108 protein-coding genes, 1 tRNA gene, 1 pseudogene and 2 riboswitches (2 of these 112 cut by a window edge) are annotated in these 112,383 nt (G+C 65.2%); of the genes and pseudogenes, 60 read left to right on the top strand and 50 right to left on the bottom strand.

Annotated features, from left to right (window positions below):
• The 3 genes from ACQP1G_RS39645 to ACQP1G_RS39635 all read left to right on the top strand — a co-directional run.
• On the top strand, nucleotides 1–881 hold the 3' portion of the coding sequence (locus tag ACQP1G_RS39645) for a cytochrome P450 (protein ID WP_433194840.1). 343 nt of this gene lie to the left of the window's left edge; the window shows 881 of its 1,224 coding nt (coding positions 344–1,224); the start codon falls outside the window, past its left edge; the stop codon is at nucleotides 879–881.
• 82 nt (nucleotides 882–963) lie between these two features.
• A complete protein-coding gene (locus ACQP1G_RS39640) occupies nucleotides 964–2,133 on the top strand; it encodes a sensor histidine kinase (protein ID WP_433209198.1) in 1,170 nt (389 codons plus the stop codon).
• 22 nt (nucleotides 2,134–2,155) lie between these two features.
• Nucleotides 2,156–2,812, top strand: coding sequence for a response regulator (locus ACQP1G_RS39635; protein WP_433194838.1), 657 nt, complete (start codon nucleotides 2,156–2,158; stop codon nucleotides 2,810–2,812).
• A gap of 4 nt (nucleotides 2,813–2,816) precedes the next feature.
• Here the strand turns inward: ACQP1G_RS39635 and ACQP1G_RS39630 are convergent, their stop codons facing one another.
• Together ACQP1G_RS39630 and ACQP1G_RS39625 are read right to left on the bottom strand one after the other, a co-directional pair.
• Nucleotides 2,817–3,188: a DUF5313 family protein gene (locus ACQP1G_RS39630; RefSeq protein WP_433194836.1), complete on the bottom strand. Its 372-nt coding sequence runs from the start codon at nucleotides 3,186–3,188 to the stop codon at nucleotides 2,817–2,819.
• Complete coding sequence (locus ACQP1G_RS39625; RefSeq protein WP_433194834.1) at nucleotides 3,185–3,655, bottom strand: MarR family winged helix-turn-helix transcriptional regulator; 471 nt, start codon at nucleotides 3,653–3,655, stop codon at nucleotides 3,185–3,187. The genes ACQP1G_RS39630 and ACQP1G_RS39625 overlap by 4 nt, the downstream gene beginning before the upstream one ends.
• 113 nt (nucleotides 3,656–3,768) lie before the next feature.
• On the opposite strand from ACQP1G_RS39625, the gene ACQP1G_RS39620 reads away from it, so the two are divergent.
• From ACQP1G_RS39620 to ACQP1G_RS39610, 3 genes are all read left to right on the top strand, one after another.
• A complete protein-coding gene (locus ACQP1G_RS39620; RefSeq protein WP_433194832.1) occupies nucleotides 3,769–4,794 on the top strand; it encodes a DUF418 domain-containing protein in 1,026 nt (341 codons plus the stop codon).
• Nucleotides 4,795–5,090: 296 nt separating this feature from the next.
• Nucleotides 5,091–5,564, top strand: a complete 474-nt coding sequence (locus ACQP1G_RS39615) for a hypothetical protein (RefSeq protein ID WP_433194830.1) — start codon at nucleotides 5,091–5,093, stop codon at nucleotides 5,562–5,564.
• A gap of 11 nt (nucleotides 5,565–5,575) precedes the next feature.
• Nucleotides 5,576–5,734 carry a DUF6131 family protein gene (locus tag ACQP1G_RS39610; RefSeq protein WP_433194828.1) on the top strand — a complete coding sequence of 53 codons (159 nt, stop codon included), beginning with the start codon at nucleotides 5,576–5,578 and terminating at the stop codon, nucleotides 5,732–5,734.
• A gap of 44 nt (nucleotides 5,735–5,778) precedes the next feature.
• Here ACQP1G_RS39610 and ACQP1G_RS39605 read toward each other — a convergent pair whose 3' ends face one another.
• The 5 genes from ACQP1G_RS39605 to ACQP1G_RS39585 all read right to left on the bottom strand — a co-directional run bounded on the left by ACQP1G_RS39605 (nucleotide 5,779) and on the right by ACQP1G_RS39585 (nucleotide 10,103).
• Complete coding sequence (locus ACQP1G_RS39605; protein WP_433194826.1) at nucleotides 5,779–6,498, bottom strand: VIT1/CCC1 transporter family protein; 720 nt, start codon at nucleotides 6,496–6,498, stop codon at nucleotides 5,779–5,781.
• A 10-nt stretch (nucleotides 6,499–6,508) separates the two neighbouring features.
• Nucleotides 6,509–8,101: a GMC oxidoreductase gene (locus tag ACQP1G_RS39600; RefSeq protein ID WP_433194824.1), complete on the bottom strand. Its 1,593-nt coding sequence runs from the start codon at nucleotides 8,099–8,101 to the stop codon at nucleotides 6,509–6,511.
• A gap of 106 nt (nucleotides 8,102–8,207) precedes the next feature.
• Complete coding sequence (locus ACQP1G_RS39595; protein ID WP_433194822.1) at nucleotides 8,208–8,753, bottom strand: YdcF family protein; 546 nt, start codon at nucleotides 8,751–8,753, stop codon at nucleotides 8,208–8,210.
• Nucleotides 8,754–8,847: 94 nt separating this feature from the next.
• Nucleotides 8,848–9,240 (bottom strand): PPOX class F420-dependent oxidoreductase, encoded by a 393-nt coding sequence (locus ACQP1G_RS39590; RefSeq protein ID WP_433194820.1) that lies wholly within the window; start codon nucleotides 9,238–9,240, stop codon nucleotides 8,848–8,850.
• Nucleotides 9,241–9,398: 158 nt separating this feature from the next.
• Nucleotides 9,399–10,103 carry a flavodoxin family protein gene (locus ACQP1G_RS39585; RefSeq protein WP_433194818.1) on the bottom strand — a complete coding sequence of 235 codons (705 nt, stop codon included), beginning with the start codon at nucleotides 10,101–10,103 and terminating at the stop codon, nucleotides 9,399–9,401.
• 435 nt (nucleotides 10,104–10,538) lie between these two features.
• Here ACQP1G_RS39585 and bla point away from each other — a divergent pair, with 435 nt between their 5' ends.
• A complete protein-coding gene (bla, locus tag ACQP1G_RS39580; protein WP_433194816.1) occupies nucleotides 10,539–11,468 on the top strand; it encodes a class A beta-lactamase in 930 nt (309 codons plus the stop codon).
• Here bla and ACQP1G_RS39575 read toward each other — a convergent pair.
• Nucleotides 11,452–12,492, bottom strand: a complete 1,041-nt coding sequence (locus ACQP1G_RS39575) for an AraC family transcriptional regulator (RefSeq protein ID WP_433194814.1) — start codon at nucleotides 12,490–12,492, stop codon at nucleotides 11,452–11,454. The genes bla and ACQP1G_RS39575 overlap by 17 nt on opposite strands.
• Nucleotides 12,493–12,561: 69 nt before the next feature.
• Between ACQP1G_RS39575 and ACQP1G_RS39570 the strand changes: the two genes are divergently transcribed.
• Nucleotides 12,562–14,127, top strand: coding sequence for a flavin-containing monooxygenase (locus ACQP1G_RS39570; protein ID WP_433194812.1), 1,566 nt, complete (start codon nucleotides 12,562–12,564; stop codon nucleotides 14,125–14,127).
• Nucleotides 14,128–14,194: 67 nt separating this feature from the next.
• Here the strand turns inward: ACQP1G_RS39570 and ACQP1G_RS39565 are convergent, their stop codons facing one another.
• Complete coding sequence (locus ACQP1G_RS39565; RefSeq protein ID WP_433194810.1) at nucleotides 14,195–15,412, bottom strand: FAD-dependent oxidoreductase; 1,218 nt, start codon at nucleotides 15,410–15,412, stop codon at nucleotides 14,195–14,197.
• An 80-nt stretch (nucleotides 15,413–15,492) separates the two neighbouring features.
• Here ACQP1G_RS39565 and ACQP1G_RS39560 point away from each other — a divergent pair, with 80 nt between their 5' ends.
• Both ACQP1G_RS39560 and ACQP1G_RS39555 read left to right on the top strand, forming a co-directional pair.
• Nucleotides 15,493–15,981 (top strand): MarR family winged helix-turn-helix transcriptional regulator, encoded by a 489-nt coding sequence (locus ACQP1G_RS39560; RefSeq protein WP_433194808.1) that lies wholly within the window; start codon nucleotides 15,493–15,495, stop codon nucleotides 15,979–15,981.
• A gap of 34 nt (nucleotides 15,982–16,015) precedes the next feature.
• The gene (locus ACQP1G_RS39555; protein ID WP_433194806.1) at nucleotides 16,016–16,756 is read left to right on the top strand and encodes a hypothetical protein; all 741 of its coding nucleotides are present in this window, start codon (nucleotides 16,016–16,018) and stop codon (nucleotides 16,754–16,756) included.
• Nucleotide 16,757: 1 nt separating this feature from the next.
• Here the strand turns inward: ACQP1G_RS39555 and ACQP1G_RS39550 are convergent, their stop codons facing one another.
• The gene (locus ACQP1G_RS39550; RefSeq protein ID WP_433194804.1) at nucleotides 16,758–17,171 is read right to left on the bottom strand and encodes a VOC family protein; all 414 of its coding nucleotides are present in this window, start codon (nucleotides 17,169–17,171) and stop codon (nucleotides 16,758–16,760) included.
• A 100-nt stretch (nucleotides 17,172–17,271) separates the two neighbouring features.
• Between ACQP1G_RS39550 and ACQP1G_RS39545 the strand changes: the two genes are divergently transcribed.
• Nucleotides 17,272–17,345: transfer RNA gene (locus ACQP1G_RS39545), tRNA-Met, on the top strand.
• A 56-nt stretch (nucleotides 17,346–17,401) separates the two neighbouring features.
• On the opposite strand, the gene ACQP1G_RS39540 is transcribed toward ACQP1G_RS39545, so the two are convergent.
• A complete protein-coding gene (locus ACQP1G_RS39540) occupies nucleotides 17,402–17,824 on the bottom strand; it encodes a hypothetical protein (protein WP_433194802.1) in 423 nt (140 codons plus the stop codon).
• A gap of 55 nt (nucleotides 17,825–17,879) precedes the next feature.
• Entirely contained in the window at nucleotides 17,880–18,137 is a 258-nt protein-coding gene (locus ACQP1G_RS39535) for a hypothetical protein (RefSeq protein WP_433194800.1), read from the bottom strand.
• Between the two features lie 203 nt (nucleotides 18,138–18,340).
• Between ACQP1G_RS39535 and ACQP1G_RS39530 the strand changes: the two genes are divergently transcribed.
• Entirely contained in the window at nucleotides 18,341–18,694 is a 354-nt protein-coding gene (locus ACQP1G_RS39530) for a RidA family protein (RefSeq protein WP_433209195.1), read from the top strand.
• Between the two features lie 337 nt (nucleotides 18,695–19,031).
• Here ACQP1G_RS39530 and ACQP1G_RS39525 read toward each other — a convergent pair whose 3' ends face one another.
• The 4 genes from ACQP1G_RS39525 to ACQP1G_RS39510 all read right to left on the bottom strand — a co-directional run bounded on the left by ACQP1G_RS39525 (nucleotide 19,032) and on the right by ACQP1G_RS39510 (nucleotide 24,695).
• On the bottom strand, nucleotides 19,032–20,279 hold the full coding sequence (locus ACQP1G_RS39525) for an amidohydrolase (protein ID WP_433194798.1): 1,248 nt from the start codon (nucleotides 20,277–20,279) through the stop codon (nucleotides 19,032–19,034).
• A 6-nt stretch (nucleotides 20,280–20,285) separates the two neighbouring features.
• Nucleotides 20,286–22,220, bottom strand: a complete 1,935-nt coding sequence (locus ACQP1G_RS39520; protein WP_433194796.1) for an alpha/beta fold hydrolase — start codon at nucleotides 22,218–22,220, stop codon at nucleotides 20,286–20,288.
• A 62-nt stretch (nucleotides 22,221–22,282) separates the two neighbouring features.
• Complete coding sequence (locus ACQP1G_RS39515; protein ID WP_433194794.1) at nucleotides 22,283–22,825, bottom strand: TetR/AcrR family transcriptional regulator; 543 nt, start codon at nucleotides 22,823–22,825, stop codon at nucleotides 22,283–22,285.
• A gap of 157 nt (nucleotides 22,826–22,982) precedes the next feature.
• On the bottom strand, nucleotides 22,983–24,695 hold the full coding sequence (locus tag ACQP1G_RS39510; RefSeq protein WP_433194792.1) for an MFS transporter: 1,713 nt from the start codon (nucleotides 24,693–24,695) through the stop codon (nucleotides 22,983–22,985).
• A 144-nt stretch (nucleotides 24,696–24,839) separates the two neighbouring features.
• Here ACQP1G_RS39510 and ACQP1G_RS39505 point away from each other — a divergent pair, with 144 nt between their 5' ends.
• A complete protein-coding gene (locus ACQP1G_RS39505) occupies nucleotides 24,840–25,754 on the top strand; it encodes a sigma-70 family RNA polymerase sigma factor (RefSeq protein ID WP_433194790.1) in 915 nt (304 codons plus the stop codon).
• 147 nt (nucleotides 25,755–25,901) lie between these two features.
• On the top strand, nucleotides 25,902–26,321 hold the full coding sequence (locus ACQP1G_RS39500; protein WP_433194788.1) for a hypothetical protein: 420 nt from the start codon (nucleotides 25,902–25,904) through the stop codon (nucleotides 26,319–26,321).
• An 81-nt stretch (nucleotides 26,322–26,402) separates the two neighbouring features.
• Here ACQP1G_RS39500 and ACQP1G_RS39495 read toward each other — a convergent pair whose 3' ends face one another.
• From ACQP1G_RS39495 to ACQP1G_RS39480, 4 genes are all read right to left on the bottom strand, one after another.
• Entirely contained in the window at nucleotides 26,403–27,047 is a 645-nt protein-coding gene (locus tag ACQP1G_RS39495; RefSeq protein WP_433194786.1) for a dihydrofolate reductase family protein, read from the bottom strand.
• Nucleotides 27,048–27,162: 115 nt separating this feature from the next.
• Entirely contained in the window at nucleotides 27,163–27,678 is a 516-nt protein-coding gene (locus ACQP1G_RS39490) for a hypothetical protein (protein ID WP_433194784.1), read from the bottom strand.
• A complete protein-coding gene (locus tag ACQP1G_RS39485) occupies nucleotides 27,675–28,766 on the bottom strand; it encodes a MerR family transcriptional regulator (protein ID WP_433194782.1) in 1,092 nt (363 codons plus the stop codon). Before ACQP1G_RS39485 ends, ACQP1G_RS39490 begins: the two co-directional genes overlap by 4 nt.
• A gap of 44 nt (nucleotides 28,767–28,810) precedes the next feature.
• Entirely contained in the window at nucleotides 28,811–29,800 is a 990-nt protein-coding gene (locus tag ACQP1G_RS39480) for a cation diffusion facilitator family transporter (protein WP_433194780.1), read from the bottom strand.
• Between the two features lie 387 nt (nucleotides 29,801–30,187).
• On the opposite strand from ACQP1G_RS39480, the gene ACQP1G_RS39475 reads away from it, so the two are divergent.
• The 4 genes from ACQP1G_RS39475 (at nucleotide 30,188) to ACQP1G_RS39460 (ending at nucleotide 33,581) form a co-directional block, all read left to right on the top strand.
• The gene (locus ACQP1G_RS39475; protein ID WP_433194779.1) at nucleotides 30,188–30,997 is read left to right on the top strand and encodes an SAM-dependent methyltransferase; all 810 of its coding nucleotides are present in this window, start codon (nucleotides 30,188–30,190) and stop codon (nucleotides 30,995–30,997) included.
• Between the two features lie 30 nt (nucleotides 30,998–31,027).
• Nucleotides 31,028–32,311, top strand: coding sequence for a diguanylate cyclase domain-containing protein (locus tag ACQP1G_RS39470; RefSeq protein WP_433194778.1), 1,284 nt, complete (start codon nucleotides 31,028–31,030; stop codon nucleotides 32,309–32,311).
• Nucleotides 32,312–32,330: 19 nt separating this feature from the next.
• Nucleotides 32,331–32,891, top strand: coding sequence for a GNAT family N-acetyltransferase (locus tag ACQP1G_RS39465; protein WP_433194777.1), 561 nt, complete (start codon nucleotides 32,331–32,333; stop codon nucleotides 32,889–32,891).
• Between the two features lie 189 nt (nucleotides 32,892–33,080).
• Nucleotides 33,081–33,581 (top strand): CGNR zinc finger domain-containing protein, encoded by a 501-nt coding sequence (locus ACQP1G_RS39460; RefSeq protein ID WP_433194776.1) that lies wholly within the window; start codon nucleotides 33,081–33,083, stop codon nucleotides 33,579–33,581.
• A gap of 74 nt (nucleotides 33,582–33,655) precedes the next feature.
• Here the strand turns inward: ACQP1G_RS39460 and ACQP1G_RS39455 are convergent, their stop codons facing one another.
• The 3 genes from ACQP1G_RS39455 to ACQP1G_RS39445 all read right to left on the bottom strand — a co-directional run bounded on the left by ACQP1G_RS39455 (nucleotide 33,656) and on the right by ACQP1G_RS39445 (nucleotide 35,840).
• Complete coding sequence (locus tag ACQP1G_RS39455) at nucleotides 33,656–34,048, bottom strand: hypothetical protein (protein ID WP_433194775.1); 393 nt, start codon at nucleotides 34,046–34,048, stop codon at nucleotides 33,656–33,658.
• A gap of 37 nt (nucleotides 34,049–34,085) precedes the next feature.
• Nucleotides 34,086–34,898, bottom strand: coding sequence for a hypothetical protein (locus ACQP1G_RS39450; protein ID WP_433194774.1), 813 nt, complete (start codon nucleotides 34,896–34,898; stop codon nucleotides 34,086–34,088).
• Nucleotides 34,899–35,390: 492 nt separating this feature from the next.
• Entirely contained in the window at nucleotides 35,391–35,840 is a 450-nt protein-coding gene (locus tag ACQP1G_RS39445; RefSeq protein ID WP_433194773.1) for a hypothetical protein, read from the bottom strand.
• A 381-nt stretch (nucleotides 35,841–36,221) separates the two neighbouring features.
• Between ACQP1G_RS39445 and ACQP1G_RS39440 the strand changes: the two genes are divergently transcribed.
• Nucleotides 36,222–36,365: a hypothetical protein gene (locus tag ACQP1G_RS39440; RefSeq protein ID WP_433194772.1), complete on the top strand. Its 144-nt coding sequence runs from the start codon at nucleotides 36,222–36,224 to the stop codon at nucleotides 36,363–36,365.
• 450 nt (nucleotides 36,366–36,815) lie between these two features.
• On the opposite strand, the gene ACQP1G_RS39435 is transcribed toward ACQP1G_RS39440, so the two are convergent.
• Entirely contained in the window at nucleotides 36,816–37,298 is a 483-nt protein-coding gene (locus ACQP1G_RS39435) for a VOC family protein (protein ID WP_433194771.1), read from the bottom strand.
• 320 nt (nucleotides 37,299–37,618) lie between these two features.
• Between ACQP1G_RS39435 and ACQP1G_RS39430 the strand changes: the two genes are divergently transcribed.
• The 8 genes from ACQP1G_RS39430 (at nucleotide 37,619) to ACQP1G_RS39395 (ending at nucleotide 44,960) form a co-directional block, all read left to right on the top strand.
• The gene (locus ACQP1G_RS39430) at nucleotides 37,619–38,701 is read left to right on the top strand and encodes a sugar ABC transporter substrate-binding protein (protein WP_433194770.1); all 1,083 of its coding nucleotides are present in this window, start codon (nucleotides 37,619–37,621) and stop codon (nucleotides 38,699–38,701) included.
• A gap of 135 nt (nucleotides 38,702–38,836) precedes the next feature.
• Nucleotides 38,837–39,607, top strand: a complete 771-nt coding sequence (locus ACQP1G_RS39425; protein ID WP_433194769.1) for an ATP-binding cassette domain-containing protein — start codon at nucleotides 38,837–38,839, stop codon at nucleotides 39,605–39,607.
• Nucleotides 39,604–40,845: a sugar ABC transporter permease gene (locus tag ACQP1G_RS39420; RefSeq protein WP_433194768.1), complete on the top strand. Its 1,242-nt coding sequence runs from the start codon at nucleotides 39,604–39,606 to the stop codon at nucleotides 40,843–40,845. The genes ACQP1G_RS39425 and ACQP1G_RS39420 overlap by 4 nt, the downstream gene beginning before the upstream one ends.
• Nucleotides 40,846–40,872: 27 nt before the next feature.
• The gene (locus ACQP1G_RS39415) at nucleotides 40,873–42,069 is read left to right on the top strand and encodes an ROK family protein (protein ID WP_433194767.1); all 1,197 of its coding nucleotides are present in this window, start codon (nucleotides 40,873–40,875) and stop codon (nucleotides 42,067–42,069) included.
• Nucleotides 42,070–42,360: 291 nt separating this feature from the next.
• Nucleotides 42,361–42,906, top strand: a complete 546-nt coding sequence (locus tag ACQP1G_RS39410; RefSeq protein ID WP_433194766.1) for an Rv3235 family protein — start codon at nucleotides 42,361–42,363, stop codon at nucleotides 42,904–42,906.
• A 42-nt stretch (nucleotides 42,907–42,948) separates the two neighbouring features.
• Entirely contained in the window at nucleotides 42,949–43,551 is a 603-nt protein-coding gene (locus ACQP1G_RS39405) for an MFS transporter (protein WP_433194765.1), read from the top strand.
• 25 nt (nucleotides 43,552–43,576) lie between these two features.
• Nucleotides 43,577–44,221, top strand: a complete 645-nt coding sequence (locus tag ACQP1G_RS39400) for a class I SAM-dependent methyltransferase (RefSeq protein ID WP_433194764.1) — start codon at nucleotides 43,577–43,579, stop codon at nucleotides 44,219–44,221.
• Between the two features lie 31 nt (nucleotides 44,222–44,252).
• Entirely contained in the window at nucleotides 44,253–44,960 is a 708-nt protein-coding gene (locus ACQP1G_RS39395) for a haloacid dehalogenase type II (protein WP_433194763.1), read from the top strand.
• Between the two features lie 6 nt (nucleotides 44,961–44,966).
• Here ACQP1G_RS39395 and ACQP1G_RS39390 read toward each other — a convergent pair whose 3' ends face one another.
• From ACQP1G_RS39390 to ACQP1G_RS39370, 5 genes are all read right to left on the bottom strand, one after another.
• Nucleotides 44,967–45,830, bottom strand: coding sequence for a class I SAM-dependent methyltransferase (locus ACQP1G_RS39390; RefSeq protein WP_433194762.1), 864 nt, complete (start codon nucleotides 45,828–45,830; stop codon nucleotides 44,967–44,969).
• A 42-nt stretch (nucleotides 45,831–45,872) separates the two neighbouring features.
• Complete coding sequence (locus tag ACQP1G_RS39385; RefSeq protein WP_433194761.1) at nucleotides 45,873–46,505, bottom strand: TetR/AcrR family transcriptional regulator; 633 nt, start codon at nucleotides 46,503–46,505, stop codon at nucleotides 45,873–45,875.
• A gap of 478 nt (nucleotides 46,506–46,983) precedes the next feature.
• Entirely contained in the window at nucleotides 46,984–48,375 is a 1,392-nt protein-coding gene (locus ACQP1G_RS39380) for a serine hydrolase domain-containing protein (protein ID WP_433194760.1), read from the bottom strand.
• 11 nt (nucleotides 48,376–48,386) lie between these two features.
• Nucleotides 48,387–49,397, bottom strand: a complete 1,011-nt coding sequence (locus tag ACQP1G_RS39375; protein ID WP_433194759.1) for an alpha/beta hydrolase — start codon at nucleotides 49,395–49,397, stop codon at nucleotides 48,387–48,389.
• Nucleotides 49,398–49,544: 147 nt separating this feature from the next.
• Nucleotides 49,545–49,970, bottom strand: a complete 426-nt coding sequence (locus ACQP1G_RS39370; RefSeq protein WP_433194758.1) for a nuclear transport factor 2 family protein — start codon at nucleotides 49,968–49,970, stop codon at nucleotides 49,545–49,547.
• A 110-nt stretch (nucleotides 49,971–50,080) separates the two neighbouring features.
• On the opposite strand from ACQP1G_RS39370, the gene ACQP1G_RS39365 reads away from it, so the two are divergent.
• A complete protein-coding gene (locus tag ACQP1G_RS39365; protein ID WP_433194757.1) occupies nucleotides 50,081–51,103 on the top strand; it encodes a helix-turn-helix domain-containing protein in 1,023 nt (340 codons plus the stop codon).
• A gap of 117 nt (nucleotides 51,104–51,220) precedes the next feature.
• Here the strand turns inward: ACQP1G_RS39365 and ACQP1G_RS39360 are convergent, their stop codons facing one another.
• From ACQP1G_RS39360 to ACQP1G_RS39350, 3 genes are all read right to left on the bottom strand, one after another.
• Nucleotides 51,221–53,680: a beta-glucosidase H gene (locus ACQP1G_RS39360; RefSeq protein ID WP_433194756.1), complete on the bottom strand. Its 2,460-nt coding sequence runs from the start codon at nucleotides 53,678–53,680 to the stop codon at nucleotides 51,221–51,223.
• A gap of 103 nt (nucleotides 53,681–53,783) precedes the next feature.
• Nucleotides 53,784–54,392, bottom strand: a complete 609-nt coding sequence (locus ACQP1G_RS39355; protein ID WP_433194755.1) for a TetR/AcrR family transcriptional regulator — start codon at nucleotides 54,390–54,392, stop codon at nucleotides 53,784–53,786.
• A gap of 262 nt (nucleotides 54,393–54,654) precedes the next feature.
• Nucleotides 54,655–54,819 carry an excisionase family DNA-binding protein gene (locus tag ACQP1G_RS39350; RefSeq protein WP_433209192.1) on the bottom strand — a complete coding sequence of 55 codons (165 nt, stop codon included), beginning with the start codon at nucleotides 54,817–54,819 and terminating at the stop codon, nucleotides 54,655–54,657.
• A gap of 121 nt (nucleotides 54,820–54,940) precedes the next feature.
• Between ACQP1G_RS39350 and ACQP1G_RS39345 the strand changes: the two genes are divergently transcribed.
• Nucleotides 54,941–55,855: an MBL fold metallo-hydrolase gene (locus ACQP1G_RS39345; protein ID WP_433194754.1), complete on the top strand. Its 915-nt coding sequence runs from the start codon at nucleotides 54,941–54,943 to the stop codon at nucleotides 55,853–55,855.
• 147 nt (nucleotides 55,856–56,002) lie between these two features.
• Here ACQP1G_RS39345 and ACQP1G_RS39340 read toward each other — a convergent pair whose 3' ends face one another.
• Nucleotides 56,003–56,875, bottom strand: a complete 873-nt coding sequence (locus ACQP1G_RS39340) for an SGNH/GDSL hydrolase family protein (RefSeq protein WP_433194753.1) — start codon at nucleotides 56,873–56,875, stop codon at nucleotides 56,003–56,005.
• 629 nt (nucleotides 56,876–57,504) lie between these two features.
• On the opposite strand from ACQP1G_RS39340, the gene ACQP1G_RS39335 reads away from it, so the two are divergent.
• From ACQP1G_RS39335 to ACQP1G_RS39310, 6 genes are all read left to right on the top strand, one after another.
• Nucleotides 57,505–58,872 (top strand): cytochrome P450, encoded by a 1,368-nt coding sequence (locus tag ACQP1G_RS39335; RefSeq protein WP_433194752.1) that lies wholly within the window; start codon nucleotides 57,505–57,507, stop codon nucleotides 58,870–58,872.
• A gap of 15 nt (nucleotides 58,873–58,887) precedes the next feature.
• Nucleotides 58,888–60,291: a wax ester/triacylglycerol synthase family O-acyltransferase gene (locus ACQP1G_RS39330; protein WP_433194751.1), complete on the top strand. Its 1,404-nt coding sequence runs from the start codon at nucleotides 58,888–58,890 to the stop codon at nucleotides 60,289–60,291.
• Between the two features lie 5 nt (nucleotides 60,292–60,296).
• Nucleotides 60,297–61,769, top strand: a complete 1,473-nt coding sequence (locus ACQP1G_RS39325; protein WP_433194750.1) for a flavin-containing monooxygenase — start codon at nucleotides 60,297–60,299, stop codon at nucleotides 61,767–61,769.
• Between the two features lie 80 nt (nucleotides 61,770–61,849).
• Nucleotides 61,850–63,778 (top strand): asparagine synthase (glutamine-hydrolyzing), encoded by a 1,929-nt coding sequence (asnB, locus tag ACQP1G_RS39320; protein ID WP_433194749.1) that lies wholly within the window; start codon nucleotides 61,850–61,852, stop codon nucleotides 63,776–63,778.
• Nucleotides 63,775–64,944, top strand: coding sequence for a cytochrome P450 (locus tag ACQP1G_RS39315; RefSeq protein ID WP_433194748.1), 1,170 nt, complete (start codon nucleotides 63,775–63,777; stop codon nucleotides 64,942–64,944). Before asnB ends, ACQP1G_RS39315 begins: the two co-directional genes overlap by 4 nt.
• Nucleotides 64,945–65,153: 209 nt before the next feature.
• Nucleotides 65,154–67,160, top strand: coding sequence for a CocE/NonD family hydrolase (locus ACQP1G_RS39310; RefSeq protein ID WP_433209189.1), 2,007 nt, complete (start codon nucleotides 65,154–65,156; stop codon nucleotides 67,158–67,160).
• A 1-nt stretch (nucleotide 67,161) separates the two neighbouring features.
• On the opposite strand, the gene ACQP1G_RS39305 is transcribed toward ACQP1G_RS39310, so the two are convergent.
• The 3 genes from ACQP1G_RS39305 to ACQP1G_RS39295 all read right to left on the bottom strand — a co-directional run bounded on the left by ACQP1G_RS39305 (nucleotide 67,162) and on the right by ACQP1G_RS39295 (nucleotide 70,771).
• On the bottom strand, nucleotides 67,162–67,818 hold the full coding sequence (locus ACQP1G_RS39305; RefSeq protein WP_433194747.1) for a TetR/AcrR family transcriptional regulator: 657 nt from the start codon (nucleotides 67,816–67,818) through the stop codon (nucleotides 67,162–67,164).
• A gap of 61 nt (nucleotides 67,819–67,879) precedes the next feature.
• Nucleotides 67,880–69,094, bottom strand: a complete 1,215-nt coding sequence (locus ACQP1G_RS39300) for a L,D-transpeptidase (protein ID WP_433194746.1) — start codon at nucleotides 69,092–69,094, stop codon at nucleotides 67,880–67,882.
• Between the two features lie 129 nt (nucleotides 69,095–69,223).
• Nucleotides 69,224–70,771, bottom strand: coding sequence for an LCP family protein (locus ACQP1G_RS39295; protein WP_433194745.1), 1,548 nt, complete (start codon nucleotides 70,769–70,771; stop codon nucleotides 69,224–69,226).
• A gap of 194 nt (nucleotides 70,772–70,965) precedes the next feature.
• Here ACQP1G_RS39295 and ACQP1G_RS39290 point away from each other — a divergent pair, with 194 nt between their 5' ends.
• Both ACQP1G_RS39290 and ACQP1G_RS39285 read left to right on the top strand, forming a co-directional pair.
• Nucleotides 70,966–71,619, top strand: coding sequence for an SDR family NAD(P)-dependent oxidoreductase (locus ACQP1G_RS39290; RefSeq protein WP_433194744.1), 654 nt, complete (start codon nucleotides 70,966–70,968; stop codon nucleotides 71,617–71,619).
• A 128-nt stretch (nucleotides 71,620–71,747) separates the two neighbouring features.
• Nucleotides 71,748–72,878: a serine hydrolase domain-containing protein gene (locus ACQP1G_RS39285; protein ID WP_433194743.1), complete on the top strand. Its 1,131-nt coding sequence runs from the start codon at nucleotides 71,748–71,750 to the stop codon at nucleotides 72,876–72,878.
• Here ACQP1G_RS39285 and ACQP1G_RS39280 read toward each other — a convergent pair.
• Nucleotides 72,879–73,741, bottom strand: a pseudogene (locus tag ACQP1G_RS39280) (alpha/beta fold hydrolase). It lies immediately after the preceding gene.
• A gap of 66 nt (nucleotides 73,742–73,807) precedes the next feature.
• Here ACQP1G_RS39280 and ACQP1G_RS39275 point away from each other — a divergent pair.
• Nucleotides 73,808–74,392: a TetR/AcrR family transcriptional regulator gene (locus tag ACQP1G_RS39275; protein WP_433194742.1), complete on the top strand. Its 585-nt coding sequence runs from the start codon at nucleotides 73,808–73,810 to the stop codon at nucleotides 74,390–74,392.
• A 58-nt stretch (nucleotides 74,393–74,450) separates the two neighbouring features.
• Here the strand turns inward: ACQP1G_RS39275 and ACQP1G_RS39270 are convergent, their stop codons facing one another.
• Nucleotides 74,451–75,245 carry a hypothetical protein gene (locus ACQP1G_RS39270; protein ID WP_433194741.1) on the bottom strand — a complete coding sequence of 265 codons (795 nt, stop codon included), beginning with the start codon at nucleotides 75,243–75,245 and terminating at the stop codon, nucleotides 74,451–74,453.
• Nucleotides 75,246–75,427: 182 nt separating this feature from the next.
• Entirely contained in the window at nucleotides 75,428–76,885 is a 1,458-nt protein-coding gene (locus ACQP1G_RS39265) for an MFS transporter (RefSeq protein WP_433194740.1), read from the bottom strand.
• A 109-nt stretch (nucleotides 76,886–76,994) separates the two neighbouring features.
• Between ACQP1G_RS39265 and ACQP1G_RS39260 the strand changes: the two genes are divergently transcribed.
• Nucleotides 76,995–77,705: a TetR/AcrR family transcriptional regulator C-terminal domain-containing protein gene (locus ACQP1G_RS39260; protein WP_433194739.1), complete on the top strand. Its 711-nt coding sequence runs from the start codon at nucleotides 76,995–76,997 to the stop codon at nucleotides 77,703–77,705.
• A gap of 5 nt (nucleotides 77,706–77,710) precedes the next feature.
• On the opposite strand, the gene ACQP1G_RS39255 is transcribed toward ACQP1G_RS39260, so the two are convergent.
• Nucleotides 77,711–77,839: a hypothetical protein gene (locus tag ACQP1G_RS39255; protein WP_433194738.1), complete on the bottom strand. Its 129-nt coding sequence runs from the start codon at nucleotides 77,837–77,839 to the stop codon at nucleotides 77,711–77,713.
• Nucleotides 77,840–78,080: 241 nt separating this feature from the next.
• Between ACQP1G_RS39255 and ACQP1G_RS39250 the strand changes: the two genes are divergently transcribed.
• On the top strand, nucleotides 78,081–78,629 hold the full coding sequence (locus ACQP1G_RS39250) for a YceI family protein (protein ID WP_433194737.1): 549 nt from the start codon (nucleotides 78,081–78,083) through the stop codon (nucleotides 78,627–78,629).
• Between the two features lie 101 nt (nucleotides 78,630–78,730).
• Nucleotides 78,731–79,624 (top strand): NAD-dependent protein deacetylase, encoded by an 894-nt coding sequence (locus tag ACQP1G_RS39245; RefSeq protein WP_433194736.1) that lies wholly within the window; start codon nucleotides 78,731–78,733, stop codon nucleotides 79,622–79,624.
• Here ACQP1G_RS39245 and ACQP1G_RS39240 read toward each other — a convergent pair.
• Entirely contained in the window at nucleotides 79,603–79,914 is a 312-nt protein-coding gene (locus tag ACQP1G_RS39240) for a pyrimidine/purine nucleoside phosphorylase (protein ID WP_433194735.1), read from the bottom strand. The genes ACQP1G_RS39245 and ACQP1G_RS39240 overlap by 22 nt on opposite strands.
• Nucleotides 79,915–80,012: 98 nt before the next feature.
• On the opposite strand from ACQP1G_RS39240, the gene ACQP1G_RS39235 reads away from it, so the two are divergent.
• From ACQP1G_RS39235 to ACQP1G_RS39225, 3 genes are all read left to right on the top strand, one after another.
• A complete protein-coding gene (locus tag ACQP1G_RS39235) occupies nucleotides 80,013–80,852 on the top strand; it encodes a DUF72 domain-containing protein (RefSeq protein ID WP_433194734.1) in 840 nt (279 codons plus the stop codon).
• Between the two features lie 93 nt (nucleotides 80,853–80,945).
• Nucleotides 80,946–81,788, top strand: coding sequence for an alpha/beta fold hydrolase (locus ACQP1G_RS39230; RefSeq protein ID WP_433194733.1), 843 nt, complete (start codon nucleotides 80,946–80,948; stop codon nucleotides 81,786–81,788).
• A gap of 55 nt (nucleotides 81,789–81,843) precedes the next feature.
• On the top strand, nucleotides 81,844–82,302 hold the full coding sequence (locus ACQP1G_RS39225) for an SRPBCC family protein (RefSeq protein ID WP_433194732.1): 459 nt from the start codon (nucleotides 81,844–81,846) through the stop codon (nucleotides 82,300–82,302).
• An 85-nt stretch (nucleotides 82,303–82,387) separates the two neighbouring features.
• Here ACQP1G_RS39225 and ACQP1G_RS39220 read toward each other — a convergent pair whose 3' ends face one another.
• The 4 genes from ACQP1G_RS39220 to ACQP1G_RS39205 are packed head-to-tail and all read right to left on the bottom strand — an operon-like array spanning nucleotide 82,388 to nucleotide 85,642.
• Nucleotides 82,388–83,017, bottom strand: coding sequence for an MBL fold metallo-hydrolase (locus ACQP1G_RS39220; protein WP_433209186.1), 630 nt, complete (start codon nucleotides 83,015–83,017; stop codon nucleotides 82,388–82,390).
• Nucleotides 83,011–84,096: an S-(hydroxymethyl)mycothiol dehydrogenase gene (locus ACQP1G_RS39215; RefSeq protein ID WP_433194731.1), complete on the bottom strand. Its 1,086-nt coding sequence runs from the start codon at nucleotides 84,094–84,096 to the stop codon at nucleotides 83,011–83,013. The genes ACQP1G_RS39220 and ACQP1G_RS39215 overlap by 7 nt, the downstream gene beginning before the upstream one ends.
• Before the next feature lie 8 nt (nucleotides 84,097–84,104).
• Entirely contained in the window at nucleotides 84,105–85,301 is a 1,197-nt protein-coding gene (locus ACQP1G_RS39210; protein ID WP_433194730.1) for an NAD(P)/FAD-dependent oxidoreductase, read from the bottom strand.
• The gene (locus tag ACQP1G_RS39205; protein WP_433194729.1) at nucleotides 85,298–85,642 is read right to left on the bottom strand and encodes a bifunctional 3-phenylpropionate/cinnamic acid dioxygenase ferredoxin subunit; all 345 of its coding nucleotides are present in this window, start codon (nucleotides 85,640–85,642) and stop codon (nucleotides 85,298–85,300) included. Before ACQP1G_RS39205 ends, ACQP1G_RS39210 begins: the two co-directional genes overlap by 4 nt.
• Nucleotides 85,643–85,836: 194 nt before the next feature.
• Here ACQP1G_RS39205 and ACQP1G_RS39200 point away from each other — a divergent pair, with 194 nt between their 5' ends.
• The 10 genes from ACQP1G_RS39200 to ACQP1G_RS39155 all read left to right on the top strand — a co-directional run bounded on the left by ACQP1G_RS39200 (nucleotide 85,837) and on the right by ACQP1G_RS39155 (nucleotide 101,046).
• Nucleotides 85,837–88,284, top strand: coding sequence for a GcvT family protein (locus ACQP1G_RS39200; RefSeq protein WP_433194728.1), 2,448 nt, complete (start codon nucleotides 85,837–85,839; stop codon nucleotides 88,282–88,284).
• Nucleotides 88,285–88,312: 28 nt separating this feature from the next.
• Entirely contained in the window at nucleotides 88,313–89,503 is a 1,191-nt protein-coding gene (gene solA / locus ACQP1G_RS39195) for an N-methyl-L-tryptophan oxidase (protein WP_433209183.1), read from the top strand.
• A 7-nt stretch (nucleotides 89,504–89,510) separates the two neighbouring features.
• Nucleotides 89,511–90,692 carry an aromatic ring-hydroxylating oxygenase subunit alpha gene (locus ACQP1G_RS39190; protein WP_433194727.1) on the top strand — a complete coding sequence of 394 codons (1,182 nt, stop codon included), beginning with the start codon at nucleotides 89,511–89,513 and terminating at the stop codon, nucleotides 90,690–90,692.
• A 6-nt stretch (nucleotides 90,693–90,698) separates the two neighbouring features.
• Nucleotides 90,699–92,180 (top strand): aldehyde dehydrogenase family protein, encoded by a 1,482-nt coding sequence (locus ACQP1G_RS39185; protein ID WP_433194726.1) that lies wholly within the window; start codon nucleotides 90,699–90,701, stop codon nucleotides 92,178–92,180.
• A gap of 62 nt (nucleotides 92,181–92,242) precedes the next feature.
• Complete coding sequence (locus ACQP1G_RS39180) at nucleotides 92,243–93,772, top strand: APC family permease (protein WP_433194725.1); 1,530 nt, start codon at nucleotides 92,243–92,245, stop codon at nucleotides 93,770–93,772.
• Complete coding sequence (locus tag ACQP1G_RS39175; protein WP_433194724.1) at nucleotides 93,765–95,321, top strand: GMC family oxidoreductase; 1,557 nt, start codon at nucleotides 93,765–93,767, stop codon at nucleotides 95,319–95,321. The genes ACQP1G_RS39180 and ACQP1G_RS39175 overlap by 8 nt, the downstream gene beginning before the upstream one ends.
• A gap of 61 nt (nucleotides 95,322–95,382) precedes the next feature.
• Nucleotides 95,383–97,227 (top strand): putative nucleotidyltransferase substrate binding domain-containing protein, encoded by a 1,845-nt coding sequence (locus ACQP1G_RS39170; protein ID WP_433194723.1) that lies wholly within the window; start codon nucleotides 95,383–95,385, stop codon nucleotides 97,225–97,227.
• A 13-nt stretch (nucleotides 97,228–97,240) separates the two neighbouring features.
• Nucleotides 97,241–98,026, top strand: coding sequence for an IclR family transcriptional regulator (locus ACQP1G_RS39165; RefSeq protein WP_433194722.1), 786 nt, complete (start codon nucleotides 97,241–97,243; stop codon nucleotides 98,024–98,026).
• 156 nt (nucleotides 98,027–98,182) lie between these two features.
• Nucleotides 98,183–98,274: riboswitch (glycine riboswitch) on the top strand.
• Nucleotides 98,275–98,369: riboswitch (glycine riboswitch) on the top strand. It begins immediately after the preceding riboswitch.
• A gap of 35 nt (nucleotides 98,370–98,404) precedes the next feature.
• Complete coding sequence (gene glyA / locus ACQP1G_RS39160) at nucleotides 98,405–99,694, top strand: serine hydroxymethyltransferase (protein WP_433194721.1); 1,290 nt, start codon at nucleotides 98,405–98,407, stop codon at nucleotides 99,692–99,694.
• Nucleotides 99,691–101,046, top strand: coding sequence for an L-serine ammonia-lyase (locus ACQP1G_RS39155; protein WP_433194720.1), 1,356 nt, complete (start codon nucleotides 99,691–99,693; stop codon nucleotides 101,044–101,046). The genes glyA and ACQP1G_RS39155 overlap by 4 nt, the downstream gene beginning before the upstream one ends.
• A gap of 4 nt (nucleotides 101,047–101,050) precedes the next feature.
• Here the strand turns inward: ACQP1G_RS39155 and ACQP1G_RS39150 are convergent, their stop codons facing one another.
• The 5 genes from ACQP1G_RS39150 to ACQP1G_RS39130 form a co-directional block, all read right to left on the bottom strand.
• Nucleotides 101,051–101,509: a PIN domain-containing protein gene (locus tag ACQP1G_RS39150; protein ID WP_433194719.1), complete on the bottom strand. Its 459-nt coding sequence runs from the start codon at nucleotides 101,507–101,509 to the stop codon at nucleotides 101,051–101,053.
• Complete coding sequence (locus ACQP1G_RS39145) at nucleotides 101,506–101,754, bottom strand: hypothetical protein (protein WP_433194718.1); 249 nt, start codon at nucleotides 101,752–101,754, stop codon at nucleotides 101,506–101,508. The genes ACQP1G_RS39150 and ACQP1G_RS39145 overlap by 4 nt, the downstream gene beginning before the upstream one ends.
• 50 nt (nucleotides 101,755–101,804) lie before the next feature.
• On the bottom strand, nucleotides 101,805–102,863 hold the full coding sequence (locus tag ACQP1G_RS39140) for an alpha/beta hydrolase (RefSeq protein ID WP_433194717.1): 1,059 nt from the start codon (nucleotides 102,861–102,863) through the stop codon (nucleotides 101,805–101,807).
• Nucleotides 102,864–103,088: 225 nt separating this feature from the next.
• A complete protein-coding gene (locus ACQP1G_RS39135) occupies nucleotides 103,089–103,715 on the bottom strand; it encodes a hypothetical protein (RefSeq protein ID WP_433194716.1) in 627 nt (208 codons plus the stop codon).
• Nucleotides 103,716–103,962: 247 nt separating this feature from the next.
• Nucleotides 103,963–105,360 (bottom strand): metallophosphoesterase, encoded by a 1,398-nt coding sequence (locus ACQP1G_RS39130; RefSeq protein WP_433194715.1) that lies wholly within the window; start codon nucleotides 105,358–105,360, stop codon nucleotides 103,963–103,965.
• Between the two features lie 157 nt (nucleotides 105,361–105,517).
• Between ACQP1G_RS39130 and ACQP1G_RS39125 the strand changes: the two genes are divergently transcribed.
• The 6 genes from ACQP1G_RS39125 to ACQP1G_RS39100 all read left to right on the top strand — a co-directional run.
• Nucleotides 105,518–106,837 carry an MFS transporter gene (locus ACQP1G_RS39125; RefSeq protein ID WP_433194714.1) on the top strand — a complete coding sequence of 440 codons (1,320 nt, stop codon included), beginning with the start codon at nucleotides 105,518–105,520 and terminating at the stop codon, nucleotides 106,835–106,837.
• 84 nt (nucleotides 106,838–106,921) lie between these two features.
• Nucleotides 106,922–107,323, top strand: a complete 402-nt coding sequence (locus ACQP1G_RS39120) for a nuclear transport factor 2 family protein (RefSeq protein ID WP_433194713.1) — start codon at nucleotides 106,922–106,924, stop codon at nucleotides 107,321–107,323.
• Nucleotides 107,324–107,362: 39 nt separating this feature from the next.
• Nucleotides 107,363–108,403, top strand: coding sequence for an adenosine deaminase (gene add / locus ACQP1G_RS39115; RefSeq protein WP_433194712.1), 1,041 nt, complete (start codon nucleotides 107,363–107,365; stop codon nucleotides 108,401–108,403).
• 333 nt (nucleotides 108,404–108,736) lie between these two features.
• On the top strand, nucleotides 108,737–110,380 hold the full coding sequence (locus ACQP1G_RS39110; protein ID WP_433194711.1) for a hypothetical protein: 1,644 nt from the start codon (nucleotides 108,737–108,739) through the stop codon (nucleotides 110,378–110,380).
• Between the two features lie 197 nt (nucleotides 110,381–110,577).
• Entirely contained in the window at nucleotides 110,578–111,879 is a 1,302-nt protein-coding gene (locus ACQP1G_RS39105) for a glycosyltransferase 87 family protein (RefSeq protein ID WP_433194710.1), read from the top strand.
• A 75-nt stretch (nucleotides 111,880–111,954) separates the two neighbouring features.
• Nucleotides 111,955–112,383: the start of a M14 family zinc carboxypeptidase gene (locus ACQP1G_RS39100; protein WP_433194709.1), read on the top strand. The gene runs 732 nt beyond the window's last position; the window shows 429 of its 1,161 coding nt (coding positions 1–429); it begins with the start codon at nucleotides 111,955–111,957; the stop codon falls past the right edge of the window.

The following is a 112,383-nucleotide window of genomic DNA, read 5'->3' as shown; positions in this document are numbered from 1 at the left end:
GCGCACTGGAATCCACCATCGCTGCCACCGCGGATCGCCTGTGGGCGCAGGGTCTCGGTGACGGACGCATCGAATGGATGTCGGCCATGGGCGACCGACTGCCGATGACCTTGGTCGCCAGCTTGATCGGCCTGCCCGATGACGACCTTCCCCAGTTGCTCGCCTGGGCCTATATCAGCAATGAACTCCTCGACGGTGTGGTCACCACCGACCGTCTGGTCGTTGCGGTAACCGCCGCCGCCGAACTGGCGGGCTATCTGCACCGCCAACTCGCCCGAGCCGGTGACCGCCCCGACGACAATCTCCTCGGCGATCTCGCAAAGGCTTGTGCCGCAGGCGAACTCACCAGCGATGTCGCCGTCCTGATCCTCCTCCAGTTGGTCGGCGCCGGCGGCGAATCCACCGCGGGTCTCATCGGTAACGCAACTCGTATCCTGGCTACCGATCCCACCCTCCAGACCCGCCTGCGCACGGATCCGGACCTGCTCACTCCCTTCCTCGAGGAAGCCCTGCGCCTGGAATCCCCCTTCCGTGCCCACCACCGCCACGTCGTCCGCGATACCACGCTCGGCGGCACCGATCTCCCCGCGGGCAGTCACCTGCTCCTCCTGTGGGCCGCCGCCAACCGCGACCCCGCCGTCTTCTCCGCCCCCGGCGAAATCCGCCTCGACCGCCCGGCCCAGCGCAATCACCTGGCCTTCGGTAAGGGCATCCACTTCTGCGTCGGCGCCACTTTGGCCCGACTGGAGGCCCGCGTGGCGCTCCGAACCCTGCTGGCTCGGACGGCGGCGTTCCGACTGGCACCCGATCCCGATGCGGCCCAATGGGTTCCCAGCATCTCCGTGCGCCGCCACCACCGCCTCGACCTCATTGTCGAATAGCAGCCGCAAGGTGTGAGACGGGCCTTTGGGAGGACAGACCTCCTCCAACGGAAGGAGTCGAGGTCCACACCGACCGGGCATCATGGTCTGCGTGGTGGATTCGGGTATGACCAGGGGCGCGGACTGGATGCTCGATAGGCGCGCCCTGCCGGTTCGGGTCGGGGTGCTGTTGGCATCGGCGATCGGCTGCCTGCTGCTGCTTTCGGATGCGCCCGGTCCGGTGGACTGGGTCATCGGTCTGCTCGCGGTATGCGCGACGGCGGGCGGTATTCGATGGCCGTTCGCGACATCACTGCTGGTGACCGGGTTGTTGGTGCTCGGTTTCGAGATCGGCGGCACGGGCCCGCTGGTGCCGAAAGTGGCTGCCGCCATCGCGCTCATCGAGCTCGCGGCACGCCGCGGTGGGTGGCAGCCGTGGGTGGCGGCGGGTGCGTTGGGCGGGGCGTATCTGTTGCACCCGGCGGGTGAGATCGCCGCGACCGGCTACCGGGCACTCGTGATGGCGGGTGCGCCGCTGGTGATCGGACATCTGCTGCGCGCCGCGCGTGAGGGTGCGGATCGGGCCCGGCGGGCGGCGGGACGGCTCTCGCAACGTCGGGAGGCCGATATCGCGGCCGCGCGGGCTATGGAGCGGACCGCCATCGCCAGGGAATTGCACGATCTGATCGCACATCACGTCTCGTCCACGGTGCTGCGGGTGGGTGTGGCCCGGCATGCGGTGCCGGATGCGTCGCCCGCGGTGCGGGAGGTGCTCGACGATATCCACGCCAGCGGCACCGAAACCCTTGCCGACCTGCGGCTGCTGGTCTCCGTGCTGCGGGATCCGGCGTTGGCTGGCGAATCCTTCATCGCACCAACGGATCTGCCGAGAGCGGTCGCCACCGTCGCGGAGCGGGCCGGACAGCTGGGGACCCTCGTGGAGGTGAAGGTCGATGACGCCGTGACGGAAGTGGATGCGCTGCGGGCGTTGACATTGCTGCGCTTGGCTCAAGAGGGCGTGGCGAACGTGGTCAAGCACGCGGGTTCGGGCGCAACGGCTCGGCTGACCATCACCGCACGCACGGATGGCATGGTCGATTTCGTTTTGTGCGACAACGGGATGCGGGCAGCGAACGGCTCATCGCACGGCCTCGGATTGGTCGGATTGCGCGAACGCGTGGAGTTGCTGGGCGGCGAGTTCGTCGCCGGGCCCGGTGATTCCGGTTGGCGACTCGACGCATCCTTGCCGCCCGCGATTCGGGTGGCATCATGAATATTCGGGAAAGCCTGCGGCCATGACCATTCGAGTGTTGATCGTCGACGACCAGCAACTGGTCCGCGCCGGGCTGCGCATGCTCTGCGAGACCGATGACGAACTCGAGGTCGTCGGGCAGGCGGCCAGCGGGGGAGACGCCGTGCGCCTGGTCGAGCAGACGATGCCCGACGTCATCCTGATGGACCTGCGCATGCCGGGAATGGACGGAATTCGAGCCACCGAACGGATTCTTGCGACGCGACCATCGATCCGGATCGTCGTCTTGACGACCTTCGACGATGATGACCACCTGTATCCCGCGCTCGCGGCGGGGGCCTGCGGATTTCTCGTCAAGGACGCCTCGCCCACCGACCTGCTCGATGGCATCCGCCGCGCCGCCGCGGGTGAGTCGCCGTTCACTCAGGCCGTCCTGCAAAGGCTGGTGGATTCGGCGGTGACCGCACGGCGGGCGACCGCCTCGGACGATGATTTCCTCGCACCGCGAGGACTTACCCAACGCGAAGCCGAAGTGCTCGCCTTGGTATCGACGGGTCTATCCAACGCCGAGATCGCCGAGCGCCTGCACCTCGGCGTCACGACGGTCAAAACGCATATCGGCAATCTGATGACGAAAACCGGTGCCGCCAACCGGGTTCGACTCGCCGTGCTCGGCGTGACGAACGGCCGTCAGCGGTGAGTCCTCAATGTGGATGCTGCGCCGCATATCTCGCGCGTTCGAGGGCCCGCCGCCGTGCCCGCTCCGGATTCTCCAGATCCGCTGGCAGCCCATGCTTTGCCAGTCGATGCGCGCGATTCATCGGCATGAAGGCCGCTGTGTAGAACAGCGCGAGCAGCAATGCGAGCAGCACCATCGACCCGCGCAACCACAATTCCCCTGGAAACAAAAGGAATACGGCGAACAGCGGAGTGAACGGCACCAAACCGCGCACGATGTGGCGCGGGGTCGCATACCTGCCGGTGAGGTCATTGCGCACCCACTCGCGCAACGAATCCGGTAGGCGCCGCCCGAAGGCGTAGCCGAGCCACTGGATGGGATCGGGCCGAGGGCTCATGCGTGCACTCCTGTTGATGTTGTGGGGGCAACCGACCGTCGCGCGGCCTGGTTGACCCGGGTCAATACCTCGTGCAACTCCTCCAGATCCGCCAAGGTCACCCCGAGTCGCTGCACCACCGCGGGTGGGATCTGCTCGGCCTGTTCGCGCAGTTGCGCTCCGGCCGGCGTCAGATCGACGACGAGGTTCCGCTCGTCGCGGCTATCGCGGCCACGGGTGATCAACCCGGCCGACTCCAACCGCTTGAGCAGCGGTGACAGCGTCGGCGAATCCAACTGGATCGCCTCGGCGATTGCCTTCACCGACATCGGCGCCTCACCCCACAGCGCCAGCATCACCAGATACTGCGGATGTGTGAGTCCGAGCGGTTCCAGCAGCGGCCGATACACACCGAGCACCGCGCGATTGGCCACGGCCAGCGCGAAACACACCTGCCGATCCAGTCGCAGCGGATCGTCGATCTCCATGGCTCCTCCTAGGTCGTCGTTTAGCTTAGCGTATGAATAGTTAGTGCATGAACCATTTGTGACACGCGTCGTATGAGCAGGATCGGCGAGCAAGGCATCGTTAGCGTGCATATATGGATCCCGACTGCGCGAACCCGCGCATCCACGAGCTGGACGCCGTGCGCGGCGTCGCGGTGTGCGGGATTCTGATCGTCGATATCTGGCAACTCACCGATATGCGGGCCATGATCGAGCCCGGGACGGTGGATCCGATACGGCATGGGCTGACGGTGCTGGTCGAGGGCCGGTTCCTGCCGATCTTCGCGTTCGGGTTCGGGTTGAGCTTTTCGCTGCTCCTCGACACCGCCGCTCAGCGCATCGATCGCCCCCGGCTGGTACTGGCGCGCCGGCTCGTCGGCCTCGGAATCCTCGGCCTGATCCACCATGTATTCCAGCCGGATGAGGCGTTATTGCCGTACGCGATCGCTGGGTTGGTGATTCTGCTGCCCGCGGCGGGCCTGCCGCGCTGGTTGCTGTTGCTCGCCGGGCTGGTCGGCACGATCGGGGTGGCGGTCACGCTCGGCGGCGGGTTCGGCTTGGTGCCCGGTCTGTTCCTGCTCGGCCTGGCCGCCGACCGTTTCGGCCTCGCCGAGGACTTGTGGGACCGCGGCTGGCAGATTGCCGCGGTATTCGCGCTGGCCGTACCCGCCGCGGTGGTCGCGGGGGTGTGGGAGTTCCGCACGCCGTACGCCGACCTCTGGACCGGCAGCGCGGCGCCGGTGGCCGGACTGCTCGGCGCGCTCGCATATCTCACCGGAGTCCTGCTCTTCCTGCGCACCGAGACCGGCGAGTTGTTCGCGGAAGTGCTCGAGCCGATGGGCCGAATGGCGCTGACCAACTACCTCTCGGCCACCGCGCTGATCCTCGCGGCCGACCCGTGGCTCGGCCTGTCCGATTCCAACCGCTACGGCATACTGCTCGGCTTGGCCGCCGCGATCATCGCGGTGCAGGCGCTGTGGAGTTACTACTGGCTGCGCTGGTTCCGCTACGGCCCGCTCGAATGGGTCTGGCGGTGTGTGACCTGGTGGCACGTGGTGCCCAACCGCCTGACGCGACAGGAACGCCGGAAACTCGCAGCGCCGTATGGGCGCGGGCGCTAGGGAAATCTCCGCAACCCGACGCAGACTGGACGGTCATGGACCAGTTGGTGCTGATGTTCGTCCTACTCCTCGCCACGATCTGGCCGAGCCACTGGCTCGGCGACTCGGCATAGCGTCAGCGGTGCTGCCCTTCGCCGCATACGGTGTGGTCGAGGCGTTTTCGGGGTCGGGGGTGCTGGCCGCCGCGAAGCATAACCGAATCGGCCGGCTTCAAGCGCCGCGTCGGGTTTGGTGTTTGATTCTCGAATTACCGGGCATAGCCAGACAGTAATGTCAACCAGTACAGCGGGATTGTCATGATCATTATCATCGGGCTCGTCGTTCTCATCGGCGCGGTAGTTATCGGCGTTGCCGGAGTGGCGGCCAATACGGGCGAAGTTCGTACATCATCAAGCGATTTCGGGGTATTCGATTATCACTTCACCGCCTCGGCGGGGGAACTTTTCCTCTACGGGATGGCGATCGGTGCGATCGGGATGCTCGGCCTGAGCCTGCTGCTCGCGGGTGTCTGGCGCAGTTCCCGCCGGAGCAGCGCCACACGTCGGGACCTGCGACGGTCGCGCAAGGAACTGGCGGCCAAGGAAAAGGCGACCGAGCGTCGAGCCGCGCCACCGGCCGGCTCTCCGCCACCTGCCGCCGGGCCCGCTGCGCCGGTCACCCCGCCGCCCGGCGGTAAGCCGGCCCGGAGCTGGAATAGGTTCATGCGCCAGCCCGCCGGGGCGGCGCCGGTCGAAACATCCGGCCGCACAACGGTCAAAACGACCAAGTAAAGGAAAAGACCATGATCGTCCTCGGTTTGATACTCCTCATTGTCGGGTATCTGCTCGGCATTTCACTGCTGACCACCGCCGGAATCATATTGCTGCTCATCGGCGCGGTACTCGCACTCGTCGGATCGGTGGGCCACCGCCCGATCGGCGGTCGACGACACTACTACTGACCGAAGTGAACGGGCCGAGGCGAAAGCTTCGGCCCGTTCATATTTCATACCCCGGCGACGCCCGCCAATTGACCGATGCCATAGGTGACCGCCATCGCCAGCGCGCCACCGATCACCACCCGCAGCACCGCCCGCCCTCGATTGCTACCACCGAGGCGGGCGCTGACCGATCCGGTGATCGCCAGCGCGACCAGCACCGCCGCGAACGTCACCGGGATCCGAGCCGTGGTGGGCGGCAGAATGATCGCCAACAGCGGCAGCAGCGCACCGAGGATGAACGAGATCGCCGAGGAGATGGCCGCCTGCCACGGATTGGTCAGGGCGTGCGGATTCAATCCGAGTTCGGCCTCGGCGTGGGCGAGGAACGCATCATGCGCCGTCAATTCCTCGGCCACCTTGCGTGCCGTCTCCGGTGAGAGTCCCTTCGCCCGATAGATGTCGGTCAGTTCGGTCAACTCGTACTCCGGTTCTTCGGTGAGTTCGGTGCGTTCCTTGGCGAGTAGCGCGCGCTCGGAATCCCGCTGGGTGCTGACCGAAACATATTCGCCGACAGCCATGGAGATCGCGCCCGCGGTCAGTCCGGCGATGCCCGCGGTGAAGATGGCCGAACTGCTCGTCGTGGCCGCGGCGACACCGACAACCAGACCCGCAGTCGACACGATGCCGTCGTTCGCGCCGAGCACCCCCGCACGCAACCAGTTCAACCGGGACGTCAGGCCCGCACCGTGTGGCTCGTGCGGGTGCGGTGCACCGTGCGTCTGCATACGCCGCAGACTATGCCAAAGCCAGCAAAGTATCAGCCAGCCGGACCGCCAGCGCCACGATCGTCAGGGTCGGATTCGCATGGCCGGTGGTCGGGAATACCGAACTGCCCGCGACGAATAGATTCGCCACACCGTGCACCCGGCAGTCGGGGTCGACTACGCCCGCGCGCGGGTCCGCCGACATCCGCGTGGTCCCGGTCGGATGCGCCCAATCGGTGAGCACCGGCGGGAGCGTGCTGTCCATGCGCGCCCACTCGTACAGTGCGGGCATCGGATATTCCAGCCGGGCGAACTCCTCGACAGCCAACTCCGCCGCCCGCCGCACGGTGTTGTCTTCCTGCGGATTCACCCGCCAGTCCACCCGAGGCAGCGGCACTCCGAGGCGGTCGGTGCGGTCGGTCAGGGTGATGCGGCTGTCCGGGTTGGGCAGCTGTTCGACCATGCAGCGCAATTCGATTCGATCGAGTTTGTGCGGCAGTCCGGTGTGCTGGATGAGCCTGCGCCGCGCGCCCGCGAGCAGCAATCCGGCATGACTCACCGCGACCCGCGCATCATGCCGATCGCCACGCCCGCGCAGCAATTGCTTCACCGACTGCCACGGATCGTCCTCGGCCGGAACCTCCTGCAACCACAGCGCGCAATTGAGCAGTCCCTCGGTCTCCTGGATCTTCGGCGACAATGCGACGCCGTGCAGGAAGGTGTGTTTGCCGTGCGGCGTCTTCACCACGTATTTGCCGAAGCGCTCCAGCACACTGTCCGCTACCGCCGGATCCAACGCGCCGACCGCGCCGCAGCGGTGATCCATCAGATAGCGCCCCACCATGTCATGCCGGTTGCCGATGCCTTCGGGCACGATCCGCCGCGATGCCAGCAGCAAACGCGGATTCCCGATACCGCCGGTGGCCAGCACGAAGATGTTCGCGCGCACCGTTCGCGGCCGCGGATCGGCACCGGCGACCTGCAGCGAAACCACCCGTGCGCCTTCGGGATCAGTGTCGATATGGGTGACGGTGCCATTGATGAGCACTCGGACATTCGGTGCGACAAGGTCTTTCACGTGTGCGCCGAATCGTTTGCAGTCGAACGGATCCACTGGATCCCGGCTGATCTGCCAGAAATACGGTCGCAATCGGGTCGGGTCGAGGGAGCGCTCGGGTCGGCTGCGACCGGCCAGCTCCCAGAACGCATCATCGGTGAATCCGCTGCCGTAGCCGATCCCGATATGCTCGGCTGCGCGCGCCAGAACTGGTTCGAGATCGGGCGCGCCGATCGGCCAGCCGGAACCGGAAACCCATGGGCGGCGGCGGAAATCGAGGTCGTCGAGCAGACCGCAGCGCCCGCTCCAGGTATGGGAGGCGCCGCCGAGGATCCGGTCACCCGCGGCCCGATCCAACAGTGCCCGGCGCGCGCCGACATTCTCGATATCGGCGAGCGCGTCGATCTCCTCGGTCGCGGTTGGGCCGCCGCTCTCCAGTACCAGTACGCGCAAGGGTGATCCGGCCAGCTCGGCCGCAATGGTCAGCCCGGCGGGCCCGGATCCGATCACGCAGACATCGGCGGTGAGGGCGTCATCGCCGACCGCTCGCAAGTCATCGATTCGCAACGGCGGTCCTCTCCCACGACCGTATGGACCCCGACGTCGCGCCCACCACTTCCCCGCGCGAGTGTCTCGTTCACTGTAGGAGACCGGATATCCGTTCGTTCGCGGTTCAACATCCTCGGCTGAAGAACGCGCGCACGTAGCCCGCGGACTGGCGAATGTACATCCAAGTCCAGAACTTCGGGCCGCCGTCACTGGGACTGGCCACCATGGTCAATTCACCGTCGAAGCATTTACTCACGATGTACCTGGCCCGCGACACATGCGGGGTGTAGGTCACCACGATGATGTGCCGCCAGCCGTAAAGCCTTGCCCGCCGCCCGATCTCGCGCGCCTCACCGTCGGTTGTCCACGGATTGGGCACGAAACAGCTGACGGCGAACTCGAACCGGGGTGCGCAGTACCGGTCCATCACCGAATCGTGCTCGCCGGTGGACCGCGAAATCAGCAGTTGCGGCGCGTATCCGCGTTCGGCGAGATCGAGGCCGACATCGAAACGCTCATACGCCGTGCCACCCAACACCACGATCGCGTCGGCCCGGCGCAGCGGATCGGTCTGCGGGTGGACATATACCGGCAGACCGGCCACGCCGAGGACGGCGACCAGGACGAGCAGTGCGCCGAATAGCAAACCAGCTCGTCGTAGGCCGCGCACGAATCCGACGATACCGAAATCCACCCACCGCCGACGTCGGCGCGCTACGGGACGAGTTTCGCCGAATCTCGCTGTGACACAGGACGACCGCCGATCAGGATGGTGGAAAGGCGTAGAGCTTCTCCGGCGTGATCCGCACGATCAACCGCTCGGCCTCCGGCTCCGGCGGTGGGGTGGCCCCGCCCATGTACCTGCCGTACATCTCGTACAACAGCGTCTTGTCCGGATCCTCGCTGATCTCCACCCGGCCGCGGATCTCTACATAGCGACCGTTGGTCCGGCTCGATACCACCAGGCTGACCCGCGGATCGCGCAGCATATTGCGGGTCTTCAGTCGCCCCTTGATGGTGCTGAACAGCACGGTGTCGTCCTCGTATTTTACGAAGATCACCGAGGATTGCGGGCGGCCGTCGGCATTCGGTGTCGAGAGGATCGCGGCATGCGGGCCATCGATCAGTTCACGGACAGTGTCATCGAGTTTCATCATGGGTCTCCTTGTGCGGGTGTTCGGATAGGTAGACCCAGGTGATCGCGCAAAGGAATCGGGTACGGCAATTCTTTTTCCGTGCCCGGTCGGTCTACCTCTTCGAGGCCTCGAGACCGGAAGGACCTGCCGATGACACGGGCGAGGAAAAGTGCTGAGCCCTAACGGTAATCGGGATTCTCGAAGTCGAAGCGGCATCCCGCCTCCCATTCGGAGCGCTGATTGCCGTGTGCGGGAATGCCGCTGTTGTCCTTCAGCATCCGGGCCAGATGCAGCAGATTCCAGGTCATGAAGGTGGTATTGCGATTGGTGAAGTCGTTCTCCGGCCCGCCGGAGCCGGGATCCAGATACGACGGACCCGGTCCGGCCTCGCCGATCCACCCCGCGTCGGCCTGGGGCGGAATCGTGTAGCCGAGATGCTGGAGGCTGTAGAGGATATTCATCGCGCAGTGTTTGACGCCGTCCTCATTGCCGGTGATCAGACAGCCGCCGACGCGGCCATAGTAGGCGTACTGCCCGCGCTCGTTCAGGATCGACGAATTGCCGTACAGCCGTTCGATGACGCGCTTGGTGACCGAACTGTTGTCGCCGAGCCAGATGGGTCCGGCCAGCACCAGAATGTCGGCGTCCATCACCCGCTGCTGCAGCGCCGGCCATTCGTCGGTGGCCCATCCGTGTTCGGTCATATCGGGCCAGACCCCGGTCGCGATGTCGTGATCGACGGCGCGAATATGGGAAACCTGGACCCCGTTCTTCGCCATGATGTGGGCACTGACATCGATGAGACCCTGCGTATTGCTCGGCTCGGGGGAGCGCTTGAGCGTGCAGTTGATGAACAGCGCCCGAAGATCGTCGAAGGTGGTCATCTCCGAAGTGTCGGCCGGTGCCCTGGCCGCGACAAGGAGCGCGCCCGGCATGTCACGGACTTGTCAGACCTGATCATTCCGACTTGGAGCTACGTCAGATTTGGGCTCGGACCGGGCGCACCGGCAACCGAGCGTGCCGGGCGACCACGGCCGCGTGCCTCGCAGACCTCACCCAATACTGAAAATTTCGCTTACCCTACCTCCCGGGCTTGGGAGTTACGCGCAGATCCGCCGATCGGCTCGTTCACTATTCGACTATCCGACGCTGATCCGCACCGGTCACCGTAGCAACGGGCCCGGATCGGAGCCCGGTGCAACCATGAGCAGGTATCGCGCTGAATATGCGATCTGAGCTGCGGCGATATCGATTGTGATATCGACTTTCGGACACATTGGTCTTGGACAGTCGCACCGGCCCTGTGTTGTCGTGTCGCCATGACAAAGATCGGTAGAAGCGGACCGGCCTCGGCTCGCGCGAGGTCCGTCCTGCTGACGATGGCGCTGCTGCCCTTGATCGGCGCCTGTGCGGCCGAGTCGGCGGATCCGGCCCCGGTTGCGCCGACCACGGTGAGCGCCGCGGTCCAGTTGACCGCCATCGAGCAACAACACGAGGCCAGGCTCGGCGTCTTCGCCATCGATACCGGTTCGGGAAGGACCGTCGGCTACCGCCAGGACGAGCGGTTCGCGATGATGTCGACCTTCAAGACGTTGGCGTGCGCCGCGCTGCTGCGCGAACATCCGCTCGCCACTGGCTATTTCGACCAGATCATCCATTTCACGGAGGCGGATATCGCGGCCGCGGGCGGTTCGGCGGTCACCGGTACCCGGATCGAGAGTGGAATGTCGGTATCGGAATTGTGCGATGCCGCGATCACCCGCAGCGATAACGCCGCAGGCAACGAACTGCTGAAACTGCTCGGCGGCCCGCAGGCCCTGACCCAGTTCTTGCGATCCATCGGCGACCAGGTTTCCCGGCTGGATCGCTGGGAGCCGCAGCTCAATACTGCCATCCCCGGCGACGAACGGGACACCACAACGCCCGCCGCGATCGCGGCGGACTATCGGGCACTCACGGTCGGCGACGCACTCGCCGCGCCGGAGCGTGAGCGGCTGACGGCGTGGCTGGTCGCCACCACCACCGGCGGCAGCCGCATTCGCGCTGGCCTGCCCGCCGAATGGAAGACCGGCGACAAGACCGGCACCGGCGACTACGGATCGGCCAACGATGTGGCCGTCACCTGGCCCACCGCCAGCGCGGCGCCGATCGTGGTCGCCGTACTGACCACCCACTCCAGTCCAGATGCCAAGGCGGATAACGCATTGGTCGCAGAGGCCGGCAAGGAGGCGGTCACGTCGCTTCGGTGAGCCCGGTCGGCGGCCGCTGCTGCGCCACTTCGCGCCGAACGGCGGTAGGCGTTGTGCCCCACCATCTTCGGCAGCATCGGGTGAAGGTGGCCTGTTCGGACAGTCCGATCAGTGAGGCGACCTGACTCATCGGCATATCGGTGGTGGTGAGGTAGCGGCGGGCCTCGTCACGGCGGACGGTATCCAGGATGGTCGCGAAGGAGCTGCCCTCTGCGGCGAGCCGACGTTGCAGGGTGCGCGGATGAATCGTCAAAAGCCTTGCGACCGCGGTAATTTCCGGTGGCGTGGTACCCAGCAGCTGTTGGGCGGCGGCGCGGACCTTCGGCACGATGGAGGCATCCGCGCCGCCGGACTGTTCGGCCAGGAATGCCATGGCCAATCGGTGCAGATTCTCATCGCCGCCGCTCAGCGACCGAGACGCCAGGCGGCTCGGAATACGCAATGCCGCCGCGGGACGCTCGACCCGCACGGGCGCGCCGAAGAACTCCTCATAGATCCGAATCGGTGCGGCGGGCCGGTGCGGCAGCTCGACCGAGCGCAGCCCGTACCGCTCGTCCACCAGTCGTTGGAAGGTGCGGTGCACGAAGGCCAGCCCGAGGTCGGTGCCCTGGACCGGTGTCGGCAGGCCCGGCTGGATCCCGTAGCGCAGTGCGATGACGCCGCGATCGCCGTACGGGTCGGGTACAAGCGTCAGGCTCAGCGAGCGCGCGTGCAGGAACAGATAGCGCGAACAGCATTCGAGGACGTCGGCGAGGGTCGGCGAATTCCGGATGGCCAGCGCCAGCGGGCCGAGCATATCGAGATCCTGCCGCCGCGAGATCCGCAGGCCGAGATCGGGACAGTCGAGTCGCTGCGCCGCCAACTCCAGCGCCGCGCCGACCGCCTGATCCGGTACCAGCAGATCGTCGGCGTCGAGGGCGGCGATCGGCAGCCCGACGGCGATGGCGAACTCCTCGGCATTTCCGCCGAGTTCGGCCACCGTCGCGCGGAACCCGCGCAGCCCCGCGGACCGAATCACCGACATGTCGCTCAGAATCAAATACTTGTCGCGCAAAGTCAAGAATCTGGTCGGGTGCCCTCGCAGACTGGAGTCATGACGCCAGCATCGCGCAGCGATTCGACGAGGGGTGGTGGTCGGGCGACGGGTGAGCCCGAGACCGCGGTCGTTCCGGAACACCTCGACGTCGTGATCGTCGGCGCTGGACTATCCGGCATCGGCGCGGCGTACCGCCTGCAGACCGAATGCCCTGGCAAGACCTACGCCGTGCTGGAGGCGCGCGCGGCACTGGGCGGGACATGGGATCTGTTCCGCTACCCCGGAATCCGCTCGGATTCGGATATGTTCACCCTCGGCTACCCGTTCAAGCCGTGGCGGGACGCGAAGTCGATCGCCGACGGTTCGTCGATCCTGCGCTACGTCGAGGAAACCGCCGCGGAGTTCGGCATCGACCGACACATCCGCTACGGCACCAAGGTGGTCGGCGCCGACTGGTCCACCGAATCGGCGCGCTGGACGCTCACCCTCGAGCAGCGCGACGGCGCGGGTGACACCGTACGGCGCACGCTGACCTGCGGCTTCCTCTATGCCTGCGCCGGTTACTACAACTACGACCAGGGGAATTCCCCAGAATTTCCCGGCATCGACTCGTTCTCCGGGCAGGTCGTGCATCCGCAGTTCTGGCCCGAGGATCTCGACTACACCGGCAAACGGGTCGTGGTCATCGGCAGCGGTGCGACGGCCGTCACGCTGGTGCCCGCCATGGCCGACCGGGCCGATCTGGTGACCATGCTGCAGCGCTCGCCGACCTGGATCAGCGCCGTCCCGGCCCGGGACAAGCGGGCCGACAAGATCCGCGAGCTGCTGCCGCCGAAGTTGGCGCACCGCGTGATCCGCACCAAGAACATCCTGTTCAATATCGGCTTCTATCAGTATTGCCGCCGCCGTCCCGCGGCCGCCCGCACACTGCTCACCGGCTTGACGACCCGAATCCTCGGGGACCGCAACGCCGTTGCCGAACACTTCACGCCGGACTACGACCCGTGGGATCAGCGGCTGTGTGCCGTACCGGATGCCGACTTCTTCAAGGCCATGAAGAAGGGGCAGGCCCAGGTCGTCACCGATCACATCGAAACCTTTGTACCCGAAGGGATCCGGTTGACGTCCGGCCGAATTCTGGAGGCGGACATCGTGGTCACCGCGACCGGACTGCAGCTGTTGGCCTTCGGTGGTATCGCCCCACAGGTCGACGGGCAGCCGGTGCGGCTCTCCGAGCAGTTCGTCTGGCAGGGGGCGATGCTCACCGGCGTACCCAATTTCGCGGTCTGCATCGGCTACACCAATGCCTCCTGGACATTGCGCGCCGACCTCACCTCGCGGCTGGTCTGCAAGGTCATCAATCACCTGGACCGCAACGGCTATGCGGCCGTGGTGCCGAAGCCGGATGGCGAACTCGATGAGCGCCCGCTGCTCGACCTCGCCTCCGGCTACATCCAGCGCTCGATCGGTGACTTTCCCCGGCAGGGTGATCGGCATCCGTGGAAGGTGCGGCAGAACTATCTGCTCGATTCGGCCACCACGATGCGCACCAGCCTGCACAAGACCCTGGAGCCGACGCCGCATTCGGCCGTTCATCACGCCGACCTCTCGGTTGTCCACTGAGCTGTCGCATATCCAGTGAATACCTCGCATAAGGTGCGCCCTGTGCGCGGTCGTCACGCGGTTTGCGTCACCGTTGTACCGGCTGTGGTGTCCAGTCGATTCGGTAGTCGAACATCCAGTTCAGCGGTGCGACACCGGTTTTGGCGGCCTTCTTCAGGAAATAGGGAGTGAGCAGGCGGACCAGCAGGCGGCCCAGCCCGCTGGATGCCTTGTCGCCGCTGGTTTCCGCGCCGTGGGCGACCACTTTCTCCACCCGTTCGCGGCGGCGGTCCTCGAAGGCGGCCAATGCGGTCGCGGTGTCCGGAATATCGCGCAGGCAGATAGCCAGCGTCAAAGCATCTTCCACGGCCATCGACACACCCTGCCCGGACGACGAGGCCACCGCGTGCGCGGCATCGCCGAGGATGACCATCTTGTCGTTGTGCCACGTGGTGACCGTCGGCATGTCGTACTGGTTGAAGGCGGATACGAAGGTGTCATCGGGGGTGGCGGCGACGATCCGACCCGCAGGACCGCGATCCGCCGACAGCAACTCGACCAGTTGGGCCCGCCAGTGCTCCGTACTGGCCGAATCCTCCGGTGAAAGCTCTTGCGTCCGAGGCATATTGGCGAACCACCAGATCTCGCCGTCCGGCGCGACGAAGTACCCGAAGAACGCCTTCTTCCCGAAGATCATGTTGTACACGCCGGGGCGCAGCCCGAGTTCCCGGTGCAGGGCCGGATCGGTGACGAACCCACCGAGTCCGTAGATGCCGAGGAAGTGCGCCTTCGGCGCGGTCGGGTCGATGATTTCCCTGGTCCGGGACCGGATTCCATCGGCACCGATCAGTATGTCGGCCTCGATCGCGGTGCCGTCGGCGAAGGTTGCGCGGACGCCATCGGCGGTCGAGGTCGCATCCACCAGCCGCTTGCCGTATTCGAATCGCACCCCGCGTCGCGTTGCCTCGGCATTGAGCGCCCGATACATATCGCGGCGCTTGATGCTGTGCGTGACGGTTCCGTCGGGCAGTGTGCCGCCGATCGGCATATCGGTGATGTGCTTGCCCGCGCTGGTCCAGAACGACAGTGTGGCGGTCGGGTGCCCGATCTCGGTCACCACATGATGCGCGTCCAGCAGCGCCAGTGCCGACAGTCCGTTCACCGCGACCGTCAGGTATGCGCCGATCTGTCCGGCTGCCGCCTCCTCGTAGGCCTCGCAGACGACGGGTTCCAAGCCCGCCTGCAGCAACGCCATCGCGGTGACCGGTCCGGCGATCCCGCCGCCGATGATCAGTGCCTTCTTCATGGTGTGTCCCCGAACTCTCTCTTGACTCTGCTGTATCTTGATTATCAAGACATTAGTAGTTTGACGATCAAGAGGCTTGAATGTCAAGAGAAAAATCCGAAGAGTCGGGTGAGCTGGCGGAACTGCGTGCGCAGGTCGGCCGCGAGGCGCAGGCGCTACAGGTCGCGGTCGATGACGTGGATTGGGCCGCCGCGATCCATCTCGGCATCAACCGCACCGACCTGCGGTGTCTGGAAACCCTCTTCCATGGCGAATCCACCCCCGGGGCCCTCGCCGCCGAATTGGGTCTGACCAGCGGCAGCGTCACCACCATGCTGGACCGTCTCGCGAAACTCGACTACGTCGTGCGCCATCCCGAACCGGGTGACCGGCGCAAGGTCGTCATCCGGATCACCGATAAGGCGTTGACCGAAGTCATGCGGATCTACGGCCCGATCGCACAGGAAGGTGCGGGGGAGGTGGCCCGCTACAGCGCGGCCGAATTGCGCACTGTCCTCGACTATCTGCGCCGATCACGCGAACTGCAGGACCGCCACCGCACCCGAATCGCGGATTTGCCCGAGCGCTGAATTGCGCTCCGCAAGTGGGCGTTAAGGATTGCCCATGGCCGATGCTGACATGATCACCGACATGATCACACCGCGAAACGCACGGTTGGTAGTGGCAATGGCGGCCGGGGCGATGCTCGTTGCCGGATGTAGCGGCAAGGAGGACTCGGCGGATCGCTGGAATTCACCGGCGCCCACCACCTCCCGCGAACAGTTGATGCTGACTCCCGCCGAATTCCCCTCGGGCACAACGAAACTGGATCTGCCGCAGGATAAGCTCCAGTCGGCCGTCGGCGATATCTCCGCGATACAGCAGAACGCCACCTTTACACCGGCGGAATGCGGGTCCACGCAGCAGGATCTGGGTGCGGCGACCAAGGAATTGCTCGGGCAGTCGTCGATCGCGGCGGCGACCGATAAGTCGAGCGTCATGTTCATGGAGTTCATCTCGAGCCGGACCGGAAATCTGCAGCGGATCACCGATGGCAATAAGCGGTGCGGTGAGGTCCAGATGACCTCGACGGTGGATGGTCAGCAGGTCACCGCCACCGAGCACGTCGAGAATCAACCGATGCCCCAGGAACTGAAGGGCGCGAACGCCATTGCCTACAAAGTGAGCAGTACCGCGACCGCGGGTACGGGCAGTCCGATGACCACGGCCGCGTATATGGGTTATGCGGAGGTGCGGGGGACGACGGTCGCGGTACGCGTTGCCGCGCTCCAGGATTCGCTCGACAAGGCCGCTTTCGAGCAGTTCTTCGTCGCCGCGGTCCAGAAGGTCGCGAACGCCGCCTGACCTACTTGCGGACGATCAGCTCCAGCGCGATATTGTCCGGGTCACGGAACTCGAGGATATAGCTGAACCCGATGTCCTTGATGTCCTCACGCGCGACCTCGCACGCATCGAGATGTGCTGCGGCAGACTCCAATTCGGCCAAGGATCCGAGTGGAAACGCGAGATGATCGAGCCCGACCCGGTTTTCGTCGAAGCTATCGGTGCCGACCGGTCGCAGCCCGATCATCCCGTGCTCCATCCGATAGATCACCCCACCGAAGAGAAACCCGAGCTGCTCTCGCGTCGCCGCATCCGCATCCGCGGGCACCTCGAGCGCGACCGGCCACCCGAACACCTTCTCGTAGAAGGCCCGCGACCGATCAATATCGCAAACCGTCAGCCGGACATGAGCAATGGCACTCGTCGCAATAGGCATGTCCCCATGCTCGCACCCACCCCGACTACCCGCCGGTTATGTCGCCCCACCAGGCGTTTAGGTAACAACAGCACCCATGCTGTAGCGTTGCTTCTACCGACGCGGGGTGGAGCAGCTCGGTAGCTCGCTGGGCTCATAACCCAGAGGTCGCAGGTTCAAATCCTGTCCCCGCTACAAGCGGCCCGGGCCAGAACGGTTTTCACCGATCTGGCCCGGGCCATTTTTTCGATCTACTCGACCTTTTGGTTCGGGAACACGGCGTTCTGGATGACGTCGGCCATCTCCCGGCTCGGCCGCCCCCTCGTTGCGTAGGTATTGAGGGTTTCGGTCGGGCGGGCGTGCCCGACCTGGTCGGCGACCATCACTGCCGACAGCTTGGCATCCAGGCCCAGGTCGATCAGGAGCTTGCGGAACGAGTGCCCGGTGATCCCGTCGGGAACCTCGAGCGCGGATCGCACCCGCCGCCACTGATCGTTGAAGTTCGTCGGGTCACGCAGTGTTCCTGCGCTGGATTGGAACAGCGGCGTCGTCCCGTCCTTTGTCGGCTTCAGTGTCGGAATTCGCTGTTGGAGCATTGCTACCCCGTAGGGCGGCAGCTGGAGCCATCGCCGGAGGTTTTTGGAGTTGTTGGGGTCCTGGTTGGACTCGCGCACCAGCCCGACCGTGGTGATCCGGATGACATGCCCTGTGACACTGATGATTCCGGTCTCAGGGAACCAAACTGTTGAACCAACTGTTCTGCCGCTTCAGCGACATCGTCGGGGCCTTCGAGCAGAACCCGGTTCTCGATCTGCTCAGCGGTTTTGAACAGTTGCCGGATCTCCACCAGCCGTGCTTCTGCCACCAGTACGGGATCGGGCGGGGCTCATGGAAAAACTGCTGGTTGGCGCGGTCCGCACTGCTCAGAGCATGCTCGTCGGCCAGCTCGGCCGCAGTCAGCCGACCACGCTGGCGCAGCAACAGCACCAGCTACACCAACCGGTCGGCGCGCATGCGAAAACTTTACCGAATACACGACAGGGGATGTCGTGATTTGGCGGGAGGCTTACCACCACGGCGTCACAGACAGCGGCTACCGGGCCGATGGACGTACGTACTTCAACGAATTGAATGGAGCTGATGTGGTAGCGGAACGAACGGCAGTCAACCCGGTGACGTGGTCGGTGGAGATGGGATTCAACCAGGGTGAGCTCGTCTCCGGGCACACCCGGACCCTGTACTGCTCCGGGCAGACCGCGATGAGCGGCGACGGCAAGCCCCAGCATGCCGGTGACATGGCGGCGCAGTTGGCGCTGAGCCTCGACAACTTGGAGGCCGTGCTCGGAGAGGCTCGCATGTCCCTCGCGAACCTCGTCCGGCTCAACGTCTACACCACCGACGTCGATCTGCTTTTCCAGCACTACGGCGTGCTGGCGTCGCGGTTGGGCGCTTCCGGGGTGACACCGACTACCACGATGCTCGGGGTCACACGGCTGGCGATCCCCGGCCAGATGGTGGAGCTCGAGGGAACCGCCGTCGAGTGAAGCCACCTCGCCGCCTCCGGTCGGGCTGCCGGAGGCGGCGAGTAAGCAGGAAGGCGGGTGATTTCCCGAGGCATGAAACCGAACCTAACCGAAGATGGCTGTATCGGGTTCTGTCATAACCCAGAGGTCGCAGGTTCAAATCCTGTCCCCGCTACAAGCGGCCCAGGTTAGCGAGATCCAATCTCGCTAACCTGGGCCATTTTTCGGCCTCCTGGATGTTTTGGTTCGGGAACACGGCGTTCTGGATGACTCCGGCCAGCTGCTTGCGTGCCCGTCCGGTGACGCGGATGACGTGTCCGGTCGCCACGATGCCTGTTGCAGAATCCGATCCGGTTGGTCACCGCGATCTTGACGGATGTTTGTCTGCGGGCTCGAGTTCCGCGCGTGCCGCGGTCACCAAGGCGGCGACAGCCGCAGGCAATGCATGCCGAGGGTCCGGGGCGAAGCGTGGCGAGTGGTTGACGGGCATCCGTGACGGCAGATGCCCCTCAGTGAGTAGCAATTCTTGGTCTTCCGAGGTGAACCGGCTGGGATCGGCGCCGCCGATATGCCAGAACACCGACGGACAGCCCGCCGCCGCGCCGAGCAGGCCGAAGTCTTCGCTGCCGGTGATCGGCTTCGGCAATGGGAATACTGTGAGTCCGCCTGCGGTGAGCTCCGTCATGACGCGCTCGGTGGCGCCGGGGGTGTTAACGGTCAATGGGAAGCTGTCGAAGACCTCCACTACCGGCTCACGTGGTGCGCCAGCGGCTGTGGCTTCGGCCATGACAATTCGGTCGATCGCTTCCAGCATGTCCCGACGTGAGCCAGGGGTGAAAGTCCGCAAGCTCAGTAGTATTTCCGCACTGTCGGCGATGATGTTGGCGCGTTGTCCGGCATGCAGCGCCGCAGCAGTGAGGACTGGAGCTGCCGACAGCGAGGTCTGCCGGGCAGTCAACGCCTGCAGCCGTAGCACCAGAGAGGCCGCCATCGCGAGCGGATCGACGGCCAGATGTGGAGTCGAGGCATGCCCGCCCACGCCGGTCAGCGACACCCGCACCGAATCGGCGGCAGCCATCAACGGACCACCCCGGGTCAAAATCAGCCCGGCAGGCAACGGGCTCACATGCTGCCCGAGACAGATCCAGGGCCGCGGAACCTTTTCCAGCAAACCGTCGTCGAGCATCGCCGTGGCTCCGGAGCCGGTTTCCTCGGCGGGTTGAAAGATCGCAACGACTGTGCCGGGTAGCGCGTCCGAGGCTCCCAACTCGGCGCAGACGGCCAGCAGTGCGGCGATATGGAAGTCGTGGCCACATGCGTGCATGACTCCGGGCACGGTTGAGGCGTATTCGAGATCGGTGTCCTCTTGGACCGGCAACGCATCCATATCGGCCCGCAGCCAGACCACCGGTCCGGGGGTTCCTCGAAGAACACCGACCACTCCAGTGCCGCCCACACCTGCCGTCACCTCCCAGCCGGGCAGTGACCGCAGCTCCTGGGCTACCAGGTCCGCCGTAGCGTCTTCGACCCCCGATAATTCGGGGTGCGCGTGCAGGTGCCGGTAGACCTGCTGCCAGTGTTCGTCCACGACAACTGTTCGTGTCATATCGGTCTAATCCTGCGATTCGACGGGGATTGATCCACTTGGGCTGGATGCAGCACTGCGGATCGAGCGGTCGGCAATGCTCCGCATCGTGGCAACAATGTCCGAGGGGTGCGTGAGTTGCGGGTAATGTCCGCTGTCGGTGACGGTCACGATGGTGGCATCGCTGGAATCACCGATCAGCGGATCAAGTGATCCGGCAACGATGTGGACAGGGACGGGGAACGGTTCGGTTCCGTCGAGTAGTGCCTGGAGAGCAGCGCGTTCCGAGCGTTGGTTCGCAGCCCGGAGCCAGTTGGCTACTCGGCGGGCGACGCCAGGTCGTTGCAGTTGCTTCTGCGCGCTTTCGATGGCCCGACGAATATGTTCTGCGGAAAAGGCACCGCTGTCGCCGAGCAGAGTGTTCGCCAAACGGTCGGCCGATATCCGCCTGAGGAGTGGTGCGGCGAGCATCGGTGTACGGAGCAACCAGTTGGGCCGCGCTTGGAGGAAGTACGGGGAGATGATGAGCACGGCCGTGATGCGTTCGGGATGGGCGGCGGCATAACGCAGTGCCGGTGCGGCGGCCGCTGAGTGGGCGACAAGAATGGGGCGGGTTCGTACCGGCTTCAGCAGATCGGTGACCCACTCCAGCGGTGTCGCCGCGGTAGCGGTAGAACGGCCGAGTCCGGGCAGATCGGCGACGAGAACGCGCTCGTTGCCCAATTCGCTGATCACTGCCTGCCATGAATCACCGTCAAGGGGAATTCCATGCAGGAGAACGAAATCGGGCGAAGTTCTATCTCCGGCGACAAAAGTCCGAGATCCGCCGACTTCATGGAAGCCGCCGGGAAAATTCGTCGGCGTCGCCCCGAAGCCGTCCGATACCAACCGGTCGGCCCAGCGGCGCAGGACGGTCTCGACTCGCGGCTGCTGGAGCCCTGCGGCATGGGCGACCCTATCGGTCGAGGTCGTGTCGTAACGGTCCTCGGAGAGGAATGTAAGTGTTTCGGGGTTTGCGCCGGTCAATGCGGTTGGGAGGCTGCGGATCAGCCCGACTGGCACTTGCGTTTTGGGTGCACGCACGCCCAGGTGGTCGGCCAGCAGCCGCACCATATCGGGCAGATTGGGCGTGTTCGCATCGAGCACCCAGTGCACACCGCCAGGCTCCGGATCGTAATGGGGAATCGCGGCCATGAACTTTGCGAAATGATCGACGGCGACCACGGGCACGAAGGTACGTGCGGTTCCCGGAAGTGCCGGGAGTTTCCCCATCCACAGATCGCGGACCACGTCAGCCAAACCAAGGTACTGACCGACCTCGCCGGTCTCTGAATGGCCGATCACGCTGCTGGGATTCACCACAGTCAGTGGGACACCCGATTGCGCCGCGATCACCCGCATGGCGGCATCCGCTTCGGTCTTGGAACCTTCATAGGCTCCTTTGCCCCGGTAGAGCTTCGCCAATTCTTCTTCGGGAAGCGGATACCGTGGTTCCGGGTCGGATCCGACCCGATAGCCGGATACATGGATCAGTCGACGGAGGGCACGACGGGTCGCGGACCAGTACAACACGTTGAGAGCACCCTCGACGTTTACCGCAGTGGCCTCCTCGCGTTCCAGCCCGAACCGATAAATACCGGCAACGTTGAAAACATCCCGGATACCAGCCAGTCGATCGTCGTCCGCCTGACTCAACCCCAGGTCTGTGCCTTTCGTGAAATCGCCGGACACAACCGTGAGTCGATCGGCGGCCACGCCGCGATCGCCTAGCCACACGCGCAATTCGTTCTCCCGGCTTCCTATCGGCTCGCCCTCGGCATTCGCGCGCCGCTGAGCCGGATTGCGAATAACGGCAGCGACCGCACGGCCCTGATCGAGGAGATGTAGCACTGTCCACTTGCCGATAAGGCCCGTCGCGCCGAATACCACCGCGTCTGGGGCGCTGTTCAAGGTCTCTTTCATCTCATTCCTAACTAGACCGGTCTACATATTGCATTTACACGCCGCTGAATCCTGTGCGATCGTCAGTCTTTGGCGAGCAGCCGGGCGATGCGCCGTCCGACCCGCTCAACGGGGATCCGACTGCGGCTGGCACGCGCTAGCACCAGTGCACCTTCGATTAGGGCGAGTGCCGTCGTTGCGAGGTCATCCGCTTCGGTCGGGTCGCGGCCGTCGGCGCGCAGGGCAGCTGCCAGCGTTTGTTGCCAGCCCGCGTAGATGCCACCGCAGATCGGTTGCAGGGCGTCGTTGGTGGCAGCTACCTCCAGCGCCACGGTGGCCACTGGGCAGCCTTTGCTGTAATCGGCGGCGACCATCCTGTCTGCCAATGTTTCCAGCATCGCTCGCACGAGATCGCCGAGGGTGGGCGCCTGTAGGGCCAACTCCTTGACCATGCGATCGACATCCCTGCCCGCCACGGCGAGGGCTTCGCCAACCAGCTCGTCCTTACCGCCGGGAAAGTGGTGGTAGAGCGAGCCTCTGGGGGCCTCGGCCAGCTCGAGCACCTGCTTCAGTCCGGTGCCGTGGTATCCATTCGCCTCGACCATCAATCGAGTCGCTTCAACCATCCGTGCTCGCGTCGTATCTCCCTTGGTTGCCATACGACACGCTAGACCGGTCTGCATAATCATGTCAACCATCCACGAACTCGATTGCCGGATCAATGTGGCCCGTGGTTTGTGCAGGAGCTGCATCTGCCGAGTTGTGGACCGCAACCCCGTACCGTCAGGAATCGCTATCGGCGGACAGGCGCTTCGGGAGCGCGCACACTCCCGCGGCAACGGCGATCAGCACGCCGATGGCCCACCACAGCGTTTGCGCGAAGGTGCGAGACATGTTGTGCGCGTTGGCTTGTAATCCGGCCTGGGTGAGCGCCTGTTGGAGTGGTTCGGCGAAGGGCTGGCCGGGTGGGGGTTGGCAGCTGGCCGGTACGGCGGTGGGGTCGGTGGCCGCGGAACGATCGTGGACGCAGGCACGGAACTGGGTGAGGATCTGGTCTCGGGTGGCGGTCGGGATATCGAGTTCGGTGAGTTGTTGCCGCAGGGCGGGGATCGCGGCGGTGGTGCCGTGGTCGGAGGTCTGGTCGAGTTGGGTGAAGAAGAAGACTCCGGCCAGCGCGACACCGAGGGCCATGCCGACCTGCTGGATCGTCGACAGCTGCCCGGACGCGGACCCGGCATCGTGGGCGGATACCCCCGACAGGATCAGATCGACGGCGGGGGCGACGAAGAGTCCGAATCCGAATCCGCTGATGGTGAGGGGCGCGATCATCTGCACCGAGGTAATGCCGGAACCGTAATGCGCGGCCAGATACAGGTACATGCCGAACCCGGCGGCGTTGATCATCGCGCCCGCGAACAGCACCATCCGCCCATAGCGCGGCACGAATATCTGCACGCTGGTTCCGGCTCCAGCCGCAGCGGCGACCGCGAACGGCGACGCGCTGAGCCCGGCCCGCAGCGGGGTCCAACCGAGCCCCGCTTGCAGATACAGCGTCCACACCAGGAAGTAGCCGCCGAGCGCGATCCAGAACAGCAGCCACACGACCATGCCCGCGGTAAATGTGCGGGCCAGGAACAGATCCAGCACCACCAACGGTGATCCGACCGTTGCGATGCGGCGGCGCTCGAAGACCACGAATACCGCGAGGATCAGCGCGGATGCGGCCATCAACCCGAATGTCCATACCGGCCAGCCGAGGGCGCGTCCTTCGGTCAGCGGATATACCAGCAGCAGCACGGCGCCGATCGCGAGAGCAGTGCCGATCGGATCGAGTCGGTCCGCGGTCGCCGAGCGGGACTGCCGCACCAGGACCATCGTCGCCGGGATGGCGAGCAGCCCGACGGGCACATTGACCAAGAAGATCGGCCGCCACTCCCAGTCGAACAGGTTGGCCTGCACCAGGATTCCACCCACGATCAATCCGGCCACCGACGCCGAACCGAGTACGCCACCCCAGATGCCGAGCACCTTCCCGCGCTCGGCGATGGGGAACGACACCTGCATGATCGCCAGAATCTGCGGGATCATCAGCCCGGCCGTCGCGCCCTGGACTACCCGTGCGGCGATCAGCCAGGCCGGGCCGGGAGCGATCCCGCAGGCCAACGAGGCCACCGTGAAAAGCGTCAGTCCGACCAGCAGGATGGTTTTGCGGCCGAAGAGATCGCCGAGTCGGCCGCCGGTGATCAGCAGCGCCGCGAACCCGAGCAGATAGCCCGACACCACCCACTCGAGATCCGCGTACGGAGCGTCCAGATCCCGCTGTATCGTCGGCAGCGCCACGTTCACGATCGTCACATCGAGCAGGTCCATGAACCCGGCCACCAGCAACACCACCAAGGCGAGCCAGCGCCGCCGATCGGGCGTCGGTTCGACCGACAGATGTGTCGAGCGCGGGAAGCCGGGCTGGGTGTCGAGGATGTCGGATGTTTTGCGCATCAGCTCGCCCTCCTGTTCGGCGCATGCGAGGTGGATCCGTTTCCGCGGGCGTGTCATGTCACCCCGGTCTCGGCCGTCATAGATATGACGGATCATGACCCGTCGACATGACAGGCGGATCGGGACGGGAAGGAGATACCGCTGATGACCGAGGAGACCCAGTGGCTCGGGCAGCACTTCGAGGACCACCGCGCCCATCTCACCGCCGTCGCCTACCGGATGCTCGGGTCGGCGACCGAGGCCGATGACGCGGTTCAACAGGCGTGGTTGCGGCTGGACCGCGCCGATACCGCCGGTGTGCGCAATCTGCGCAATTGGTTGACCGCCGTCGTCGCCCACATCTGCTTGGATATGTTGCGCGCCCGCAAGGCACGCCGCGAAGATCCGGTCGGCGCACTACCGACCGATCTGCCCGCCATTCCCGCGGACACCATGGATCCCGAACAAGAGGCGGTAATGGCCGACTCGGTCGGGCTGGCGCTGCTGGTCGTGCTCGACACCCTCACCCCCGCCGAGCGGCTGACTTTCGTTCTGCACGACCTGTTCGACCTGCCTTACGCCGAACTCGCGCCCATCCTCGGCCGTACCCCGGCCGCGGCCGCGCAACTGGCCGCTCGTGCCCGCCGTCGCGTCCGTGGCACATCCGTTGCCGATACCGACCGCCGCATCGCCGATGAACGTGCCGTCGTAGCTGCCTTCCTCATGGCCGCCCGCGCTGGTGATTTCGACGCACTCATCGCCGTGCTCGACCCGAACGTCGCACTGCATGCCGATGCCGTTGCCGCACCGAGCGGACAACCGATTCGGATGCGTGGCGCGCGCCGGGTCACCGCCAGCGCCCTGATGTTCTCCGCCCGCGCCCGCTACACCCGCCCCGCCCTCATCGACGGTCATGTCGGACTGGTCGTCGCGCCCAACGGAATCCTGGACTGCCTGCTCGCCTTCACCATCGCCGACCAGCGCATCACGACCATCGACATCATCGCCGACCCGGACCGACTTGCCACCATCTCGCTCGCCGTTCCCGATGTGACGCAGCCGCCGGCGCCCGAAGCCTAGCGCCGGAACAGCTTTCGCTGGCGGTGTGCCGTGTCGTGTCAGTGGCAGCCGTGAGGTCACCTCGCCCGCCGTGCCACGGTCGCCTGCCGCAGCATTCGACTGGTCGACAATCGCGCGCTGGCCGCAGGGGAACTCCGGTCCCGCGCCATGGCAGCGCGCGTTGTCATGGCGGTGTCGCTGACCCGGTTCGTTGCGCACGAATTACGTTCGGTGTCTTGGGGTCGCGATGCGGTGGACTTCGTGATCCCGCGGCGCTCACCGTGGGCGGGGATTCCGTCCCTCGGTGTCCTGGATAGGCTGCGATGTGCAATCAACCGAAAAGCGAAAGGCAGCAATATGATCCGCAAGGTCCTGCTGACGGTTACGGCTGGCATCCTTATCAGTACCCCCGCGACCGCGTCGGCAGATGTCGCGCTTCCTGATTTCGTCGCCGACAAGCCTGCTACCGCGCAGGAGGTGGCGTTCAACACCGGATCGGGGGTGGCCGACACCATTATCAATGGCCTGATTGCCGTGATCTTCGGTCCGAATGATCCATCGACATGCAAATTCCCGTACTGCTTCTGAGAATGTGCCGCTGAGGTAAAGCGAGACGGCCCCGGTGTCCTGCCGAACCGGGGCCGCTCCGGCGACCAGGTGCCACGCGGGTCACCGTCGCCAGAAAAAGTGATGCACCACCCCACTCGGGCTCGGGATCTGCTCCAAATGAAAACGGTCGACAAGTTCGTCGGGACCCGCCCACAACCTTTCGCCACGGCCGATTTCGACTGGCGCAACGGCGATGTGCATCGTATCGATGAGATCGGCGTCGAGGAACTCCCGGACCGTGGCAACTCCGCCGCCGATTCGCACGTCCTTACCGTCGGCGGCGTCGAAAGCCTGCGCCAGCGCGTCCTTCGGTGACGCATCGAGGAAATGGAACGTGGTTTCTCCCAAGGTGATCGAGGGCCGCACGTGGTGGGTGAGGACGAATACCGGCGTATGGAACGGGGGTTCGTCACCCCACCATCCTTGCCAGTCGTAGTTCTCCCATGGTCCCCGCTGCGGACCGAATTTATTGCGCCCCATGATCTCGGCGCCGATGTTGTTGGTGAAGTCGCGAGTGCAGTAGTCGTCGAGACCGTAGGTTCCCCCGGGGTCGGTCCGGTTGGGCCAGTGCGCGGTGGCGCCCGCCCAGAAGAAGAGCGGACCCGGATCGGCGTGGCCGAACGGGCGTTCGCGGCTCTGCCCCTCTCCCGAACCGTAGCCATCGCTGGACACAGTGAAGTTCTGAACGCGGACCAGCTGCGTCATCGGAGCCCCTTCTGGTTGTAAAATGCAATCAGTTAGCAACATACCTTGACTGATCTCAAAGTGCAACCAGTTGCTCATGGCAAGGTGTCGGTGCCCGAGTGCTGGTCCGCAAGCCTTATCCACGCCCGCTCGGAGCCGACGGCCGTCGTGCGGTCGCCCGACTCCGAATCGCCTCGGCCACTTCATCAACCGCGGTGCGAATCATGACCCCGTATCCATCGTCCCCGAGCGCATCCAGGCCGTCTCGTGCCGCGTCGATCTCCTGCTGAGCCGCATCGAATGAACCGAGCCGCCGGTAATTGTCGGCCAGGTTCAAATGCAGAGACGGATAGAAACCCCGGATATCGAGAGTCGCGTGGTGTTGCCGCAGTCGCTCATTTGTCAGACATTCCGCGGCATCGAGCGCACGAACGTCCCAGCAAAGCGCCTGTGCCGCATCGTCATATAGATCGGCGAGATAATGCGCCAGCGTGCACCGATGCAATGGATCGCCCTGCGGGCCGATCGCCGCCCATATCCCGAGCAACCATTCGCGCGCGGCCTGCGCCGATCCCGTCCGGCCGAGCTCAACCGCTTGGGTAATGGCGGCCATCGTCTCCTGTGCCGATTGTGTTGTACCAGTGGCATTCATGCCCGGGGCTCCTTCGAGTTCGCGATAGCAGTCGGCATTACGAGAGTGGTGAGATCCCCGTCGTTCGCCGACCGAACGACGACGGGTGCGTCGGCCGCGGCGATATCGAGCATGATCTCCGGACCGATCGCGCTCACCAATGCGGGCCGTAATGTCGTGGGGGAGAAGGCGAGTTCGGTGTCCGGCCCAGTAACGGATGCGGGTATGTGCTGGGGCTCACTCGCCTGCGGTTCGGTATCGGAAGGCTCGATTCGGCCATTGCGCCTCACGAAAAGCCCTGACTCGTCGGCGAAGAAGACAATCTGCTCGGCACCCCAATTCTCGAGCACGGCGAGCAGCGCATCCCGTTCCGCCACCACCCGAGTCCGAACCGCAGCCAGCCCCGCCAACATCGCCCGATAGTCCGGATACGCCGCATCGATGGCGCCGCATCGACGCTCGGCACCACCACCGGTCAGCACCAGTTCACCGCCCGCGCACCGCATAGTCACTTCGTCCAATTCCCGCAGCCAGGAACCGATTCCGCCGAAGTCGCTCGCATCGACAACCGCCGACCAGGTCGCACCACTCGGCCGCACCGGCACCATTGCCCGCGTCGACAGCCGATACCGATCCGTGGCCGTCACCGTGACCGAATCAGCACTCGACTCCACCAAAATCCCTGACAGCACCGGTATTTCACGATCCAGAGCCGCCGCTGACCGCACCTGTTCGATGGCCGCGGCAAGTACCGCCGCGGACAGCATCACACCGGCCCGGATCTCCGCCTTGATCACCCGGGTAACTGCCGCGGCCTCCCGCGCGCGCTCGGCAAGCTCCGCCACATGGTCATCGAGCAATCGCTCCGCCCGCGCACTGTCCCCGTCCAAAATCTCCGAAACAACCTCGAGCGGCACCCCGATCCCGCGCAGCCGTCGAATCAGCACCCCCCGATCGACCTGCGCCTCGCTGTAATACCGATACCCGGTCATCCCATCGACCCGAACCGGAACCAGCAGCCCGCAATCGTCATAGAACCGCAGCGCACTGGCGGTGAGCCCACAGGCCCGCGCCAACCCGCCGATCGTGATCAACCCATCGCCCGCCACCCGCTCATCATGGAGTCTCAGGTAACCCGAAGGTCAAACGGCGATCAGGACCGGTGCACCGGTCCATGCGAATCGGCGCAGTGCGCGTCATCGGCCGCGACCTCGAGATCCGACGAATGGTCCACTTGCAAAGTCGTATGCTCCAACGCGAATTCGTCGTGCAGCACTGTCTCGATTGTCGAACGAACCGCATGGCAGTCGGCTTTATCGTCGACGAGGACGTGCGCCGAAAGTGAGGGCTGTCCGGAGGTGATCTGCCAGACGTGCAGGTCGTGGACCTCCGTCACCTGCGGGATCGCGACGATCCGTGCCCCGATGGCGTCCGGATTCAGGTGGGCGGGCGCGGCCTCCAGGAAGATCCGCCCCGATTCCCGAACCAATGACCAGCCCGCCTTGATCATCAGCCCCGCGACGACCAGTGCCGCGATCGCATCGGCACGGGCGAACCCGGCCAGCCACACCACCGCGCCCGCGATGGCGGTCCCGATGAAGGCATAGAGGTCATTGAGGATGTGCTGGAACGCGCCCTCGATATTCAGGCTGGTCCGGTTGGCGCGGCTGATGCTCCAGGCGGCGGCGATATTGACGGCGATCCCGACCAACGCCGTGATCAACACCAATGGACCTTCGACATCCGGCGGATGGATCAGCCGATTGATGCCCTCGTATACGAACCATGCCGCAAGCAGCAGCAACGTAATGCCATTGGCCTGTGCCGAAAGAATCTCGACCCGTTTGAACCCATAGGTGTACCGCCCCTGCGCCGGACGTCGAGCCAACCGGATCGCGATCATCGCGAGCACGATCGACGCGGCATCGGTGAGCATATGCGCGGCGTCGGAGATCAGCGCCAGCGAATGCGCCAGCAGGCCGACGATCACCTCGGCCACCATGAACGCGACGATCAAGCCGAGTGCGATGGCCAGCCAGCGCGGATCCGAATCGGCCGAGACGCCGTGGTCGTGGCTGTGCCCGTGTTCGTCCGCATGGCCGGAGTGCGCATGGCCGGATTCATGCGAGTGGTCATGAGCCATGTGTTCAGCCTCGCTGACCACCGCTGCGGACCGCTTCGGCGACACGCACTGTTCGCCCATAGTCGAACGCTCCTTCCGCTTCACATCGCTGCCGTCCGACAGACTAGCCGATCTTGCACTCATGCGCATGTGTGAATATGAAAAGCCGCTCGAACGCCTGGATCAACAGTGTCGAATTCGTGATCATGCGAACCGACCGGCCCGACTACTATGCGGAAAGCACCTCTTCGTGATCAACAACTGCGATATCCGGGCGGTGCGGACCGGCCTGGATAGCTGGGGCGGTCCGATCGGTGAGCGTGCGTCAGCGAGCGAATTTGAACACGGCCGCCAACTGCGCACTGCGAGCCGTGCGCAGTGCGGCGGCGTTAGCGCAGGAGGGGTTTCATGGACAGGCCTGGGTGGGCGCCTGAGGGCGTGGATATGCAACAGGCGAGCCCGGCACGGATGTATGACGCGTTGCTCGGCGGCTCACACAACTTCGAGATCGATCGCCAGGCCGCCGAGGCGGGCAAGCGTTTGGTGCCCGATCTGCCGCGGCTGGCGCTGAGCAACCGGGCTTTCTTGCGTCGTGTGGTCCGATTCCTGGTCGACCAGGGGCTGCGCCAATTCCTCGATATCGGCTCGGGCATTCCGACCGCGGGCAATGTGCATGAGGTCGCGCAGTCCTTGGATCCGGATGTCCGCGTGCTGTATGCCGATATCGATCCGATCGCCGTCGCCCACGCCCGTGCGATCCTGCAGGACAACGACAAGGCTGCGGCCATCGAAGCGGACCTGCGCAAACCCGACGAGCTGCTCGCCCGCGTCCGCGAGACCGGCCTCATCGATTTCGACCAACCGGTCGGGGTCTTGATGATGGCGGTACTGCACCTGCTCTCCGACGATGACCGCCCGGTCGAGAAGGTTTCCGCACTGCGCGCGGCCGTTCCCGCCGGAAGCTACGTCGCGATCTCGCACCTGACATCGGAGATGCGCCCCGAGGATGCGGGCAAGCTCGGCCACAATGCGGCGAATGTGACCCGCGTCGGCATCCACTTCCGCTCGAAGGACGCCATTGTCGCAATGTTCCAAGGGTGGGAGCTGGTCGAACCGGGCGTCGTCGAGCTACCCGTCTGGCGCCCGGAATCCGAACGTGACCAGCACGAGACGCCGGGCCGATCGCTCGGCCTGGCCGGCGTCGGCCTGAAGTTCTGACCGCAGCGCTGACAGGGGGTTCGAGTCGGGATGGGTGAACTGGCGGTGCGATGGGCGGATGCGCTCGACGGTGCCGTGGCTCCGACCCTCAACCGAACCCAAATCGAAAGCCTGCTAGCGGAACTCGGCGATGTACTCGTCGCGGCGGTGCGCGGTACGCGGGCGGTCGAGGTCGCCAATGACGCAGCTGCGGTACTTGTTGCGGCGAATTACCGTGACTCGATTGCGGTCAGCCGGTCGGTTCTGGTTATCTGCCGGGATATCGTGCGTGAAATCTGCCCCACTGGAACCGAATCCGAATACGAGGCGATTCGTGAGCGTGCGATAGTTGTCGCTGCCGAGTTCGCTGCGGGTTTCACCTCCGCGCTGCGGAACGCGGCGTTAGGGGAGCAGGAAACCACACTCGCAGCGGCACTTTCGGCCGCGCAGGAGGCCGAGGTGCGAAGGCAGTTGTCGGAGGCCAGGTTCGAAGCGGTCTTCACGGGAGCGTCGGTTGGTATCGGGACGGTGGACGTCACCGGCCGAGTGTTGGAGGTGAACGCGGCCATGGCCGATATGCTCGGCCTACCCGCGGCGATGATGCCCGGCCGATCGGTCGCCGAACTGCTCGGCCCCGCGAATATCGGTGACGCATATGCCAATTTGGAGCACCTACTCAGCGGTCGGACCGACCGTTTCCGCCTCGAAACCGACCATCTTCGCCGCGACGGGACCATCACCAGTATCGACCTGTCCATGTCCGCGGTACGTGACAACAGTGGGCGAATCCGCTTCCTGATCGGCGTCGCCGTCGATGTCACCGAACGCAAGAAGCTCGCCGACCGGCTGTGGCACGACGCCAATCACGACAGCCTGACCGGCCTGCCCAACCGCGTGCTGTTCTTCAACCGACTGGCGAATGCCGTTCCGCCAGTGGGTGTTTGCTATCTCGACCTCGACGGATTCAAGGAAGTCAACGACGTATGGGGACATACGGTCGGGGACCGGGTACTGCGCGACGTCGCCCAACGCCTGCGCGTATCCATCGAATCGGTTGGCGGGTTGGTCGCGCGAATCGGCGGCGACGAGTTCATCGTTCTCGTCGAAAAATGCACAGGTGCAGAACAATTGGTCACGGTTTCCGGGCTGCTGCTCGACGCACTCGCCACCCCGATGCAGGTGGCCGGGCAGGCTGTGACCGTAGGCGCCAGCATCGGAACGGTTTTCGCCGAAGAACGCCCCACCGATATCGACGAGATGATGCATGCCGTCGATACCGCGATGTACCGCAACAAAGCCGCCGGAGGACGCCGGATACGGCACGAATCGCCTTAGCCGCCCACGGAAGATCACGATGTTCTCGATTTCGCTCGGCCCGGATGGCGCCGAACTGCGCCCGCTCGAACCGCGACATGCCGCGGAGTTTCTGGACCATATGGACCGAGGGCGGGAGTCCGTCGGGCAATACATCAAAGTCCCGGACGCGGTCACGGATCTGGAGTCGAGCCGTACGTACCTGCGGCAGTATGCGGAGAAGGCGGCGGCCGACACCGGGCGGATCTATGGGACCTGGGCCGAGGGCACACTGGTCGGCAGCGTCCTGTTCCGGACGATGGACCTCGCGCTCGGTGTCGCCGAGGCGGGCTGCTGGTTGGAGCCATCCGCCGCGGGTCGTGGCCTTGCGACGCGCGCCGTCCGGGTGATCATCGACTGGGCCATCGAGGAGCGCGGCATCCATCGGGTGGAGTGGCTGGTCGCGGCGCCGAATCAGGCCAGCATCGCCGTGGCTCGGCGATTGGGGATGACCAAAGACGGTGTGCTGCGGGAGTTCTACCCGCATCGGGGTCGACGGTTCGACGTGGAAGTCTGGTCGGTGCTGGCCCCGGAGTGGCGCGCGGGCAAGGAAATCGGCTAGCTGCCAGAGCTGTGCTCCAGAGTGCTGGTCCCCGCGCGCGCCACCACCGTCCCGTGCTCGCTGATCAGCCATTGCCCGCATATGCAGCGCAGGTAGCTGGTGGAGCCGTGTGCCGACACCAGGGTCGGGGCGGACCAGGAGCAAGACGGGCAGGTAGCGATCATGCGTCCAGCCTGATGTAATGACCTAGTGCATTTCAACCCTTACGGAGGAGCGGCGGCCGAACTGGCCGCGCGACTGGTGAACGCGGACCCGCGGCAAGACCTGCTGCACCTGCTCGGCGAATCCGGCTACAAGCCGCTCGGCACCCTCGATACCCGGCAGACCGCCGAACTGCGCCGCTGGATCGCACGCCTCGATGCGGTCTTCACCGAACCGAGCGTCGACCTGCTCAACGCTCTGCTCGCCGAAACAACCAGCCAGCCCTACATCTCCACCCACGACGGCCGTGCGCCGCACCTGCACTACGCCCGTGCGGACGCACCCATCGACGAGCGCGTCAAGGCGTACACAGCGGCCGGGCTCGCGGAGCTCTTCTGCGAGGATCCGGGCCGCATCGGACGCTGCGCCCGCGCGGGGTGCGACGTTGTTTTCGTCGACACCTCACGCAACGGCAGGCGCAGATACTGTTCGACCCGCTGTTCGACCCGCGTGCACGTCGCGGAGCATCGCACCCGCCGCTCCGCCTGATCGTGGGCAAGCCGGTACTCGCGTTCTGCTGGCGATCGCGTCGTCGGCGTTGCGGATCTGATTCGCGCAAGCGCTCAACCCTGGAGGTCGATCCGCTCCCACGACAGTGCCTCCCGCCACGCCGGCCGCTGAGAAGCCCAGTCCTGCACCACCTTCACTACCAGTTCGAAGGCGGGCGAGTATGCACTGTCCCAAGGCGCTGTATCGTGCACCGTGGCTCGGAAATGTCGATCGGGTCCGCCGTCGCGGTATTCGATGAAGTATCCGTCCTTCGGATCCACCTGCTCATCCAGATGAACCTGGATGTAATAGTGGCCGAGCGGCACTGGATTCGGGCATTCGACAATGATGTACGGATACCTGAAGTTCATGCTGGCGAGCAGGTCGTGCAGGGCTTCGTCGGACGGATTGTCGACCGCATGATCCGGAGCCGCGCTCGTCGCCCTGACTTCAACCATTTCGTTCATGCCGTGCATTCTTACCGAATGCTCCCGGGGACGCGGATCACTGGAGGTGCACCGGTAACGCGACCAACCCCTGCGACCGCCATGAGGCTCGATACTCCAGCTCTGATTCCGGAACAGCCAGGCGCACTTGTGGATACCGAACGAACAGCTCCGGCACCACCGCGTCGACGATCAGATCGCTGACCTGTGCGCCCAGACAATAGTGGGGTCCGCGCCCGAACATCAGGCTCGGTCGCCCATTGCGGGCAGGATCGGAATCGGCGCCGAATACCGACAACAGTACGGTGTCGCCCTTGGGGATGATCTGGTCGCCAATCGTCAAGTCGCTGACCGCGAATCGCCGAATCGCGAACGGCAGCGGATTGGCAGCCTCCATCAGCTCATCACGCCGAGCCGTCCAGTTTGCTGGTGCATCAGCCGCCAACAGCGCCGCAAATATGTTGCCGCACAAATGAACCACATTCTCCAGCCCCGCCAGCATCATCAGAAACGCCAGCGAAACCAGCTCGTCCTCGGACAGCAGGTCGGCGTCATCACGCGCCCGCACCCACCCACTGATCAGATCATCGCCCGGCACCTCGCGCTTGAATCGCACCACGCTCGTGAATGTCTCCGCCAGCGACGTGACGGCCCCCGCCAGTCGCATTGCGGACTCTTTCGACGAGGCGTCGAATGTCACCATGGCGGTGGCGGCATCGCGCAATTCTCCGTGCTGATCAGCGGGCACGCCGAGCAATTCGCCGATCGTGAGCGCGGGCACCGGAACACAGAGCTGATTCAACAGATCAACTGTGCCGCTGGCATTTTCGGCCAGCGAACTGAACGCGGCACCGCTGACCCGTCGAACCACGTTCCGAAGCGAATCGGCCGACCTCCGCGAGAAGGCTGGCGCCGCGAGTCGCCGAATCCGAGAATGCTCGGCCCCATCCGTATTCAGCAGATTCCGATCCAACGCAGGCGGCAACGAGAACCCCGAATACCCACCCCCGGAATGCCGCTTGTCGAGACTCAGCCGCGCATCACCGAGCAGCGCGGACACCTCGTCATACCCACTGACCACCCAAACCTGTTGTCCATCAGGCAGTTCAGCCCTCCGGACCGCCCCACGCCACCCGGCATGATCACGCCACCGAGATCGACCCGCCGTTCCAACCGGACACACACCCGCCATCACAACTCCTCATTACCACCTGCTGTGCCGGATGACGAGCCTGCCCTGTTCGGCATACTGCCGGATGCGTCAACAACTGACCGGGGGAGAACCATGAGTGATGCCACAGAGCTGCCGACCGAGGACCGCCCCGACGATCGTGACATCGGGGCGTCCGGCCGCGGCCTCAACTCACGCGGAAATGATCCCGCTGTACGTTGTCCAGGCCCGCCCCTTGGATTTGCACCCGAAACTACCGTGAAACCCCTGCTCACACCGCGCCCCGGCATACTCGATGTAGGACCCCCACGTACCGGCCCCGGTCTTGACGTCCGCAAGATCCGGATTACCACCCGGCAAGGTATGCGTTCCGACAGTGAACGTCGGATGCGCAGGCAACCACGATTGATCGATCACGATATCCCGCACCGGAAAAAGGAACGGCAGAAAGCTGTACTGAACCTGCGCCTGATTCGCGAAATCACACCCAACCGTGCCATCCCCAGCAATCGAGCAGTTCACGGACCCGGACGTGAAATACACAGTGTCCATGTCGTCGGCCTGTGCCGTCCCGGCGAACAACACCGACACCAACCCCACAACCGCAAACACCCCAACAACTCGTCTTACGATGCGCCGCATGCAAACTCCTCGATGCTGTCGATAGTGCAGGTAAACGAACCGACTTGTTTGTCGAATCCACCCAGGTATTCGTTTCAACCATCACCGCAGACGGCCCGGCACGGCGATACCCCAGCGCCCACCACCGCCGCTGCACCGGCCCTTGCTGATTCGATACGAACCATCAGTGTGGTCGCGCATTATCGGGGCACCCCGTCTTCGAGCCGGGCACCCCACACGCGGGGTGCCCGGTCGCAATAGAGTTTGCCCGGCAGGAGACGGGTGCGCAGTCGCGGATCGCGCTCCACGACAGCTGGAGTCACGGCTGAGCTATTCTGCCGATTCACCGAGCGGGTAGGAGGGCATCGTGAGCGCGGCCGACGAGTAAGCCGCGGAGAACCGGTGACTCACGGCCAGCGCATCGCCAAGCTCTCACCCGCGCTGTCGCCGCTGTGGCATGCGTTCCACAAACGTTTGTCCACCGGAAGACCGGTGCAACGCGTCAAGGTCGGCCCCCTCGATGTTGGCGTATGTGAGATCGGTTGAGGCAGTGATCATCTGATGTCTCGACGCTCGATGCGATCTGTTTCATCCGAGAAAGGTGGCCTGTGAACATCGGTCAGGTCTGGAAACCCGTCCGCATCCACCTCGCAAAATGTTAGCCGTTGGTTTGGGCGAACTGCGAAGCAGGGGCGCGATGGCACCGAGCGGTCGGTGGGGAATTGCTCTGCGGGTGAGGATATTTGGCCGCGTACATGGATTCATGGCGCGTCGGGAATGCCGTTAACGGGCGTCGAAGGCGCATCGAGAGGTGCGGTAGCACCGCGACTGCTACATAGCCTTCCGTTCACGAAAGGCGGTTGCGCTTCGCGTGCTGATCAAGGCGGGACGGGTCACGCCAACTCATCTCGGCAGCGACGCGAAGAGTCATCTCGGCGCGTGGACGTGTATCCGTTGCAACCGCTACAGCCATCGAGGCGAACGGGCCAATCGGATTCACGACATGTCGCCCAGCCGCGGTTGTTCGTATCCGCTCGGTGTGCCGTCGGGGCCGAATTCCAGCCCTGCGAAACCAGTTGGGTAAGTGTCGGGTTCGTAGAGGAAGCGGATTACGGTGCCGTCCGGATCGCTGATGTCGAGGGCGGCGCCGTAGGGGCCGCGGTCGTGGATTTCGCTATGTGGGGAGCCCAGGCGGTCGGCGCGGGCGATGAGTTCGGTGAAGGCGTCGAGGGAGTCGACTCGGAGGGCGAAGGCGTCGAAGTCGTCGAGGTGGGGGTGGCTGGCGCAGTAGGCGCGTTCGCGTAGGCCGATGTGGAGGTCGGCGTTCGGCTCGAGGAGGACTACACCGCGGACGGCGCCTTCCTCGTAGAACTCGAAGACGGGCTCCAGGTCCAGGAGTTGGCGGTACCAGGCGACGCTCGTCGCGAGGCTGGTGACGGGCAGCTTCACCTGACGGATCTTGCTGATTCCGAGGGGCATCGGCGGTGTCCTCTGCGTCGACAGCGAATGGAAATACGCTACTCGGCCTCGGCGAGGAGTTGGGGTACCGAATACCAGCCGTGTCCGCCCTGCTCTGTTGCAGGGGTCCACGGCCGATGTTGCGGAAGGGCGGTGGCATCGCGTGCCCGGTCCGAAGCCGCTCACCTGCGCGTATCCGGATTGTTATTGCAAACAACAAATATCTTTGCGAAACCGTTGTGCGCCGCGTCACAGTGCAATATGTTGCATCGAACAACATTCGCTCAAGGCTCGACCGCCTGGTACCTAGCAGGCGGTGGTTCGACGAAAGGCTCGCCCACATGCGTAAGGGGATCCTCGGCATAGCGGCCGTATCGGTTGCGCTTCTCACCTCGCTCACTGCCTGCGGGGACGACAACAAGGACTCCGGTGGTGGGGGCGCCAAGATCGGCGTGATCCTGCCGGACAGTAAGACTTCCGCGCGGTGGGAGACGGCGGATCGGAAGTATCTACAGGCGGCGTTCGACGCGGCGGGAATCAAGGCGGATATCCAGAACGCGCAGGGGGATAAGAACGCGTTCCAGACCATCGCGGATCAGATGATCACCAACGGTGCCTCGGTGCTGATGATCACCAACCTCGACAGCGGGACCGGCAAGGCCGTGATCCAGAAGGCAAAGTCGCAGGGCGTGACCGTAATCGATTACGACAGACTGACTCTCGGCGGTGGGGCGCCGTTCTACGTGTCGTTCGACAATGTGAAGGTCGGCAAGTTGATGGGGGACGGTGTGGCCAAGTGCCTCACCGATAAGAAGGCGGTCAACCCGGTCGTCGCCTATCTCAACGGCGGACCGACCGATAACAACGCGACGCTGTTCAAGAACGGTTACGACAGTGTGCTGAAGCCGAAGTTCGATTCGGGTGAGTACCTGAAGGGGCCGGATCAGGCAGTGCCGGAATGGGATAACACCAAGGCGGGCACCATCTTCGAGCAGATGCTCACCGGCACGCCGAATCTCGGCGGTGTGGTCGCGGCCAACGACGGTCTCGGCAATGCCGCCATCGCGGTGCTGAAGAAGCAGAAGCTGAACGGCCAGGTTCCGGTGACCGGCCAGGACGCCACGGTCCAGGGCCTGCAGAACGTACTCGCTGGTGATCAGTGCATGACCGTCTACAAGGCCATCAAGCTGGAGGCCGATGCGGGCGCGAAGCTGGCGATCGCGCTGGCCAAGGGGGAGAAGGGCGAGGCGAACAGCACCGTCGACGATCCCGAGGCGAAGGCGAAAGTGCCTGCGGTGCTGCTGGAACCGAAGGCGATCTACAAGGAGAACGTGAACGACGTGGTGGCCGACGGCTATGTCACGAAGGCCGAGCTGTGCACCGGCGAGTTCGCCAAGCTGTGCGCGGATAACGGGGTTCGCTGATAACCCGGTCGTTCCCGCGGACGCGAAGGTGCGCGGGAACGACCGACATTTTCATGGTCAAGGGGGCGAGTACCCTTCCGCGGTTGGCATGAGGGGATCGCGGAAGGGTCGCCCCACACGTCAGGAGCAGCACGTATGCCCGATACACCGATCATCGAATTACGCGGAATAGAAAAGAGTTTCGGCCCAGTCCACGTCCTGCACGACGTCGCGTTCTCCGCGTACTCGGGTGAGGTGACGGCACTGGTCGGCGATAACGGCGCCGGTAAGTCGACCCTCGTCAAGTGCATCGGCGGCACCCATCCCATCGACGCGGGGGAGTTCCTGTTCGATGGCAAGCCGGTGCACGTGCACAACCCAAGGGACGCAGGCGATCTCGGCATCGAGATCGTCTACCAGGATCTCGCGCTCTGCGACAACCTCGACATTGTGCAGAACATGTTTCTCGGCCGCGAGAAGAAGCACGGGATCGTACTCGACGAGTACGGCATGGAGGAGCTGGCCGGAAAGACCTTGGCGGGCTTATCCGTTCGCACCGTGAAGTCGGTGCGACAGCAGGTGTCGAGCCTGTCGGGCGGACAGCGGCAGACGGTCGCGATCGCGAAAGCCGTGTTGTGGAACAGCAAGGTGGTCATCCTCGACGAGCCGACGGCCGCGCTCGGTGTCGCGCAGACGCAGCAGGTGCTCGAGCTGGTGCGCACGCTCGCCGACAAAGGGCTCGCGGTGGTGTTGATCTCGCACAATATGAATGACGTCTTCGCGGTATCCGATCGGGTCGCCGCGCTCTATCTCGGCCGTATGGCGGCCCAAGTCCGAACTTCCGACGTGACGCATGCGCAGGTCGTCGAACTGATCACCGCGGGGCGCAGCGGAAGTCTCGGTCTCGGAAATGGAGTGAAGCCATGAGTGCGGTGGTTACGGATAAGTTCGAGGACACGTCCTCACCGGTGACCGAGCTGGTCAACTCGTATGTCGGGCGGGTACGCAGCGGCAATATGGGTGCACTGCCGTCGATTATCGCGCTGGCGGTGCTGACGGTGGTCTTCTGGATCGCGCGGCCGGTGTTCATGACACAGGGCAATTTCGCGAATCTCTTCACCCAGGGCGCGGCCATCGCGGTGATCGCCATGGGGTTGATCTTCGTGCTCCTGCTCGGTGAGATCGATCTGTCGGCCGGATTCACCAGCGGTGTATGTGCGGCGGTGCTCGCGGTATTGCTCACCGATAAGGGATGGCCTTGGTACGCGGCGGTTCTCGTCTCGCTGCTCACCGGCGTCGTGATCGGGCTGATCATCGGGACGATCGTGGTGAAGATCGGGATCCCGTCGTTCGTGGTGACATTGGCAGCGTTCCTGGCATTGCAGGGCGTCGCGCTCAAGATCATGGACAACGGGCGCAATATCTCGATTCGCGATGAGACGATCGTCGCGATCGCGAACAAGAACGTACCGCCGCTGCTCGGCTGGGTCATGTACGCGGTGCTGCTGGCCGGATTCGCGGTGATCCAATACCGAAAACTGCGGGCGCGCACCAAACTCGGGCTCACCGGCGAGACAGCGCCGGTGATCGCGCTGCGGATCGCGGCGGTTGCCGTTGTCGCGGGCGTTGCGGTGCTGATCCTCAATGACGAGCGTAGCCGCAACCCGGCGATGAACTCGCTCAAGGGCATGCCGATCGTGGTGCCGTTGATCGTCGCACTGCTGCTGCTCTGGACGTTCGTGCTCAACCGGACCTCCTTCGGCAGACATATCTACGCGGTCGGCGGCAGCACCGAAGCGGCTCGGCGCGCGGGCATTCCGGTCGATCGGATCAAAATCAGCGCGTTCGTACTGTGTTCGACGATGGCCGCCGTCGGCGGGTTGATCGCGGCCTCGCGCGCCAACTCCGTCGATCCGAATACCGGCGGCAGCGACGTGTTGCTGACCGCTGTCGGAGCGGCGGTGATCGGCGGCACCAGTCTGTTCGGCGGGCGCGGCCGGATGCTGGACGCGGTGCTCGGCGCGGCGGTGGTCGCGGTGATCAATAACGGGATGGGCCTGATGGGCTATAGCGCGGGCACCAAATTCGTTGTGACAGGATTCGTGCTGCTGCTCGCGGCGGGGGTGGACGCGTTGTCGCGCAAACGTGCGTTGCCAGGAAGTTGACCCACTACCGGGAGGAGGTTCGCCCGAATGAGAGCTGCACCTTCCCCGGACGAGATCCGGCGGCAGAACCTCGCCGTGTTGCTGCGCCATGTCCACCTCACCGGTCCGGTGTCGCGGGCGGTGCTCGCCGAGCGAATGGGGCTCAATCGCAGCACCATTCTGGCGTTGACCGCCGACCTCGCCGCGGCGGGTCTGGTCAGCGAGGAGCTGCCGGGGCAGACGGGTAAGGCGGGGCGGCCATCGCTGGTGGTGCGACCCGAATCGGACCGAGTCTACGGGTTGGCGCTGGACGTCGGCGCGGACCGGCTCGCGGTCGCGCGGGTCGGGCTGGGTGGGGTGATTCTCGCTCGGCGGGAAACGCCACGTCCCAGCGGCACATTCGATCCGAATGATGTGATCACCGCACTGGCCACCATCGCGGAGAACATGATTCGCGAGGCTGGACCCGAGACCGTCTGCGTCGGTGTCGGAGTCGCGTTCTGCGGGATGGTGCGCGAGGAGGACGGCGTCGTCCGATACGGTCCGAATATCGGCTGGGTCGATGTGCCGGTCGGGGCGCGGCTCTCCGAGCGCCTCGGTCTGCGCGTCGTCGTCGGCAACAATGCCAATCTCGGTGCGCTCGCCGAACGTGAGCGCGGTGTCGGCATCGGTGTCGCGGATATGATCTACCTGCACGGCGAGGTCGGCATCGGCGGCGGAATCATTATGGGCGGCAAACTGCTCGGCGGTGAGGGCGGCTACGGCGGCGAGGTCGGGCACATGATCGTCAATCCGGGCGGACGCGCCTGCACCTGTGGGTCGTACGGCTGTCTGGAGGCAGAAGCGGGCGAACTCGCGTTGATCGCGGCCGCCGGGCGGACCGATCTCTCCGGCCGCGCGGCGGTCGAGGCGATCGTGGAGGCCGCCGCCCGCGGCGACGCTACCGCCCGAGACGCGTTGCACCAGATCGGTGATTGGCTCGGCTACGGCGTCGCCAATTTGGTCAATATCTTCAACCCGACCATGGTCGTCTTCGGCGGTGTGCTGCGCGAGATCTACCTCGCCTCCGCGGCCCAGGTCCGCAGCAGGCTGGCGGTGAACGGACTACTCGCGGTCCGCGAGCGCGTGCGCCTGCGCACCTCCGCCCTCGCCGATGACGCCCCCCTGGTCGGTGCCGCGGAACTCGCCTTCGCCGATGTCCTGACCGACCCTTTGCAGACCTTGGCCCGCATCACCGATGGCTGACCGATCGGTTCGGTGCGCAGCACTGTGCTTCGGGTGTCGCGGGCCAGCACGTCATGTGCACCCATCGGACGGTGCGTGATCGACAGCATGGTCCGATGGGTGCTCTCACTGGGGCGGCATCGCCCGAATGGTCCCACCGTCAGTTCCACCTGATCTTGTTCGGCATGCGGCCAGTCAGCGCCAGAGCGGTCGCTTGGGTGGTTGACCTGCGCTTTACCTCCGGCGATATCCATGGCATGCTGTCGCGGTCCGAGCTCGGGGGTTGTAGTTCGAACTCATGGGGGTTGCTGTATGGAGAGACATCCGTCGGGGCTTTCGTATGCGCCGAGGACGGAGCCGCCGCTGTTGCCCTACCCGCCGGGCGGGCGTGCGGAACCCGAGGCTCCGCCCCGCGCGGCGCCGTGCCGCACGCCGATCCCGGGGCGGAATGATCAGACCGGGCGAACCGGTCCGGCGGGTGTGCGGCGTGCGCTCAGCGGCGGGCATTGCGCGTTACCGCCGGTTGTCGAATTGGATTCGGCGGCACAGCAGTTCGTCGAGCGTGCGCTGCGGCTGGCGTTGGAGATACTCGACCATCGACGGCCGGTCGCCCACCTCACCGGTATGGCCACACCCGCGGTGGTCGCCGCGGTGCGAACCCTGGTCCGAGCCGATCTCGCGCCCGGCCGCACGCTCGGCGCGGCGGTGCTGTCCCGAGCGGATCTGATGATGGTCGACGCCTCGACGGCGGAGGTTTTCGCCGCCTACGACCGCGGCCGCCGACACTTCGCCATCGCCGCCCGCATCGCCCACACCCGCTCGACCGGCTGGCGACTGACTGCCTTCCGCGTGCGTTGAATCCGACGGCGGGCTGACCACACATGTGTGCTCGGTGTCGTGATGGGAATGGCCCTCGGGATCGTCCTGGTGATGTCGGTATACGCGTTGCTCAGCTCCTACTACCTCGCGCTGTCCATCGCCATGCAGACCGGGCTCGGAATGTCGGCTCTCGGTGCGGGTTCGGTATACACCCCGGCCGCGGTGATGTTCTTCGTGTTCAGCTTGGTCGCGAGCCGCACCGTGCCGAAGTACGGTCGCCGAGTGTTGGAGGTCGGGGCGATTGTCCTTGCGGTCGGCTATCTTTCGACGGCGGTCGTCCTGCTCTCCGGTCCTCGGTTCACTCCACTGCTGGTGATCCCGACTCTGATGTTGCAGAGCGTCGGCGGTGGTCTGCTCATCACCCCATTGCTGAATACGGTGCTGGCCAGGATCGCCCCGGAAACTGTCGGCAAGGCTTTCGGTGCGCTCTCGACCGCGCAGCAGATCGGCGCGGCGGTCGGCGTTGCCGTGATCGGAGCCGTCTTCTTCGGCTCCTTCCATCCCACGAACGAGGGCAGCGCGGCGGCTGGGCATGCCTTCGGGATGGCCTCGCTCGGCACATTTGTTGTCGCGGCGGGGGTATCGCTACTGGTATTTCTGCTGCCGAGGTCCGCGAGCCGCTGATGCGGCACCGAATTAGGCTGCTGGAATGACGACGGTGGGACGCACGCGATACAGCTACGACCGAGTCGCCGACCACTATGCCGACGAGCTCGCGGACGAGCTGCGGCACAAGCCATTCGATCGCGGCCTGCTCGACGTCTTCGCCGAGCTCGCCGATGGGGTGGTCGCCGATATCGGTTGCGGCCCAGCGCATGTCGGCGCGTATCTCGCTGCGAACGGTGTGCGCACCATCGGAATCGATCTCTCGCCCGCCATGTGCGCTGCGGCGCGGCGAACCACCTCGGTACCGGTCTGTGCGGCGGATATGACCGCACTGCCGGTGCGCTCCGGATCGTTGGCAGGGTTGGTCTGCCTGTACGCGGTCATCCATCTGGAGCAGCATCAGCGCGCCGCGGCCTATGCGGAGTTCGCCCGCGTGCTGCGTCCGGGCGCCCACGCCCTCATCGCCTTTCACACCAGCGATGCCGATATCCCGGTCGGCGGCGCCAAGACACTCACCCAGTGGTGGGGTCACGAGGTCGACCTCACCTTCCACTACCTCGACCCGGCCGCGGAATCCGAAGCGCTGGCCGCGGCCGGTCTGGTCGGTGCCGCCCGCCTCGACCGCGAACCGCACCGGGATACCGAACATCCGAGTCGCCGCAGCTACCTGCTGGCTCAGCGCCACTGACGCTAAGGTCGAATCGCATTCAGGCGGAAAGGTGCGGACTTTGCTGCGAGCATTACTCTTCGATGTACAGGGCACGGCGACGGATTTTCATTCGACCGTCTGCGCGGAAGCGCGCCACATCGGTGGCGTGCGGTACCCGGATATCGATTGGGCCGGATTCGTCGACCATTGGCGTGCCGAATACTTCGCCGCACTGCGGAAGGCCGAACCGAACCGCGATAACTGGGTCACCGTGCATTCGGTATACGGCACCGCACTCGACGACCTATTGGATGACTACGGCATCGATCTATCACCCGACGAGCGCGCCGACCTCACGCTCGCTTGGCAGCGCCTCGAACCGTGGCCCGATGTCGTCGCCGGATTGACCAGGCTCGCAAGCAGATTCACGATTTCGACACTGTCGAACGCGGATGTCGCCGCCGTGGTGAATATTTCGAAGCGGGCGGCGCTGCCATGGGATGCGGTGTTCACGGCCGAGATGGCAGGCGCGTTCAAGCCCGATCCCGCGGTGTATCGCATGGCCGCCCGATATCTGGGATTGGAGCCATCCGAGATCATGATGGTCGCCAGCCACAAGTACGACATCCAGGCTGCGGGCGCACTGGGATTCCGGACCGCCTTCGTAGCTCGCCCGCTCGAGTTCGGCGTCGGTGGTGACGTGGACGTCGCCTACGACGACGACTTCGATATCAACGCCGCCGACTTCCTCGACCTCGCAGACCAACTCGGCTGCTGACCCGGCCTACTCGGATCGCGTCGCGCACAGCACGTGTGATGGAACCGTCGACGACTGCTGTGCGGGAATGCCCAGGTAGCCAGCGATGAGGTCGGGCGCGGCGCGGTCGTCGACTCGGTCGAATCCCGTATCCCGCAATAGATTTGCGATCTCGTCGGCGGTGAAGAAGGAGAGCCATGGCTCGCCGACGGCGGCCACCCGGTCGGCCCGCGCCGTGCGCTGTGCCACGTACTCGGGTGTGGAAGCCGAAGCGGGATAGAGATAGTCGAACACCACCTGCACCGGCGTTGCCTGACCCGCGATGAAACGCAGGGTGTCCAGCACCGTCTCCTGGGTCAGATACATGACGACGCCGAGCCAGATGAACACGGCCGGACGACTGCGATCGAAGTCCGCATCGGCCAATCCCGCTGCGAGCGTTTGGCTTTCGAAGTCGACCGGGGCGAAGGTCAGCGACGGCGGGATCTCGATGCCCGTCGCATCGAGCCGCTGTCGCTTCCATGCCTGGGTATCGGGATGGTCGACCTCGAATACGCGCACGTCCGGGTGCGGATTGCGATAGGCGAAGGTATCCAGCCCAGCCCCCAGGATCACTACCTGCCGGGTGCCGTGCGCGACGGCGTCGGTAATGGTCTCCTCGGCGAAGCGAGCGCGGGCGGCCAGGAACATGCGGCGTCGGCGGCGCATCGCGCCATCGGCGTCGCCCTCCTGCATTGTCGCGGAATCGAGGTCGGCGAGTTGATCGGGGGTCACGTCCGCGATCTGAATGGCCAGTGGATCGGTGAAGATCCGCGGCTCGCTCGCGATCTGGTGGTAGGCGCGAGCATAAGCGGTGGCAAGGGCGGTGCGACTGGGCTGACCGAGTTGCATACGCTGAACCTACGTCTGCGCGGGGTATCGCGCCAACGTGATCTATGCCTCGGTGATGATCAGCGAAGTGGCGATCGGGGCCAGCACCTCGACCAGTTGGGTGATCGGCGGGCGGGGGTCCGCGAGAATCCATTCGTGCGCGACACCGTTGATCGCGCCGATGAGTGCGCTTGCCGCCCAGGTGATTCCGCCGCGTATGCGGATATCCGGACCCGCGATGGTGCTGAGCATGGCCTCGATGACCGCCGCCCAGGCGTGGCGGCGTTCGCGACGATGCTGTTCCATCCGTTCGCTGACGCCGACCACCTCGACGAAGGCGACCTTGGCCCGGTACGGGTCGGAGCTGATCGAGCCGATGAACGCGCTCAACACCGCGGTGAACCCGTCCGCGATATCCGTGCCGGGTACGAGTGCCGCGACGGCCTGCCCGACGACGGCCGCGGACTGGTCCTGGATGTAGTCGTAGGACGCGATGAGGACATCTTCCCTGGTCTGGAACTCTTCGTAGAACTGTCGCTTGGACAGTCCGGCCGCTGTGCACACATCTGCCAGCGAGCAGTTCGCATAGCCGCGCTCGGCGAAGGTCCGGATGGCGGCGTCCAGGAACCGCTGCCGTCGCTCGGCCTTCCGCTCACTCACTGCGCGGCCGCCGTACTGTCTGTCCACGATGGTCACTGCACCACGGTAGCCGAGCGGGCATTCGGCCTGCCCGACTCGCTGCGCCCGCGGATTCGACAGGTATTCGGTCAGCCCAGGATGACGGCCCCGCCCAGCGCATCCTGCGCGCTGTAGATGAGCAAGAAGATGTAATACAGAACCGTCGAGACCGGTTCGTTCGGACCGTACATATTTCCTCGGTGCTTCCCCTGCAAGCCGTCCGGCACCAACCGGACGGTTCGGTGTTGATCGGAAAAGCTACGCCATGTGACGCCGCTCGGCACGGCGAGTCGGCAAACCGCCCGGGTTCCCTGACCGTGACCGGGCCGCATCGCGGGATTCTCGCGACCCACATCACATTGTGCGATAGCCCCCGCCAGGCGGTTCACCCCGTCGAGGGGAGTCAGATCCTGGCTCTGAACACCACCAGCCACCATTTGACTCCCCTCGACAAATGCTCGAGAACGTCGGCGTCGAGTGTCCTGTCTCCGGCGCGCTATCGGGTGCCGTGCTGCAGTCCGAGCAGTGCGGTCACGATCTGAGCGGTGGTGTCGAGGGTGGCCGCGAAGATGTCCTGTGGCACGAGTTTTCCGTTGCACCACAGCACAGTGCAGTTGGTCGCGGCGTAGGGGCCGACGCCGAACAGGATCAAGAAGACATGTTCCGGGTCGACCCAGAATGCGAGATCGTCGAGGTCGCCGATAACGGGGCCGAAGTTGTCGCCGTAGCGATACGGGTCGTCATAGGGCTCGGCGGGCAGGTCGTCGACCGCGGCGATCACCCGGCGCAGGAATTCCTTATTATCCGGATTGGATTCGGCGGCGAGGGAAGTCTGCACATTCTTCGTGTCGATGCCGCCCGGAATGCCGAGGCGGACGATGACCATATCCCGGCTCGGAATCACCACCGTGAACTGACCGAGCGCGCCGACGAAGGCGTAGAGATCACGCGGCGCACCCGGAAACATCGGGTGCGCGAAGGTCATGGCGGTGGGTACGGTCGCGGTCTTATAGGAGTCGCCGGCGTTGAGCCAGAACAGGAATCCGTAGCCGCCGTTGGCGGCGGTGGGTGTGCCGGCCTGACGGATATAGTCCGGGTCGACCAATTGTGTATCGCCCCACCGCCCTTCGCCGAGCATGAGCAGTCCGAGCCTGGCCAGGTCATCGGCCCGCATCGCGAGTCCGCCATTGACGGCGGTATTTCCGCTGCGGTCGCGCAGCCACACCCACTGGTCGCGGGCGATACCGAGCGGTTGCATCAGCGCTTGTTGGACGAAGTCCTGGAAGTCGCGGCCGGTGGTGATCTCGATGATCTTCGGCAGCAGGGCGAGCACCGCCTGGCTGTACTGAAAGGTGGTGCCGGGCTCGAATGCGAACGGGTCGTTGAGCGATTGCAGCACCTCGTCGGTGGCAATGCCCGCGATATCGGCGGACCAGGTAAAGCGCAGGCCCGTTGTCTGATTCAGCACTTGGCGCACGGTGAGCGCGGCATGCGCCGGATCGGCCTGCGGGAAGAACTTGCCGAGCGGATCGTCGAGTCCGAAGTAGCCCAGGGTGATTGCCCGGCCGACCGCGACCGACGCGACGCCCTTGGTGGCGCTCGCCAGAGGGACCGGCAGGTTTCCGGTGCCGGTGCGGTCGCCGACGAGGCAACCGTGCCGGTACACCTGGATCGCGTAGGCGCCTTTGCCCGCGCCGAAGTCGATCGCGTCGGCCAGTGCGGCCGGGGCGAATCCGGCGGCGGCCGTATCCGCCCGTCCCGGCGCCTGTCCGGCCGCGGGCTGTGCGCACACAGCGGTGGCATCGGCGGTGGCGCTGGGGGCGATCAGGGTCAGTGCGGCCAGCGTGCTCGAGGCGAACCCGATCAGCAAGGAGCGCTGATATTTCATGGCCCGGACCTCTATTTCACTGCGTTCGCGAGGGCATTGCGCTCCACGCTGAAGTAGGTCTGGTCGGCGGGGAGTCGCCAGTTCGGTCCAACGAAGAACTGCTTTGCGGTGTCGTCGTCGAAGGCCAGATATTGCAGCCACGCGATCGCGGTGCCAGCTGAAAGGTAGTTGTCGAGCCCATCAATCGGTGAAAAGTGGCTGACACCACGGGCATTCGCGATCCAGGACGGCGCGTTGAACGTCAGGTTGTACTGCCACCAGCGGACCCAGGCGAAATCGGGCACCACGAAATCGTTGTAGCCGGTGAGGAATAGCGTCGGCACACCGATCGCCGCACCGATGGCCACCGGACCGGGTTCGATCGCCAGCACGCCGAGCACGCGCATGCTCGGGTCGATGAGCGACGCGACCGGCGGAACCACCGTGGCCGCCTGCAGTGCCGCCTGTCCGCCACCGGAATGCCCGCCGAAGACGGTCCGGCTCAGATCAATCTTGTTGTACAGCGGCGAATTCGGATCGCGGTTGGCGAGCACGGCGGTCGCGATACCCATGGCCGGGACATAGGCGAGGGAGTTGAAGAACTCGTACGGGATCTCGACGACGAAACCTTGACTGGCCCACTGCTTTGCGAGCGCGTCGTACATCCCGGGATTCGCATCGAATCCGGCCATGAAGACCAGTAGCGGCGCATTCGGCAGTTCGGCGATATCGGCCGGGTAATAGGTGTTGACGCCGATCGGCGAATCCAGGCCGTTCGGAAACGCCTGAGTGCAGGTCAGATCGTCGCGATTGCCGAAGATATGCACGCCGATGTGCTGCACCATGCCGTAGATCGACTCCTGGCACGGATTCGTCCGCACCGTCGTGGCCACCGGATGCGGTCCCGGTTTGTTGAACAGACTCTGCGCGGTCGTTCCGGGCGCGACTTCGTCGGCCGTCGCAGTTCCCGTCACCACCCCCGTAAGCGCCGCCACCGTCGTAATTGCCATCGCCACGACCGCCCGTGCCGCATTCCTCATCATTGAGGGTCCCCTTCCGACCCGGCCGGTCGAAGCGCCCGACCGATTGTGAAACCAAGTGGTGTCAGAGACTGGACCTTACCGCGAAGTAAGCTAGAGCACAATCGGCTGTCGAAGAGATGGCCCGCACACCCCATGCCAGCGTCAGCGTCAGGAATCGGTGGCGGTGAACATTTCTTCGGCGCGGCGGGTGTCCATGTACTCGCGCACACGGTGGATCAGGCCATCGCGCAGTTCGAAGATGAAGCAGTACTCGTTGTCGTAGTGATTGCCGTTCATCAGCGTTGCGCGCATCCGCTCCTCGACGACCACCGTCGTGCCATCGGCGATGATGGCGGTGAAGTCAACGCTTCGATCGGCCACGAAGATGGTCGGAAACTCGGTGGCGAGGAAGCGCACGATGCGATCCCTACCGACGAGGTGACTGGTGCCGTCGAGGGCGCGGGCGGTGGCATTGTGCGGTGGTGCGAGCCATTCGGCGTCCGGGGTGAATACCGCGGCAATGCGGGCCGGATCCTGTGTCGCGAATTCGCGCCAGGCTCGGATGATCAGATCTCTACTCGTCTGTGTGTCCACTCGGTTGATCTTGGGTGGGCCGCGGTCGCCGATCACGCCATATCCGGACAGACTCGCGACGTGTCCGGATATGTCTGGTCGATAGGTAACCCGGCGCGCAGACTCGGGTAATGGGATCTTTCGAGGGCGTCATCACGACCGGCATCTATTGCCTGCCGCCATGCCCTGGACGTCCGCGATCGGAGAACGTCATCACATTCACCTCGGCGGCGGGCGCCGAGGCGGCGGGCTTTCGAGCCTGCCACCGCTGTCGTCCGTATCGTGGTGATCGACTGCCCGCGAGGGCGTCCGAATTGGTCTGCCGCGCTAGCGATCTCATCGCCACCGGGGCGCTGGACGACGGCAATGAGGCCGAACTCGCCGCGCGGCTCGCGGTTTCGGAACGTCATCTGCGCCGCATGTTCCACGAACAGGTCGGTGCGACACCGGATCAGCTGGCTCGTTCGCGGCGTGCGCATTTCGCTCGGCGGCTGCTGGACGATACCGATCTGTCGGTCACCGATATCGCCTTCGCCGCGGGATTCGGGAGTCTGCGCCAGTTCAACCGCGTGATGGTCGGTACGTTTCGCGCGGCACCCCTCGCGTTACGCAAACGGCGACGGCGTGCGGATCGTCTTGTCGCGGACGGTGGTCTCGCCCTCCGGGTGCCCCTGCCCGAGGGCACGGATATTGATCGTCGATTGGCGCAACTCGCCCGCGCCGCGATCGGTGGCATCGAGAGCGCCACGGCAACGCGCTACCAGCGGACCGTATCCATGGACGGCGATCCCGGCGTAATCGAAATCAGCTCGGCCGCACCCGATGCCGTGCGGCTGATCGTGCATCTACCTCATATCGAAGGACTGATACATCTGGTCGCCCAGGTGCAACGGCTACTCGCGGGCCAGCCATGGGATCGGTTCGAAGCCGTCGTGCGGGGGATCGCGGCGGATAGCACCGGTGTCCTGCACGATCTCGTCACTACCTACGGCGCACCGGTAGCCGGACTGCGGCAATTCGGTCTGGGCTATCTCTTCCCGACGCCGACTGCCCTGGCCGCCGCCGACCTGAGTGGGATCGGGCTCGATGCAGTTGGCGCACAAGCGATTCGCGCCTGCGCTCGCGAGGCACGCCCTCGCGAACTAGCCGGTTGAATCGTCCTGGCACGGTATCTGCCGCACCGTCGAGCGATCGAGCGCATTCAGGACGAGCGCGGCGGTGGTGGGGGCAGAGGGCGAATGCGGTGAGGCCGAGCGCGATTCGGCGCAGTCTCATGCGTGCGGTCCTTCGAGCTGAATGGCGGTGGTCAGGCGGATATCGGCAACCGATCGACCGGTCGCCAGGTCGTAGACACCGGTGGGCAGTACCCAGTTTTCCGTTGCCTCGTCCCAGGATTCGGCGGCGCGGCGGGGGATCGGCATCGCCACCTCGGCTGTTTCGCCGGGCTCGGCCTCGACGACCGCGAAGGCGGCCAGTCGCCGGTCCGACCGGGATGAGTGAGCGATATAGGTCTGGATCGTCTCGCGACCGGGACGACTACCGGTATTGCGGACCCGAACCGTCAGCGTGCCGAGAGTATTGCCGATTGCGGGATCAGCGATGAACGTCGCGGCCTCGTACGCCCAGGTGGTGTAGCCGAGCCCATATCCGAACCAGTACCGTGGCGCGATCGAAATCCGTTGCCAGGCGCGATATCCGATATGAATGTCCTCCTCGTAGGCGAGAACACCACCGGTGGGTGTGACATTCAGAACCGGCGAATCATCCTGGTGCGCGGGCCAGGTAGTGGGTAGTCGCCCGCTGGGTTCGGACCGGCCCAACAGCACATCGGCGAGCGCGGCACCGCCTTCCTGTCCAGGGAACCAGGTGAGCAGAATCGCCGCCGCATCCTGGGCCCACGGCAGCTGCACGGGGGAGCCGGTATTCACCACCACGACGGTGCGCGGGTTGGCCGCGACAACCCGCGCGACCAGCTCATCCTGTCGGCCGGGCAGTGAAAGCGATGTGCGGTCGAAGCTTTCGCTCTCGACCTCGGGGGTCGTGGCGACGACCACCACGGCCACATCGGCCGACGCCGCTGCGGCGACTGCCTCTTCGATGAGCGCATCCGGATCGATATTCGGCTCCTGATGGCCGAGGGCGAACTTCTCGAAGGCAATGGGCATATCCGGCAGCGTCGTCACGGTGTGTGTGACACGCACCGAAACCGGCTGTGCTGCATCGAGTTCGACCTCGACAAGGGATTCCGGCGGCGCGAGGAAGGCGGCCAGCGGATCGCCGTCCGCGACGATGGTGTCGTCGAAATAGGTCTTATCGCCGACCCTGAGCTGGAACTGCCCTATGCCCGCGATGGCCAGCGTATGTGTTCCGGTCACCCGAGGTGTGAATGTCCCGCTGACAACGACGCTGTGCAGTTCACCGACCGCGATCCCGTCCGGGAATTCACCGACCCATTCGATGATGCCCTCCGGCAGCGGATGCTCGCCGAGCAGGCGGTCACCCGCTCCGTACAGCCGGACGCGCAGGTCGAACCCCTCCTTGGCCGGTGGGATCTTGATCCGGGGGTCCGCGCCGACGGCATAGACCACCTCGGTCTGCTCATCGAGCAACGCCCGCAAACCCTCGAGCGGGGAGACCGTATGCGGCGCGAAGACCTGGGCGCTGCCCCCGCCGAGCGCTCTCGCCTGGTCTGCGGCCTGGCCGATCACCGCGATGCGCCGGACCTGGCCGAGCGGCAGTATGTCGTTTTCGTTGCGCAGCAGCACGATCGAGCGTCGGGCGATCTCGTGCGCGAGCGCGTCGCCATTGATCGGTGCGGGAAGTGCGTCTTCGGCGACTGCCGGTGGCGCGTCGGCCAACACCCCGACCCGGGCGGCCAGTCGAAGCATATGCCGTGCCATTCGCTCGACCATCGCCTCCGGAACTCGCCCTGCGCGAACGGCTTCGGCCAGTGCCGAGCCGAAGACGGTCCGCGGCCCCGGCATCGCGATATCGAGCCCACCGCTCGCCGCGCCGACGGTATCGCGCGCCGCCGTCCAGTCCGAGACGATGGCACCGTCGAATCCCCAACGCGCACGCAGAATTTCATTCTGCAGCGCGCCGTGTTCGGTCATCGTGGTGCCATTGACGCTGTTGTATGCCGCCATCAAAGCCCACGGGCCGGCCTGTTCGACCACGGTTTCGAACGGCGCGAGATATAGCTCGTACAAGGCCCGCTGTGATACCCGCACATCGACGGTGAACCGGTCGGTCTCGGAGTCATTGGCCACAAAATGCTTCGGCGTCGCCGCAACGCCGCCCTCCTGCACGCCGGTGACATACGCCGCGCCGATCATCCCGGTGAGCAGCGGATCCTCCGAATAGCACTCGAAGTGCCTGCCGCCCAACGGGCTTCGGTGCAGATTGAGCGTCGGTGCGAGCAACATGTGCACGCCCTTGCGTCGTGCCTCCTGTGCGAGCAGCTGCCCGGCCCGCCGGGCCAGGGCGGGATCCCAGGTGGCGGCCAGCGCCGTCGGGCTCGGTAGGGCGATCGAGGGATCTTCGGGACTCCAGTGCACGCCGCGCACGCCGATCGGGCCGTCGGACATCACCAGCGAAGCCAGCCCGATCTCGGGAATCGCGGGCAATGTCCACATGTCCTGTCCGGCGAGCAGGTGGCATCGAGCATCCAGATCCAGTGCGGCCAAAGCCTTTTCGACCGCTGCGTCGCGGTCGGCCTGGTGATTCGCCATGGTTGACGTCGACTCCCTTGTTCGTCGGACGAGCAGGCCTCCACCTCGAAGTATGGTCGATATACCTAATAGCTGGTAGGTAATGTTATCAATACGTTATCAATCAGTCCGATTCGCCGACCGGTCGGATCAATCGCAGAAACTTGCGCAGCAGTGCGGGCATATCGACCTCATCCGGCGACAGCAACCACTGCTGCTGCAACCCGTCGAGGACCGCTATCAGCAGTGTCGCGGCGTCCCGATGTGAGACGCCGCGTGGCGGATCGCCGTCCAGGTCGCGCTCCAGCATGGTGGTCAGCATCTCCCGGATCTGCGCGTACCGATCGACGAAGTAGTCGCGTGCGGGATGATCCTGGGTGACGCTCTCGGCCGCCAGCACCGTGAACGACTGCACGATGCCGGGCCGCTCGGCATTGCGTTCCACCAGATCGACGAGGAAATCGAGGGTCGTGGCACTGCCCTGGGCGGTGGCGAGCAAGACGTCGAGGTCGTTCTGGTCGCGCAGTGCGAGCACATTCGCCAGCAGTGTCTGCTTATTGGGAAAGTAGTGCAGCACGCCCTGCTGGCTGAGTCCGACCCGTTCCGCCACGATCGCGATGGTCGCGCCCTGGTAACCGCGTTCGGCGAAGACCTCGAGGGCCGCCTCCAGGATCATCCGGCGTCGATCCTCGTGACCGGCCCGGCCCGGCGGGCGCCCCTGAGCCCGTGTCATGCGGCGTGCTCTTCTGCTGCGTCCATTTATCGAAGGTAGCGAATCGCCGTTGACATCGGCGGGTTCGGCGCGTCTGTTGTCCAGCAACGCTGGATCCAGTGTCTTGCGTCGGGAATTCGTTATCTATTTTCGGTGTGGGGACGGCGTATCGAGGTGCCGGTCAGCGGCGGCGCCGCCACCACCCGATCGAGGTACTCGTCGAGCGTTCCCTATTCATTTGTCTCCTGTATTTAGTTGTGGGTCAAGGATTTTCGCGTAGCGGTTACACGGCCATGCGGGTTGGCCGCCGGGCTGCCTGTAATTCATCCAGGCGCAGCCGGGTGCGGCGTGGCCCGAGCCGATATGCCGGTGGGCGTCCGTCTGCCACCGTGTTGGTGACGGTGCGGCGGGTGACGCCGAACCCCTCGGCGTCCTCCGAGGGCGTGATGTACGTTTGCTATGGCTTCACGTTGCGTTCCATGCCTGTGAATCTCTCTCCGATCGATGCTCATCATGCGGCCGACATTTCGGCGCATCCCGTGCGCGTATGAACCCGACAGGAGACAAGCATGAGCTTGGGCAACACCGCACAACTCGGTAGTCAGGGGCTCGACGAATTGGTTCCGTCGCGCTACGCGCTGCAGATCGGCGAGATCGACGTGCTGGTGATCAGCGACGGGGTGCTACCGATATCGGCCGCGACGTTGGCCACCAACGCCGACCCGGCCGACCTGGGGGCCTGGCTGGACGAGATGTTCCTGCCGCCGGACGTGCTCGACTGGCCGCTGAACGTGGTCGTGGTGCGTAGCGGCGGTCGGACCGTACTCATCGACTCCGGGCTCGGGGTGGAGTACCCGGACTACCCGCAGGCCGGGCAGTTGGCCATGCGGCTGGAGGCCGCCGGCATCGATCCCGCGTCCGTGACCGACGTGGTGCTTACCCACTTGCACATGGACCACGTCGGCGGGCTGCTCGCCGACGGGTTGAGGAGTCGGCTGCGTCCGGATCTGCGGGTCCACCTGGCGGCCGCCGAGGCCGAGTTCTGGGCGTCGCCCGATTTCTCCCGCACCTCCATTCCGCCGCCGGTGGTGGACGCGCTTCGGTCGGCCGCCTCGCGGTTCTTGGACAACTACCGCGGCCAGCTGCGGCCGTTCGAGGCAGAGTACGAGGTGGCGCCGGGGGTGCTCGTCAGTCGCACCGGCGGCCACACCCCCGGGCACAGCGTGGTCCGCCTGGCGTCCGGCGGCGACCGGCTGACGTTCGCCGGCGACGCCGTGTTCTCGGTCGGGTTCGACAGCCCCGAGTGGTTCAACGGCTTCGAACACGACCCCGAGGAGGCCGCCCGCGTCCGGGTCCGTCTTTTGCGGGAGCTGGCCTCGACCGGCGAGCCGCTGGTGGCCACTCACCTGTCGTTCCCATCCGTCGGCCGGGTGGCGGTCGCAGGCGACGCCTTTCGTTGGGTACCGGCCTGGTGGGAATACTGACCTGGCGCAGCGGTCGCGGATCGTGCTGGCGTCGGCGGAGGGTTGTCGAATATCGATGTCGCTGCGCGCGAACATGTTTCGCTGCCGACGGTCGGTAAGTGGCACAGACGTTTCCTGGGCGCGTCAACCGCGCCCGGCCTTGTTGCGTCACCGCAGTGCGGATACCACCTGTTGTGCGATGTTCTGCTCACCGAAGGTGTTGGGGTGCAGGGGGACGAAGGATGGGGTCGACAGGGAGGGGATCAGCCCGTTGATCCACTGCTGGTCGAGTGCTGCGCACATATCGTGCCCGACGCTGGAGGTGGCGGTATCGACGAAGATCGCGCCGTGTGCGGCGGATACGGTGCGCAGCAGAGCATTGAGGTCGACCAGCACGCGCTGGAGGTAGTCGGCGTCGCGTGGCCAAGCGGGCTGCTGCTCCGGACATGCGCCCGCGCGCGACGCGGTCGGATATCCGACGATCGCTACGGTGGCTTTCGGTGCGCGCGAGCGGATTTCGTCGATTGCGGTGCCGTAGACGGGTGCCAGCGCCGCGGTCCGCTCCGCGAAGGTGTCGACGCCGCCCGCGGTGAAGGCGTCCGCACATGACGTGCCATAGGGTTCCGGCAGCGGATTGCCGCACAGCAGCGCCTGCTTGGCGAGGCCGATGTCGTTGCCGCCCATGGTCATAGTGACCAGCGTGGTGTCGGGGGTCAGCGCATCGAACTGTGGCGCCGCGGTTCCGGAGACAACGCCGCGTTGTGTACTCGTGAGGTCGTCCAAGGTGGCCCCGCCGCAGGTGACGTCCTTGAACGTCTCGACGCCGAGCTCCTTCGCGACCAGTGCGGGGTAGTTGACCGCGGAGCGCGAACATGTGGTGAGTTCGGCTTGCGGAAACACGCCAGCGCCCGCGGCGAAGGAATCTCCGAGCGCGACATAGTGGATGCCCGTCGTCGGTTCGGCGACGGCTTGCCCGGTGATTGCGGCACTCGCCCCGAGTGTGATCGCCGATGCGATGACCGCCGGTCTCGCCTTTCTCATCAGGTGCTTCCAACCGCCAAGAACATGCATTTGTGTCTCCTTGTGAACCCATGACCGGACGAATTCATGCGCATAACTCACGTTGCGGGCTCGAACCTGTCGATACATCCGACCGATCCGGGCAAAGTCTAGCCACGATCCGATAATTTCGAATAACTTTCACGTCTTCCCATCGCCGGTTGTTTGCGCAGCGGACTCGGGCCGCTCGCCGTCGGGCCCGGAGCCTCGAGGAATGTTGGGGGATAGGGCATTTCGCGACAGCGAAGGTGGCGGGGTCATGTTCCGGATTCATACGATCGGGTAAGGCACTGTTGCGTTCCTCACTAATCGCTCGCTACCTGCGGAAATTCCGCCGACGCCGAGTGTGCGGGTTGACAGCGCCCGCTCGAGCTGGCTACCGTCGCCATTGTTCGCGCTGAGTCATCGCCCGCCTCGGCATTCATGGTGGAAGGTCGTCCGTACGGCCGCGCCATATGTTCCGACTGCGGGGAGGCTGTCGTTATTGCCGCACATTCGTCGCAATCCCGGAGAAACTCGGCGTGCCTTTATTCGTGCACCGAGAATGAACTCTCGCGCCTCTTAATCGACCGCCAAGACTCCACCAGTTCATATCGACGTTAGGCGCCAGGTTGTCCGTCTCGATCTCACCCGCCGAATCCGTGGACGATCTTCCTGGCCCGAGCCGGTGGCCGTTGCTGGGGAATCTCCCGCAGATGCGGCCCGCACTGCTGCACCGCCAGTTCGACGAGTGGTGCGATGAGTTCGGCCCGCTCTACCAACTCCGGATGCCGGGGCGGCGGATCGTCGTCGTCAGCGATCCCGACCTGAATCGCGAGATCTTCCGGGACCGCCCCGGTGGCTTCCGGCGCCAGTCGGCGATCGAATCGGTCATGGACGAGATGGGGTCCAACGGACTGTTCTCGCTGGAGGGTGAGGCGTGGCGGCTGCGCCGCAAGTTGGCGATGCCCGCCTTCAACGCCGCGCACCTGCGCAGCTTCCATCCCACGCTGGAGACGATCACCGGACGCTTGCAGCGGCGCTGGGAACAGCTCTCGCCCGAGGACATTCGTGGCGATCTGACCCGCTACACGGTGGATGTCACCGCCAAACTGACCTTCGACTACGACATCAACACCATCGAGCAGTCCGGCGACATCATCCAGCAGCACCTGGAGCTGATCTTCCCGCTCATCAACCGGCGGATCAACAGTCCCATCCCGTACTGGCGCTACGTCAAGCTCCCCGACGACCGGGCGCTGGAGCGCGCACTCGCCGCCCTGCGCACCGACCTGACCGGCGTCATCCGCCGGGCGCGCGCGAATCTCCCGGACAAGGCTACGAATTTCATCGAGGCCTTCCTGTTGGCACAGGATGGCAGCACCTCCTTCACCGACGACGAGCTGTTCGCCGAGGCGCTCACCATCCTCATCGCCGGTCAGGACACGACCAGCAATGCGATGGCCTGGCTGCTCTATCACCTGGCGGGCAACCCCGCTGTGCAGGAACGTATTCGGGAGGAGGTCGCCGAGATCCCTTCGGCGCTGGACCGCCAGCCGTATCTGGAAGCCGTTGTCGCCGAATCGATGCGGCTGCGCCCGACCACACCCATCGTCGGGCTGGAGGCCATCGACGACACCACCATCGACGGTGTGCACATTCCGGCGGGCACCTGGGTGATCGTCAATGTGCAGCATGCGAGCGTGCAGGAAAAGAACTTCGAGGATCCGCTGCGCTTCGATCCGGATCGCTGGCTGCGCACCGGCCACGGCACCCATCGGCCCGAGGTCTCCACGCCGTTCGGCTCGGGTCCGCGCTTCTGCCCGGGGCGCGGGTTGGCGATGTTGGAGATCAAGAGCGTCACCGGCATGGTCTGCCGCAACTTCGAGGTGCGCCTGCCCGCGGGTGCGCAGCCGCCGAAGGATCGCTTCCACTTCGCCGTCATCCCCATCGATCTCGATCTCGACCTGACTCGGCGGCGCGCCGCCGCCGCGTCCTGACCGCTAAGGATGTAGATGTCGTTGCATCGACTGACCGCGACCGACGGTGTCTGGCTGTCGCTCGAATCGCCCGATATGCCGATGCATATCGCCTTCCTGCTGGAGTTCAGCGCCCCCGAGGGCGGTGCGGCGCAATTCCTGCGGCAGTGGCGGGCCGGGCTGGACGCACCGGCGAGTCTGCCGCAACCGTGGAACTTCGTGCCGCTGAAGTTCCCGCCGCCCGGTATCGCGGCGGTGGTGCGCGAGGTCGACGATATCGACCTCAGCGAGCACATCCGGGAATGGACACTGCCGGAGCCGGGTAGTCAGGATCAGCTGACCGAGCTCATCGGCTCCATTCACCAGAAGCAGCTCGATATGAGCCGTCCGCCATGGGAATTGCACGTCATCGAGGGGCTGGCACAGGATCGTTTCGCACTCGTCCTCAAGGTGCACCACAGCCTCCTCGACGGTGCATCGGCCATGCGGCTGTTCACCGACACGTTCACCGAGGATGCCGCCGCACGCGACGTCCCGGATTTGTTCACTGTGCGCCCCGCAGCCGAGTCGGCAGAAATCGTTGTGGACAAGGTGAATCCGTTCCGTGCTCTGCTCGCCGCTCTGACCGGCTTGCTGGCCTTGTTGCGCGGTGTCGGATCCGCCGCCCGTGACGCCCTCCGTAGGGCACGCGGCGATAAGACCATGGCGCAGAAGGCCTATCAGCAGCCGGACACGATCCTGAACGGCAGCATCACCGGTGCTCGCGACCTGTCCAGGCGGCGCTATGACCTCGCGCTGTTCAAGCGACTGGCGAAGGCGGGTGACTGCACCATCAACGACATTGTGCTGTACCTGGTGAGTACCGCGCTGCGCGACTACCTGTCCAACCACGCCACCCTGCCCGAATCATCCTTGACCGCAGGTGTTCCCACCGATCTGCGCGAGGAGGACGACGTGCGCGTCGGCACCCGCGCTGGCATGATGTTCACCGCGCTCGGCACCGATATCGCCGATCCGCGCGATCGACTGAGCGCCGTCAAGTACTACATCCGTGCCGCGAAACAGCATATGGGCGCGATGGCCCCGAATGAGGTCGTCGGCTACGGACTCGCGGTGACCCTGCCGTGGATTCTCGGCCTCGGCTTCGGCTTCACCAACACCGCCGCATCCCATCCGATGGGCATCTCCAATGTGCCCGGCCCACGGAACCCGCTGTACTGGAACGGTGCTCGGCTCGAGACTATCTATCCGATCTCGCTGCTGATGCACGGCAACCCGCTGAACTTCACCTGCATCGGCTATTCGGGTGGTCTACATTTCGGTGTCCTCGGTGTGCAGGACAAGCTGCCGCCGATGGCGTACCTCACCGCGGCGATGGATACCGCACTCGACGAACTCGCCGACCTACTTCTGCCGGACGATGTCCGCGCCGCGGGGTGAGGACGATGTCGAACTACGATGTGGCGATCATCGGCTCGGGATTCAGCGGGCTCGGCGTCGCGGTGAATCTGCGTCGCCTCGGCAATGACAACTTCGTCATCCTCGAACGCGCCGCGGCCATCGGAGGCACCTGGCGCGATAACGTCTACCCCGGCTGCGCGGTGGACGTGCCCTCGGTGCTCTACTCGTATTCTTTTGCGCCGAATGCGGATTGGAGTCGCGTCTACGCGACCCAGCCCGAATTGCGCGCCTATACCGAGAATATCGTCGACACCTTCGACCTGCGGCGGCATGTGCAGCTGAACAGCGATGTGGCCGAGGCCGATTTCGACGACGCCGCCGAGCAGTGGGTGCTGCGGTTGACCGATGGCCGGCTGATCCGGGCCCGCGCCGTCGTCATGGGCTACTTCTCGCTGCACGCCGAATCGATCCCGGATATTCCGAGCCGGGCCGAATTCGCTGGGCCGCAGATGCATTCGAGTAAATGGGATTCGTCGTTCGAGCCGGAGGGTAAGCGGATCGCGGTGGTCGGCGCCGGAGCGAGCGCGGTGCAGATCGTGCCCGCGCTGGCCGAGACCGCGGCTGAGCTCGTCTCGTTCCAGCGCACCCCGGCCTGGGTGATTCCGCGTCTGGACCGGCCGATTCCGCCGACGGTGCGCAAGATATTGCGGTTCGTGCCGCCGATTCGGCTGGCGGCGCGCGGATTCGTCTTCCTGTTCCTGGAGACGATGCACTTCGCCGAATTCCATCCTCGGCTGGTGTCGGTCTACGAGCGGCTGGTCCGGAAAGTGCTGGACAAGCAGGTGCCGGATCCCGAGGTGCGGCGCAAACTCACACCCGACTACGCGTTCGGCTGTAAGCGGCCGATGGTCTCCGACGCGTACTACAGTTCGTTCGCGCGCCCGAATGTTCGGCTGAGCACCGAGAAGATCACCGAGATCACCGCGACCGGCATCCGCACCGCCGATGGTCAGCTGCACGAGGTCGATGCGATCGTGTGGGCCACCGGATTCCACGTCCAGGATTCGATCGCGCACTTCCCGGATTTCCGAACCGCGCAGACCTCGACGCGAAAGAAGTTCCAACGCGACGGATTCCGTGCCTACCGCGGCATCGCGTTCGCGGGTCTGCCGAATCTGTTCGCGGTCACCGGACCGAATACGGCGTTGCCGCATACCTCGCAATTCCTCGCCATCGAACCGACCACGAAACTCATCGCCCGAACCATCGAATACATGCGGGCCACCGGGATTCGCCGCTACAGCCCTTCCGAACACGCCGAGCGCGCCTGGGTCACCCGCGCACGGAAGCTGCTCAGCACCCGGGTGTGGTCGACCGGCGGCTGCACCAGCTACTTCATCGATGAGGACGGCACCAACACCCTGACCTGGCCGGGTGGGACCTGGAGCGTCCGACGTGACCGGCGTCGAATTCGACCGCAGGACTGGGACATCGGAGCTCACGTCCGTTCCGCGTAGCAGAATCCAATTCCATAGGGGAGGCCTTGTGCACCGCACACGTTTCGAATCAGTCGGCCCATCGACCGAAAGGCCGTGACATGTGCGGCATCAACGGAATAGTCGATTTCGCCGCACCGGTCGATCCGACCCCGATCGCGGCCATGAACGAAATCCAACGCCACCGCGGCCCCGACGGTTTCAGCACCTGGCACAGCCGCAACGTCGCCTTCGGCTTCCAGCGCTTGGCCATCGTCGATATCGCACACGGCGCCCAGCCCGCCCGCAATGAGGACGACACCATCCACGTCGTCTTCAACGGTGAGATCTACAACCATCGGGAACTGCGCGGCGGCCTCGCCGCGCGCGGGCACCAGTTCCGTAGCCACTCCGATGCCGAGGTGATTCCGCACCTCTACGAGGAGTACGGCACGGGCTTCGTCGAGCGCCTCGACGGCGATTTCGCCATCGCGCTGTGGGACGCCCGCCGGGAACGGCTGCTGCTCACCCGCGACCGCGTCGGCGTCAAACCGCTGTTCTACCACCAATCCGGCAGTCGGGTCGTCTTCGCCTCGGAGATCAAGGGCATCTTCGCCTCCGGGCTGGTCGACGCGTCGATGGACCCGCAGGGGCTCAGCGATTGCCTGTTCTACGGGCACACCATCGCACCGCGCACCTTCTGGCAGGGCGTCGACGATCTGCCGCCCGCGACCATCGTGACCATCGACCGTCGCGGCACCTCCCAGCAGCGCTACTTCACGCCCTTCCTGCGCCGCGATCCGGATGCGCCGCTGCTCACCGGCCGGGCCGCGATCGAGCGGTTCGACGCGGCGTTCACCGCCGCGGTGCGCAAGCGCCTGCCCGACGAGGTGCGGGCCGGAATCGCATTGAGCGGCGGCCTGGACAGTTCCGCCATCGCCGCGGTCGCGGCCCGCCGCTGCGACGCACCGCTCACCACCGCGAGCATTCGGCTGACCGGCGAAGTGCTCGACGAGACCCCGATGTCGCGGCTGGTCGCACAGTCGCTCGGCGTGCCGAACGACGAGGTAGAGATGACCGGCGCGCGGGCCTGTGAGCTGTTGCCGAAGAGTCTGTGGCACTTCGAATCACCGTTCTGGTACGGCGCGGTCGCGACGCCGTTTCTCGATCTGACCGCATTCGCTCGGCACCAGGGTCTCAAGGTGGCCATGAGCGGTGATGGCTCGGACGAGCTATTGGCGGGTTACGACTTCTACCGGCTGATGAAGCTGAGCGCCCGGTTCGAACAACTGAAGTTGGGCCGGGCCCAGACCGCGATCTGGCGCAATGCCACCAAATGGGTCGGTGCGCCATCGGGTCTGGACGATCACATCGTCTCCGTCGCGGGACGCCGTGCCGAATACACCGCCCGCTACGGCGAGGTGCCGCCCTGGATCTACCTGTGGAGCGCACTCGGCGACACCACCGGACCCATTGCGCCCGAAGGCCTTCCGGTGCCATCGGCACTGGCACCGCCACCGCCGCACGACAAGTTGCGCCGCCAATTGCATTTCGAGTTCTACACCCGGCTGCCGCATTGGGTACTGCCGACCTCGGATCGCTTGGGGATGGCCAACAGCATCGAGGTTCGGGTGCCCTATCTCGACCGCGATGTCATCGATGTGTGCGCCGATCTGTCGCCGGAGATGTTGGTGCACTGGGGGACCGAGAAGTACGCGCTCAAGCGGGCGACCGCCGACGTGCTGCCGAAGCAGATCGTGCGCAGGCGTAAGAAGCCGTTCATGACGCCGGTCGGTCCGTGGTATCTCACCGGTTCCGGTGCCGATCTCGCGCACGATCACCTGTCACGGGATTCGGTGCGCCGCTACGGGATCTTCGATCCGGCTGCCACGGAACGGATGTGGCGCACCGCGGTCGATCAATCCGGAACCTGGGCAGCCACGGCCGCTGAATGGGGCTGCCTGGCCGTCATGTCCACTCATCTCGTGCTCGACCAATTCCGGTCGGTCGGGGCGAGCACGCCCGGCGAGCAGATGGGGGTGGCCTCGTGAAAACCGCCGCGGCTCACGAATACGCACTGCACGGATTCGCCCAGCCCGCACTGCCTTTGGTGCTCGCCGCCGGTTCGCTGATCAAGCCGATCCGACGCGTGCCCAAACTCGGCTGGTTGGTGGCGGATCCGGAGCTGGCACGCCAGATCCACGGCGATACCGAACATTTCAGCATCATCGGCGACGGTGCCTCCGGGCACTGGTGGGGACAGATGCTCGGCGAGTGGGTCTTCGAGCTGTTCGAGGGCCAGCCGCATGTCGAATTCCGCGCGAAGGTCCGCGATCTGTTCACCCCGGAGCGATCCAGGGTGATCACCGAACGCTCGGTGGGGCCGATGCTGCGCACACTCACCGATGACCTTGCCGCAGGCAAAACCGTTGATATGGCGCAGTTCTCGCGGGAGTTCACCGGCCGCACCATGGCGGAGCTGGTCGGTCTGCCGATCGATGATTCACCCGCCGCGTACGAGGAGCTTTTCGGCCTGGTCGAGACGATGGCCAACCTCGGTAAGGGCAACTATGACACCACCGTGGTGTCGCAGCGCAATGCGCGCAAGGGACGTGCAGTGGCCGATCGTATCGCCGCATCGGTGCCCGCCGTGTACGAAACCGCCGACCCGAGCACCACTATCGGGCGCAGTCGCGAACTCGGCCTCGGACCCGAGGTCACCCGCCGGATGGCGGCCTTCCTGGTCGTAGCCGGAACCGCCACGCTGGCCAGCACTCTGGGGCGCATGGTGGCGTTGCTGCATGACAGTGGGGCCCAGCACGAGCTGATCGCGGACCGTAGCCTGATCCCGGATGCGGTGCGCGAGGCACTGCGGGTCACCAGTTCGATGCCGATCGTCGGGCGTGGCGTCGTCGAGGACATCGAGCTGGCCGGTAGGCGATTACGCGCGGGCGACCGGGTGAAGATCATGACCTGGTCGATCAACAATGCGGCCGGTGGCTATGACCTGCATCTGGGCAAGGTGCCCGAACTGCGGCAGCTCTGGTTCGGCGGCGGCAGACATATCTGCCTCGGCGCGAGCCTGACCCATGTCGAACTCGCGGCGGTATTGGAAGCCATGACCGCGGCGGGTCGCCCGTGGGTGATTACCGAACGTCGCTATCGCACGAATGTGTTCGTCCCGCTCTACCGGCGATTGGAGATCGCCCTGGTCTGATTTCGATCCGCTTGCCACGCAGTCGATTCGGGAGAATGCTTGGCAACTTATCGGGGGTCCGCCGGCCTCGGTTCGCTGTACAGAGCGTTGTTATGAGTCACGGTTGCATACCAACCGTGATGCACGTACTGTACCAACTCGTTGATGGGAACGAAGTAGTTCCTCATTGCCGGGAGGGTTTGGCGAGCATGATCCGACGTCGACGTCCGATGCAGGCTGTGGCTGCGGCAATAGCCACGTTCACCGTGTTCGCCGGAGCCGTTGTCGCGGCCGCGCCGACGCAGGCGAGCGGGCTCGACGCACAGTTCACCGCGACTCATGCTGGGCCGCAACAGTATCCCAACGTCTATATCGACTGGGACGTCCCGATCACCATGAGTGACGGCACAGTGTTGAAGGCGAATGTCTACCACCCGGCCGACGCGTCCGGCCGTCCGATCGTCGAGCCGACGCCGACCATCGTGAACCTGACGCCCTACACCAAACTGGTGGCGAATATCGCCGACTCCGTGCTGGCCGTTCCCGGCCTGGCCGATCCATTGATGCAGGCGCTGCACAGCTTCGATCTGTCCGCCTACGGTTTGAGCGGAATCAGTGATCTGGCACAGGCTTTGGCGGGCGGCACCGCACGCACCTTCGCCGTGGATCGCAAACTGGTGCAGAGCGGCTACACCCAGGTGGTCGTCGATGTGCGCGGCACCGGTTTTTCGCAGGGCACCTGGCAGGTGTTCGGCGAGCGCGAGCAGCAGGACGGCGTCGAGGTCGTCGACTGGGCGGCGGCGCAGCCGTGGTCGAACGGCAAGATCGGTATGAGCGGCATCTCCTACTCGGCGATCAATCAGCTGCAGACCGCCGAGCGCAGACCCGCTGCGCTGCAGGCGATCTTCCCGATCGTGCCGGGCAGCGATCTGATCCGCGACGTGGCCGCGCCCGGTGGTGCGCTGGGCATCGGGTTCATTCCGGAGTGGCTCCTCGCCGTCGACGGGACGAAGCTGATTCCGGATGTGGTGTCGATGCTCGCCGGGAAGTTCGACTGGACCTGGCTGGTCGACCGCGTCCGTGACCCGTTCACCTTCTTCAATATGATCATCATGGCCCTGGGCACGCAGAGCATGGATCAGATTCCGCCCGAGATGTATTCGGTGCTCGATGACCACAGTCCATTGCGCACCGCCTGGATCGGGCATCCCGACCGGATCGATGTGCCGACCTTCGTCTACGGCGGCTGGCAGGACATCTTCGCCTACTCTTCGCCGCGGGTCTACAACGCGATCAATGTCGCGGACAGCCAGAAGAAGCTGGTGATGGACAACAACTATCACGTCACCACCGGCTCGGGCATGGGTGATGCCGACGGGCCCGCGGCTTTGGATGTATTGCAGCGCGCGTGGTTCGACAAGTGGCTCAAGGGCATCGATAACGGCATCGATGACTACGACCAAGTGACCCTGTGGCAGCAGGGCGGTGGCTGGACCCACACCTCGAGCTTCCCGCGGCCCGATATGGATTACCGCCGGATGTATTTGAACGCGGCGCCCTCGGGCACCGCGCCGGGCAGCGCGCACGACGGCAGTCTCACCGCGGAACCGGGCGGACCCGCGCGGGTAACGATCGCGCCCGGCCTGACCACGCTCTGCTCGCGCGACGGTGCGCAGGGCACCGCGGGCATCGTGCCCCTGCCGGATATCTGCACGAAGGATTCGCGGATCGCCGAGATCAATGGGCTGACCTTCACCAGCGCGCCGGTGAATGTCGCGACGCCCATCTCCGGCCCGATCGCGGTGCACCTGAATACGGTGCTGGACGCCACCGACGGCTACTGGACGGTGTCGCTGAACGATGTCGCGCCGGACGGACGTTCGACGCAGTGGACGCACGGCCAGCGGACCGCGTCGCTGCGTGCGGTCGACGAGAGCAAGGCCACCCGCTCGGCCAACGGCGACTACACCGATCCCTATCCGTACCTGACGCTGGATACCCGCGAGCCGATCGTGCCCGGCCAGCCGACCGTCCTCGATATCGGCATGTTCGCCACCGACGGTGTGCTGCAACCGGGACATCGGCTGCGCGTCGATGTCTACGCCGGGAACTTTCCGAGCAGTCTTCCGTTGCGCCCCTTGCTGAATGAGAGCGGTCTGCGGCCGCAGCACATCGAACTGGATCCGAATCAGCCGAGCTGGGTGAACATTCCGGTCGAGGGCGATCCGGGCTGGTGATTCAGGCGGGGCCGGAGCCGAGCAATACCAGCGCAGCGCGAGTCAGTGTGGGCGCCAAGGCCGGTAGTTCCTGCGGCCCGGATTCGATCAGTGTGGCCCTGACCCGATCGTCGATGCCGCCGAGCAGGACATCGATCAGTCCGGGATCGGGTTCGGCGTGAACTTCGCCCGCGCGCACGCCGATTCGCGCCGCCGCGACCATGCGGTAGCCGAACATGCGGTGCGTGCGGGCCCGGCGGGCGATGAGTCCCGGTCCGGCGGCGAGGGTTTCGATATGCAGCGCACGCGCCGCGGCCGGTTCGGCGGCCAGGAACTCCAGATACGTCCGCAGCGTCGTGCGCACGAGTTCGACGAAGGTATCCGCGCCCGATTCGGCGACCACGCGGTCCAACTCGCGGGTGATGACATCCACCGCGAAATCGAATGCGGCGGTGAAGCATTCCTCTTTGCTCTCGAACAGCCCGTAGAACGTTCGCCGCGCCACCCGCGCTCTGCCGACGATATCGGTGATGGTGGTCGGGCCGTACCCCAACTCCGCAACCGCCTCCAATGCGGCGATACAGAGCCGCTCGCGCTGTGCCGTCGCGACCTCGTCCCGGGTCAATCGATGCGGCCCCCGGGGCAGGCGTTCCGGAGAAGCGCTGGTCAAGACGGTCATAATGTCGACGATTCTGCCACACCCAGCACTTTCGCCCAGAAGTTCCGGCCCGGTGCTCAGCTCAGCGCAGAGCGCTGCCCTCGAGCCACTCATCCCACTGCATACCCCAGTCGCCGTTCTGCCAGACCTCGAGCGGTGCGCCGCCGGTATTGCGGACCTCGACGACATCGCCGGGAATCGCAAAGTTGAAGAACCACTGGGCATTGGTCGCGCTCAGGTTGAGGCAGCCGTGCGAGAGGTTCTGGCTGCCCTGCGCCCAGACGGTGGAGTCGAGCTGGTGCAGATAGATTCCGTCGGTGCTGATGCGCGTGGCCCAGCCGATGGCCTCCTTGTAGCCGAGCCGGGAATTGACCGGCAGGCCATAGGTGGAGGAGTCCATGATCACCGGGTTGCCCTTGTCCATCACGGTGTAGACGCCCGGTTGGGTCCAGAAGCTGAGCGTCTTGCCCGCGATGACCTCACTGCCGCCCCGCCCCATCGAGGTGGGCATGGTGCGGATCAGATTCCCGTTCTCGAAGACCTGAACCTGTTTGGTGTTGTCGTCGGCGATGGAGACGTGCGATGGGCCGATGGTGAAGGTGGTCTTGCTGTCCTCCTGGCCGTACAGACCACCGCCGAGGTCCGCGCCGTAAATATTGGCCGCCACGGTCACCTTGGTGCCCGGTGCGTAGTACTGCTGCGGTCGCCAGTGCGCATTGCGCTTGTCGAGCCAGTACCAGGAACCCTCGACCGGCGGGTTGGTCGTCACCGAAAGCCGCTTCTCGGCGACTGCCTTATCGGGGACGTCTTCGTCGAAATGCGCGACGACGACGGTGCCGACGCCGAAGGTGCCGCCGTCGGTCAACGGGGTGCCGCCGGTGGTGGTCAGATACACCTTGGTCTGGTTGTTCGGCGCGAGCGTGGTAAAGGTCGAGGTGGTCGGGCCGATGCGGCCGGTGATGGTGAGGCTTTCGGCGGAGATCGTGTAGGTGTGCCCGTAGCCGAGCGGTTCGGTGGGCTTCCACGCCGTCTTGTCCGGGGTGTAGATGCCCTCGATCGGTCGACCCGCCTCATTGGTCAGGGTCACCGAGGTCAGCATGCCGTCGTTCGCGTTCACCACGACCGGTGCCAGCGGATCGACATTGTTGCCGCCGCCAGGGGTAATGGCGATCGGGGGGAGCGGTGGCCCGGCCGGTGTGGTCGGGGCGTCCGGTTCGGACGAACATCCGGCGACGACCAGCGCCGTCACCAATGCAAAACCCGCAGTTGCTCTCCACCGGAAACGGCGACTCGACATGACTCTCCTGTGTTTCGCCGTGCGTTCCCTGCAGCGCGCACCTACGACGTACTGGCCCGTGCCGTAGTTTACCGGCCATTCGGCGCGGACTATGCCGCTGACGGTGTGACCTGCGCCGATATCCGCCGGTCAGTTGACGCAGGGGACAGTGCTGCCGATCGTGGTCGCAACCGGCTTGCCGGCGTCGGGTGCTGGCACCGCGGAGGTGGTGGTCGGGGTCGCGCTCGAGGTGGGCGTGAGTCCGGCGGGCATGGTGAAGTCGGTGCCGACGACGACGGTGATATGCCCCGGTTCGACATTCGGCGATGCCGTGGCGGTGAGGCCCAGGGTGTCGGCCAGTTGCGCGGCGTCGGACTCCGCGCCGAGGCCAGCGGTGATCGTGGACGTCGTACCGTCGGCACGAGTGCCATTGGCCACGATGCCCTGCGGATAGCCGCGCTTGGTGAGTGCGCTGGAAAGCTGGGCGGCCCGGCCGGGGTACCCGCTCGCATTGTGGACATCGACGGTGCTGGTCGGTGTGTGGACCGGTGTGGTCGGCGGGGTGTCGATGTCGAAGGCGGCGCGCACTTCCTTCTTGATGGCCGCCGGATCGACGATATTGACGTCCTGACCGTCGATATTGTCGTAGTGCAGCACCGGCAGGGTCCGGAATTCGACCGAGATCGAGGCCGCCGAGCCGAGGTCGCGGGCGAAGTCGAGCAGGTTCCAGCCGTCGGACAGCACGATATCGCGGTGCGCCACATCCATCAGGCCGGAGAGCTTGCCGAAGTTGGTCAAGGTGCCGGTGTCCTTCAGCGATTTGGCGACCGAGGTCAGGAAGGCCTGCTGGCGGTGGGTTCGGTCGAGGTCGCCGTTTTCGAGCCCGTGCCGCTGGCGCACGAAGGACAGCGCGTTCGCGGCATCGAGGTGCTGCGGGCCAGCGGGGAATACCGCGCCGGAGTAGTAGCTGTCGTCGACCGCGTGGTTGAGGCAGACGTCGACGCCGCCGAGCTTATCCGCCAGGTCGTAGAAGCCGACGAGCGAGATCTCGGCGAAGCGATCGATGGGGACGCCGACCAGATTGCGCACCGTCTGCACGATCGATGCGCGGCCCGCCTCGCGGCCGGCGCGCTCCAGGGCAACCCTGTCCTTCTGGCCCGCGTTCTCCATTTTGGTTTCCGCGGCGGCCTTTTTCAGGCCGTAGGCCTCCTTGATCTTGGCGTGGTCGTAGCCGGGGATACCGGAGACCGCGACATAGTCGTCGCGCGGAATGGAGAAGGCGACGATCTTGTGCATATCTGCCGGAATATGCAGCAGAATAAGCGAATTCGCGTTGTATCCGCCATTGTCGCCGTCGCCCGCGTGCAGCTGGTCCAGGATCTCCTTCGGCAAATCCTTGCCGTCGAGGTCCTTTCTGGTGTCCAAGCCGATCAGCAGGATATTGAGGTCGCCGCCGAGTGAGCGCGGCGCGTCCTTGCCGATCGCATCGGTGTGGGTGAAGCCGTTGTCGAATTGGGTCTTGGCCGACCAGGCGAATCCGGTGCCGGAGAGCACCGCGAGCGCGGTCATCGAGGTCAGCACGCGCATCGCGATCTTGGCCGCTCGGCGGCCGCGATGTGCGGATCGGGCCGCGCGCCGATGCCGGGCCTGGCTTGCCGTCGGCGTGATTTTGGGCAGTTCGACTGTGTCGTCATCCATGGCGGCCGGCCTCGTCCCGGATCATTTTCGCCGCCTCAACTCTCGTCTCGATTCATTCGACACAGCGCACATCCGGGTCTTACCCACTACCGACTAGTTGTCACTCCGAACTGTTCCAGTGATACCGGCTGCACTCGGCGCAGGCAAGAATCGGACATTGTGACCTGCACAGATTCACGTTTAGGGTCGTAGTTATGACTGCTCCCGTACTTCTCGTCCTCGGCGCCGGTCCCGGTGTCGGTCTTTCGGTCGGCCGCCGTTTCGCGCGCGACGGATATGTGGTCGTGCTGGCCTGCCGCCTGGTCGAGGAGGCCGAGCCGTTGGTGCGAGAACTGCGGGAAGAGGGTTTTGCTGCCGAGGGGGTCGGTGTGGATCTGGCGGATCCCGCCGATATCACTCGCATTGTGACCGGGGTGGGCGAGCGAAATGGTCGGATCGACGTGCTGCACTTCAATCCGAGTATCTTCCGGGAGGCGGATCCATTGAAATTGACCGCTGCGGAGTTGATCGAGGACTTCACCATCGGTGCCGCGGCGCTGCTGCCCGCGGTACAGGCCGCAAGGCCGTTCTTCGCCGCGGGCTCGCGCGTGCTGGTCACCGGCAGTGCGGCGGCGGATAAGCCGTGGAACCAGGCCGCATCGCTCGGCGTACAGAAGGCGGCGGTGCGCAACCTCGTCACCAGCCTGGACACCACCTTGGCTGCCGAGGGCCATCGCGCCGTCGCGGTGCAGATCAACGGCGTGCTCGGCGAGGGCGCGTTCACCAGGGATCGGGTGGCCGAGGCGCTGCACGCGGCCGCCGTCCGCCCGCTCGAGGAATGGACGCCACACGTCTCCTACAACGGCTGATCCAATGTGACACGCCAACCGGCGACACGCCCGCTACGAATTCTCCTTCGAACCGAATGGACCCGCACCGAGTATCACCGTTTGCCCCGAGGATGCTCGGCCATGCTGGCCGTGGAAATGGAGGATGCATGCGGCAGTTCGCGGTGAGGGCGGCCTTGGTTGCTGTGCTGATGCTTGCGGTGCTGTCGAATCTCGCGGCGTCCTCCGCCCAACCGGCTCAGGTGCGTACCGAACTGTTGCGAGCCGGGCTCGATGCCCTGGTCCTCGCGACCGCCGTTCCCGGTGCCCAGCTGGTCGTGACTGCTGATGGCGGGGAAACCCAGATCAATAGTGGCGTAGGCGATCTCGCGACGGGCGATGCATTCCCGGATGCCTCGCAGGTCCGGATCGCCAGCAATACCAAGACATTCGTGGCGACTGTGGTATTGCAATTGGTCGGGGAGGGGCGAGTTGAGCTCGACGCTCCGATCGAGCGGTACCTCCCGGGTGTCGTGCGTGATCCCGGCGGCGACGGGAATCGGATCACCGTCCGAAATCTGTTGCAGCACACCAGCGGGATTCCGGACTACCTCACCCGATTGAATCCGGACTCCGTCGAGGCGTTGCAGCGCTACCAAACCGCTGATCAGCTGATCCGGCTCGGCCTGGACGCTCCGGCGCGGTTCGCGCCCGGCTCGGAGGTCGGCTACTCCAATACCGACTACCTGCTGGCCGGGAAGCTGATCGAGCAGGTGACCGGACAGCCGGTGGGTGTCGAGGTGACCAAGCGCATCCTGATGCCGCTGGCATTGCGCGACACCTACTGGCCCGCGTTCCCGCGCGAGACCGTGATCCGCGGCCCACACCCGCGCGGATATCAGTACTACAACGTCACTCGGTTCGATATCACCGATATCGACCCGAGTTGGGGCCTGGCCGACGGCGCGTTGGTCTCCACGGGCGCCGACCTGAACCGGTTCTTCACGGCTCTGCTGACCGGAGGATTGCTCGCCCCAGCGGAACTCGCCGAGATGCAGCGCACGATACCGAGCTTCGATGTGCCGCTTGCCGACGGTATCGGACTCGGTCTGTTCCACCGCACCAATGCCTGTGGCGCCGATATCTGGAGCCACGGCGGTGCCATGGAGGGGACCTTCGTCTTCGGCGGTTACACTTCCGCCCGCTCGATCACGATCAGCCTCAACCAACTCCCACCGCTGTACGGCCTGGGGTACGAGGCGGCCATGGAGGGCCTGGTAGACGCCGCTTTCTGCGGGTAGCTACAGCCGGTTGCGCGGCCCGGTCGAAGTGTTCGCGCCGGTCAGGAAGGCCGACATTGCGGTGGCGACCGCTTCGGGCTGGTCGAGCATGGATAAGACGTAGGCGTCTTCGATCTCGACCAACGTGCCCTTGGGTAGCAGTTCGGCCAGCCTGCGGCCGTGCTCGCGTGGCATGACCTTGCCCGCGGCCGACCACAGGATCAGTGCGTCGCCGGAAAAGTGTTGCAGTGCCTCGGTATTGGCGATCAGATCGGCTTTCGGGAAACCGGACTTCGCGTACTTCATCAGATCCCGCCGAATCGCCTTGTCGCGCAACGCTGGTTCGGTCCAGCCGTGCACCAGAGCATTCGGGAGCGGCTGTCGCGCCATCCAACCCATCATCAGCGGCGAATTGCGCAGCCAGCGAATTCGCAACTGCCGCAGGGCGAGCGGAATACCACCGGGCAGCGCCACCGCGACGGCGACCATCTTCCCGGGCAGGCCGGGCGGGAAGTTGTCGAACGCCTCGCATGGCAGCACGATGATCCGGCCGACGCGTTCGTCCGCGCCGTAGGCGGTCAGGACAATCCGCCACCCCAATCGGTGTGCACCAGCGTCACATCCCGCAGGTCCAATGCGGCAAGGAAATCCGCGATGATGCGATTCAGCCCGCGCAGTGAGAGATCGGCATCGGGACGCATCGGTATCGCATGCGCGCCGAGTGGCAGGTCGGGCAGCACATAGCGAAACCCGTTGGGCAGCAGGTCGATCACCCGATCCCACTGCGTGTGGTTCATCAACAGTCCGTGCAGCAGCACTACCGCAGGCCCTTGGCCGCGTTCGACGTATTCGATTCGACCGGCGGCTATCTCGACAGTTGGCATCCGCGAACCTCCACTAGAGTAGTCGCTCTAGAGTGCATGCTCTAGTCTTACGTTGTGGATGCAGCGATGTCAACCAGGGAACGGATCATCACCGCCATGGCCGAGCTGATGCGCGGACAGGGCTATGGCGCGACGACCGTGAAGCAGGTGAGCGAGCTGGCGCACGCGCCGATGGGCTCGCTGTATCACCACTTCCCGCAGGGTAAACAGCAGATCGCGGCCGAGGCCCTGCGCGCGGCGGGTGCGGCGTATATCCAGTTGCTGCCGCTCCTGATGGATCCGCACGACAGTTTGCGCGTGGCGGTGCCCGCCGCCTTCATCGAGGCGGCCGAGCAGATGGAGCAGGCCGGGTGGATCAATATGTGCCCGGTCGCCACGATCGCGGGTGAGATCGCGGACAGTGAACCCGCGCTGCGCGAGGTCGCGGCCGAGGTGATCGACTCATGGGTGCGCGAGTGCACCGACTACTTCACCCGCCGCGGACTGGACGCACCCGAGGCGCGCCGATTCGCCTTCGCGCTCTCGAGTGCACTCGAGGGCGCGTTCATCCTCAGTCGCACACTGCATTCGACCGAACCGCTGCGCGCGGCGGGCCGGACACTGGCCTCGCACTTGGCCAGCGACCGAGCACCCGCAGCTCATCGAGGCTAGGCGAAATGTGGCTCGAATGCCGCGGTCGCGAGCCACCATTCGACTAGCCTCGGCACACCTACTTCGGCTGTCCCGCAGGGGTGGGCCCGGGCTGGGTTGCTGTCGGCTTATCCGCGAACCTGGTGGTGCCGTCGGGGGCCAACATCGTATTGACGTAGTCCACACCAGAAACGAGCAGCGTCGGTCCGCCCGCGACTATCGTCCCGATGATTCCGCCGATGGCCGCGCCGGTGGTGAAACCGCCGATGCATCCGGCGGCGATGGTGACGACACAGCCGACGACCGCGCCGATGGCGGTGCCGACAAAGCCGCCGACCGCCGTGGCCAGACCGAACAGACTGGCGAATTCGTCACGGGCCCGCTGGTTCTCGGCCAGCGATGCCACCGGCTTGATGGTGAGCGGTTGGGTGATGTCGAGTCCCGCGGGCTTCTGCGGCGCCAGCTCGAGCACCGTGCCGTCCTTCTTCAGCACCGGGGTGACCGGGATGTCGGTATCGGCGACCCGGAACTGCAGCGGCAGCGTCACCACCACGTGGCCGTCGGTGTCCGCGAGATCGACCACATCGACCACGTCGGCGATATCGGCGGCCTTACCGTCCTTATCGACCAGCGTCCCGTTCTTGTCGGTCAGCCGACCCTCGCCGCCCGCCGCGAGCTCACTGCCCGTCGCCTTGGACAGCGTGAAGGTGCCGCCGCGCACGCTGGCGACGACGGTTTTCTCGACTAGCTTGACCGAGTAGGTGATGTCCTGCCGCGCGGGCGCGACGTCCGGCTCGGCATGCGAGGCTCCGGCGCCCAGGGTTACGGCACCGATGACAAGGATCGCCGCCGCAGTGCTATCGCAAAGCTTCATTCGGTATTCCATTCCGTCATCAGACATTTCGCCCACCGCGCCCTCCCGCGCGCAGGCCCGACGCTCCCGCGCTCGAGATGCTCCCCATGCAATGTACTCATATGCGCGGCCAGGAGGTCGAGGCGAGCCTAGCCGAGCCTGCGGCGTGAGGCGAGCGGATTCGAAACGAAACTGATGCCGGGCTACGCCACGGTTACTTCCTCCGGCGCGTCGACCTGCGGCGCGGGGCGCACGCGCAGCAGAGCCAGCCCCAGCAACGCGGCAGCGATGCTGAAACCCGCACTGATCCACGCACCGGTCGACATGGCGGCGGTGAACGCCTCCTTGGCCGGTTCGGCGTAGCCGAGTTGGAAAGCGGCGCCGATGGATTCACGCGCGGCGGCGGGTGCGTCCTCGGGCATGTTCGAGGTGAAGACACCGGCGAGCACGCTGCCGAGGACCGCGATACTGATCGCCATGCCGACCTGCTGCAAGGTGTCGTTCATGGCGGAACCGACGCCCGCGTGTTCGAGCGGAATGGCGCTCATGATCGCCGCATAGGCGGCCGGACCGGCCAGACCGCCACCGATCCCCATGACCAGCATGCTGGCCAGCACCGCGAAGTATCCCGAACCGACGGCCAGGATGGCGAAGGCAACACCCATGACGAGCAGACCCGCGACAATGAGCGTCTTATTGCTCAGCTTCTTGCCCAGTGTCGCGCCGAGGCCATTGCACACCGCTGCGGCCACCGCGTACGGCAGCAGCGCCAGACCCGCCTTCATCGGCCCGTAGCCGAGCACGAACTGCAGGTACTGGGTGAGCATCAGCATGATCGCGCCCATACCGAACACCATCAGCAGCAATGTGCAGCAGGTGCCGGTGAAGTCGCGATTGCGGAAGACCGCCAGCGGCAGCATGGGATGTGCGGACCTGCTCTCCCAGACCACAAAGGCCAGCCCGGTGACCAGGGCGAGGCCGATCATCGGAATATTCCATTCGCGCTCGATGATCACGTACACCGTCGAGCACAGCGCCACAATGGACAACAGCACGCCGACGAGGTCGACCGGCCGCTGTTCGCCGGTGGATTCCGGCATCAACACCAGTGCCGCAACGATCGCGAGCACCGCGACCGGGATATTGAGCAAGAAGACCGAGCCCCACCAAAAGTGCTGCAGCAGAAACCCGCCCAGCGTCGGCCCGAGCACGATGCCGACCATCGAGACGGTGGACCAGGCCGCCATCGCCTTGCGCCGCTCGTCCTCGGCGAAGGTGGTCATCAGGATGGACAGGGTCGAGGGCATCAGCAGCGAACCGCCGACACCCATCAGGGCGCGGGCTCCGACCACCTGCCACGGTTCGGTGGCCAGCACGGCCACCAGCGAGGCCGCGCCGAACAGCGCCAGCCCCAGGACCAGCATGCGTCGCCGCCCGAACCGGTCCGAAAGGCTGCCCGCGGTGAGCAGCAGTCCGGCGAAGACGAGCACATAGGCGTCGAGGATCCACTGGACATCCGACGGTGTCGCGTGGAGTTCACGGATCAGGGACGGGATAGCGATATTGAGTACGGTGCCGTCGATCATCAGCACCAGCAAGGACAGACAGAGGACCACCAGAATCCACCAGCGGCGAGGATCTCGTACATCGTTCGGTTCCACTCGCACACCGTACGATAGAATCGCACGATGTGCGAGAGAATTATGCTGGGCTTGTGATCGAGCGCAGCGAGGGAACCGAAGACACAGCACCTTTGGTCGAGGCGGAGCTGTGACCAAGCAGCAGTTCTCCTCGGTATGGACTCGCGCCCCGCGCCAGCCGAAGGCGGCGGGATTGCGCCGCGACCAGATCGTCGCCGCCGCGATCGAGCTCTTGGACGCCGAGGGCTTGGGCGCGCTGAGCATGCGCAAGCTCGGCGCCAAACTCGACGCGGGCGCGACCAGTCTCTACTGGCATGTCGCGAACAAGGACGAACTGCTCGAGCTCGCCCTCGACGAGATCTGGGGGCTGGTGCAGGTCCCGGATCCGGAACAGGCCTCGTGGCGGGAGGTGGTGACCACCTTCGCCTACAACTTCCGGCTGACCATGCTCGGCCACCCCTGGACGGTCACTTTGATCGGCTCTTTGCCGAGCGTCGGGCCGAATGCCTTCGAGCTCAGCGATCGACTGCGCCGTACCTTCATCGGAGCCGGGTTCACCGGCACGGAAATCTACCTCGCGAGCGGCACGGTGACGAGTTACGTACTCGGCCAGGTCATCCCCGAGATCACATCCGCAAAGGCCTTCGGCGACAAGGGTTTCGATCCCGCGGGGATGCTCGACGTCATGGATACGCTCGGGGGCGACTATCCGGAGATGCTCGCGGACTATCGAAACGCCATGCCTGCCGACCAGCAGGCCGCTCGCGCGATAGCCTTCGACTTCGGGCTGCTCTGTGTCATGGACGGACTGGAATCACGACTGCGCCAGCCGCACAAGTGATCTCGCTACTCGATGGGGCGGGTGGCCTCTTCGATGGAGAATTCGTCGGTGGCATGGGCGACCCACGGGCGGCCGGGTGCATATGGATTGCGGCAGATTTTCGGCGATATCGCCGCGCGTGGCGAGGTGGACATAGCGATCCTCGCCGCTCCTGCCCGGGACCTGGCTCTCCAGGGTATTCAGGCTGACGAGCCGCCGCCGTCGATCCGGACTACATGGTGCGTCCGCTGTACGGGCGCTGGCGTGGCGGGAATAGATCGCGAACCACCTCTGTTCCATTGGTTGCCACATCCACCAAATTGATGGCAGACTTGCCGGAGCTGAGTATCCGCTCATCTCCGTGTAATTGAATTCTCAACTACCTGAGGAGACTCCATGTCGACCACCACCGCCAAGGCACTGACCGCGGGCACCTGGGTTATCGATCCCAGCCATTCCAACCTGGGCTTTTCCGTGCGTCACCTGATGGTGAGCAAGGTTCGCGGCCGCTTCGCCGACTTCTCCGGCAAGCTCGTCATCAATGAGGACGGCACCGCCTCGGCTGAGGCCGAGATCCGGGTCGACTCGGTGACCACCGATAACGAGCAGCGCGACGGCCACCTGCGCACCGCCGATTTCTTCCACGCCGCCGACTTCCCGGTAGCCACCTTCAAGTCGACCGGATTCCGCGTCAACGGCGACGACTTCGTCGTCGACGGTGATTTCACCATCCGCGGCACCACCCGTCCGGTCTCTCTCGACGTCGAATTCCTCGGCGTCAACCCCGGTATGGGCCAGGGCCCGGTCGCCGGTTTCGAGGCCAAAACCGTCATCAACCGCCGCGACTTCGGCATCACCATCGACATGCCCCTCCCCGACGGCGGCGCCGTAATCGGCGACAAGATCACCCTCACCCTGGAAATCGAGGTCGGCCTCCAGGCCTGATCCACCCGCCGAGGCGAGTCATATGGTGCCCGCGGGCTTCCCGCAGGCCACCATATGACTCGCCTCGATGGCTGGTATGCGGGGCGCTTACTCTGAATTGCATGTCCGCTTCGAAATCCGGCTCGGTTGGGTCGAGTGTGGATGTCGAGCGGTTGTGTGGGCTGTTGGCAGGGCGGCGGGTGGCGGTGCTGACGGGGGCCGGGGTGTCGACCGACAGTGGGATTCCGGATTATCGCGGGCCGGCGTCGCCGCCGCGGACTCCGATGACCTACCAGCAGTTCGTGGGGGATGCGGCGTTTCGTCAGCGGTATTGGGCGCGTAACCACATCGGGTGGCGGGCCATGGATGGGTCTCGGCCGAATGCGGCGCATCGGGCGTTGGCGCGGCTGGAACGCGCGGGTGTGGTCATCGGTTTGATCACGCAGAACGTCGATCTGCTGCATACGAAGGCGGGGCATCGTCGGGTCATCGATCTGCACGGAACCTACGCGCGGGTGCGTTGTCTCGGTTGCGAGGCGCTGATCTCGCGGATGACGTTGGCCGCGCGGTTGGAGGCGGCGAATCCTGGTTTCGCGGCATTGGCGACGGCCACCGGGGTGGAGGTGGCGCCCGATGCGGACGCGGTGGTCGCCGATACCGAGAGTTTTCGGATGGTGGACTGCGCGCGCTGTGGCGGCATGCTCAAGCCGGACATCGTGTACTTCGGGGAGAACGTACCCAAGGAGCGCGTCACCGCGTCGTTCGAACTGGTCGACGCGGCGGACGCGCTTTTGGTGGCGGGATCATCGCTGACGGTGATGTCCGGATTGCGGTTCGTGCGCCATGCCGCCAAACAAGGCAAGCCGGTCGCCATCGTGAACCGCGGTCACACCCGAGGTGACGACCTCGCCACACTCACCGTCGACACCGGGTGTGCGAGCGCACTGACAACACTGGCCGACACCATGAGCGGTGTGGAGCGGATTCGGCCAGCTCAGCCGAAGTGGCAGACGTAGTGCAGGGGCGAGAGGACCTCGATATCGAATGAGCTGTTGCCGGGTACGTTGAAGGATTCGCCGCCGCGGTAGGTGATGGCGTCGTTTTGTCCGGCGAGGGTGACCGTGCATTCGCCGTCGATCAGTTCCATGATCTCCGGCGCGACGGTGTTGAACGTCAGGGTCGACGGCAGGATCACGCCCACCGACTTCGATGTGCCATCGGCAAGTTCGATGTTGTAGCTCACACACTTGCCGTCGAAGTACACATTGGCCTTCTTGGCCACGCTGACGTTCTCGAACTGCGCCATGATCTCTTTCCCGAGGTGGTGGAGGTGGAGCCGTCAGCGTACGTGACCCGCGTCGACCGCCCGGACGGCCGGGCGCCGGGTGCGTTAGCGTCGCTGGCATGCGGCTTCACGTGGGATGTGCGATGTGGACGCACGCGGCATGGCAGGACCGGCAACCGGTGCCGGGCGAGCGGTTGCGGCACTACGCCTCGTGGTGCACTGCGGTGGAAGGCAATACGACGTTCTACGCGACGCCGACGCGCAACACGGTGGCGTCATGGGCGAAGCAGACCGGTCCCGACTTCCGATTCGTCATCAAAGTGCCCAAGCCGATCACGCACGAGCGCAGGCTGCACGGCGCGGAGGCCGAACTCCGGACTTTCCTGGACGCGATGGAGCCGCTCGGCCCGCGCATGCACGCGCTGTGGGTGCAGCTGCCCGGCTCATTCGGCCCGACCGACCTCGGGACGCTGGCCGGATTCCTGCGCACGCTACCCGATTCGTACCGGTCCGCCGTCGAGGTCCGGCATCCCGCATTCTTTGAAAATGAAAGCGCCGCAACACAATTGGAGCATGTTCTCGCGCGCGTCGGCGCCGAATGGGTGCCCTTCGACACCACAACGCTTTTCGACGGGCCCGCCGAAAGTGCCGCGGAGGCCGAGGCGCGGGGAAAGAAGCCGCGGGTACCGCGCCGCATCCGAGCGCTCACCGAATTCCCGATCGTCCGCTATCACGGCCGCGATTCGACCGAGCGCACGGTTGCGGGCTGGCGGCCATGGCTCGACATCGTCACCGCCTGGCTGCGGGAGGGCCGCTCACCCACGGTCTTCATCCACACCCCGGACAATGCTTCTGCCCTGCACCTCGCTCGCCGCTTCCACGATGAAGTCCGCGCGGTCCTGCCCGAACTCGAGCCATTGCCCGAGCCTATCCCGACCGAGCCGATGACCTTGTTCTGAATATCTCGAATAAATAACAATGCCGAATGTTCGCTCGGTTAGAATGGAGCTGTGTCGCCGCCCTAGTGTCGAGCACGCCGATGGAGGAATCCGATGAGTCAGGCCACTGTGCAGACCCTTCCATTCACCCTGCGCGGCGGGGCGGGCACGCTGGCCGCCTGGGAATCCACCCCGCCGCATGGCGTCGAGATGCGCGGCACGGTGCTATTGGTCCCCGGCTTCACCGGCTCCAAAGAGGACTTCGAGGCCATGGTGCCGATTCTGTCCGCGGCCGGATTCCGTTGCGTCGCTTACGATCAGCGTGGTCAATGGCAGTCCGATGGTCCCGACGAGGTCTCGGGATACACGATGGTCGACTTCGCCGATGACCTGAACCTCGTCGTCGACCAGATCTCGGACGACATACCGATCCACTTGGTTGGCCACTCATTCGGTGGCTACGTCGCCCGCGCCGCGCTGGTCGCCCAGCCGAACCGCTTCCGCAGCCTGACCCTGCTCGCCTCCGGTCCGTCCTCGATCTCCGATGTCAATTTCACCCCGCCGCAATTGGTCGCTCAACTCATCGAAAGCGGTGGTCAGCAAGCGCTTTGGGAACAAATGAACCGGAGTTTGGCGCCGCTGGTCCCACCCGCGAAACTCGAATTCCTGCACAACCGGATCTTCGCGACCAAGAAGGCGAACATGATCGGCATCATGCGCGTCATGGAAGGCCCGACCGACTACACCCCCGCTCTGCGCGCCACCGCCCTCCCGATCCTCATCGCCTACGGCAACTCCGGCGACCTATGGCCCCCGAGCGTCCACGAACGCTATGCGGAGGAATTGAACGCCCGCACAGCGGTTTACGACGGCGTCGGTCACCTCCCGAACGAGGAACGCCCGGCCCGCGTGTGCGCCGATCTGGTCGCCTTCTGGACCGCCGTCGATGCCCGCTGACGGTCACATCACCTAGGGGTTACCTGTCTGAGAAGGCGCCTGCTAGCGTGCAGGCATGCACGACAGCGTGACGGTTCGAATGGCAGCACCGGCCGACAAGATTTGGGGGCTGGTCAGCGATATCACGAATACCGGGAAGTTCTCACCGGAGACCTTCGAGACCGAATGGCTCGGCGGGGCAACGGCTCCTGCCGTCGGCGTGAAGTTCCGCGGGCACGTCAACCGCAATGGCTGGGGCATGAAGTATTGGACCGTCTGCCGGATCATCGCGTGCGAGCCGGGACGTGAGTTCGCGTTCACCGTGCTCGGACCGCGCGGGATGGCGGTCAATACCTGGAGCTACCGCTTCGAGCCCGTCGAGGGCGGCACCGACGTGACCGAATCATTCCAGCTCAACGAAAAGAACCTCCCGCTGCGCCTGTACTGGCTACTCGCCGGACGCGCCCGCGGCAAAACCAACCGCAACGGCATGCGCGAAACCCTCGACCGCATCAAGGCGCAGGTAGAGGGCTGACCAAGATCAGGCGGATTCAATGGCGGCATTGCCCGAGCAGCGCCGCCGCCAGTTCCACCTGATCTCGATCCCGCCGCTCACCGGATCAGTGGCCGCGTGCGATCCACTCGGCGAGTGCGGGTTTTTCCGTGCCGATGGTGGTGCCGTCGCCGTGGCCGGTGTGGACCGTGGTGTCCTCCGGGAGGGTCAACAAGCGGTCCCGGATGGAATCAATGATCGTGCCGAAGTCCGAGAACGAGCGACCGGTGGCCCCGGGGCCGCCATTGAACAGGGTATCCCCGGTGAACAGCGCGGTGGCCTCGGGCAGGTGCAGTGAAACCGAGCCGGGGGAGTGGCCCGGAGTGTGCAGCACGTCGATATCGGTGCCCGCCACGGTGATCCGCTCGGTGTCGGCCAGTGACGCATAGTCGACGTCGGGGTGGGTCATGCGCCAGAGGGGATCATCGCCGGGGTGCAGCAGGATCGGTGCGTCGAGCCGCGCGGCGAGTTCCGGGGCGACGGTGACGTGGTCGTTATGACCGTGGGTGCAGACGACTGCGAGCACATTGCGGTTGCCGACCGCATCGATGATCGCGTCGGCGTCATGGGCCGCGTCCACGATGACGACCTCGGTGTCATCGCCGATCAGCCAGACGTTGTTGTCCACATCCCAGGTGTCGCCGTCGAGGGAGAAGGTGCCGGAGGTGACGACCCGGTCGATGCGCAGGCTCACCAGACCACCACCGAGCGCAGCACCTCACCCGCATGCATTGCGGAGAAGGCCTTTTCGACCTGGTCCAGGGCGATGCGCTCGGTGACGAAGCGCTCCAGCGGAAGTCGGCCCTGCAGGTACAGGTCGATCAGCATCGGGAAATCGCGCTCGGGGAGGCTGTCGCCGTACCAGGAGGATTTCAACGCGCCGCCCCGGGAGAACAGGTCGATCAGCGGCATGTCGATGGTCATATCCGGGGTCGGAACGCCGACCAGCACCACGGTGCCCGCCAGGTCACGGCCATAGAAGGCCTGCTTCCAGGTTTCGGGGCGGCCGACCGCGTCGATGACGACGTCCGCGCCGAAACCCTCGGTGAATTCCTGGATCTGCTCGACGACATCGGCACTGGTCGCATCGATGGTGTGGGTCGCGCCGAATTCCGTTGCCCAGCTGAGCTTCTGGGGATCGCGATCGATGGCGATGATGGTTCGCGCGCCGGCCAGGCGCGCACCGGCGATGGCGGCATCACCGACACCGCCGCAGCCGATCACCGCGACGGTATCGCCGCGCGAGACATTTCCGGTATTCATCGCCGCGCCGATACCAGCCATCACGCCGCAGCCGAGCAGTCCGGCGACGGCCGGGTCGGCGTCCGGATCGACCTTGGTGCACTGTCCTTCGTGCACCAGTGTCTTATCCGCGAACGCGCCGATGCCGAGGGCGGGGCTGAGTTCGGTGCCGTCGGCGAGGGTCATCTTCTTACTGGCATTGTGGCTGGCGAAGCAGTACCAGGGGCGGCCGCGCTTACACGCGCGACATTCGCCGCAGACCGCCCGCCAGTTCAGGATGACGAAATCACCTGCGACAACATGGGTTACCGCGGTACCGACGGTCTCCACGATGCCCGCGGCCTCGTGGCCGAGCAGGAAGGGGAATTCGTCGTTGATGCCGCCCTCGCGGTAGTGCAGATCGGTGTGGCAGACCCCGCAGGACTGGATGCGCACGACCACATCGTGCGGCCCGGGGTCCGGGATCACGATATCGACGATCTCGACCGGTGCGCCCTTGCTACGGGCGACCACGCCACGCACGGTTTCGGACACGAATCCTCCTAGGAGATAGAGATGGCGCCGGGGATATCGATGGCGCCGGGGGTGAGCCGCTCGATGTGCTTGCGGTATCGGGTGAACAGGCGTGGGTTATCGATGGCGAAGACGGCCACCGGCGCACCGTCGCGTTCGTACAGGACGGTGCACGATTCGGTGGACGCGTCGCCGTCCAAGAAGCGGACCGCGTCGGTCGCTCGGCTATGGCCTGCGAACTGCAGCATTCGTCCATACTGCCGCGACCAGAAATACGGCGTCGAGGTAGGTCGTTGCGGTGCGCCGACAATATCGGCCGCGGCGATGCGGGCCTGTACGGTCGCATTGGTCCAGTGTTCGCTGCGGTGGTGGCCGCCCAGTTCCGCGTTGTAGGCGCGGGCGCAATCGCCGATCGCGTAGATGCCGGGGATCGACGTGCGGCATCGGAAGTCGGTGACGAAGCCGTTGTCGATCTCGAGGCCACAGTCGCGCGCCCACTCGGTATTGGGTACGGCTCCGATGCCGATGACCACGGCGTCGGCGGCGAGTTCGGTGCCATCGGTCAATTGAACCGCGCGGACGCGCTCGTCGCCCACGAATCGGTCGACCGCGACGCCGGTCAGCAGTCGCACGCCATTCGCGGCGTGCATGGCGGTGCACATCGGTGCGATCCGCGGTCCGAAGACGGCGGTGAGCGGTTCGGTGGACAGCTCGACGATGACCACCTCGATACCGAGACCCGCTGCGGTAGAAGCTATTTCGGAGCCGATGAGACCCGCGCCCACGATGACCACCGTGCGTGCGGTGCGCAGCGAGGTGCGGATGGCGATGGCGTCCTCCAGCGTCCGTAGCGTGTGGACACCGCGCAGCATCGGTGCGCCCGGCAGGGTTCGGGCCCGCGCACCCGTGGCGATGACCAGGGAGCTTCCGCTGACTCGGCTGCCGTCGTCCAGGATGACGCCGGGCCTGTGCGCCGTTGTGGTGATCCCGACCGCCCGCCGCCCGAGCATCCAGTTCGCCTCGGCCACCTCGCCGAGCGCGATATCGACCTCGCCGTGCAGGAACTCCTTGGACAGCGGCGGTCGGTCGTAGGGCAGGTGTGGTTCGTCGCCGACGACCGTGATGTCGCCCTCGTGACCGTATTCGCGCAGCTCACGGACCAGCGAGAAGCCGGCGAGCGATGCACCGGCGACCACCACCGAGTCGGTACGCGATACCGCATTCATGAGGGCACCACCAGGACGTCGCCATCGACTACCCGGACCGGATGGGTGCGCACCGCGATCTTGGCCGGCGGTCCGGATACTGCCCCGGTGCGCAGGTCGAAGCAGGATTCGTGCAGCGGGCATTCGACCGTGCAGTTCTCGACCCAGCCGTCGGCCAGCGACGCGTCCTGGTGCGTACAGGTGTCGTCGATCGCGAAGAGGCCGTCCTCGGTGTGGAAAACCGCGATCGGCGTGCCACCGTCCTGCTGCACCGTGGCGACCTCGCCCACCGGCAGGTCGGTCAGGTGCGCGACGAACAGCTCCGCCGTGACGGTTTCCGGTTGCTCGGCAAGGGAACTCATCAGCCCTCCATAGTTGCTCATTACGCAACATGTCTCAGATAACGCAACAGTGTGCTCGCGTTTGCCGGCGCCGTCAACCCTGGAGCCAACTTGTGATCGATTGGCTTCCAGCGGTTGACAGGCCGCCGGATCGGGTTGACCATTTGTTGCGTAATGCGATTGCGTTGCGCAGCAAGCAACATCGGAGGCACGTCTTGGCTCACCCGAAAGTTGTCGTCATCGGAGCCGGAATCGTCGGAACCTCATTGGCCGATGAAATAACCTCGCGCGGCTGGACCGATGTCACCGTTCTCGATCGAGGTCCACTGTTCGCCACGGGCGGATCGACTTCACACGCACCGGGTTTGGTGTTCCAGACGAATTCGTCCAAAACAATGACGGAATTCGCCCGGTATACGACGGAGAAATTCCTGGCGCTCGACCATCCGGAGGGTTGGGCCTTCAATCCGGTCGGTGGACTGGAGGTGGCGACCACGCCGCAGCGCTGGCGGGATCTGCACCGTAAGGCCGGGTGGGCGCAGTCCTGGGGCATCGAGGGACGGCTACTCGACCCCGCCGAATGCGCGGCATTGCATCCGCTTCTCGATGCCGACCGCATTCTCGGCGGATTCCATACTCCCACGGATGGTTTGGCCAAGGCGCTGCGCGCGGCGGCCGCGCAGGCGCGACTGGCGACCGCGCGCGGCGCCCGTTTTCGCGCACATCAGGAAGTGCTCGGAATTGTGCAGCGCGGCGGCCGAGTGGCGGGGGTGGAAACCGCCGACGGCATCATCGACGCGGATATCGTCGTCTGCGCGGCGGGTTTCTGGGGCGCCGAATTGGCGAAACAGGTCGGGCTCGTGGTGCCGCTGGTGCCGATGGCGCATCAATACGCCAAGACGGGTCGAATCGCCGCCCTCGACGGACGCAATACCGCGTTACATGAGGCCAGCCTGCCGATATTGCGGCATCAAGATCAAGATCTCTACTTTCGCGAACATCGCGACCGGATCGGTATCGGCTACTACGGGCATAAGCCCATGCCGGTGGATCTGTCGACACTCGCCACCGCGGGTACGGAAATGCCGTCCATGCTGGCGTTCACCGACGAGGATTTCGCACCCGCCTGGCATGAGTCCAAGGAACTCCTACCGGCGCTGGGTGATTCGAAGGTAGAGGAGGGATTCAACGGGATCTTCTCGTTCACCCCCGACGGCTTTTCGATCATGGGCGAACATCGCGATCTGGAGGGATTCTGGGTCGCCGAGGCGGTCTGGGTCACCCATTCGGCCGGTGTGGCCAAGGCGACCGCCGAGTGGATCATCGACGGTGCACCGCAAACGGATGTGCACGAATGCGATCTGTACCGCTTCGAGGATGTAGCCCGCAGCGACCACTTCATCCTGGAGACGAGTTCGCAGGCATTCGTCGAGGTCTACGACATCATCCATCCACACCAGTACCGAACGGCCCTGCGCGGACTGCGGACCAGCCCGTTCTATCCCCGCCAACAGCAGTTGGGCGCGTACTTCTTCGAGGGCGGCGGCTGGGAGCGGCCCGCCTGGTACGAGGCCAATGCCGAACTGGCACAACGCCTTCGTGACCAGGGAGTGCCTTTTCCCGAGCGCGATGAGTGGTCGGGCGACTTCTGGTCACCGATCTCCATCGCGGAGGCGCGCTGGACCAGAGAGCGCGTCGCCATGTACGACATGACGCCGCTGACCCGCTACGAGATCGCCGGGTCCGGCGCATTGGAACTGCTGCAGCGGCTCACCACCAATAACCTGGACAAGAGCGTCGGCTCGGTCACCTATACGTTGATGCTCGACGAGAACGGCGGTGTCCGAAGCGATCTCACCGTCGCCCGGTTGGCGCCCGAGCTATTCCAGGTCGGCGCCAACGGGCCGTTGGACTTCGATTGGTTCAGCAGGCACCTGCCCGATGACGGGTCGGTGACGCTGCGTGACATCACCGGCAGCACCTGCTGTATCGGGCTCTGGGGTCCGGTCGCGCGAGATCTGGTGCAGCCCTTGTGTTCCGATGATCTCTCGCATCAGGGCTTCAAGTATTTCCGGGCGCTGCAAACCTATCTCGGTGCGATTCCGGTGACGATGATGCGTGTCTCCTACGTCGGCGAACTCGGCTGGGAGATCTACACGACCGCCGAATACGGCAGTGCCCTTTGGGATCTGCTGTGGACGGCGGGGCAGGCGCACGAGGTCATCGCGGCGGGGCGGATCGCGTTCAACAGCCTGCGCATCGAAAAGGGCTACCGCGGTTGGGGAACCGATATGACCGCCGAACATCTGCCCGCCGCGGCCGGTCTCGATTTCGCGGTCCGCATGGCCAAGGACGATTTCGTCGGCAAAAAGGCGCTGGAACAGGCGCAGCCACCCGCGAAGATCCTGCGCAGCATCGTATTCGACAGTCCGACGGCGGTTGTCCTCGGCAAGGAGCCGGTGTACGTCGACGGTGCGTGCGCGGGCTATGTCACCAGCGCTGGCTATTCGGCCACCATCGGCCACAGCATCGCCTACGCCTGGTTGCCAGCGGCCATCGTCCCCGATGACGCGGTCGAGGTCGAATACCTCGGCACCCGCTACACCGCGATCGTGCATACCGAACCGGTGGTGGACCCCGATATGTCCCGGATCAGGAGGTAGCGAAATGACAGCATCGCCTAGCGATTCGATGAGGGGTGGGGGTCGGGTGACGGGTGGGCTCACGGCTACAGACGGTTACGACGTCATCGTGATCGGTCTCGGCGGGATGGGCAGTGCCGCCGCCTACCACCTGGCCGCCCGCGGGCAGAAGGTGCTGGGACTGGAGAAGTTCACGCCCGCCCACGACAAGGGTTCCAGTCACGGCGGCTCGCGGATCATCCGACAGTCCTACTTCGAGGATCCGGCGTATGTGCCACTGCTGCTGCGCTCCTACGAGCTGTGGGAGCGGCTGGCGGCCGACAGTGGCCGAGAAGTCGTCCGGCTCACCGGCGGTCTGTTCCTCGGGCCAGCGGAGTGCCTGACAGTCGCGGGCAGCCTGCGCGCGAGCCGGGAATGGTCGCTGCCGCACGAAGTGCTCGACGCGGCCGAGGTCCGGCGGCGGTACCCGAATTTCACACCCGATCCCGGTGATATCGCGGTGTACGAGGACAAGGCCGGATTCGCTCGCCCGGAGCTGACCGTCCAGGCGCATATCGATCTCGCGCTGCGCTCGGGGGCGACGCTGTCCTTCGGCGAAGAGGTACTCGACTGGGCGGAAACCGCTGACGGCGTGACGGTTACGACGGCACGGGCCACCTACCGCGCCGACCAACTCGTCATCTGCCCCGGCGCATGGGCACCACAGCTGCTGGCGGAGTTCGGCATCCCGATCACCATCGAGCGCCAGGTCCTGTACTGGCTCGATCCCGTCGGCGGCACAACGGCGTTCGAGGATCAGCCGATCTACATCGCCGAAAACAGTTCCGGCATGCAGATCTACGGTTTCCCGGCGATCGACGGACCGACCGGCGGCGTGAAGACCGCGTTCTTCCGCAAGGGCATCGAAACCACACCGGAGACCATCGACCGCGTCGTACATCCGCACGAGATCCAGGAGATGCGTGAGCGCGTCGCCGAACTGCTTCCGGCGCTGGACGGTCCGCTGGTCCACTCGGCGACCTGCATGTATTCCAATACGCCCGATCAACATTTCGTCATCGCCCGCCACCGCGACTCCACCCGAGTGACCATCGCGTGCGGCTTCTCCGGGCACGGATTCAAGTTCGTTCCGGTGGTCGGCGAAATTCTGGCCGATCTGGCCATCGATGCGAAGACCGCGCATCCCATCACACTCTTCGACCCGCAAAGGCTGGTGACCAGTGAAAACAGCATCGCATAGCGATTCCATGGGGGCTGATGGTCCGGCGACGGGTGGGCCGACCGCGGACCTCCCGTCGGTGGCTACCCCGGCGCTGATCCCGACCCTCGGTGGCAAGTGGTATGTCGAGGAGGGCATCTTCGCCGCCGAACAGGAACGCATCTTCGAGCAGATGTGGTTCTGCGCACTACGCTCCGCCGACCTGGCCGATCCGGGGCAGTTCCGGAAGGTGCAGGTGGGTCGCGAGAGCGTGCTGGTCGTGCGCGGCCGGGACGGACAACTGCGCGCCTTCCTGAATATCTGCCGCCATCGAGGCGCGATGCTGTGCACCGAGGACGAGGGCCAGGTGCGGCGCAACCTGCGCTGCCCGTATCACGCGTGGACCTATGGCCTGGACGGCAAGCTCGTCGCCGCGCCCAATATGGCCGCCCTCAAGGATGAGACCGGCGCGGATATCGACCGGGTCGCCTACGGCCTGGTCCCGGTGGCACTGCGGGAATGGCTCGGCTACGCCTGGGTCTGCCTCGCCGACGAGCCGCCGTCGTTCGAGGACGATGTCATGGGTGCGGTCACCGAACGGCTCGGCAGCCCGACCGCGATCGACTCCTACGGCATCGAAGAGCTGCGGGTCGGCCGCCGCGTGGTCTACGACGTCGCCGCGAACTGGAAGCTCATCGTGGAGAACTTCATGGAGTGCTACCACTGTGCCACCATCCACCCCGAGCTCACCGAGGTACTGCCGGAGTTCGCCGACGGCCTGGCCGCCCAGGTGTTCGTCGGGCACGGCGCCGAATTCGGCCCGGAAGTCGCCGGGTTCACCGTCGACGGTTCGGCGGGATTCGAGCGGCTGCCCGGCGTGCGCGCCGAACAGGATCGCCGCTATTACGCGATCACGATCAAACCGACGGTCTTCGTGAATTTGGTCCCGGACCACATCATTTTCCACCGGATGTATCCGATGTCGGCGGATCGCACCATTGTCGAATGCGACTGGCTCTACACCGCCGACGTGGTCGCGGAAGGCCGCGATGTATCGCGTTCGGTCGAATTGTTCCACCGGGTGAACGAACAAGATTTCGCGGCATGTGAGCGAACCCAACCCACAATGTCCTCGCGTGCTTACCGTAACGGCGGAGTACTTGTCCCCGCCGAGCACCACATTTCCGAATTCCACACCTGGGTGCACGGCTGTATCGGCGACGTGAGGTGACCTGAGATGAACGGCAACCCGGACCTGCTCATCGGCGGCGCATGGGCGCACGCCGCGGACGGCGGCCTGCGCGAGATCGTCAACCCGGCCGACGGCACGGTGGTGGCCACCGTGGACGAGGCCACACCGGACGACGCGCGCAGCGCGGTGGCCGCCGCCCGCGCGGCCTTCGACGACGGGGCCTGGGTTGCCACGCCGGTCGCCGAACGCGCCGCACTCCTGGTGCGGATCGCGGACCTGCTCGAGCGGGACAAGGAGGAGTTGGCGCACCTCGAAACGGTCGATACCGGCAAAACGCTGGTGGAGAGCCGCATCGATATCGACGATGTGATCTCGGTGTTCCGCTACTACGCGAGCCTGGTCGTCGGGCAGGCCGATCGACTGATCGACGTGGGTGATCCGGCGGTGCTCAGCCGGGTGGTCCGGGAACCGATCGGCGTCTGCGTGCTGATCGCGCCGTGGAACTATCCGCTGCTGCAGATGTCGTGGAAGGTCGCGCCCGCGCTCGCCGCGGGCTGCACGATGGTCGTCAAGCCCAGCGAGGTGACTCCGCTCAGCACCATCGCCTTCGCGCGCTCGGCACAGGAGGCCGGTGTGCCCGCCGGGGTGCTGAACCTGGTGCAGGGCAGTGGTGCGGTGCTCGGCGCGGCACTGACCGATACGCCGGATGTCGACTTCATCTCCTTCACCGGCGGCCTCGCCACCGGTAAGACGATCGCCCGGGTTGCCGCCGAGCATGTCACCAAGGTCGCGGTGGAGCTCGGTGGCAAGAACCCGCATATCGTCTTCGCCGACGCCGACTGGGCGAGTTCGGTCGACCAGGTGCTGACCGGTGTATTCCTGCATTCGGGTCAAGTCTGTTCGGCGGGAACACGACTCATCGTCGAGGAGTCCATCGCCGATGACTTCGTCGCCGAATTGGCGCGCCGCGCCGAGCTGATCCGTGTCGGGCCCGGCCTCGACCCGGCCAGCGAGACCGGGCCGCTGGTCTCCGAGGCGCATCGCGCGAAGGTGGAAGCCTATGTGGAGCTGGGCATTTCGGAGGGTGCGAAGCTGGTGACCGGCGGTGTCCGGCCGAGTGATCCGGCGCTGGCCGCTGGCAGCTTCTTCCTACCGACGATCTTCGACAACTGCGATCGGTCCATGCGGATCGTGCGGGAGGAAACCTTCGGCCCCATCCTCACGGTGGAGCGATTCAGCACCGAGGCCGAGGCGATCCGGCTCGGCAATGACACCGAATACGGTCTCGCCGCTGGTGTGCGCACCGCCGATCCGGCGCGCGGCGAGCGCATGGTGCGCGCATTGCGCCACGGCACGGTGTGGCTCAACGACTTCGGCTATTACACCGCAGCCGCGGAATGGGGCGGGTTCAAGAAGTCCGGCAACGGACGCGAACTCGGCCCGACCGGACTGGCCGAATATCAAGAAATCAAACACATTTGGCACAACACGGCACCGAAGCCCGCGGAGTGGTTCAAGAGCGTCTGATCGAAATTTCACAATCTCGGCCGGACAGCCCGGACGGCCGCACCGCGAAAGGCACGGTAGCAATGGTGGTCAAGGAACACAATGTGTCCGATGACAACGGTATGGAGGATTTCGGCTATAAGGAATCCCTGGACCGAAGTATCGGCAAGTTCGCCAGCTTCGCGGCCGGTGTCAGCTATATCTCGATTCTCACCGGTACGTTCCAACTCTTCTATTTCGGCTTCGGGACCGCGGGTCCGGCCTATCTCTGGTCGTGGCCTTTGGTTTTCGTCGGTCAGCTGGCGGTCGCCCTGTGTTTCATGGAGCTAGCCGCGAAGTATCCGGTCGCCGGGTCGGTGTACAACTGGTCCAAGGCGCTCGGCAGCCGGATCGTCGGCTGGTCCTCGGGGTGGCTGATGTTGACCGCCTCGATCGTGACGCTGTCGGCGGTAGTGCTCGCGCTACAACTGAATCTGCCGCGGCTGTGGAGCGGATTCCAGTTCATCGGTGACGGGACAGGTCAATACGACTACGCGACCAATGCGGTCGTGCTCGGCACCGTGATGATCGTATTCACCACGGTCGTCAACGCTTTCGGTGTGCGTCTGATGGCGATGATCAACAGCGCCGGCGTGTTCATCGAACTGATCGCCGCGGTACTGATCGCGATCATCCTGGCGGCCAACTGGACTCGCGGTCCGCAGGTGTTCTTCTCGACCCACGGCTATGGTGCGGCCGAGTCCGGTGGTTACCTCAGCGCGTTCCTGGTGGCCACCCTCGCCTCCGGCTATGTGATGTACGGCTTCGATACGGCGAGCTCACTGGGTGAGGAAACGGTGGAGCCGCGGCGCACCGCGCCCAAGGCGATCCTGCGTGCCGTACTCGCGTCGTTCGTCATCGGCGGGGCCATCCTGGTTTTCGCGGTAATGGCGGCGCCCGATCTCGACGATCCGCAGATCGGCAGCTCCAGCGGTGGTCTGCAATACATTGTCGAACAGGTGATGTGGGGTCCGCTCGGCACGATCTTCCTGTGTTGCATCGTGATCGCGGTGACGGTCTGTTCGCTGGCGGTGCACACCGCCGCCATCCGGCTGGCCTTCGCCATGGCCCGCGATAACGCGCTGCCGTTCGGCGACAAGCTCGCCCGGGTGCATCCGAAGACCCAGACCCCGGTGATTCCGGCGGTGCTGATCGGTGTGCTCTCGGCGCTCATCCTGGTGATCAATGTCGGTCAGCCGAAGATCTTCACCGTGCTGACCTCGATCGCGATCATCATGATCTACCTGGCCTACCTCATGGTGACCGGTCCGATGCTGAAGAAGCGGTTCCAGGGGCAGTGGCCGCCGAAGGATCTGCAGGCCGGTGGCTACTTCTCGATGGGTCGGTGGGGGATCGTCGTGAATATCGTTGCCGTGGTGTGGGGTATCGCGATGGCATTGAACCTGGCCTGGCCGCGCGAGGCCGTCTACGGCGACCCTTGGTACAACACCTGGGGCGCATTCGTCTACATCGGCGCGATCCTCGGGGCCGGGCTGCTGTGGTACCTGGTCAGGGGCCGCAACAGAATCGGGACATTGGCCTCGCATGCGGCAGAGGTACCTTCCGATGTCTGACACGGTCTTCGACTACGTGATCGCGGGCGGCGGGACGGCCGGATGCGTACTCGCCGCGCGGCTCAGCGAAAACCCGAATGTGACAGTATGTTTGGTGGAGGCGGGGCCCTCCGACGTCGGCGATCGCAATATCCTCGAACTAGCGCAGTGGATGCACCTGCTCGACTCCGGCTACGACTGGGACTATCCGGTCGAGCCGCAGGAACGCGGCAACAGCTATCTGCGCCATGCCAGGGCGAAGGTGCTCGGTGGGTGTTCCTCGCACAATTCGTGTATCGCGTTCTGGCCGCCCGCCGAGGGGCTGGACGAGTGGGCGGCGATGGGCGCCAAGGGCTGGGGTGCGGCGGAGGTGCTGCCCTATGTGGCGCGGTTGGAGAACAATCACGCGCCAGGGGAGCAGCACGGTCGCAGCGGACCGGTGCGGCTGCGGGATATCCCGCCGAACGATCCGTGCGGTGTCGCGGTGCTCGAGGCCGCGGCACTGGCCGGACTGCCGACCGTCGAATTCAACCGTGGCACAACGGTGCGCAACGGGGCCGGATGGTTCCAGATCAATGCGAGCGAGGACGGGACGCGGATGTCGTCGTCGCACGCCTATCTGCATCCGATCCTCGGTTCGCGTCCCAATCTTGTGGTGCACACGGGATGTTGGGTCAGTGAGATCCTGTTCGACGAGGCGCGCAACGCAACGGGTGTGCGCTATCAGCGGCCCGATCTCACCGGCTACGACACCGTCTCCGCACGGCGCGAGGTCATCGTGACCGCCGGAGCGATCGATACGCCGAAGCTATTGCTGCTGTCCGGAATCGGGCCCGCCGACCACCTGCGGGAAATCGGGGTGCCGGTGCGGGTCGACGCGCCGGGTGTCGGCTCGAATCTGGACGACCACGTCGAAGGTCTGGTGTTCTGGGAAGCCGCGCAACCTATGATCGGCACGTCCACCCAGTGGTGGGAGATCGGGGTATTCGCCACCTCCGACGAATCGCTTCGCGTGCCCGACATCATGATGCATTACGGCAGCGTGCCGTTCGATATGAACACGCTGCGGCGCGGCTACCCGACCACCGATAACGGCTTCTGTCTGACACCCAATGTCACCCAGGGGCGTTCGCGCGGCACGGTCCGATTGCGCACCCGCGACTTCCGCGACCGGCCGAAGGTCGACCCGCGGTACTTCACCGATCCGGACGGCCACGACGAACGCACCATGCTCGCCGGCGTCCGGTTGGCACGCGAGATCGCCGCGCAGCCACCGTTGCGGGAGTGGATCGCGAGGGAACTCGCGCCGGGTCCGGAGGCGGTCACCGACGATGAGCTGCTGGACTACATTCGCGCCACCCACAACACCGTCTACCACCCGGCGGCAACCGCGCGGATGGGTGCGTCCGACGATCCGATGGCGGTGCTCGATCCGGAGCTCCGGGTCAAGGGCGTCTCCCGATTGCGGGTAGTCGACGCTTCGGCGATGCCGAAATTGCCCGCCGTGAATCCCAACATTACTGTCATGGCCATGGCAGAGAAGTGCGCGGACCTGATCAGGGAAACCTGAGTCAGGGGTGCCGGAAGGCGAGCTAGCGGCGTTTCTGGGTGACCACGCGCCGTTCCAATCGATGACGCCGCCCGAGCTGGACAAGCTCGCGGCGGCTTCGTCGTTGCACGAGTTCGCCGTCGGCGAGGTGATCGCCGACTACTCGACGCAGGTGCCCGATGACATCTGGATGCTGTGGACGGGTGCCGTCACGCTACAGGGCACCGGAGCCGACCCCACGAGTCAGCGGCGCTCGGGCTCGATCGTCGCGGCGGCGGACGCTGGCGGGGGCGACGACGGTGGCGCGACCATCGATACCGTCGAGCCCGGCGGCATCTTCGGTTATGTGCCGCTGCTGACCGGAGGCAGTGCCGAATTCGTCGCGCGGGCAACCGAACCCAGTGTGCTGATCCGACTGCCCGGTGTGCTGGTCCGGGAGCGGTTCGCCCAACCGGATGGACTTGCCTTCCTGGCCTCGTCGGCGTGGAAAACGGTATCGGGCAATCGGACCCCGGTGGCATCCGTGCTGGGTAACCGCCCGGTCGGTGAACTCATGTCCGGCACAGCGGTTTTCGTGACACCGGACACCGGAGTGCGGGAAGCCGTCGTCCGGATGACCCAGGCGCGCGTCTCCGCCGTGCTGATCCGGTTGCCGGACGGCGAACTCGGCATCTTCACCGATCGCGATCTGCGCACGAGGGTAGTGGCCGCCGGACTTCCGGTCGACGTGCCGATCTCCCGGGTGATGAGCGCACCGGCCCGCCGGGTCACCGCGGATCTGACCGCCGAGACCGTGCTCATGGAGATGCTCGAATGCGGGCTGCGGCATATGCCGGTGCTCTCGCGACGGGGCGAGGTGCTCGGCGTGCTCGAGGACGCGGACCTGCTCGCGGCATCGGCGCGCCAGAGTTTCGTGTTGCGTCGCTCGATCGGGGCCGCCACGGATGCGGTCCAGTTGCAGCGGGCCGCGCGCGAGATCACAGCGACGGTCGTCGACCTGTTCCGCAATGGCACCAAGGCGTCGGCGACCAGCGGGATCCTCTCGGTCGTCATCGACTCGGTGGTCCGCAAGGCGCTCGAGCTGGCATCGGCCGAGTTCGCGGACGCACCCGGTGACGGATTCGCCTGGCTGATCCTCGGCAGCGTCGCGCGCCGGGAGGCCATGCCGTCATCGGATGTCGACAGTGCGCTCTCGTGGTCCGACGAATTGACTTCGGCGAGTGGGCAATTGCGTGCAGTCGCGGCACGCGTGCACGCGATTCTCGATGCCTGCGGGCTGCCCGCGGACAGCAATGGGGCGATCGCCGCGAAACCGAAGTTCGCCCGGTCGCGCACCGAATGGGCGCGGGCGGCCGAAGGCTGGCTCGACGATCCGCTGCAGGATCGGGGGCTGATCCTGTCGTCGCTGCTCATCGACGGGCGGGTGGTGTGGGGCGATGCCGCGCTGCATACCGTGCCAGCGGCGTTCGGGCGGATGCGGGCCGAACACCCGAATGCGCTGCGGCTGCAACTGCTGGACGCGCTATCGGGCCGGGTGCGGACTCGGTCGCTGCGCGATGTGCTGTCCCGGCGCGGCGGCACCTTCGACCTGAAGAACCATGCGCTGGCGCCGATCGTCAACCTGGCGCGCTGGGGTGGGCTGGCGGCGGGCGTGACCTCGGCGTCCACCCCGGTGCGATTGGCGGCGGCGGCGAGTGCGGGTGCGCTCACCGATCGGGATGTCACCATGCTGACCGAGGTCTTCGTCATGTTGCAGCGCCTGCGGATGGTGCATCAGGTCGAGCAGCTGTCGGCGGGGCACAGTCCCGGCGATATTGTCATGATGTCGGAACTCTCGCCGTTGAATCGGAGCCTGCTCAACGACGCCCTGCGCGAAATCGCGGCGGTGCAGCGACGGGTCGGCAGCATGGGAGCCACAACCACCTAGAATGGCGATTGTCATGGCGAAACAAGGTGTCGAGGACAACGGGCGGACGGCTGCGGTGCAGTCCGTCGACCGAGCGCTGCTGGTCATGGAGATCATCGCCAAGCTCGGGCAGGCGGGCGTCACGGAGATCGCCGCCGAACTCGGTGTCCACAAATCTACCGTTTCACGGTTGATCGCCGTGCTGGAATCGCGGGGATACGTCGAGCAACTGTCCGAGCGCGGCAAGTACCGGCTCGGCTTCTCGATCGTTCGGCTCGCCGGATCCACCAGTGCCCAGGTCGATCTCGTCGGGCAGAGTCAGAGCGCCTGCAATGCGCTGGCGATCGAGGCGGGTGAGACGACCAATCTCGCTGTGCTGGACGGTAATCGGATCATCAATATCGCCGAGGCGCACGGGCCGGGTTCGATCGCGTTGCGGTCCTGGGTCGGTCAGAGTTGTCCGGCGCACGCCACCTCCAGCGGCAAGGTACTGCTCGCGGATCTGGAGCCGGGGGAGATGCGCAAGCGCGTCGGCGCCAAACTCGAGGCATTCACCGGCAATACGCTGACCAAGGTCGCCGACCTCGCCGTGCAACTCGTCGCCGTGCGTGAGAACGGTTGGGCCGATGTACGCGAGGAACTGGAGATCGGCCTGAACGCCGTCGCCGCGCCGGTCTACGACAGCACCGGTGCCGTGGTAGCTGCACTGAGCGTTTCGGGCCCCGCCTACCGCCTGAGTCCGGACCGCTTCGCCGACGTCGCCCAACTGACCATCACCAGCGCCGCCGATATCAGCCGCCGCCTCGGTTACCTGGGCTGACCGCCCCACGCCGGGTGGGATCGAAAGCTATCCGATCTCGGTTGCCCTCCTCGTGTTGACACCGGGTGGGGATGGCCCAATACTGAGTTGCGTATAGAGCTTCGTGTTGCGGTTTACGCAACTTGTTGCTTCTCGCGAAACTGAATATCCGCCGTTCGACGTGCAGCGGGAGATCTCCACGCAGTGTGTGGAAGCCGAAGGAGCAACACCTCCCGGGAATCTCTCAGGCCCAGTACCGCTGCGCTCAGGCAACTCTGGAAAGCAGTGCACGCGCACTCGCCGACGGGGCAAACGCACCGACCGGGTGCGTGAATCTCTCAGGCCATTGGACAGAGCGGGAGGAGCCACCTACGCGCATGCGTCGACGAAAGGCTCCTCATGGCCGACTCCGCTGTCCGAATCGAACTCGATGCCGCACTGCGCGAATTCGATCCGCTCGTAGCCGAATTGGTGGACCGGGAGGTCGACCGTCAGCAGCGCGGACTGGAGATGATCGCGTCGGAGAACTACGCGCCGCTGGCGGTGATGCAGGCACAGGGCTCGGTGCTGACCAATAAGTACGCCGAAGGGTATCCGGGGCGTCGCTACTACGGCGGGTGCGAGCATATCGACCAGATCGAGTCGCTGGCGATCGAGCGACTGCGCGGGCTCTTCGGCGCCGAATACGTGAATGTGCAACCGCATTCGGGGGCGCAGGCGAATGCGGCGGCGATGCACGCGGTGCTGCGGCCCGGTGACGGCATCCTCGGGCTGGCGCTGGATCACGGCGGTCATCTCACACACGGGATGAAGATCAACTTCTCCGGGCGGCTCTATGACGTCGCGGCCTATCATGTTCGGGCCGAGGACCATCTCATCGATATGGACGAGGTACGCAGGCTCGCCCACGAGCACCGGCCGAAGCTGATCGTGGCGGGGTGGTCCGCCTACCCGCGCCACCTCGATTTCGCCGAATTCCGCCGCATCGCAGACGAAGTCGGCGCGTATCTGATGGTGGATATGGCGCACTTCGCCGGTCTGGTCGCGGCCGGACTGCATCCCTCGCCGGTGCCGCACGCGCATATCGTCACCTCGACCACCCACAAGACGCTCGGCGGACCGCGTGGTGGATTCATTCTCGCGGTCGAGGAATTGGCCAAGAAGCTGGGTTCGGCGGTCTTCCCCGGACAGCAGGGCGGACCGCTCGAGCATGTGATCGCGGCCAAGGCCGTCGCGTTCAAAATGGCGAGCGAACCGGCGTTTCGGGAACGTCAACAGCGCACCCTCGCCGGTGCGCGCCTGCTCGCCGAACGGTTGCTCGCCGCGGACTGCCAGGCGGCAGGCATCAATGTCGTCAGCGGCGGTACCGATGTGCACCTGGCGCTCGTCGATCTGCGCGATTCCGAACTCGACGGGCAGCAGGGCGAGGATCTGCTGCACGACATCGGAATCACCGTGAACCGCAATGCCGTTCCCTTCGATCCGCGCCCGCCGATGGTCAGCTCGGGACTACGGATCGGCACACCAGCGCTGGCCACCCGCGGGTTCGATATCGAAGCGTTCACCGAGGTCGCCGATATCATCGCGGTCGCGCTGCTGCGGGGGCAGTCCGTCGCCGAGTCGACCGAGCGCGTCGATGCGCTGGTGCGTCGGTTCCCGCTGTACCCGGGTCTGCGCGGTACAGCATGACGGTCAGCATCTTCGAACTGTTCCGGGTCGGCATCGGGCCGTCGAGTTCGCATACAGTGGGGCCGATGCGGGCGGCGGCCCGGTTCGTCGACCGGCTGAAATCCGATGGGGTGCTGCACAATACCGCTGCCGTGGGAGTGCAGCTGTATGGATCGCTCGGCGCGACCGGGCGCGGGCACGGCAGTATCGAGGCGGTCGTCGCCGGATTGTCGGGGGAACGACCCGAGGAGGTCGAGCCGAAGGTGGTGGCGCGCACCGCATCCGAGGTGCGCACCACCGGAATGCTGCACCTGGGCGGCGTGCACCCGATCGGCTTCGTCGTCGAGGAGGACATCGAACTCCTCGGGCGCACCAAACTCGCCTTCCATAGCAATGGCATGCTGTTTCGAGCTCTCGACGATGTCGGATGTGTGCTCGGTGAACGCCAGTTCTATTCCGTCGGAGGCGGTTTCGTACTCGATGAGGACGAAATTGCTAGATCGGCCGAGGTCGTGGCGGTGCCGCACCCATTCCGCTCGGGGCGTGACCTACTCGCTCTCGCGGCGGACCAGCCGATCAGCGCCGTTGTGCTGGCGAACGAAATGTCCTGGCGCAGTGCGGATAACATCCGGGCGGACCTGCTCGATATCTGGGCGGTCATGCAGGACTGCGTCCGACGTGGCATGAGCACCCGCGGTGTCCTGCCCGGCGCGCTCAGTGTGCGGCGGCGGGCGGCGACACTGCACGATCGCCTGACATTCGAAGCCGATGAAACAGATCCGCTGCGTGCGATGGAATGGGTCACCTTGTTCGCGATGGCCGTCAACGAGGAGAACGCGGCCGGCGGACGCGTCGTCACCGCTCCGACCAACGGCGCGGCGGGCATCATTCCCGCTGTGCTGCACTACATTCAGCGGTTCATCACCGACAGTGCGGACGCAGTCGTCGAATTCCTGCTGACCGCAGGGGCGATCGGCCAACTGATCAAGGAGAACGCCTCCATCTCCGGCGCCGAAGTCGGCTGCCAAGGCGAGGTCGGCGCGGCCTGCGCCATGGCCGCCGCCGGACTCGCCGCGGTACTCGGCGGCACCCCGGCCCAGATCGAGAACGCCGCCGAAATAGGCATCGAACACAACCTCGGCCTGACCTGCGACCCGATCGGCGGCCTCGTCCAGATACCCTGCATCGAACGCAACGGCGTCGCCGCCGTCAAGGCCATCACCGCCGCCCGAATGGCCGTCCGCGGCGACGGCATCCACCACGTCTCCCTCGACCAGGCCATCCGAACCATGCGTGCAACCGGCGCCGACATGCTCGACAAGTACAAGGAGACCTCCCAGGGCGGCCTAGCGGTCGCCGTCGTCGAATGCTGAAGCCTCAGAGATCGTCGGGCAGTACGCGAAAGGTCTTGTGCTGGGTGAGGGGCGTCAAGGCTCGAAAGTCGTGTCGGTCGAGGGTCAGGACCGCATTGGTTTCGTAGTCGGCAGCCAAGGCAACGATGACGGCGTCGGCGAGGTCGAGGCGCAAGGCCGGATAGAGCCTGCGGACGGCGTTCGCTTGGTCGAGGACGTCGGGCGTCACCGTCGCGATCTCAAAGTGTTTGGTGCGCGTTTGTGCCGTGAGGTCCTCGATCATGTCGATGGCGACCTGTCGTCCGATGGCCCGACGGGCGACGTGGTCGAGCTCGGCGAGCGCGAGGGGCGAGAGCACGACCAAACCTGCCGTTTCGAGCACGAGAAAGGCGCCGTCACTGTCTGGTGATGAGGTATCGAACGCGGCGATCAGACCGGAAGTGTCGGCAACAACAATTCCAGGACCGTCGATGCCAAGCGTCATGGACGTTCCGTGTCGCGGCCGAAGTCGTCGGCGAGGTAGTCGTCAACGCGGTCGGCCAGCGCGGGATCGCCGCTTGCGAAACGTCTCAGCCGCAGCGGCTCCGATCGACGCTGCACCCGGAGTGCCGCTAGATGGATTGCATTGCGGATGATCTCGGCCTCGCTCACGTTGCTGAGTGCCGCCGCCTCCTTGATGGCGGCCAGATCGCTCGCTTCGGCGTAGACCATCGTACGTTTGAGTGCCATATGAGTATTGTGTCATATATGCCAGACGTGAGTGGCGCCCGATCAGCGAGTCAGGAGATACCGCCCAGCCCATTGCTGAGCACCGGCCACGAATCCTTCAGTGCGCGTTCCCAATAGCCCCACGAGTGGGTGCCGGCGGGGTCGAGATCGTAGGTGGCGGGAATGCCGAGTTGATTCAGCTTGCCCCGCAGGTTGCGTGTGCACCAGGCCGTCGCCCCTTCGATGGCGCCGCCCATGGTCATCTGCAGCCCGAGCCCACCCTCCGCAAGGCTCTGGGTATGCGGATCGGTCGGATTGTCGTACGGCCCCGGTAATCCGCTGCCCGCCGACAGGTACAAATTCACCCCGCGCAACCCCTCGGCATTCACATACGGATCATTGGCCGCCCACATCGGATCCTGCGGCGGCCCATACATATTCACCGGATCGCCATGCCCCTTCCGCACCGAGAATTCGACGAACGCCTGCCCGACCGGATCGCTGATCTGCGCGCACCCACTGAACGCGCCAACGGAGGTGTACAGGCCCGGACTCGAAATCGCCAGCGACAGTACCGAAGTGCCGGATGTGGAGATCCCCGCAATGGCATTGCGCCCATTGGTCCCCAGCGCGGCATCGATCAGCGGCGGCAATTCTCGAGTCAAATACGTCTGCCACTTGTTGACCCCCAACACCGGATCCGCCGCGCGCCAGTCGGCGTAGTAGCTGTAGGCCCCACCGATCGGCTGCACCACATTGACGTTCTTATCCCCGAAAAACCGCATGACATCGGTCTTCGAACCCCACGTCGCACCATCGGTCCCACCATCCACCCCGGCCAACAGATACACCGTCGGCCGCGCCGCGCCGGTATCCACAGGCCGCTGCACCTGTACCGAGAACTCCCGCCCCATCGCCCCCGAATACACCGTCAATGTGAGATGACGATCATCGTGAACGTCGACCCCGGTAATCCTCGACCCATCTTCGGTGGTCGCCGATTCCGATATCGAACCGCTGGCGATGATCGGGTCCGGTGCCGCATTCGAACGAGCTCCGGCCAGGACGGCCCCACTTCCGATCACCATGGCGGCGAGCACCGAAACCGATCGAAGACCACCAAAACCCATCAGCTCTCAACCTCTCCCGGATCGGCGCTACCGAAATCTCGCGCTCGTCTGCGACAGTTCCTGCGATACCGCGATCACCGTACCCAGAACTTCGATGTCCAAAGGTAGCGGTGATCGCGTTCGGCCCGGTGCTGCACTGGATGTCGTTGGGTGATGCTGGTCCAGCCGTCGCTGGCATACGGGTGGGTGGCATTTCGACAACCCACCCGAAGGATCCGAATGGGACTACTTGCTCAGCGCCTTGCCGCCGTTCGGAGCCACCGCGAACCAGGTCCCCCCGACGCCCTGGCCGAGGAGGTCGCCCGGCTTGGTGTCCTTCGAGAAGTAGTACACCGGCCAGCCAGCGATGGTGATTTGGCATGCGCCGTCGGCACGTTCGATGAACCCGACGAGTTGGGGGTCGACGCCCGAGGCGTAGAGCGCTTGATCGCGGGCCACGGTCAGCGGCGGCCAGGTTACGGCGCATTGACCGGAGCAGTTGGATACCGGTGGTTTCGCGGTGTCCTTGTCGAATCGGTACAGCGATCGGCCCGACCCGTCGGAAACATATTGTCCGACACTCGGGTTGCTCGTCACCTGGAGCTGCACCGCGTTCGCGGTCCCGGCCGGGGCCACACCGGCGTAGATCTTCAGCCAGCCCTGCGTTTTCGCTACTGCGGGAGCCTGTCCCAGTGCGGGGGACGCCGCGGCAGTCGTGGTCGACGCCTGCGCCGCGACAGCTGCGGTCGAGGAAACCTGCGCTACCGGCACGCCCTCCTTATCGCCACCACACGCGCTCAGCAGACCCGCGAGAACGACCGTTGCCGCCGCGACCGGCACGGCCGCACGCTGGAATCGTTTGGCTGAATTCATATTCCGGATCCTCCGTCGCTGTTCGACGAGGTGCACACCGCATCTCGTCCCCCGTACTACGATCCGCCGCGACGAGTGGTTCACGGTGTTTGCCACCTCACATATCGCTGCGGAGGTCCGGGCCGCGATGAGGTCTTGGCGATCGCGCTGGTTGTGTCAGGGTCTGCGGTGGTACGGACGCCGCGTCGATCGGTGCCCGGCCGAACGGGAAGCGCCCGGCGCTGGTTCGAACGGCCAGCAACTGTGGCTATCGGCCGGTCCGCAGTCCGGAGAAATCGCGGAGTACGACGTGGTTGCGGTCGGCGCAGCTGCCGAGGGCGTGATCGGGGTGCAGGCCGAGGTATTGACGGCGGGTGCGGGTGCTCCAGCGGCGGGCGGGCTCGGTGCGGGTCTTGTAGAAGTTGATCGTGTAGCCGCCCTCGTAGAGGCGCAGCAGGGTGTAGCCGCCCGGATATTCCTTGGCGGCCGCGACTTCCAGGAATTCGACATCGACACCGGAGTCGGGACGGTTGCGACGGTTGCGGTGGGTATGCCCGCAGTGGTGCAGGAATACGCCCGGCGTATCGCGATAGAGCGCGTGCAGGGCGGCGGCATTCGTGCGGTCGAGGACGAAACCCGGACCACCCGGATTGCTCACCGCCGCATGGGAAGTCACGGGATGGTGGCCGAAGACCAGGGTGGGCCGGTCGGGGTCGGCCGACAGCAGTTCGCGCAGACGCGCCAATTGCGGTGCCACGATGGTGCCCCCGGATCCGCGCAGGCGGGTGGTGTCCAGGCCGATCATCCGCAGTTCGCCCACCCGATGGTCGACCAGGTGCTGGCGGGCGTGAAATACCGTGCCCCAGTGGTCGATTCGGTGTTCATCGGGCTTATCGTGGTTACCCCGGCAGACGAAGTAGTCGCGGCCGAGGACACCCCATTCGTCGAGCAGCTTGCGCACGCCGAGGCACTGTTCGAGGGTGCCGGTATCGGTGAGATCGCCCGCGACGATCAGTTGATCGGCCGCGCGGTCCGGTCGGCGCAGATCATCGAGCAGCGCCGTCAGCATGAACTCCGGATAGTGCTCGGTCTCGTGGCGCAGACCGGTGGGCAGCCCGGCCAGGATCAGGCCGCTGCTGTGTTCCCCATAGTGCACATCATTGGCGAGTGCGATGGTGTGCAGCAGTCGTCCCGGCGGTGGGGTGGCGGTGGTGAACGTGCCGGTGGATTCGGGTGTTCCCGCGCGGCGGGTCACCAGGGTGCGGGCGGGGACGGCACGGCGGCCGTCGGAATATGCCTCGAACCGGTAGGTGCGGCCGGGCTCGAGACCGTCGAGCTCCGCGTAGTGGTAGGCGGTCGGCCGGGAGTCCAGATAGGTTGGCCGCGCCGACAACCGGCCGTCGACCGGCGCGATCCGTACCTCGGTATCGGCGGGAACCGGGCGGGCGCGACCAGAGCGGTCGCGGGCGCGCGTGGTCCAGGTCAGGATCGCCGAGCGATCGCTCACCGTGACCACCTCGAGGTCGGTGGCCACCATCGAATCCCGGTGCACACGGACGGAATCGGTGGCTCTCGGACGAGCGTAGAGCGGGGTCCGCACGGTTACCGCCGCCGCGCCAGCGGCCACATTCGCCAGCCACAGGGTTCGAAGTCGCGGGTCGAGCATGGGGATCTCCGTTCGCCTCTGGCGCCAACGGTACGGTTGCCGGTTGAACGCTCGGGTCCGCGCATATGACGGGTCGGCTTCCGGTATCGAACATTCGAGCGGCACCGCCGGGTATGGGAATTTGACTCCGAGGCGGATCCGGGTCGAGAGTGCGCGGATGGGTGGAACGACCGAGGTGTCCCGCGCGACGTTGCGCAAGGTCACGATTCGATTGGTGCCGTTTCTCGGGCTGTTGTATTTCATCAACTACCTGGATCGGGTCAATATCGGGTTCGCCGGACCCAGCGGAATGAAAACAGATCTCGGGCTGACCGAGACGGCGTTCGGATTCGCCTCGGGCATCTTCTTCATCGGCTATCTCGTACTCGAAGTGCCGAGCAATCTGGCGCTGCACCGGTTCGGCGCGCGGCGCTGGATCGCCAGGATCATGGTGAGCTGGGGTGTGGTCGCCACCGCCATGGCGTTCGTGCCCGATGACACCTGGCTCTATATCCTGCGATTCACTCTCGGCGTGGTCGAGGCCGGATTCTTTCCCGGCATCCTGCTGTACCTCACGTACTGGTTTCCACAGACCCAGCGCGCGAAGATCGTCGCGCTGTTCATGATGGCGGTGCCGATTTCGACCGCATTGGGTTCGACGGTATCGAGCCTGATCATCCAGTACGGCAACGGTGTTTTCGGGCTCAGCGGTTGGCGATTCATGTTCCTGGTCGAGGGACTGCCCGCGATCGTGCTCGCGGTTGTCACCTGGTTCTTCCTCACCGACCGTCCCGGACAGGCGAAGTGGTTGACAGCGGTCGAAAAACAGTGGCTGACAGCGGAACTCGACGCCGAATACGCGGCGCGGGTCGAACACTGGACAGTCCGCCAAGCGCTCACCCATCCCCGCGTGCTCGGCCTGGCCCTCATCTATGGCGGCATTGTCTACGGCCTGTACGCGCTCGGATTCTTCCTGCCCACCATCATCAACGGATTCCAAGAGCAGTACGGCACGCACTATTCGGTGGTGCAGCGCGGGCTCATCAACGCCGTGCCGTATGTGATCGGCGCCGTCGTCATGGTGGTGTGGAGCAGGCACGGTGATCGGACCGGTGAGCGGGCCTGGCATGTGGCGCTGCCCGCGTTGATCGGTGGGCTCGCGATTCCGGTGGCGCTCTATCTGGGCAACCCGTTCGCCGCGATGATCGCGGTCACCGTATGCGCGGTCGGTGTCCTCGCCGCGCTACCCACCTTCTGGGCACTGCCGAGTACATTTCTCTCCGGTGCGGCCGCGGCGGGCGGTATTGCCCTGATCAACTCGATCGGCAATGTCAGCGGTTTCGTCGCGCCGTACGTCACCGGCGCGTTGAAGGATCTGACCGGAACCCAGCGCGCCGGACTGTGGGTCGTCGGCCTCGCCATGATCGGCTCGGCAGTCGGCGTTCTCGCGCTGCGATCCCGAATTCGCACCCCACCAACGGATGAAGCCACGCGCTGAATCAGCCTGCCCGCTCGGCGTTGTGCCGCGGATCACCGACCTTTCCCTCTGGTTGATATAGAACGATCCCTCTAATATAAAGGTATGAGCAATCGAGACGTAGTCGAAAAGTTCTACAGAGCAACCCAATCCGGCGACGCTGCCGCGATCCTCGCGGCGCTGCATCCGCGCTTCGAAGGCTGGGTGGCCCCCGGGATGCCCAGTGTGACCGTCACTCGGGCGCATGGTCCGGAGGCGGCCCTCATGGGCATCTGGGGGCCGGTGTTCCGTGACTTCGAGATCGCCCCGTTCGCCGAGGAGTGGGTCGAGGGCCGGTACGACAGCGTCGTCGTCACCGGTCACTATCGCGGCAGTGCTCGTACGACCGGCAAGCAGGTCACCGCCGAATTCGCCCACATCTGGCATATCGCCGATGGCAAGCTGCGCACTCTGCACCAGTACACCGACACCTGGCAATGGCACGAGGCGCTGTCCGACGCGGCCTGATCTAGGGCGATCGCGGCCCCGCAGGGGGATGATGGCTGCATGTCAACGGATCTCGCCGCATTCGTTCGTGGCCTGCCCAAGGCCGAGTTGCATCTGCATCTGGAGGGGACGCTGGAGCCGGAGTTGAAGTTCCGGCTGGCCGAGCGCAACGGGGTCGAATTGGCGGAGCAGACCGTCGAGGAGGTGAAGCAGACCTATAAGTTTCACGATCTGACGTCATTTCTGCAGGTGTACTACCCGGCCATGCGGGTGCTGCAGCAGTCGCGGGACTTCGACGATCTGGCCTTCGCCTATCTCACGCGGGCCCATGCCGACGGCATTCGGCATGTGGAGATGTTCTTCGATCCGCAGGCGCATACCGGGCGCGGCATCGAGTTCGGCACCGTGATCAGCGGATATCGCTCGGCGATCGTGCGAGCGCGCCGGGAGTTCGGCATATCGGCCGAGCTGATCCTGTGTTTCCTGCGCGACTACTCGGCCGAATATGCGATGGCGACGCTACTCGAGGCGCTGCCGTACAAGGATTGGATCATCGGCGTCGGACTGGATTCGGATGAACGCGGCAATCCGCCCAGTAAGTTCGCGGCCGTCTTCGAACGCGCGCGCCGCGAGGGCTTCCTGCTCACGATGCATTGCGATATCGATCAGGACGGCTCCATCGAACACATCAGGCAGGCGCTGCAGGACATCGGCGTCGACCGCATCGACCACGGCACCAATATCGTCGAGGACGAGCGCCTGGTCGAGTTGGCCAAGGCCAAGGGCATCGGACTGACCTGCTGTCCGGTCTCGAATTCCTTTGTCACCGAACAGATGAAGTCGACCGAGATCGTCGCGCTGCTCGATCGGGGCCTCGCGGTCACCGTCAACAGCGACGATCCCGCCTACTTCGGCGCATACGCGGCCGACAACTATCTGGCTCTCGCCGCACACGCGGGCCTGGATATCGACCGCGTCGTCGAACTCGCCAAGAACTCGTTCCGCGCCTCCTGGCTCACTCCTGGACGGTTGGACGCATTCCTGCGCGAGATCGACGACTACGTCGCCGCGCATCCGCCGCGCGGATCCGAATTCGCCTGACCTATCGACCAGTTGGCGCGACACGCCCGGAGTGTCGACACCCCTTTAATGAACCAACTGGTCGGCTGTTTGCTGACGGCAAGCGGTGGCGTCACAGCGAACCCTGGCCGGTGAACGGTGAGGTCATCGCGCCATCGAGCCGCATCGGCGCGTACTAAATCGTCGTTAAATCGAAACCCGCGATGCGTGTGTCGCGCGCGGCACGCCGCGACTCAACCCACCGGCGGCAAATTGGCAGTTTCGCTGGCAACGGTACATCGACTATGAATGTCTGGTGCCGTTCCCACGCGTGATCATTTGTCTGTCGTCGAATCTCTCCCGCTGGGAGTCGAATTGACCATCGAGCATCCCATCGAGGACGAGGTCGGACAGCTCGCGAGGAGGGTCGAGCGGGCCCGGGGGCGACTGGCCTATCAGTTCGATCCGGCGCTGACCGAGGCGCTCTCCGAGGACGAGCTGGTCGCCGAACGTGAGCTTGCGGAAAAGATTCGTGGCGAGGATCGCGCGCAGCGATGGAAACAGGTTCAGGCCGCGGCCGCCGCGGCCGACCGCGCCAGGCATACCACGGAAGCGATCGAGAAGGCCGACATCAGAGATCTATTGGTAGCCCGCAAGGCAATTGCGGCACAGCGGCGGGAGTCCAGCCCGCACGCCAAGCTGGCGTCGCTGTACCGGCACCGAGGATGGTCACTGCGCGCGTTGGCGGGCGTGGTGGCGGCGGGCATGCTGTGGTCCGCGGTCAATGTGCAGCACAACATCGCGCCGGGCGGGCCGGGCGATCCGCTGTACTGGTTCAGCTACCTCATCGAGGCGATGATCAGCGTCTGTCTGATCATCATCATGGTCGGCACCAATAAGGTCGCCGAATGGGGTGTCATCGATAACCGCCGACAGGTCGCCACGGCCGAAATCGCCCTGCTGTCACTGACGGTCACCCTCAACACCTACCCGTACCTGCGCGATGGCGAATGGTACGAGACCGGTGTGCACGCCGTCGCGCCGGTGATGATCGGCGTCGCCCTGCTCATCCACGATGCCGCGAGCGCACGCTACGGCCTGGCCATCTACCGGGCCACCGAGCAGGTTCGCGAATTGCCCGATCCGGCCGACCAGATCCGGCGCAAACTCCCGTCGATCACGACCTACCGTGCGAACGCGCTCGCGGCCCTGGTGGCGTCGGGATCGGGTAAAGAGTCCACGGATTCGGCCGAAGAGTCCGAAGCGGTGGCCGTCGCAGAAGGCGAACAGGACGCCGAGTTGGAAGTCGACGCGATCGTGGAGGCCGAAGAGGCCGAGGTCGACGAGACGACAGCCGGGGCCGAAGGGGAACGTGCTGCCGCACGAAATGGTTCGGCCACCGTCGCCGCGGTCGATCCCGAGAAGCGCCGGGCGGCGAGCAATGGCAATGGCCGAGTCGGGGCCGAGAACGGCCGTGCGCCGGTCAATTCGGAGCCACCGGAACAGCGGGCGACGCCCGCCAAGCCCGAGAGCCGCCCCGCGGTCGTGAAGGAGCCGGCCGCACCGGTGGTCGCGAAGAACAACCCTTTCGCTCCGGCGACCGTCGATAAGCCGGTCGCCGCTGCCGAGACCAAGCCCGTGCCCAAGGTCGAGAACCGGCCGGCGAGCCCGCAACCCGCCAAGGCGACCGCCCGCAAGGCGGCACCGGCCCAGGCCCCCGCTGAGCCGCAGCCCGCCGCGGACAGCAAGCCATCGGTGGTGTCGACACTGCGCAGGAGCAACGCGGCCCCGGCGGTATCGCGCAAGCCGAGCTCGCTCGAAGGCCGCAAGGACAGCAGGTCGACCGAGAACACCCGGGGCAAGGGCAACGCGCCCGCCGATCCGGATCCGCACCTGCAGGTGGTTCGCACACCCGATATCCACGACACCGGACAGTTCCGCATCGCCGAGATGCTCGAACAAGAACTTGCCGAACTACAGGCGGAGCGTCGCCGGGCAAGGGCGAGTAGACAACGATGATCCCGCCGCTTGCCAGCCCGGAGACTTCGGGGCATGATGCAGGCTCGGGTCATTAGGTACGTTAATAATTGACTACCGCTGTGGCGTGTCAGGTGTGGGAACGAAGGGATGGATCGGTCCAGTGATGAGGTCTTACAACTCAACAGGATCCAGAACCACTAGTTCCGCATCGGCACTACCGCGTTCATAGCGCAGCGGTGCGAGATACCCGGAAGCTGGAGTTTCCGCGTACGGGACCAGCGATCTACATCCTCGCCGGGAGCGCCCTGCTGTCGGTGATCCTCCTGTTCACCACCATCGACCCCTTCCTGGACAAGGGCGGGTTCCTGGTCGGCGGGCTCGACGTGCACATCTATCGCGATGGCGCATTTCGCATCGTGCACGACATTCCGCTCTACACCGAACCGACGATGCGCGGGCTGCTCTACACCTACACGCCGTTCTCCACCATCGCGTTCATGCCCATCTACCTGGTGCCGTGGGGGTGGGTCACGAACACCTGGCTGGTGTTGAACCTGTGCGTGCTCATCGGCTGTGTCCTGCTCAGCTGGCGGCTGCTCGGCTATCGGATCACCGGTCGGCTGGTGGTGGTCAGTGTTCTGCTGGCGGCCACCTGTGTCTTCATCGAGCCCGTCCGCCAAACGCTGTACTTCGGCCAGATCAACCTGGTGCTGATGCTGCTGATCCTGTTGGACGCGCTACGTGACGACCGCGGCAAAGTGCGTGGCATCGGCGTCGGACTGGCGGCGGGGATCAAACTCACCCCGATCTACTTCGTCGCGTACTTCGTGGCCCTGCGGCAATGGCGTTCGGCGGTCGTCGCCTGCGCCACCTTCCTCGCCTCCATCGTCTTCGCCGGGGTCATCCTGCCCACCGATTCCCGGCAGTACTGGACCTCGACGTTCTTCCAATCCAATCGGATCGCGGTGGACACCCACCCGGCCAACCAATCCATCCGCGGTGTCATTGCGCATGTGCTGGATCGGCCGGCGCCGGTGTGGCTGTGGCTGCTCGTCGCGGGCTCGATCGCGATCGCGAGTCTGGTCGTCACCACGGCGCTATATCAGCGCGGTGAGCGGCTGCTGTCGATCACACTGGCCGGTCTGACCGCCTGTGCGGTATCACCCTTCTCCTGGGGACACCACTGGGTGTGGTTCGTGCCGCTGCTGGTCTACCTGGCACACAAGGCGCGCGACAATTGGCGCTGGTGGGTCGCGGCGGCGATGCTGTTCGCCGCGACCGCCGCATGGACCTATCACTGGAGCAAAACCTGGGTGTCGATCGGGGTGTTCCTGCTGCCCCCGTGGTGGCCGATCACCAAGGTGCTGATGAACGGCTACGTCATCGCCTTCCTCGCGGTGCTGATCGGCGCGTGGATCCACCTGCGCCGCGACGGTTGGTCGGCGCTCAGCGAGCGCTCGGCCGAGCGCTCGATCCGGTTCCCGCTGTTGCGACGGCGCGACCCCGAATCCCCTTCTTGCCCAACACCTCGTCCATGACAAATACCGGAACCCGATGGGGGAGGACGGGTTTGCGAACAAGGTAATCTGGCGTGCATGGGGAGGGGAGAATCTGTGCACGTAGTGCGTCGGTGGGCTGCCGGTATCGCGGCCCTGTTCCTATCGGGGCTCGTCGTTCCGGGAAGTGCGGCGGCGCAGACCTATTACGGCGGATACCACACCGCCGCCGATATGCTGCGGCACGCGCAGACCGTCGGCGGCACCTATCCGGGCATCGCGGCGGTCTACGACATCGGTGCGTCCTGGTTGGCGACACAGGGATACGGCGGACACCGGCTGCAAGCGATCTGCCTGACGGGTATCGCGCCCGCATCCATGCCGGTGAAGGCGGTCGCGAAGGCCGGATTCGGATTGGTTCGACCCGACGGATGTGCCCTCTCGACGGTCTCGAACAAGCCGAAGCTCTTGCTGTTCGCCCAGATTCACGCCCGCGAGATCGCGACCGGCGAGCTGATGTGGCGCTGGATCGACTACCTCGCCGAC

The sequence above is a fragment of the Nocardia sp. CA-107356 genome (assembly GCF_050946365.1).
Lineage (GTDB): Bacteria > Actinomycetota > Actinomycetes > Mycobacteriales > Mycobacteriaceae > Nocardia.
Note: the sequence above shows the minus strand (reverse complement) of the source record. Positions and strands in the feature narration are given on the sequence as shown.

What these genes read in the sequence shown, in the direction of transcription:
- ACQP1G_RS39465 (WP_433194777.1), top strand. Translation starts at nt 32,331, where the DNA reads ATGTTCTCGATTTCGCTCGGCCCGGATGGCGCCGAACTGCGCCCGCTC.
- ACQP1G_RS39245 (WP_433194736.1), top strand. Translation starts at nt 78,731, where the DNA reads ATGTCCGCTTCGAAATCCGGCTCGGTTGGGTCGAGTGTGGATGTCGAG.
- ACQP1G_RS39380 (WP_433194760.1), bottom strand. Translation starts at nt 48,375, where the DNA reads ATGAAATATCAGCGCTCCTTGCTGATCGGGTTCGCCTCGAGCACGCTG.
- ACQP1G_RS39550 (WP_433194804.1), bottom strand. Translation starts at nt 17,171, where the DNA reads ATGCCTATTGCGACGAGTGCCATTGCTCATGTCCGGCTGACGGTTTGC.
- ACQP1G_RS39475 (WP_433194779.1), top strand. Translation starts at nt 30,188, where the DNA reads ATGGACAGGCCTGGGTGGGCGCCTGAGGGCGTGGATATGCAACAGGCG.
- ACQP1G_RS39525 (WP_433194798.1), bottom strand. Translation starts at nt 20,279, where the DNA reads ATGACACGAACAGTTGTCGTGGACGAACACTGGCAGCAGGTCTACCGG.
- ACQP1G_RS39410 (WP_433194766.1), top strand. Translation starts at nt 42,361, where the DNA reads ATGGAGAGACATCCGTCGGGGCTTTCGTATGCGCCGAGGACGGAGCCG.
- ACQP1G_RS39630 (WP_433194836.1), bottom strand. Translation starts at nt 3,188, where the DNA reads ATGAGCCCTCGGCCCGATCCCATCCAGTGGCTCGGCTACGCCTTCGGG.
- ACQP1G_RS39125 (WP_433194714.1), top strand. Translation starts at nt 105,518, where the DNA reads ATGGGTGGAACGACCGAGGTGTCCCGCGCGACGTTGCGCAAGGTCACG.
- ACQP1G_RS39365 (WP_433194757.1), top strand. Translation starts at nt 50,081, where the DNA reads ATGGGATCTTTCGAGGGCGTCATCACGACCGGCATCTATTGCCTGCCG.
- ACQP1G_RS39120 (WP_433194713.1), top strand. Translation starts at nt 106,922, where the DNA reads ATGAGCAATCGAGACGTAGTCGAAAAGTTCTACAGAGCAACCCAATCC.
- ACQP1G_RS39330 (WP_433194751.1), top strand. Translation starts at nt 58,888, where the DNA reads ATGTCGTTGCATCGACTGACCGCGACCGACGGTGTCTGGCTGTCGCTC.
- ACQP1G_RS39140 (WP_433194717.1), bottom strand. Translation starts at nt 102,863, where the DNA reads ATGGGTTTTGGTGGTCTTCGATCGGTTTCGGTGCTCGCCGCCATGGTG.
- ACQP1G_RS39415 (WP_433194767.1), top strand. Translation starts at nt 40,873, where the DNA reads ATGAGAGCTGCACCTTCCCCGGACGAGATCCGGCGGCAGAACCTCGCC.
- ACQP1G_RS39135 (WP_433194716.1), bottom strand. Translation starts at nt 103,715, where the DNA reads ATGAATTCAGCCAAACGATTCCAGCGTGCGGCCGTGCCGGTCGCGGCG.
- ACQP1G_RS39205 (WP_433194729.1), bottom strand. Translation starts at nt 85,642, where the DNA reads ATGAGTTCCCTTGCCGAGCAACCGGAAACCGTCACGGCGGAGCTGTTC.
- ACQP1G_RS39430 (WP_433194770.1), top strand. Translation starts at nt 37,619, where the DNA reads ATGCGTAAGGGGATCCTCGGCATAGCGGCCGTATCGGTTGCGCTTCTC.
- ACQP1G_RS39360 (WP_433194756.1), bottom strand. Translation starts at nt 53,680, where the DNA reads ATGGCGAATCACCAGGCCGACCGCGACGCAGCGGTCGAAAAGGCTTTG.
- glyA (WP_433194721.1), top strand. Translation starts at nt 98,405, where the DNA reads ATGGCCGACTCCGCTGTCCGAATCGAACTCGATGCCGCACTGCGCGAA.
- ACQP1G_RS39270 (WP_433194741.1), bottom strand. Translation starts at nt 75,245, where the DNA reads ATGAAGCTTTGCGATAGCACTGCGGCGGCGATCCTTGTCATCGGTGCC.
- ACQP1G_RS39180 (WP_433194725.1), top strand. Translation starts at nt 92,243, where the DNA reads ATGGTGGTCAAGGAACACAATGTGTCCGATGACAACGGTATGGAGGAT.
- ACQP1G_RS39510 (WP_433194792.1), bottom strand. Translation starts at nt 24,695, where the DNA reads ATGCGCAAAACATCCGACATCCTCGACACCCAGCCCGGCTTCCCGCGC.
- ACQP1G_RS39500 (WP_433194788.1), top strand. Translation starts at nt 25,902, where the DNA reads ATGGCAGCGCGCGTTGTCATGGCGGTGTCGCTGACCCGGTTCGTTGCG.
- ACQP1G_RS39625 (WP_433194834.1), bottom strand. Translation starts at nt 3,655, where the DNA reads ATGGAGATCGACGATCCGCTGCGACTGGATCGGCAGGTGTGTTTCGCG.
- ACQP1G_RS39375 (WP_433194759.1), bottom strand. Translation starts at nt 49,397, where the DNA reads ATGATGAGGAATGCGGCACGGGCGGTCGTGGCGATGGCAATTACGACG.
- ACQP1G_RS39275 (WP_433194742.1), top strand. Translation starts at nt 73,808, where the DNA reads ATGTCAACCAGGGAACGGATCATCACCGCCATGGCCGAGCTGATGCGC.
- ACQP1G_RS39565 (WP_433194810.1), bottom strand. Translation starts at nt 15,412, where the DNA reads ATGAAGAAGGCACTGATCATCGGCGGCGGGATCGCCGGACCGGTCACC.
- ACQP1G_RS39340 (WP_433194753.1), bottom strand. Translation starts at nt 56,875, where the DNA reads ATGAGAAAGGCGAGACCGGCGGTCATCGCATCGGCGATCACACTCGGG.
- ACQP1G_RS39210 (WP_433194730.1), bottom strand. Translation starts at nt 85,301, where the DNA reads ATGAATGCGGTATCGCGTACCGACTCGGTGGTGGTCGCCGGTGCATCG.
- ACQP1G_RS39290 (WP_433194744.1), top strand. Translation starts at nt 70,966, where the DNA reads ATGACTGCTCCCGTACTTCTCGTCCTCGGCGCCGGTCCCGGTGTCGGT.
- ACQP1G_RS39620 (WP_433194832.1), top strand. Translation starts at nt 3,769, where the DNA reads ATGGATCCCGACTGCGCGAACCCGCGCATCCACGAGCTGGACGCCGTG.
- ACQP1G_RS39300 (WP_433194746.1), bottom strand. Translation starts at nt 69,094, where the DNA reads ATGTCGAGTCGCCGTTTCCGGTGGAGAGCAACTGCGGGTTTTGCATTG.
- ACQP1G_RS39405 (WP_433194765.1), top strand. Translation starts at nt 42,949, where the DNA reads ATGGGAATGGCCCTCGGGATCGTCCTGGTGATGTCGGTATACGCGTTG.
- ACQP1G_RS39575 (WP_433194814.1), bottom strand. Translation starts at nt 12,492, where the DNA reads ATGTCGGTGATTCGGTCCGCGGGGCTGCGCGGGTTCCGCGCGACGGTG.
- ACQP1G_RS39230 (WP_433194733.1), top strand. Translation starts at nt 80,946, where the DNA reads ATGAGTCAGGCCACTGTGCAGACCCTTCCATTCACCCTGCGCGGCGGG.
- ACQP1G_RS39560 (WP_433194808.1), top strand. Translation starts at nt 15,493, where the DNA reads ATGTCAAGAGAAAAATCCGAAGAGTCGGGTGAGCTGGCGGAACTGCGT.
- ACQP1G_RS39585 (WP_433194818.1), bottom strand. Translation starts at nt 10,103, where the DNA reads ATGACCACCTTCGACGATCTTCGGGCGCTGTTCATCAACTGCACGCTC.
- ACQP1G_RS39495 (WP_433194786.1), bottom strand. Translation starts at nt 27,047, where the DNA reads ATGACGCAGCTGGTCCGCGTTCAGAACTTCACTGTGTCCAGCGATGGC.
- ACQP1G_RS39470 (WP_433194778.1), top strand. Translation starts at nt 31,028, where the DNA reads ATGGGTGAACTGGCGGTGCGATGGGCGGATGCGCTCGACGGTGCCGTG.
- ACQP1G_RS39530 (WP_433209195.1), top strand. Translation starts at nt 18,341, where the DNA reads ATGGGATTCAACCAGGGTGAGCTCGTCTCCGGGCACACCCGGACCCTG.
- ACQP1G_RS39455 (WP_433194775.1), bottom strand. Translation starts at nt 34,048, where the DNA reads ATGAACGAAATGGTTGAAGTCAGGGCGACGAGCGCGGCTCCGGATCAT.
- ACQP1G_RS39130 (WP_433194715.1), bottom strand. Translation starts at nt 105,360, where the DNA reads ATGCTCGACCCGCGACTTCGAACCCTGTGGCTGGCGAATGTGGCCGCT.
- ACQP1G_RS39605 (WP_433194826.1), bottom strand. Translation starts at nt 6,498, where the DNA reads ATGCAGACGCACGGTGCACCGCACCCGCACGAGCCACACGGTGCGGGC.
- ACQP1G_RS39190 (WP_433194727.1), top strand. Translation starts at nt 89,511, where the DNA reads ATGGGGGCTGATGGTCCGGCGACGGGTGGGCCGACCGCGGACCTCCCG.
- ACQP1G_RS39155 (WP_433194720.1), top strand. Translation starts at nt 99,691, where the DNA reads ATGACGGTCAGCATCTTCGAACTGTTCCGGGTCGGCATCGGGCCGTCG.
- ACQP1G_RS39480 (WP_433194780.1), bottom strand. Translation starts at nt 29,800, where the DNA reads ATGGCTCATGACCACTCGCATGAATCCGGCCATGCGCACTCCGGCCAT.
- ACQP1G_RS39165 (WP_433194722.1), top strand. Translation starts at nt 97,241, where the DNA reads ATGGCGAAACAAGGTGTCGAGGACAACGGGCGGACGGCTGCGGTGCAG.
- ACQP1G_RS39235 (WP_433194734.1), top strand. Translation starts at nt 80,013, where the DNA reads ATGCGGCTTCACGTGGGATGTGCGATGTGGACGCACGCGGCATGGCAG.
- ACQP1G_RS39250 (WP_433194737.1), top strand. Translation starts at nt 78,081, where the DNA reads ATGTCGACCACCACCGCCAAGGCACTGACCGCGGGCACCTGGGTTATC.
- ACQP1G_RS39305 (WP_433194747.1), bottom strand. Translation starts at nt 67,818, where the DNA reads ATGACCGTCTTGACCAGCGCTTCTCCGGAACGCCTGCCCCGGGGGCCG.
- ACQP1G_RS39170 (WP_433194723.1), top strand. Translation starts at nt 95,383, where the DNA reads ATGACGCCGCCCGAGCTGGACAAGCTCGCGGCGGCTTCGTCGTTGCAC.
- ACQP1G_RS39325 (WP_433194750.1), top strand. Translation starts at nt 60,297, where the DNA reads ATGTCGAACTACGATGTGGCGATCATCGGCTCGGGATTCAGCGGGCTC.
- ACQP1G_RS39255 (WP_433194738.1), bottom strand. Translation starts at nt 77,839, where the DNA reads ATGTCCACCTCGCCACGCGCGGCGATATCGCCGAAAATCTGCCGCAAT.
- ACQP1G_RS39515 (WP_433194794.1), bottom strand. Translation starts at nt 22,825, where the DNA reads ATGGTTGAAGCGACTCGATTGATGGTCGAGGCGAATGGATACCACGGC.
- ACQP1G_RS39490 (WP_433194784.1), bottom strand. Translation starts at nt 27,678, where the DNA reads ATGAATGCCACTGGTACAACACAATCGGCACAGGAGACGATGGCCGCC.
- ACQP1G_RS39345 (WP_433194754.1), top strand. Translation starts at nt 54,941, where the DNA reads ATGAGCTTGGGCAACACCGCACAACTCGGTAGTCAGGGGCTCGACGAA.
- ACQP1G_RS39295 (WP_433194745.1), bottom strand. Translation starts at nt 70,771, where the DNA reads ATGGATGACGACACAGTCGAACTGCCCAAAATCACGCCGACGGCAAGC.
- ACQP1G_RS39425 (WP_433194769.1), top strand. Translation starts at nt 38,837, where the DNA reads ATGCCCGATACACCGATCATCGAATTACGCGGAATAGAAAAGAGTTTC.
- ACQP1G_RS39355 (WP_433194755.1), bottom strand. Translation starts at nt 54,392, where the DNA reads ATGACACGGGCTCAGGGGCGCCCGCCGGGCCGGGCCGGTCACGAGGAT.
- ACQP1G_RS39225 (WP_433194732.1), top strand. Translation starts at nt 81,844, where the DNA reads ATGCACGACAGCGTGACGGTTCGAATGGCAGCACCGGCCGACAAGATT.
- ACQP1G_RS39555 (WP_433194806.1), top strand. Translation starts at nt 16,016, where the DNA reads ATGGCCGATGCTGACATGATCACCGACATGATCACACCGCGAAACGCA.
- ACQP1G_RS39150 (WP_433194719.1), bottom strand. Translation starts at nt 101,509, where the DNA reads ATGACGCTTGGCATCGACGGTCCTGGAATTGTTGTTGCCGACACTTCC.
- add (WP_433194712.1), top strand. Translation starts at nt 107,363, where the DNA reads ATGTCAACGGATCTCGCCGCATTCGTTCGTGGCCTGCCCAAGGCCGAG.
- ACQP1G_RS39420 (WP_433194768.1), top strand. Translation starts at nt 39,604, where the DNA reads ATGAGTGCGGTGGTTACGGATAAGTTCGAGGACACGTCCTCACCGGTG.
- ACQP1G_RS39240 (WP_433194735.1), bottom strand. Translation starts at nt 79,914, where the DNA reads ATGGCGCAGTTCGAGAACGTCAGCGTGGCCAAGAAGGCCAATGTGTAC.
- ACQP1G_RS39310 (WP_433209189.1), top strand. Translation starts at nt 65,154, where the DNA reads ATGCAGGCTGTGGCTGCGGCAATAGCCACGTTCACCGTGTTCGCCGGA.
- bla (WP_433194816.1), top strand. Translation starts at nt 10,539, where the DNA reads ATGACAAAGATCGGTAGAAGCGGACCGGCCTCGGCTCGCGCGAGGTCC.
- ACQP1G_RS39445 (WP_433194773.1), bottom strand. Translation starts at nt 35,840, where the DNA reads ATGCGGCGCATCGTAAGACGAGTTGTTGGGGTGTTTGCGGTTGTGGGG.
- ACQP1G_RS39610 (WP_433194828.1), top strand. Translation starts at nt 5,576, where the DNA reads ATGATCGTCCTCGGTTTGATACTCCTCATTGTCGGGTATCTGCTCGGC.
- ACQP1G_RS39185 (WP_433194726.1), top strand. Translation starts at nt 90,699, where the DNA reads ATGAACGGCAACCCGGACCTGCTCATCGGCGGCGCATGGGCGCACGCC.
- asnB (WP_433194749.1), top strand. Translation starts at nt 61,850, where the DNA reads ATGTGCGGCATCAACGGAATAGTCGATTTCGCCGCACCGGTCGATCCG.
- ACQP1G_RS39635 (WP_433194838.1), top strand. Translation starts at nt 2,156, where the DNA reads ATGACCATTCGAGTGTTGATCGTCGACGACCAGCAACTGGTCCGCGCC.
- ACQP1G_RS39285 (WP_433194743.1), top strand. Translation starts at nt 71,748, where the DNA reads ATGCGGCAGTTCGCGGTGAGGGCGGCCTTGGTTGCTGTGCTGATGCTT.
- ACQP1G_RS39520 (WP_433194796.1), bottom strand. Translation starts at nt 22,220, where the DNA reads ATGAAAGAGACCTTGAACAGCGCCCCAGACGCGGTGGTATTCGGCGCG.
- ACQP1G_RS39175 (WP_433194724.1), top strand. Translation starts at nt 93,765, where the DNA reads ATGTCTGACACGGTCTTCGACTACGTGATCGCGGGCGGCGGGACGGCC.
- ACQP1G_RS39640 (WP_433209198.1), top strand. Translation starts at nt 964, where the DNA reads ATGGTCTGCGTGGTGGATTCGGGTATGACCAGGGGCGCGGACTGGATG.
- ACQP1G_RS39570 (WP_433194812.1), top strand. Translation starts at nt 12,562, where the DNA reads ATGACGCCAGCATCGCGCAGCGATTCGACGAGGGGTGGTGGTCGGGCG.
- ACQP1G_RS39505 (WP_433194790.1), top strand. Translation starts at nt 24,840, where the DNA reads ATGACCGAGGAGACCCAGTGGCTCGGGCAGCACTTCGAGGACCACCGC.
- ACQP1G_RS39615 (WP_433194830.1), top strand. Translation starts at nt 5,091, where the DNA reads ATGATCATTATCATCGGGCTCGTCGTTCTCATCGGCGCGGTAGTTATC.
- solA (WP_433209183.1), top strand. Translation starts at nt 88,313, where the DNA reads ATGAGGGGTGGGGGTCGGGTGACGGGTGGGCTCACGGCTACAGACGGT.
- ACQP1G_RS39590 (WP_433194820.1), bottom strand. Translation starts at nt 9,240, where the DNA reads ATGATGAAACTCGATGACACTGTCCGTGAACTGATCGATGGCCCGCAT.
- ACQP1G_RS39435 (WP_433194771.1), bottom strand. Translation starts at nt 37,298, where the DNA reads ATGCCCCTCGGAATCAGCAAGATCCGTCAGGTGAAGCTGCCCGTCACC.
- ACQP1G_RS39390 (WP_433194762.1), bottom strand. Translation starts at nt 45,830, where the DNA reads ATGCAACTCGGTCAGCCCAGTCGCACCGCCCTTGCCACCGCTTATGCT.
- ACQP1G_RS39400 (WP_433194764.1), top strand. Translation starts at nt 43,577, where the DNA reads ATGACGACGGTGGGACGCACGCGATACAGCTACGACCGAGTCGCCGAC.
- ACQP1G_RS39145 (WP_433194718.1), bottom strand. Translation starts at nt 101,754, where the DNA reads ATGGCACTCAAACGTACGATGGTCTACGCCGAAGCGAGCGATCTGGCC.